At 65.5% G+C, this 111,882-nt stretch carries 108 protein-coding genes and 1 other RNA gene (1 of these 109 cut by a window edge); 73 read left to right on the forward strand and 36 right to left on the reverse strand.

What is annotated here, in order from left to right:
* Both HMPREF2924_RS37140 and HMPREF2924_RS30800 read right to left on the reverse strand, forming a co-directional pair.
* The coding region (locus tag HMPREF2924_RS37140) for a hypothetical protein (protein ID WP_166793946.1) at positions 1–143 on the reverse strand (143 nt) is incomplete at its 3' end.
* Between the two features lie 252 nt (positions 144–395).
* The gene (locus HMPREF2924_RS30800; protein ID WP_003094423.1) at positions 396–1,106 is read right to left on the reverse strand and encodes an SIMPL domain-containing protein; all 711 of its coding nucleotides are present in this window, start codon (positions 1,104–1,106) and stop codon (positions 396–398) included.
* Between the two features lie 276 nt (positions 1,107–1,382).
* On the opposite strand from HMPREF2924_RS30800, the gene HMPREF2924_RS30805 reads away from it, so the two are divergent.
* The 8 genes from HMPREF2924_RS30805 (at position 1,383) to HMPREF2924_RS30840 (ending at position 13,671) form a co-directional block, all read left to right on the forward strand.
* Positions 1,383–2,651, forward strand: a complete 1,269-nt coding sequence (locus HMPREF2924_RS30805) for an ATP-binding protein (protein WP_003094421.1) — start codon at positions 1,383–1,385, stop codon at positions 2,649–2,651.
* 25 nt (positions 2,652–2,676) lie between these two features.
* On the forward strand, positions 2,677–3,237 hold the full coding sequence (locus HMPREF2924_RS30810) for a response regulator transcription factor (protein ID WP_003094419.1): 561 nt from the start codon (positions 2,677–2,679) through the stop codon (positions 3,235–3,237).
* A 162-nt stretch (positions 3,238–3,399) separates the two neighbouring features.
* Positions 3,400–4,209 (forward strand): YfaP family protein, encoded by an 810-nt coding sequence (locus HMPREF2924_RS30815; protein WP_003094417.1) that lies wholly within the window; start codon positions 3,400–3,402, stop codon positions 4,207–4,209.
* A gap of 38 nt (positions 4,210–4,247) precedes the next feature.
* Positions 4,248–6,017, forward strand: coding sequence for a DUF2138 domain-containing protein (locus HMPREF2924_RS30820; protein WP_003134833.1), 1,770 nt, complete (start codon positions 4,248–4,250; stop codon positions 6,015–6,017).
* Positions 6,014–6,652 (forward strand): DUF1175 domain-containing protein, encoded by a 639-nt coding sequence (locus HMPREF2924_RS30825; protein ID WP_003094413.1) that lies wholly within the window; start codon positions 6,014–6,016, stop codon positions 6,650–6,652. The genes HMPREF2924_RS30820 and HMPREF2924_RS30825 overlap by 4 nt, the downstream gene beginning before the upstream one ends.
* Positions 6,653–6,678: 26 nt before the next feature.
* A complete protein-coding gene (gene magD / locus HMPREF2924_RS30830; RefSeq protein WP_003134831.1) occupies positions 6,679–11,229 on the forward strand; it encodes an alpha-2-macroglobulin MagD in 4,551 nt (1,516 codons plus the stop codon).
* Positions 11,226–12,875: a YfaQ family protein gene (locus HMPREF2924_RS30835; RefSeq protein ID WP_023094991.1), complete on the forward strand. Its 1,650-nt coding sequence runs from the start codon at positions 11,226–11,228 to the stop codon at positions 12,873–12,875. The genes magD and HMPREF2924_RS30835 overlap by 4 nt, the downstream gene beginning before the upstream one ends.
* A 4-nt stretch (positions 12,876–12,879) precedes the next feature.
* Positions 12,880–13,671: a YfaP family protein gene (locus tag HMPREF2924_RS30840; RefSeq protein WP_003094407.1), complete on the forward strand. Its 792-nt coding sequence runs from the start codon at positions 12,880–12,882 to the stop codon at positions 13,669–13,671.
* A 114-nt stretch (positions 13,672–13,785) separates the two neighbouring features.
* On the opposite strand, the gene HMPREF2924_RS30845 is transcribed toward HMPREF2924_RS30840, so the two are convergent.
* From HMPREF2924_RS30845 to gatC, 5 genes are all read right to left on the reverse strand, one after another.
* Entirely contained in the window at positions 13,786–14,172 is a 387-nt protein-coding gene (locus HMPREF2924_RS30845; RefSeq protein ID WP_003134814.1) for a carboxymuconolactone decarboxylase family protein, read from the reverse strand.
* Positions 14,173–14,203: 31 nt separating this feature from the next.
* Positions 14,204–14,581, reverse strand: a complete 378-nt coding sequence (locus tag HMPREF2924_RS30850) for a septal ring lytic transglycosylase RlpA family protein (RefSeq protein WP_003094403.1) — start codon at positions 14,579–14,581, stop codon at positions 14,204–14,206.
* Between the two features lie 59 nt (positions 14,582–14,640).
* Positions 14,641–16,101, reverse strand: a complete 1,461-nt coding sequence (gatB, locus tag HMPREF2924_RS30855; RefSeq protein ID WP_071536084.1) for an Asp-tRNA(Asn)/Glu-tRNA(Gln) amidotransferase subunit GatB — start codon at positions 16,099–16,101, stop codon at positions 14,641–14,643.
* Between the two features lie 91 nt (positions 16,102–16,192).
* Positions 16,193–17,647: an Asp-tRNA(Asn)/Glu-tRNA(Gln) amidotransferase subunit GatA gene (gene gatA, locus HMPREF2924_RS30860; RefSeq protein WP_023094990.1), complete on the reverse strand. Its 1,455-nt coding sequence runs from the start codon at positions 17,645–17,647 to the stop codon at positions 16,193–16,195.
* 15 nt (positions 17,648–17,662) lie between these two features.
* Positions 17,663–17,950 carry an Asp-tRNA(Asn)/Glu-tRNA(Gln) amidotransferase subunit GatC gene (gene gatC / locus HMPREF2924_RS30865; RefSeq protein ID WP_003094397.1) on the reverse strand — a complete coding sequence of 96 codons (288 nt, stop codon included), beginning with the start codon at positions 17,948–17,950 and terminating at the stop codon, positions 17,663–17,665.
* Between the two features lie 239 nt (positions 17,951–18,189).
* Here gatC and mreB point away from each other — a divergent pair, with 239 nt between their 5' ends.
* From mreB to tldD, 8 genes are all read left to right on the forward strand, one after another.
* Positions 18,190–19,227: a rod shape-determining protein MreB gene (mreB, locus tag HMPREF2924_RS30870; RefSeq protein ID WP_003094393.1), complete on the forward strand. Its 1,038-nt coding sequence runs from the start codon at positions 18,190–18,192 to the stop codon at positions 19,225–19,227.
* A gap of 31 nt (positions 19,228–19,258) precedes the next feature.
* Positions 19,259–20,299, forward strand: coding sequence for a rod shape-determining protein MreC (mreC, locus tag HMPREF2924_RS30875; protein ID WP_071533941.1), 1,041 nt, complete (start codon positions 19,259–19,261; stop codon positions 20,297–20,299).
* On the forward strand, positions 20,299–20,793 hold the full coding sequence (mreD, locus tag HMPREF2924_RS30880; protein WP_003094389.1) for a rod shape-determining protein MreD: 495 nt from the start codon (positions 20,299–20,301) through the stop codon (positions 20,791–20,793). Before mreC ends, mreD begins: the two co-directional genes overlap by 1 nt.
* Positions 20,794–20,882: 89 nt before the next feature.
* Complete coding sequence (locus HMPREF2924_RS30885) at positions 20,883–21,488, forward strand: Maf family protein (RefSeq protein ID WP_003134789.1); 606 nt, start codon at positions 20,883–20,885, stop codon at positions 21,486–21,488.
* A gap of 33 nt (positions 21,489–21,521) precedes the next feature.
* Positions 21,522–22,979, forward strand: a complete 1,458-nt coding sequence (gene rng / locus HMPREF2924_RS30890) for a ribonuclease G (protein WP_003094386.1) — start codon at positions 21,522–21,524, stop codon at positions 22,977–22,979.
* Between the two features lie 14 nt (positions 22,980–22,993).
* On the forward strand, positions 22,994–26,824 hold the full coding sequence (locus HMPREF2924_RS30895) for a YhdP family protein (RefSeq protein WP_003134787.1): 3,831 nt from the start codon (positions 22,994–22,996) through the stop codon (positions 26,822–26,824).
* Positions 26,825–26,872: 48 nt separating this feature from the next.
* The gene (locus tag HMPREF2924_RS30900; protein ID WP_003134786.1) at positions 26,873–27,721 is read left to right on the forward strand and encodes a carbon-nitrogen hydrolase family protein; all 849 of its coding nucleotides are present in this window, start codon (positions 26,873–26,875) and stop codon (positions 27,719–27,721) included.
* A gap of 2 nt (positions 27,722–27,723) precedes the next feature.
* Positions 27,724–29,166 carry a metalloprotease TldD gene (gene tldD, locus HMPREF2924_RS30905; protein ID WP_003134783.1) on the forward strand — a complete coding sequence of 481 codons (1,443 nt, stop codon included), beginning with the start codon at positions 27,724–27,726 and terminating at the stop codon, positions 29,164–29,166.
* A gap of 30 nt (positions 29,167–29,196) precedes the next feature.
* On the opposite strand, the gene yjgA is transcribed toward tldD, so the two are convergent.
* A complete protein-coding gene (yjgA, locus tag HMPREF2924_RS30910; RefSeq protein WP_003094378.1) occupies positions 29,197–29,721 on the reverse strand; it encodes a ribosome biogenesis factor YjgA in 525 nt (174 codons plus the stop codon).
* 98 nt (positions 29,722–29,819) lie between these two features.
* On the opposite strand from yjgA, the gene pmbA reads away from it, so the two are divergent.
* The 6 genes from pmbA (at position 29,820) to HMPREF2924_RS30940 (ending at position 35,133) form a co-directional block, all read left to right on the forward strand.
* Positions 29,820–31,169 (forward strand): metalloprotease PmbA, encoded by a 1,350-nt coding sequence (gene pmbA / locus HMPREF2924_RS30915; RefSeq protein ID WP_003110024.1) that lies wholly within the window; start codon positions 29,820–29,822, stop codon positions 31,167–31,169.
* Positions 31,170–31,316: 147 nt separating this feature from the next.
* Complete coding sequence (locus HMPREF2924_RS30920; protein WP_003094374.1) at positions 31,317–31,712, forward strand: hypothetical protein; 396 nt, start codon at positions 31,317–31,319, stop codon at positions 31,710–31,712.
* The gene (gene fumC, locus HMPREF2924_RS30925) at positions 31,705–33,081 is read left to right on the forward strand and encodes a class II fumarate hydratase FumC (protein WP_023094989.1); all 1,377 of its coding nucleotides are present in this window, start codon (positions 31,705–31,707) and stop codon (positions 33,079–33,081) included. Before HMPREF2924_RS30920 ends, fumC begins: the two co-directional genes overlap by 8 nt.
* A 27-nt stretch (positions 33,082–33,108) precedes the next feature.
* The gene (locus HMPREF2924_RS30930; RefSeq protein ID WP_017002538.1) at positions 33,109–33,558 is read left to right on the forward strand and encodes a hypothetical protein; all 450 of its coding nucleotides are present in this window, start codon (positions 33,109–33,111) and stop codon (positions 33,556–33,558) included.
* A 12-nt stretch (positions 33,559–33,570) separates the two neighbouring features.
* Positions 33,571–34,182 carry a superoxide dismutase gene (locus HMPREF2924_RS30935; protein ID WP_003098862.1) on the forward strand — a complete coding sequence of 204 codons (612 nt, stop codon included), beginning with the start codon at positions 33,571–33,573 and terminating at the stop codon, positions 34,180–34,182.
* Between the two features lie 18 nt (positions 34,183–34,200).
* Positions 34,201–35,133, forward strand: coding sequence for a ZIP family metal transporter (locus HMPREF2924_RS30940; protein ID WP_003120918.1), 933 nt, complete (start codon positions 34,201–34,203; stop codon positions 35,131–35,133).
* Positions 35,134–35,229: 96 nt separating this feature from the next.
* On the opposite strand, the gene HMPREF2924_RS30945 is transcribed toward HMPREF2924_RS30940, so the two are convergent.
* The 10 genes from HMPREF2924_RS30945 to kdsD all read right to left on the reverse strand — a co-directional run bounded on the left by HMPREF2924_RS30945 (position 35,230) and on the right by kdsD (position 42,316).
* Positions 35,230–35,502 (reverse strand): HPr family phosphocarrier protein, encoded by a 273-nt coding sequence (locus tag HMPREF2924_RS30945; RefSeq protein ID WP_003094362.1) that lies wholly within the window; start codon positions 35,500–35,502, stop codon positions 35,230–35,232.
* Between the two features lie 29 nt (positions 35,503–35,531).
* Positions 35,532–36,392 (reverse strand): RNase adapter RapZ, encoded by an 861-nt coding sequence (gene rapZ, locus HMPREF2924_RS30950; protein ID WP_003094361.1) that lies wholly within the window; start codon positions 36,390–36,392, stop codon positions 35,532–35,534.
* A gap of 1 nt (position 36,393) precedes the next feature.
* Positions 36,394–36,858: a PTS IIA-like nitrogen regulatory protein PtsN gene (gene ptsN, locus HMPREF2924_RS30955; protein WP_003098853.1), complete on the reverse strand. Its 465-nt coding sequence runs from the start codon at positions 36,856–36,858 to the stop codon at positions 36,394–36,396.
* A gap of 13 nt (positions 36,859–36,871) precedes the next feature.
* Positions 36,872–37,180 (reverse strand): ribosome hibernation-promoting factor, HPF/YfiA family, encoded by a 309-nt coding sequence (gene hpf, locus HMPREF2924_RS30960; protein WP_003094359.1) that lies wholly within the window; start codon positions 37,178–37,180, stop codon positions 36,872–36,874.
* 77 nt (positions 37,181–37,257) lie between these two features.
* Positions 37,258–38,751 (reverse strand): RNA polymerase factor sigma-54, encoded by a 1,494-nt coding sequence (locus HMPREF2924_RS30965; protein ID WP_003134760.1) that lies wholly within the window; start codon positions 38,749–38,751, stop codon positions 37,258–37,260.
* A gap of 225 nt (positions 38,752–38,976) precedes the next feature.
* On the reverse strand, positions 38,977–39,702 hold the full coding sequence (gene lptB, locus HMPREF2924_RS30970) for an LPS export ABC transporter ATP-binding protein (RefSeq protein WP_003094355.1): 726 nt from the start codon (positions 39,700–39,702) through the stop codon (positions 38,977–38,979).
* Entirely contained in the window at positions 39,702–40,229 is a 528-nt protein-coding gene (gene lptA, locus HMPREF2924_RS30975) for a lipopolysaccharide transport periplasmic protein LptA (RefSeq protein WP_003120916.1), read from the reverse strand. The genes lptB and lptA overlap by 1 nt, the downstream gene beginning before the upstream one ends.
* Positions 40,216–40,788 (reverse strand): LPS export ABC transporter periplasmic protein LptC, encoded by a 573-nt coding sequence (gene lptC / locus HMPREF2924_RS30980; protein WP_003094353.1) that lies wholly within the window; start codon positions 40,786–40,788, stop codon positions 40,216–40,218. Before lptC ends, lptA begins: the two co-directional genes overlap by 14 nt.
* Positions 40,789–40,796: 8 nt before the next feature.
* The gene (locus HMPREF2924_RS30985; RefSeq protein WP_003134759.1) at positions 40,797–41,336 is read right to left on the reverse strand and encodes a KdsC family phosphatase; all 540 of its coding nucleotides are present in this window, start codon (positions 41,334–41,336) and stop codon (positions 40,797–40,799) included.
* Entirely contained in the window at positions 41,336–42,316 is a 981-nt protein-coding gene (kdsD, locus tag HMPREF2924_RS30990; protein ID WP_003134758.1) for an arabinose-5-phosphate isomerase KdsD, read from the reverse strand. The genes HMPREF2924_RS30985 and kdsD overlap by 1 nt, the downstream gene beginning before the upstream one ends.
* Before the next feature lie 413 nt (positions 42,317–42,729).
* Here kdsD and HMPREF2924_RS30995 point away from each other — a divergent pair, with 413 nt between their 5' ends.
* The 10 genes from HMPREF2924_RS30995 (at position 42,730) to hisC (ending at position 50,575) form a co-directional block, all read left to right on the forward strand.
* Positions 42,730–43,539 (forward strand): ATP-binding cassette domain-containing protein, encoded by an 810-nt coding sequence (locus HMPREF2924_RS30995; protein WP_003094343.1) that lies wholly within the window; start codon positions 42,730–42,732, stop codon positions 43,537–43,539.
* A complete protein-coding gene (gene mlaE / locus HMPREF2924_RS31000; protein WP_003094341.1) occupies positions 43,539–44,336 on the forward strand; it encodes a lipid asymmetry maintenance ABC transporter permease subunit MlaE in 798 nt (265 codons plus the stop codon). Before HMPREF2924_RS30995 ends, mlaE begins: the two co-directional genes overlap by 1 nt.
* The gene (mlaD, locus tag HMPREF2924_RS31005) at positions 44,337–44,810 is read left to right on the forward strand and encodes an outer membrane lipid asymmetry maintenance protein MlaD (RefSeq protein ID WP_003094339.1); all 474 of its coding nucleotides are present in this window, start codon (positions 44,337–44,339) and stop codon (positions 44,808–44,810) included.
* An 11-nt stretch (positions 44,811–44,821) separates the two neighbouring features.
* A complete protein-coding gene (locus HMPREF2924_RS31010; protein ID WP_003094337.1) occupies positions 44,822–45,469 on the forward strand; it encodes an MlaC/ttg2D family ABC transporter substrate-binding protein in 648 nt (215 codons plus the stop codon).
* On the forward strand, positions 45,466–45,774 hold the full coding sequence (locus tag HMPREF2924_RS31015; RefSeq protein WP_003094335.1) for an STAS domain-containing protein: 309 nt from the start codon (positions 45,466–45,468) through the stop codon (positions 45,772–45,774). The genes HMPREF2924_RS31010 and HMPREF2924_RS31015 overlap by 4 nt, the downstream gene beginning before the upstream one ends.
* 116 nt (positions 45,775–45,890) lie before the next feature.
* Positions 45,891–46,130, forward strand: a complete 240-nt coding sequence (locus HMPREF2924_RS31020) for a BolA family protein (RefSeq protein ID WP_003094334.1) — start codon at positions 45,891–45,893, stop codon at positions 46,128–46,130.
* A gap of 20 nt (positions 46,131–46,150) precedes the next feature.
* Entirely contained in the window at positions 46,151–47,416 is a 1,266-nt protein-coding gene (gene murA / locus HMPREF2924_RS31025; RefSeq protein ID WP_003094332.1) for a UDP-N-acetylglucosamine 1-carboxyvinyltransferase, read from the forward strand.
* Positions 47,417–47,433: 17 nt separating this feature from the next.
* The gene (gene hisG, locus HMPREF2924_RS31030; protein WP_003094331.1) at positions 47,434–48,069 is read left to right on the forward strand and encodes an ATP phosphoribosyltransferase; all 636 of its coding nucleotides are present in this window, start codon (positions 47,434–47,436) and stop codon (positions 48,067–48,069) included.
* Between the two features lie 125 nt (positions 48,070–48,194).
* Positions 48,195–49,517 carry a histidinol dehydrogenase gene (gene hisD, locus HMPREF2924_RS31035; protein WP_003094326.1) on the forward strand — a complete coding sequence of 441 codons (1,323 nt, stop codon included), beginning with the start codon at positions 48,195–48,197 and terminating at the stop codon, positions 49,515–49,517.
* Positions 49,518–49,519: 2 nt separating this feature from the next.
* Positions 49,520–50,575: a histidinol-phosphate transaminase gene (hisC, locus tag HMPREF2924_RS31040; protein WP_003134757.1), complete on the forward strand. Its 1,056-nt coding sequence runs from the start codon at positions 49,520–49,522 to the stop codon at positions 50,573–50,575.
* A gap of 42 nt (positions 50,576–50,617) precedes the next feature.
* Here the strand turns inward: hisC and algW are convergent, their stop codons facing one another.
* Positions 50,618–51,787 carry a Do family serine endopeptidase AlgW gene (gene algW / locus HMPREF2924_RS31045; RefSeq protein WP_003134756.1) on the reverse strand — a complete coding sequence of 390 codons (1,170 nt, stop codon included), beginning with the start codon at positions 51,785–51,787 and terminating at the stop codon, positions 50,618–50,620.
* Positions 51,788–51,903: 116 nt separating this feature from the next.
* Here algW and HMPREF2924_RS31050 point away from each other — a divergent pair, with 116 nt between their 5' ends.
* Positions 51,904–52,662 carry a Nif3-like dinuclear metal center hexameric protein gene (locus HMPREF2924_RS31050; protein ID WP_003134754.1) on the forward strand — a complete coding sequence of 253 codons (759 nt, stop codon included), beginning with the start codon at positions 51,904–51,906 and terminating at the stop codon, positions 52,660–52,662.
* Here the strand turns inward: HMPREF2924_RS31050 and mltB are convergent.
* On the reverse strand, positions 52,649–53,752 hold the full coding sequence (mltB, locus tag HMPREF2924_RS31055; RefSeq protein ID WP_003134752.1) for a lytic murein transglycosylase B: 1,104 nt from the start codon (positions 53,750–53,752) through the stop codon (positions 52,649–52,651). The genes HMPREF2924_RS31050 and mltB overlap by 14 nt on opposite strands.
* Positions 53,753–54,096: 344 nt before the next feature.
* Between mltB and cysD the strand changes: the two genes are divergently transcribed.
* Positions 54,097–55,014, forward strand: a complete 918-nt coding sequence (gene cysD, locus HMPREF2924_RS31060; RefSeq protein ID WP_003094311.1) for a sulfate adenylyltransferase subunit CysD — start codon at positions 54,097–54,099, stop codon at positions 55,012–55,014.
* Positions 55,015–55,025: 11 nt separating this feature from the next.
* On the forward strand, positions 55,026–56,927 hold the full coding sequence (cysN, locus tag HMPREF2924_RS31065) for a sulfate adenylyltransferase subunit CysN (protein WP_003094306.1): 1,902 nt from the start codon (positions 55,026–55,028) through the stop codon (positions 56,925–56,927).
* Between the two features lie 73 nt (positions 56,928–57,000).
* Here the strand turns inward: cysN and HMPREF2924_RS31070 are convergent, their stop codons facing one another.
* Complete coding sequence (locus HMPREF2924_RS31070) at positions 57,001–57,447, reverse strand: Z-ring associated ZapG family protein (RefSeq protein WP_003094304.1); 447 nt, start codon at positions 57,445–57,447, stop codon at positions 57,001–57,003.
* 144 nt (positions 57,448–57,591) lie between these two features.
* On the opposite strand from HMPREF2924_RS31070, the gene HMPREF2924_RS31075 reads away from it, so the two are divergent.
* The 3 genes from HMPREF2924_RS31075 (at position 57,592) to zapE (ending at position 60,824) form a co-directional block, all read left to right on the forward strand.
* Entirely contained in the window at positions 57,592–58,221 is a 630-nt protein-coding gene (locus HMPREF2924_RS31075) for an alpha/beta hydrolase (RefSeq protein WP_003094302.1), read from the forward strand.
* Positions 58,222–58,288: 67 nt separating this feature from the next.
* Positions 58,289–59,635 carry a tryptophan--tRNA ligase gene (locus tag HMPREF2924_RS31080; RefSeq protein ID WP_003110030.1) on the forward strand — a complete coding sequence of 449 codons (1,347 nt, stop codon included), beginning with the start codon at positions 58,289–58,291 and terminating at the stop codon, positions 59,633–59,635.
* Between the two features lie 94 nt (positions 59,636–59,729).
* A complete protein-coding gene (gene zapE / locus HMPREF2924_RS31085) occupies positions 59,730–60,824 on the forward strand; it encodes a cell division protein ZapE (RefSeq protein WP_003094297.1) in 1,095 nt (364 codons plus the stop codon).
* A 64-nt stretch (positions 60,825–60,888) separates the two neighbouring features.
* On the opposite strand, the gene HMPREF2924_RS31090 is transcribed toward zapE, so the two are convergent.
* Entirely contained in the window at positions 60,889–61,851 is a 963-nt protein-coding gene (locus HMPREF2924_RS31090) for a hypothetical protein (RefSeq protein WP_003110032.1), read from the reverse strand.
* Between the two features lie 158 nt (positions 61,852–62,009).
* On the reverse strand, positions 62,010–62,909 hold the full coding sequence (locus HMPREF2924_RS31095) for a GlxA family transcriptional regulator (protein WP_003120906.1): 900 nt from the start codon (positions 62,907–62,909) through the stop codon (positions 62,010–62,012).
* A 253-nt stretch (positions 62,910–63,162) separates the two neighbouring features.
* Between HMPREF2924_RS31095 and HMPREF2924_RS31100 the strand changes: the two genes are divergently transcribed.
* A complete protein-coding gene (locus tag HMPREF2924_RS31100) occupies positions 63,163–64,308 on the forward strand; it encodes an acyl-CoA dehydrogenase family protein (protein ID WP_003134747.1) in 1,146 nt (381 codons plus the stop codon).
* An 84-nt stretch (positions 64,309–64,392) separates the two neighbouring features.
* On the opposite strand, the gene HMPREF2924_RS31105 is transcribed toward HMPREF2924_RS31100, so the two are convergent.
* On the reverse strand, positions 64,393–65,430 hold the full coding sequence (locus HMPREF2924_RS31105) for an NADP(H)-dependent aldo-keto reductase (protein ID WP_003094166.1): 1,038 nt from the start codon (positions 65,428–65,430) through the stop codon (positions 64,393–64,395).
* Between the two features lie 245 nt (positions 65,431–65,675).
* On the opposite strand from HMPREF2924_RS31105, the gene rplM reads away from it, so the two are divergent.
* From rplM to HMPREF2924_RS31140, 7 genes are all read left to right on the forward strand, one after another.
* On the forward strand, positions 65,676–66,104 hold the full coding sequence (gene rplM, locus HMPREF2924_RS31110) for a 50S ribosomal protein L13 (protein WP_003094164.1): 429 nt from the start codon (positions 65,676–65,678) through the stop codon (positions 66,102–66,104).
* A 14-nt stretch (positions 66,105–66,118) separates the two neighbouring features.
* Complete coding sequence (gene rpsI / locus HMPREF2924_RS31115; RefSeq protein WP_003098810.1) at positions 66,119–66,511, forward strand: 30S ribosomal protein S9; 393 nt, start codon at positions 66,119–66,121, stop codon at positions 66,509–66,511.
* Positions 66,512–66,760: 249 nt separating this feature from the next.
* Entirely contained in the window at positions 66,761–67,354 is a 594-nt protein-coding gene (gene petA / locus HMPREF2924_RS31120; protein ID WP_003100631.1) for a ubiquinol-cytochrome c reductase iron-sulfur subunit, read from the forward strand.
* Positions 67,354–68,565, forward strand: coding sequence for a cytochrome b (locus HMPREF2924_RS31125; protein ID WP_003094159.1), 1,212 nt, complete (start codon positions 67,354–67,356; stop codon positions 68,563–68,565). The genes petA and HMPREF2924_RS31125 overlap by 1 nt, the downstream gene beginning before the upstream one ends.
* The gene (locus tag HMPREF2924_RS31130; protein ID WP_003094157.1) at positions 68,565–69,347 is read left to right on the forward strand and encodes a cytochrome c1; all 783 of its coding nucleotides are present in this window, start codon (positions 68,565–68,567) and stop codon (positions 69,345–69,347) included. Before HMPREF2924_RS31125 ends, HMPREF2924_RS31130 begins: the two co-directional genes overlap by 1 nt.
* An 85-nt stretch (positions 69,348–69,432) precedes the next feature.
* Positions 69,433–70,050: a glutathione S-transferase N-terminal domain-containing protein gene (locus HMPREF2924_RS31135; protein WP_003094155.1), complete on the forward strand. Its 618-nt coding sequence runs from the start codon at positions 69,433–69,435 to the stop codon at positions 70,048–70,050.
* Positions 70,051–70,061: 11 nt separating this feature from the next.
* Positions 70,062–70,469, forward strand: a complete 408-nt coding sequence (locus HMPREF2924_RS31140; protein ID WP_003094153.1) for a ClpXP protease specificity-enhancing factor — start codon at positions 70,062–70,064, stop codon at positions 70,467–70,469.
* Between the two features lie 55 nt (positions 70,470–70,524).
* On the opposite strand, the gene HMPREF2924_RS31145 is transcribed toward HMPREF2924_RS31140, so the two are convergent.
* The 4 genes from HMPREF2924_RS31145 to HMPREF2924_RS31160 are packed head-to-tail and all read right to left on the reverse strand — an operon-like array spanning position 70,525 to position 73,910.
* Entirely contained in the window at positions 70,525–71,103 is a 579-nt protein-coding gene (locus HMPREF2924_RS31145) for a BON domain-containing protein (protein ID WP_003094151.1), read from the reverse strand.
* Positions 71,100–71,693, reverse strand: coding sequence for a phosphoheptose isomerase (locus tag HMPREF2924_RS31150; protein WP_003094149.1), 594 nt, complete (start codon positions 71,691–71,693; stop codon positions 71,100–71,102). The genes HMPREF2924_RS31145 and HMPREF2924_RS31150 overlap by 4 nt, the downstream gene beginning before the upstream one ends.
* Positions 71,694–71,721: 28 nt before the next feature.
* Complete coding sequence (locus HMPREF2924_RS31155) at positions 71,722–72,099, reverse strand: YraN family protein (protein WP_003110149.1); 378 nt, start codon at positions 72,097–72,099, stop codon at positions 71,722–71,724.
* Positions 72,096–73,910, reverse strand: coding sequence for a penicillin-binding protein activator (locus HMPREF2924_RS31160; RefSeq protein WP_003134741.1), 1,815 nt, complete (start codon positions 73,908–73,910; stop codon positions 72,096–72,098). Before HMPREF2924_RS31160 ends, HMPREF2924_RS31155 begins: the two co-directional genes overlap by 4 nt.
* Positions 73,911–74,036: 126 nt before the next feature.
* Between HMPREF2924_RS31160 and rsmI the strand changes: the two genes are divergently transcribed.
* The 18 genes from rsmI to lpxC all read left to right on the forward strand — a co-directional run bounded on the left by rsmI (position 74,037) and on the right by lpxC (position 93,343).
* Positions 74,037–74,885 carry a 16S rRNA (cytidine(1402)-2'-O)-methyltransferase gene (gene rsmI / locus HMPREF2924_RS31165; protein ID WP_003134739.1) on the forward strand — a complete coding sequence of 283 codons (849 nt, stop codon included), beginning with the start codon at positions 74,037–74,039 and terminating at the stop codon, positions 74,883–74,885.
* Positions 74,886–74,925: 40 nt separating this feature from the next.
* Positions 74,926–75,275: RNase P RNA component class A (gene rnpB, locus HMPREF2924_RS31170), an RNA gene on the forward strand.
* 314 nt (positions 75,276–75,589) lie between these two features.
* Positions 75,590–76,045: a division/cell wall cluster transcriptional repressor MraZ gene (mraZ, locus tag HMPREF2924_RS31175; RefSeq protein WP_003103101.1), complete on the forward strand. Its 456-nt coding sequence runs from the start codon at positions 75,590–75,592 to the stop codon at positions 76,043–76,045.
* Positions 76,046–76,047: 2 nt separating this feature from the next.
* Positions 76,048–76,989: a 16S rRNA (cytosine(1402)-N(4))-methyltransferase RsmH gene (gene rsmH, locus HMPREF2924_RS31180; protein WP_003134737.1), complete on the forward strand. Its 942-nt coding sequence runs from the start codon at positions 76,048–76,050 to the stop codon at positions 76,987–76,989.
* Positions 76,986–77,279 (forward strand): cell division protein FtsL, encoded by a 294-nt coding sequence (gene ftsL, locus HMPREF2924_RS31185; protein ID WP_003094142.1) that lies wholly within the window; start codon positions 76,986–76,988, stop codon positions 77,277–77,279. The genes rsmH and ftsL overlap by 4 nt, the downstream gene beginning before the upstream one ends.
* Complete coding sequence (ftsI, locus tag HMPREF2924_RS31190) at positions 77,276–79,015, forward strand: peptidoglycan D,D-transpeptidase FtsI (RefSeq protein ID WP_003094139.1); 1,740 nt, start codon at positions 77,276–77,278, stop codon at positions 79,013–79,015. The genes ftsL and ftsI overlap by 4 nt, the downstream gene beginning before the upstream one ends.
* Positions 79,015–80,478, forward strand: coding sequence for a UDP-N-acetylmuramoyl-L-alanyl-D-glutamate--2,6-diaminopimelate ligase (locus tag HMPREF2924_RS31195; protein WP_003134735.1), 1,464 nt, complete (start codon positions 79,015–79,017; stop codon positions 80,476–80,478). Before ftsI ends, HMPREF2924_RS31195 begins: the two co-directional genes overlap by 1 nt.
* Positions 80,471–81,847 (forward strand): UDP-N-acetylmuramoyl-tripeptide--D-alanyl-D-alanine ligase, encoded by a 1,377-nt coding sequence (gene murF, locus HMPREF2924_RS31200; RefSeq protein WP_003094130.1) that lies wholly within the window; start codon positions 80,471–80,473, stop codon positions 81,845–81,847. Before HMPREF2924_RS31195 ends, murF begins: the two co-directional genes overlap by 8 nt.
* Positions 81,847–82,929, forward strand: a complete 1,083-nt coding sequence (mraY, locus tag HMPREF2924_RS31205) for a phospho-N-acetylmuramoyl-pentapeptide-transferase (RefSeq protein WP_003094129.1) — start codon at positions 81,847–81,849, stop codon at positions 82,927–82,929. Before murF ends, mraY begins: the two co-directional genes overlap by 1 nt.
* A 13-nt stretch (positions 82,930–82,942) precedes the next feature.
* Positions 82,943–84,289 carry a UDP-N-acetylmuramoyl-L-alanine--D-glutamate ligase gene (murD, locus tag HMPREF2924_RS31210; RefSeq protein ID WP_003094127.1) on the forward strand — a complete coding sequence of 449 codons (1,347 nt, stop codon included), beginning with the start codon at positions 82,943–82,945 and terminating at the stop codon, positions 84,287–84,289.
* Positions 84,289–85,488 carry a putative lipid II flippase FtsW gene (gene ftsW, locus HMPREF2924_RS31215; protein ID WP_003094125.1) on the forward strand — a complete coding sequence of 400 codons (1,200 nt, stop codon included), beginning with the start codon at positions 84,289–84,291 and terminating at the stop codon, positions 85,486–85,488. The genes murD and ftsW overlap by 1 nt, the downstream gene beginning before the upstream one ends.
* Positions 85,478–86,551 (forward strand): undecaprenyldiphospho-muramoylpentapeptide beta-N-acetylglucosaminyltransferase, encoded by a 1,074-nt coding sequence (murG, locus tag HMPREF2924_RS31220; RefSeq protein ID WP_003103107.1) that lies wholly within the window; start codon positions 85,478–85,480, stop codon positions 86,549–86,551. Before ftsW ends, murG begins: the two co-directional genes overlap by 11 nt.
* Positions 86,544–87,986, forward strand: coding sequence for a UDP-N-acetylmuramate--L-alanine ligase (murC, locus tag HMPREF2924_RS31225; protein WP_003094121.1), 1,443 nt, complete (start codon positions 86,544–86,546; stop codon positions 87,984–87,986). The genes murG and murC overlap by 8 nt, the downstream gene beginning before the upstream one ends.
* Entirely contained in the window at positions 87,983–88,942 is a 960-nt protein-coding gene (locus tag HMPREF2924_RS31230; RefSeq protein WP_003094120.1) for a D-alanine--D-alanine ligase, read from the forward strand. Before murC ends, HMPREF2924_RS31230 begins: the two co-directional genes overlap by 4 nt.
* 3 nt (positions 88,943–88,945) lie before the next feature.
* Positions 88,946–89,809 carry a cell division protein FtsQ/DivIB gene (locus HMPREF2924_RS31235; protein WP_003094118.1) on the forward strand — a complete coding sequence of 288 codons (864 nt, stop codon included), beginning with the start codon at positions 88,946–88,948 and terminating at the stop codon, positions 89,807–89,809.
* A gap of 21 nt (positions 89,810–89,830) precedes the next feature.
* Complete coding sequence (gene ftsA, locus HMPREF2924_RS31240) at positions 89,831–91,084, forward strand: cell division protein FtsA (protein WP_003094115.1); 1,254 nt, start codon at positions 89,831–89,833, stop codon at positions 91,082–91,084.
* Between the two features lie 50 nt (positions 91,085–91,134).
* The gene (gene ftsZ / locus HMPREF2924_RS31245; RefSeq protein ID WP_003103118.1) at positions 91,135–92,319 is read left to right on the forward strand and encodes a cell division protein FtsZ; all 1,185 of its coding nucleotides are present in this window, start codon (positions 91,135–91,137) and stop codon (positions 92,317–92,319) included.
* 112 nt (positions 92,320–92,431) lie between these two features.
* Positions 92,432–93,343: a UDP-3-O-acyl-N-acetylglucosamine deacetylase gene (lpxC, locus tag HMPREF2924_RS31250; protein WP_003094111.1), complete on the forward strand. Its 912-nt coding sequence runs from the start codon at positions 92,432–92,434 to the stop codon at positions 93,341–93,343.
* A 61-nt stretch (positions 93,344–93,404) separates the two neighbouring features.
* On the opposite strand, the gene HMPREF2924_RS31255 is transcribed toward lpxC, so the two are convergent.
* Positions 93,405–93,866, reverse strand: a complete 462-nt coding sequence (locus HMPREF2924_RS31255) for a DciA family protein (RefSeq protein WP_003094105.1) — start codon at positions 93,864–93,866, stop codon at positions 93,405–93,407.
* 80 nt (positions 93,867–93,946) lie between these two features.
* Here HMPREF2924_RS31255 and HMPREF2924_RS31260 point away from each other — a divergent pair, with 80 nt between their 5' ends.
* The 5 genes from HMPREF2924_RS31260 to HMPREF2924_RS31280 all read left to right on the forward strand — a co-directional run bounded on the left by HMPREF2924_RS31260 (position 93,947) and on the right by HMPREF2924_RS31280 (position 100,875).
* The gene (locus HMPREF2924_RS31260) at positions 93,947–94,870 is read left to right on the forward strand and encodes a M23 family metallopeptidase (RefSeq protein WP_070700854.1); all 924 of its coding nucleotides are present in this window, start codon (positions 93,947–93,949) and stop codon (positions 94,868–94,870) included.
* Positions 94,871–95,003: 133 nt separating this feature from the next.
* Complete coding sequence (secA, locus tag HMPREF2924_RS31265; protein WP_003112752.1) at positions 95,004–97,754, forward strand: preprotein translocase subunit SecA; 2,751 nt, start codon at positions 95,004–95,006, stop codon at positions 97,752–97,754.
* 146 nt (positions 97,755–97,900) lie between these two features.
* Positions 97,901–99,118, forward strand: a complete 1,218-nt coding sequence (gene argJ / locus HMPREF2924_RS31270; RefSeq protein WP_003110156.1) for a bifunctional glutamate N-acetyltransferase/amino-acid acetyltransferase ArgJ — start codon at positions 97,901–97,903, stop codon at positions 99,116–99,118.
* Between the two features lie 120 nt (positions 99,119–99,238).
* Complete coding sequence (locus HMPREF2924_RS31275) at positions 99,239–99,874, forward strand: glutathione S-transferase family protein (protein ID WP_003110157.1); 636 nt, start codon at positions 99,239–99,241, stop codon at positions 99,872–99,874.
* Positions 99,875–99,927: 53 nt separating this feature from the next.
* On the forward strand, positions 99,928–100,875 hold the full coding sequence (locus HMPREF2924_RS31280) for a Nudix family hydrolase (RefSeq protein WP_003110158.1): 948 nt from the start codon (positions 99,928–99,930) through the stop codon (positions 100,873–100,875).
* A gap of 69 nt (positions 100,876–100,944) precedes the next feature.
* Here the strand turns inward: HMPREF2924_RS31280 and HMPREF2924_RS31285 are convergent, their stop codons facing one another.
* From HMPREF2924_RS31285 to HMPREF2924_RS31300, 4 genes are read right to left on the reverse strand one after another with little or no spacing between them, the layout of a single operon-like run.
* Positions 100,945–101,523 carry a cob(I)yrinic acid a,c-diamide adenosyltransferase gene (locus tag HMPREF2924_RS31285; RefSeq protein WP_003094089.1) on the reverse strand — a complete coding sequence of 193 codons (579 nt, stop codon included), beginning with the start codon at positions 101,521–101,523 and terminating at the stop codon, positions 100,945–100,947.
* A 4-nt stretch (positions 101,524–101,527) separates the two neighbouring features.
* Positions 101,528–103,624: a sensor histidine kinase gene (locus HMPREF2924_RS31290; protein ID WP_003106517.1), complete on the reverse strand. Its 2,097-nt coding sequence runs from the start codon at positions 103,622–103,624 to the stop codon at positions 101,528–101,530.
* Positions 103,625–103,674: 50 nt separating this feature from the next.
* Positions 103,675–104,586: a putative 2-dehydropantoate 2-reductase gene (locus tag HMPREF2924_RS31295; RefSeq protein WP_003110160.1), complete on the reverse strand. Its 912-nt coding sequence runs from the start codon at positions 104,584–104,586 to the stop codon at positions 103,675–103,677.
* A 36-nt stretch (positions 104,587–104,622) separates the two neighbouring features.
* Positions 104,623–105,723 (reverse strand): GGDEF domain-containing response regulator, encoded by a 1,101-nt coding sequence (locus HMPREF2924_RS31300; RefSeq protein WP_003110161.1) that lies wholly within the window; start codon positions 105,721–105,723, stop codon positions 104,623–104,625.
* Positions 105,724–105,826: 103 nt separating this feature from the next.
* Here HMPREF2924_RS31300 and HMPREF2924_RS31305 point away from each other — a divergent pair, with 103 nt between their 5' ends.
* A complete protein-coding gene (locus HMPREF2924_RS31305; protein ID WP_003094081.1) occupies positions 105,827–106,306 on the forward strand; it encodes a YajQ family cyclic di-GMP-binding protein in 480 nt (159 codons plus the stop codon).
* Positions 106,307–106,538: 232 nt separating this feature from the next.
* Positions 106,539–107,375, forward strand: a complete 837-nt coding sequence (locus HMPREF2924_RS31310; protein ID WP_003094078.1) for a mechanosensitive ion channel family protein — start codon at positions 106,539–106,541, stop codon at positions 107,373–107,375.
* A 54-nt stretch (positions 107,376–107,429) separates the two neighbouring features.
* Here the strand turns inward: HMPREF2924_RS31310 and ampG are convergent, their stop codons facing one another.
* Together ampG and HMPREF2924_RS31320 are read right to left on the reverse strand one after the other, a co-directional pair.
* The gene (ampG, locus tag HMPREF2924_RS31315; protein ID WP_003134712.1) at positions 107,430–109,214 is read right to left on the reverse strand and encodes an MFS transporter AmpG; all 1,785 of its coding nucleotides are present in this window, start codon (positions 109,212–109,214) and stop codon (positions 107,430–107,432) included.
* Between the two features lie 42 nt (positions 109,215–109,256).
* A complete protein-coding gene (locus HMPREF2924_RS31320) occupies positions 109,257–109,640 on the reverse strand; it encodes an MGMT family protein (protein WP_003094074.1) in 384 nt (127 codons plus the stop codon).
* On the opposite strand from HMPREF2924_RS31320, the gene HMPREF2924_RS31325 reads away from it, so the two are divergent.
* On the forward strand, positions 109,639–110,640 hold the full coding sequence (locus HMPREF2924_RS31325; RefSeq protein WP_003120893.1) for a DUF481 domain-containing protein: 1,002 nt from the start codon (positions 109,639–109,641) through the stop codon (positions 110,638–110,640). The genes HMPREF2924_RS31320 and HMPREF2924_RS31325 overlap by 2 nt on opposite strands.
* A 114-nt stretch (positions 110,641–110,754) precedes the next feature.
* A complete protein-coding gene (locus tag HMPREF2924_RS31330) occupies positions 110,755–111,762 on the forward strand; it encodes a DUF481 domain-containing protein (RefSeq protein WP_003134709.1) in 1,008 nt (335 codons plus the stop codon).
* A 58-nt stretch (positions 111,763–111,820) separates the two neighbouring features.
* Here the strand turns inward: HMPREF2924_RS31330 and HMPREF2924_RS31335 are convergent, their stop codons facing one another.
* Positions 111,821–111,882, reverse strand: partial view of an SDR family oxidoreductase gene (locus HMPREF2924_RS31335; protein ID WP_003094072.1) — the final stretch only. 697 nt of this gene lie beyond the right edge of the window; 62 of the gene's 759 nt are visible here — the last part of the coding sequence; its start codon lies off the right edge, out of view; the stop codon is at positions 111,821–111,823.

The raw sequence follows: 111,882 nt of genomic DNA on the forward strand, positions 1-111,882 counted from the left end.
TACTGGGCGGGATCGAAGCCGGCCGGGCTGCCTTCCGAGCAGAAGATCAGGTTGCTGGCGAAGGCCTGGGGAACGGCGGCGACCAGCGCTGCGCCGAGCAGCGAGGGCATGATCGCGGAGCGGATGACGGCGTTTCTACGCATGGAGTGACCTCTGGTTATTTTGATTGTCTGCGAGGGACAGCCTCGTGAGCTGTCTTGCGCGAAGCTATGCAGGGCGTGTGCCGGCCGCAAGCGTCGAGGTCGCTTCAGTGTAGATGTTGTTATCCGATTGAAAGGGAATGTCGCATTTTCGAATTTGCGCAAACGCGACGCAGGCCGCGTTTGCTGCGCGAGAGACAGTGGAAACGCAAGAGGCAGCCCGGAGGCTGCCTCTTGTGGTGCGCGCCGGCCGGATCAGGGCATCTGCACCTCGATCACACCGTCGGCGTTGACCGTGACCTGGCTGGTCCCGGCCTCGATCTCCGGCGCCTGGGCGCCGCCGAAGCTGGCGTCGGCCTTCATCGCCGCCATCCGCATCACCGGGTACGGGCGCGGTGCGCCGGCGCTGTTCACGCTCAGGCTGACCAGCTTGTAGCCCTTGCCGCCGAGCGCCTCGGTGAGCAACTGGGCGCGCTCCTTGAACGCGTCCACGGCGCCTTTCATCAATTGGTCCTCGTTCTTCTTGCGGGTCGCATCGGCGATGCTGAAGTCCATGCCGCCCATTTTCAGCTTGCCCAGCAGGTCGGCGGAAAGCTGGCCGAGGGCGGCGAAGTCGGAGCTTTCCAGGCGCAGCTCGGCGCGCTCGCGCCAGCCGGTGATCTTCTGGCCCTTGTCGTCGTAGACCGGATAGCTGTTGCGACTGCCCAGGCTGATGGTCACGCCCTTGACCTTGCGCGCGTCGGCGACGGCGGCGTTGAGGACGCTGGTGGTCTCGGCGGCGAGCTTGGCCGGATCGCTGCCCTGGTTTTCGCTGTAGAGGGTGACCTGCATCAGGTCGTGGGCCACCTGCTGGCTGACTTCGGCGTGCAGCGAGACCTGGTTGTAGCGCGGCGCTTCCTCGGCGACGGCCGAGAGGCTGGCGGCGCAGAGGGTGACGGCGGCGGCCAGGCGGGAAATCGCAGACATTGGGCAACTCCTTGTACTAAGGCTGAATTCACACTGTAGAGCATCGTTCCGGCAGGCGCGGCAAACACGCCTATACGCCAGTCTTGGACCATGAGACGAAGGCTTTTCCCGGAACGGGTTAGGCGATTTCGGAAAAAACGTGAAATTTACTGATCTGAGCCCTGACAGCGCTCGGCGAAACAGGGCAGGATGGCGACCTGCGAGGTTTCTGAGTCACTTTGCCGCAGAGTTGCCGACAGCGTCTTGGCTATACTCGCGCTTATTCCGGAAGAAAACATGCGCGCACCGGTTTTCCTGCTCTCCGCCAGTCGCCAGAACCTTGGCCGTCTGCTCCTCATCCGTATTCTCGTGCTGGCCGCGCAGGCCGGCTCGGTGGGTTTCGCCTGGCTCTCCGACCTGTTGCCGCTGCCGTGGCTGGCGCTCGGCCTGACCCTTGGCCTGTCCGCCTGCCTGATTCTGTTCACCGCGCTGCGCCTGCGCGCGCCGTGGCCGGTGACCGACCAGGAGTACGCGGTACAACTGGCCTGCGACCTGATCATCCACAGCACCTTGCTGTATTACTCGGGCGGCTCGACCAACCCCTTCGTTTCCTATTACCTGGTACCGCTGACCATCGCCGCTGCGACCCTGCCCTGGATCTACTCCATGGTGCTCTCCGGCCTGGCCCTGACCGGCTACACCCTGCTGCTGATCTGGTACCACCCGCTGCACCTGCAGGCGGTTCAGCACGAGGCGATGCTGATCAACCTGCACCTGTTCGGCATGTGGCTGAACTTCGCCCTGTCGGCGGCCTTCATCACCTTCTTCGTGGTGAAGATGTCCGAGGCCCTGCGCTGGCAGGCGCACATGCAGGCCGAGCGGCGCGAGGAAAGCATGCGCGACCAGCAGTTGCTCGCGGTGGCCACCCAGGCGGCCGGTGCTGCGCACGAACTGGGTACGCCGCTGGCGACCATGAGCGTGCTGCTCAACGAGTTGCGCCAGGAGCGCCCGCAGGACCCGACCCTGCAGGAAGACCTGGCATTGCTCCAGGAACAGGTCAAGCAGTGCAAGCACACCCTCCAGCAACTGGTACGGGCGGCCGAGGCCGACCGTCGCCAGGCGATCGAAGAGCAAAGCGCCGCGGAATGGCTGGAATCGGTGCTGCGCCGCTGGCACCTGATGCGTCCGGAGGCCTCCTACCGCTACCAGTGCCTGGGCCTCGGCTCCGCGCCGCGCCTGACCCCGCCGACCGACCTCAGCCAGGCTCTGCTGAACCTGCTGAACAATGCGGCGGACGCCTGTCCCGACGACCTCGACATCCGCCTGGACTGGGACAGCAGCAGTATCTGCCTGAGTATCCGCGACCACGGTGTCGGGGTGCCCCTGGCGATCGCCGAACAGATCGGCAAACCGTTCTTCACCACCAAGGGCAAGGGCTTCGGCCTCGGCCTGTTTCTCAGTCAGGCCAGCGTGACCCGCGCTGGTGGAACGGTGAAGTTGTATAACCACGAAGATGGCGGCACTCTGACCGAACTGCGCTTGCCGCGCAGCTACGGAATGGCTTGAGTGATCCGTCTGAGAGGCCCTGCCTATGTCTGAAGAGCTGCTCTTCGAAGGGGAAGAACATCCCCACCTCCTGCTGGTGGACGACGATCCCACCTTTACCCGGGTCCTGGCCCGGGCCATGAGCCGTCGCGGCCTGCGGGTCAGCACCGCCGGCTCCGCCGAGGAAGGCCTGGCGCTGGCCCAGCAGGATACGCCGGACTACGCCGTGCTCGACCTGAAGATGGAAGGCGACTCCGGCCTGGTGCTGCTGCCGAAGCTGCTGGAGCTGCACGCGGACATGCGGGTGGTGATCCTCACCGGCTATTCCAGCATCGCCACCGCGGTGGAGGCGATCAAGCGCGGCGCCTGCAACTACCTGTGCAAGCCGGCGGATGCCGATGACGTGCTGGCCGCGCTGCTCTCCGAGCACGCCGACCTGGACACCCTGGTGCCGGAAAACCCGATGTCGGTGGATCGCCTGCAATGGGAGCACATCCAGCGCGTGCTCGCCGAGCACGAGGGCAACATCTCCGCCACCGCCCGTGCCCTGGGCATGCATCGACGGACCTTGCAGCGCAAGCTGCAGAAGCGGCCGGTACGGCGCTGAAGCGTAAATGACAACGGGGGCGCCGCATGGCGCCCCCTGTGCTTTCCGTTTTCCGTCGAATCGCGGTGGATTTCGCAGATTCCGCCGGTCGCCGGGGATATCCAGCGGACAGCGCAATCGTTAAGATGCAGCTTTCATGAATCGCACGACCAGGGATTGATCATGCGTATCTTCGGTTCGAGTGCCGGCTGCCTGTCGGTGCTGTTCGGACTGGCCTTCGGGCTGCCTGCACTAGCCGAGCCTTCGGTGGACCTGGATGGTCCGACGGCAGGCTGGCGCTATTCCGGCCTGCTCGAACAGCCCGATGCCCCGCGTGTCGCCTATCCGACTCCGCCCATCGATCGCGGCGGCCAGCGCGGCCGCAGCCTGATCGAAGGACACCTGCGCGAACTGGTCGGCACCGAGCGCGCCCAGCGCCTGGTGGTCAACGGCAATCCTCTCCCTCTCTATACCGACGGCGCCGGGCGCTTCGTCCGCCCCTATGCGTTCGGCCACGGCTCCAACGGCGTCCAGGTCGGCAGCGCCGACGGCAAGATCCTCAAGCGCGTACAGTTCTACGAGGCCAATCGCTCCCAACTGCCGCCGCGCGTGCGCGTGGTGCTGGGTTGGGACGATCCGAAGGCCGAGCTTGACCTGCATATCGTCACCCCCGATGGCCAGCACGCCTACTGGGCGCATCCGCGCCTGAGCAACAGCGGCGGCCTCGATCCGGACGGCGTCGACGGGCCCGGCCCGGAGATGTTCACCATGGGCGCGCCGCTGCACGGCACCTACCTGATCTACGTGAACTACTGGGGCAACCTCAACAACCAGGGCTACAACTTCCAGGCCGGCAGCAACGTACAGGACGTGATCACCGCGCAGGTCAACCTGGTGTTCAACGAAAACAGCGTCGACGAGAAGCACGAGACCTTCGTCGTGCCCCTGCGCACCATCGGCGACCTGGTGCTGGTCAAGACCTTTACCTACTGAAGCATCCCCTCGTACGGATGACACGGGATTAGCGAACCATGAGCGAGAACAACACCCCCAGCCCTGCCAACGGAACCCCTGCGCCCGCCGCTGCGCGCACCCGAAGCGCCCTGTGGCCGGTGCTGGGGATCGTCGCCGCGCTGGCCGCCGGCGGTGTGCTGGCCTGGCAGATGGGCTGGCTGGAGCGGCTCGGCGGAGGGCGCCCGGCCGAAGAGGACCTCGGCCAGCCGATCGGCGCCCAGGCACCCGCGGACGCCGACGCGCCGCGTGCCTACCGTGACCTGCGCAAGCCCGACGCGCTGATCGAGAGCGTGTCGCTGAGCCGCCTGCCGAAGGAAATCCTCGAGGTGCCGTTGCTGCGCGATACCCTGACCGAGGACTTCGTTTTCTATTACGAGAACAATGGCGACCGCCTTGGCCTGACCGGTACGTTGCGGCGGATCATCTACGAGCACGACCTGACCCTGAAGGACAGCCTGGTCGAGGAACTGCTCGACCAACCGGCCCAGGTCGCCCTCTGGCGCGGCGCCGACGGCCGCCTGCGCGACTTCGTGGTGGTGCTCAAGCGCGGCGGCCTGGCGCGAGTGCTCGAGCCGCTGGCCCATATCGCCACCGACGACCAGCAGTTGCGCAAGGTCGGCGAGCTGGCGGGAACCTCGGTCTATCGCCTGCGCTACGGCAACGACAAGGCGATGCTGTTCCTGTCCAAGGGCGACCGGCTGTTGTTGCTGTCGAACCCACGGATGCTCTTCGACGATGGTGGCGAAAGCGACGACAGCCCGCTGAACGCTCCGGCCAGCGAAGACCTGGAGGCACTGCTCGACGGCGACGAACTGTTCCCCGAGCGCTTCGGCCTGCCGGGCCGCGGCGAGCTGCGCCAGCGCATCACCCTCAATGCCAGCGTCCTGGCCATGGGCTACCAGCGCTTCATCCCGAGCTTCGCCGGGGTGCGCTTCGAGAAGGGCGAGCAGGGCTGGAGCAGCTACCTGGCGCTGAACGAGGTGGAACGCCAGCCGCCGCTGGACTTCGCCCCGGTCTGGCAGGCCATGCCGATGGGCGCCAGCGCCTGCGTGGCGCTGCCGGTCACCCCTGGCCTGTACGGGGTGATGCTGGAGCGTCTGGGGGCCGAGCAGAAGATGGCCCAGGCCTTCTCCGAGCATCTCAGCGGCGCTGCCGGTCTCTGCTGGTACGCCAGTTCGCGGCTGCATTCGCCGCTGCTGGTGGGCCAGTTGAGCGCGCCGGCCAGTGCCGAACTCGACGACGAGCTGGGCAAGCTGTTCGGTCGCGTGATCGGCGCGAAGGAAGCCAAGGTCGAGGGTGGCAGCTTCCCGGTGGAAGACCGGGTGGATGGCCAGACCCGCCGCTGGACCCGCCAGGTCAGCTCGAACTTCGGCGCCTATCCGGCCAGCCAGGCGGACAACCCGGACAGCATCAGCGGCCGCGCGTTCTTCCGCATCGGCATGGCGCGCCATGGCCAGACCCTGCTGTTCTCCCTCGACGACCAGTTGCTCGGCAAGGCCCTGGACACCCTCGACAAACGCTATCCGCCGCTCGCCGAGGTGTTGCCGAAGGATGCGCTGGTACCGGCCTACCTGGCGCCGCAGCCGCTCTCCGAACTGCTGCAACGGGAAACCCTCGACAGCCTGCCGCAGGATATGGAGCCGGTATTCCGCAATGCCGCCGACACCTACCTGATGCCGCGCCTGAAAACCCTCGCCGGCAAGGGCAGCTACGCCCTCGGGCTGCCTGCCGGAAGCCAGGCCAACGCACCGTGGCAATGGCTGCCGCTGGAATGGCGGTCGCTGTGAGACGTCTGACTGCCTTCGGCCTGGCGCTGCTCCTGCTGGCCAGCGGCGGTGCCCGCGGCGAGCCCGCGGTAACGCTCGACCCGCAGCAATCGCAGGTATTCCGCGCCTGGTTCGTGCGCATCGCCCAGGAACAGTTGCGCCAAGGGCCGAGTCCGCGCTGGCACCAGCAGGACTGCGCCGGCCTGGTGCGCTTCGCCGCCAACGAGGCGCTGAAAGTCCACGATGGCAAGTGGCTGCGCGCCAACGGCCTGTCCAACCGCTACCTGCCCCCGGAGCTGGCGCTCAGTCCCGAGCAACGGCGCCTGGCGCAGAACTGGCAGCAGGGTGGCGGCCAGGTCGGGCCCTACGTGAATGCGATCAAGCTGGTGCAGTTCAACAGTCGGCTGGTCGGCCGCGACCTCAACCAGGCGCGCCCCGGCGACCTGATGTTCTACGACCAGGGCGACGACCAGCACCTGATGATCTGGATGGGCCGCTCCATCGCCTATCACACCGGCAGCAGCACCCCGACCGATAACGGCATGCGCTCGGTCAGCCTGCAACAACTCATGACATGGAAGGACACCCGATGGATCCCCGACGAATCCAATCCCAACTTTATCGGCATCTATCGGCTGGCTTTCCTCTCTCAATGAATCGCGTCCCAGTGAAGACCACAGCAATGAGCAACCTGCGCCGTTTCAGCCGTAGCCTGGCGGTCGCCGCCCTGGTCCTGCTGCCGTTCGCCGCCGTCCAGGCGGAAGACACGGTGGAACCGAGCGGCTACACGCCGATGGCCGGCGAATCCTTCTTCCTGCTCGCCGACAGCAGCTTCGCCACCGACGAGGAAGCGCGGGTCCGTCTCGAAGCGCCCGGCCGCGACTACCGGCGCTACCGCATGGAGCCCTATGGCGGGGTCGACGTGCGCCTGTACCGGATCGAACAGCCGCTGGAGTTCCTCAAGCGGCAGAAGAACCTGCACCGGGTCCTGGCCGAGGGACAGTTCAAGGGCGAAGGCCTGTCGAACACCCTGGCCTATCTCTGGGACAACTGGTATCGCAAGTCGCGCCGGGTGATGCAGCGCGCCTTCTCCTACGAGTCGCGGCAACAGGTCACCGAGGCGGTGCCCGAGCTGAAGATGGGCAACGCCATGACCGCGCCGACGCCCTACGACGCGCAGCCGCAATACGCGCCGATTCCCGGCCTGCCGCTGGTCAGCCAGTTCCGCTATCCGCTGTGGGACGCCAAGCCCATCGAGCCGCCGCAGGACGTCAAGCTGGCCGGTTCCTCCAGCGAGTTCATCAACGTCGTGCCGGGCAATGTCTACATCCCGCTGGGCAAGCTGAAGCCGGGCCTCTACCTGGTCGAGGCGCTGGTCGGCAAGTACCGCGCCACCACCGTGGTGTTCGTCTCCAACAGCGTGGCGGTGAGCAAGGTCGCCGGCGACGAGCTGCTGGTCTGGACCGCACGCAAGCACGAAGGCACCCCGGTGCCCGACACCAAGGTGCTGTGGACCGACGGCCTGGGCGTGATGAGCAGCGGCAATACCGACGCCGACGGCCTGCTGCGGCTCAAGCACGCCAGTCCGGAGCGCTCCTACGTGATCGGCGAGGACCGCGAGGGTGGGGTCTTCGTCTCCGAGAACTTCTATTACGACAGCGAGATCTACGACACCAAGATCTACGCCTTCACCGACCGCCCGCTGTACCGGCCGGGCGACTGGGTCTCGTTGAAGATGGTCGGCCGCGAGTTCAAGGACGCCCGTCAATCCCAGGCCGCCGCCAGCGCGCCGGTGCGCCTGAGCGTGATCGACGCCAGCGGCACGGTATTGCAAAGCCTGGACCTCCGCTTCGACGCGAAGAGCGGCGCCAATGGCCGCTTCCAACTGCCGGAGAACGCCGTCGCCGGCGGCTACGAGTTGCGCTTCGACTACCGCGGGCAGACCTACAGCAGCGCCTTCCGCGTCGCCGAATACATCAAGCCGCACTTCGAAGTCTCCCTCGACCTGGCCAAGCCGGACTTCAAGACCGCCGAGCCGGTGAAGGGCGAGATCGTCCTGCTCTATCCGGACGGCAAGCCGGTGGCCAACGCGCGCCTGCAACTGAGCCTGCGCGCCCAGCAGTTGTCGATGGTGGACAACGAACTGCAGTATCTCGGCCAGTTCCCGGTGGAACTGAGCAGCACCGAACTGACCACCGACGGCAAGGGCCGCGCCGCCATCGAATTGCCGCCGGCCGAGAAACCCAGTCGCTACATGCTGACCATCTTCGCCAGCGACGGCGCCGCCTACCGGGTCAAGACCAGCAAGGAGATCCTCATCGAGCGCGGTGCCGCGCGCTACCGCCTGAGCGCGCCGCAGCGCTTCAGCGCCGCCGGCGAGAAGGTCGAGTTCAGCTATGCCAGCGAACAGCCGACCCCGCTCAAGCCGAGCAGCTACCAGTGGATCCGCCTGGAGGACCGCGCCACCGACAGCGGTCCGGTCGCCGACGGCCGCTTCGCGCTGGCCTTCGAGCGTCCCGGTACCTATTCCGTGGAGCTGCGCGACGACAAGGGCCAGCTCCTTGGCGCCACCGGCCACTCGGTGAGCGGCGAGGGCGTGAAGTCGGTGCCGGGCACCGTCGAGGTGGTGTTCGACAAGCCCGAGTACCGCACCGGCGAGGAAGCCTCCGCACTGATCACCTTCCCCGAGCCGGTGGAGGATGCGCTGTTGTCCCTGGAGCGCGACAAGGTCGAGGCCACCGCCCTGCTGTCAAAGGGCGCCGACTGGCTGCGCCTGGAAAAGCTCAATCCGACCCAGTACCGCGTGCGGATCCCGGTGCGCGAGGAGTTCTCGCCGAACCTGACCTTCTCGGTGCTCTACACCAAGGGCGGCGACTACAGCTTCCAGAACGCCGGGATCAAGGTCGGCATGCCCCAGGTGGAGATCGACATCGCCACCGACAAGGAGCGCTACGAACCGGGCGAGACGGTGACCGTGACCCTGGCCACGCGCTTCGCCGGCAAACCGGTTTCCAGCCACCTGACCGTCAGCGTGGTGGATGAGATGGTCTATGCCCTGCAGGCGGAGATCGCCCCCGGCATCGACCAGTTCTTCTACCATCCGCGGCGCAACAACGTGCGCACCAGCGCCAGCCTGGCCTTCATCAGCTACGACGTGGCGTTGCCCGGCAGCACCAGCGCACCCGGACGGGCGAACCGCAGCGAGCGCGGCGTCAAGGTACTGGAGCGGCCGCGCCGCGAGGACGTCGACACCGCCGCCTGGCAGCCGGAGCTGGTCACCGATGCCCAGGGCAAGGCCAGCTTCAGCTTCCGCATGCCCGACTCGCTGACCCGCTGGCGGATCACCGCACGGGCCATCGACGACAACGGCCAGGTCGGCCAGAAGAAGCAGTTCCTTCGCTCGGAGAAGCCGCTGTACCTGAAATGGAGCGGGCCGACCCGCTTCCGCCAGGGTGACCAGCCCGACCTCGGCCTGTTCGTCTTCAACCAGGGCGAACAGCCGGTCAAGGCCGAGCTGCTCAGCGGGCCGCCTGGCAGCCAGCGCAGCCAGCCCCTGGAGCTGGCCAAGGGAGTCAACTACATTCCGCTGGCGCAACAGCCGCTCAGCGATGGCGACTGGAGCGCCGAGCTGCGCCAGGACGGGCAGGTCCGCGACCGCCTGGCGGTGCGCTTCAACCTGCTGGCCGACGGCTGGCAGGTGGAGCAGGCGCAGAACCTCAGCCTGGCGGCGGCGAGCAACCCGTTGCAACTGCCGGCGGACGCCCGCGACGTACGCCTGCGCCTGGCCGATGGCCCGGCCGCGGCCTACCTGGGCAATCTCGATGATCTGCTGGAGTATCCCTACGGCGGCGTCGAGCAGACCGCCAGCCAACTGCTGCCGCTGAGCATCGCCTATCCGGCGCTGGCCGGCGGCGAGCCGCGGATTCGCGACCGCCTGCGCCTGATCATGCAGAACAGTCGCCTGCGCCTGGTGCAGATGGCTGGCCCGGACGCCTGGTTCGCCTGGTGGGGTGGCGACGTCGATGGCGACGCTTTCCTCACCGCCTACGCCTACTACGCCGACTGGTACGCCAGCCGCGCACTGGAGATCCAACTGCCGGCCGAACACTGGCAGCGCATCCTCGAGCCCTACGCCAAGCAGGCGACGCAGACCCCGCTGCTGCAGCGCGCGCTGATCCTGGCTTTCGCCCGCGACATGCAGTTGCCGGTGAACACCCTGCTCGGCGGCCTGCTCAACGATCTGGCCAACGCCGGCGAAGGGCAGGCGCGCGCGGAGCCGCTGGAGGCCGACGACGGCCTGGTGCTGGGCGACCCGGACTCGGCCGTCGGCCTGGCCGCGGCGCGAGTGCTGGCGGTGGACCTGGCACGGCAACTGCGGGTTGCGGTGCCCGCGCCGCTGGCCGCCCAGGCCGAGACGGCGACGCAGCGCCTGCGTGAGGCCGGCTTGCCGTTCACCGATGCCTTGCTGGCCTCTCGCTCGGCCGTGGACGGCCAGCAGGCCAGCGCTCTGCTGCAACGCCTGGCGCCGGCGCAATCGACCCTGGAACGCGCCCTGGCCCTGACCTGGCTGCAGGGCGCCCTGGCCCAGGCGCCGCAGGGCAAGCTGCCGCAGCCGCCGAAGGACTGGCAAGCGCAGCGCGGCGCCACCGGCGAAACCTACTGGCAATGGCGCGGCCGCGGCATTCCGAGCTGGGTCGACCTGGACGAGGCGCCGGCCCGGCCGTTGCCGGTTGCGCTCAGCTACCGCAGCGCCCAGGCGCCGAGCGGGCAACTGCCGGTGCAGATCAGCCGTCGCCTGCTGCGCCTGGTGCCCGGCGAGGGGGCGTTCGAGTTCAAGGTCGAGGAGGTCGGCGACAAGCCGCTTTCCAGCGACGAACTGTATCTCGACGAAGTGACCCTGACCGTTCCGGAAGACACCGCTCTACGCTACGGCATGCTGGAACTGCCGCTGCCGCCCGGTGCGGATGTCGAGCGCACCACCTGGGGCATCAAGATCAGCGGCCTGGCCGGCGACGAGGCGACCACCCTGGAGCGCGCGCGCAACGAACCGGGCGAGCTGTTCTACGGAGTGCCGGTGGACAGCCTGAGTGGCGAGCAGCGTTTCCGTCACCTGGTGCGTTTCTCCCAGAAAGGCAGCTTCAACCTGCCACCGGCCCGCTACCTGCGTCTCTACGCGCCGGAACAGCAGGCCCTGGAAGCCAAGCCGGCGCTGGCCAAGGTCAAGGTCGAGTGATTGCGTTGCGCGCCTGGCTGGTCCTGCTGTGCGCCGTGCCGTTGCTGCTTCGCGCAGCGGAGGCGCCGGTCCAGCTGGCCTGGCGCACGACCCAGGGCTACGAACTGGTGAGCCTGGATCGCCAGCGGATGCTCGAGCGCCGGCCGTTGCCGGCCGATTTGCAGGCTCCGCTGGGCAGCCTGTGGAAACTGTTCGTCTTCGCCTGGCTGAGCGACACCGGCCAGGCCGAGCCGCCCTATGCCTGCCAGGGGCGCAGCCGCGAGGAGGTCTACTGCTGCGAGAATGGCCAGACGATCGGTCGTGACCGCGCCCTGGTGCGCTCCTGCGGGCTGTATTTCGAGCCGCAGCGCCTCGCCTTGCGGCCGGAGGCCTGGCGCGACTACTGGCAGGCGCGCCGGGCACCGGCCTGGTTGCTCGATCTGGAGCGGCTGCAACCGCAGACGCGGGTGCCGGTTAAGGAGCTTCTGGAACAGTTGCAGCGGCTACCGGCCCAGGGCGAGGCGCGGCGGGTACTGCTCGACGTGGCGTTGCAGGCCGGCGAGGGCCATGCCGTGGCCAGCCTTGGCGGCCGCCTGCGGGTGAAGACCTGGAGCTGGCTCGACGACCATGACCCGCAGGCGCGCCAGGGCGGTTTCGCCGGCTGGCTGGTCGATGGAACGCCGCTCTGGCTCGGCGGCCCGGGAACCAGCAAGGTGATCCTGGACCGCTACGCCGAGGTGCTCGGGCGCTTCCTGCCGAGTCCGTGGCCGGCCGATCCGGGCCGTTGCGTGGAAGTGAACCTGTTCAGCCGCTATCCGCTGCGTTCGGTCAGCGATCCCGCCGGCCACCCGGCCTCCGAAGGCCTGCTGCATGGTCCGCAGCAAGTGCTGTTCGCCAACGGCAATCGCCTGGACATCGCCAGCGCCGGCGACCTCTTCCTGCAGCGGGTGGATGGCGTGCCGCGGCTGGTCGCGCGGGTTTCGCGCGAAGAGTACGTGGCGCGGGTGCTGGAGCGCGAAGCCTCGGCGCGGCCGAAGGAAGCCGCTCGCGCGCTGGCGGTGACCATTCGCACCTATCTATTGCAAAACGCCGCGCCGCGCGGCGAATGCCTGTCCATCGATGACAGCAGCCAGCGCCAGCGCGTGGCGCCGCGCCCGGCCAGCGCGCCGACGCGGCGGATCGCCGCCTGGAGCGCCGACCTGGTGCTGGCCGGGGCGACCGTCAACTATCACTCCGACCAGCCTGGCCCGGCGCGCCTGTCCTGGAAGCACGCGGTGGAGCAAGCCGGGCAGGGACTGGGCTACGACAGCATCCTCGCCCAGGCTTTCCCGCGCAGCAGCCTGAGCCGCTGGGACAACCCGGTGGCCGCCTGCCAGCCGTTGCCGGCCGCCGAAGACTGGCTGCGCAAGCAGCGCCGGCAGTGGCGCGAGCGCCTCGACCGAGAGCCCGGCTACGAGGAGATTCCGAGTTTTTCCGTGTGCCGCCTGGCTTCCGGGCGACCCTATGTCGATCGCGAGCGCGAACGCATCTTCGTCCGCGGCCTGTATTCCCTACAGGAACGCCTGGACCTCACCCATGAATACCTGCACCTGGCCTTCCGCGCCCATCCCAGCGGCCAGGACGAAAACTATGTCGAAAGCCTGGCCCGGCGCCTGCTACTGGAATGACTCCATGAACCGAATCTCCCTTGCCGCCCTGCTCAGTTGCCTTCCCCTCGTCGCCTGGGCGGACAACCCCGTGAAACTGGATACGCCGGTCTCCGGCTGGCGTGCCGGCGACGGTTCCGCCGCCAATTACCGGCAGGTGGTGAACTACCCGGCGTCCTCGGTCAACGTCGCCGCCGACCAGGCGACCACCGCGCGCATTCGCGGCGCGATCGAGAGCCAGCCCAAGGACCGCCCGGCGACGCTGGTGGTGAACGGTGTGAGCATGCCGCTGAAGGTGGACGCCGATGGCAGCTTCGACCGCCCGTTCGCCTTCCCGTCCGGCAGCAACAGCGTCGAGGTGCGCAACGCCGCCGGGCAGTCGCGACGGGTCCAGTTCTATCACGGTGGCGGCGGCGGGGAAGTGCCGGCCAAGCTGCGCGTGCTGCTGTCCTGGGACAGCGACAACACCGACCTCGACCTGCACCTGGTGACCCCGGACGGCGACCATGTCTGGTATGGCAATCGTTCGCTGGCCAACGGCGCGACCCTGGATGTCGACGTCACCACCGGCTACGGCCCGGAAATCATCGCCACGCCGACGCCGCAGAAGGGGCCCTACCTGGTCTACGTCAACTACTTTGGCGGTGGCTACGGCAGCAGCGAGGATGGCGCCGAACAGGCCGCCCAGGACCTGACCACGGCGCGCATCACCCTGGTCACCGAAGAGGGCACGCCGAACGAGAAACAGGAAACCTTCCTGGTGCCGATGCGCAAGCCTGGCGAACTGACGCTGGTTAAGCGCTTCAGTTATCCGTAGGCGCCTGCGCTGGCGGATAACGCCTCTGGCGTTATTCGCCGTCGCTCAGGCATCGGCGTTACCAACCGCGTGGCCTGGCGGCGGCGCTCATGCCGCTGCGAATGGCTCCTGGGCTCAGGCGGGCTGTTCGCCCTGCCAGGTATCGATCGCTTCCTGGGCCGCACGGAACGCATCGATCGCCGCCGGCACCCCGGCATAGACCGCGCAGTGCAGCAGTGCCTCGCGGATTTCCTCCACCGTGCAGCCGTTGTTCAGCGCGCCGCGCACGTGCCCCTTGAGTTCCTGCGGGCATTTCAGGGCGGTCAGGGCGGCCAGGGTGATCAGGCTGCGGGTCTTGCGCGGCAGCGCCTCGCGGGCCCAGACCGAGCCCCAGGCATGCTCGTTGACGAAGTCCTGCAATGGCTGGGTGAAGGCGGTGGCGTTGCCCATGGCGCGCTCGACGAAGGCGTCGCCCATGACTTCACGTCGGATCTCCAGGCCGGTCTTGCCTTGGTCGCTCATCGGAAGGTTCCTGTCGTGGGTAGAAGGTGGCTCAATCCAGCGACTCTATCCGAACCGGCGCCACGCCGCTGCGGATCATACCCAGGCCTTCGGCGGCCTTGCGCGATACATCGATGATCCGCCCGCGGCGGAACGGCCCGCGATCGTTGATCCGCACCACCACGCTGCGGCGGTTGTCGAGGTTGGTTACCCGCACGCGGGTACCGAACGGCAACGTGCGGTGGGCAGCGGTCATTGCGTTGGGGTTGTAGCGCTCGCCGCTGGCAGTACGCAGGCCTGCGTGGCGGCTGCCATAGTAGGAGGCTTCGCCGGTATCCGCGGAACCGCTGCCGGCGAGGCTGGAGCAGCCGGCGAGGAACAGGGGCAGGACGGCGAGGGCGAGGCGCGCGGCGGCGGATGGGTTGGGCATGGACAACAGGCTCCTGGCGGACAAGAAGACGCCGGGCGAACCCGGCGTCTGGCTTTGACTCACGCTTCGAGCTTTTTCTTCAGCAACTCGTTCACCTGCTGCGGGTTGGCCTTGCCTTTCGAGGCCTTCATCGCCTGGCCGACGAAGAAGCCGAACATCTTGCCGCGCTTGGCCTCGTCGGCGGCGCGGTACTGCTCGACCTGCTCGGCGTTGGCCGCCAGCACCTCGTCGAGCATCTTCTCGATGGCGCCACTGTCGGTGACCTGCTTCAGGCCCTTGGCCTCGATGATCTGGTCGGCGGAACCCTCGCCGTTGGCCATGGCTTCGAAGACCATCTTGGCGATCTTGCCGGAGATGGTGTTGTCCTTGATGCGCAGGATCATGCCGCCCAGTTGCTCGGCGGACACCGGAGACTGCTCGATCTCCAGGCCGTCCTTGTTGAGCAGGCTGCCCAGCTCGACCATCACCCAGTTGGCCGCCAGCTTGGCGTCGCCGCAGATACCCTGGACCTTCTCGAAGTAGTCGGCCATCTCGCGGCTGGCGGACAGCACGCTGGCATCGTAGGCGGACAGGCCGTACTGGCTCTCGAAGCGTTCGCGCTTCTGCACCGGCAGTTCCGGCAGTTGCTCGCGCAGCTTCGCCAGGTACTCGGGTTCGATGACCACCGGCAGCAGGTCGGGACAGGGGAAGTAACGGTAGTCGTTGGCTTCTTCCTTGCCGCGCATGGAGCGGGTCTCGTCCTTGTTCGGGTCGTACAGGCGGGTTTCCTGGACCACCTTGCCGCCGTCCTCGATCAGCTCGATCTGGCGCTGGATCTCGTGGTTGATCGCCTTCTCGATGAAGCGGAAGGAGTTGACGTTCTTGATCTCGGCGCGGGTGCCGAATTCGGCCTGGCCCTTCGGTCGCACCGAGACGTTGCAGTCGCAGCGCAGCGAGCCCTCGGCCATGTTGCCGTCGCAGATGCCCAGGTAGCGCACCAGGGCGTGGATCGCCTTGACGTAGGCCACGGCTTCCTTGGCGCTGCGGATATCCGGCTCGGAAACGATCTCCAGCAACGGCGTGCCGGCGCGGTTCAGGTCGATGCCGCTCATGCCCTGGAAGTCTTCGTGCAGGCTCTTGCCGGCGTCCTCCTCCAGGTGCGCGCGGGTGATGCCGATGCGCTTGGTGGTGCCGTCTTCCAGGGTGATGTCGAGGTGGCCCTTGCCGACGATGGGATGGTCCATCTGGCTGGTCTGGTAGCCCTTCGGCAGGTCAGGGTAGAAGTAGTTCTTGCGGGCGAACACGTTCTGCCGGTCGATCCGTGCGTCGATCGCCAGGCCGAACAGGCAGGCCATGCGTACGGCCTCCTCGTTTAGCACCGGCAGGGTGCCCGGCATGGCCAGGTCGACCAGGCTGGCCTGGGTATTCGGCGCGGCGCCGAAGGCGGTCGAGCTGCCGGAGAAGATCTTCGATTGGGTGGCGAGCTGTGCGTGGATTTCCAGCCCGATCACGGTTTCCCATTGCATGTGGTGTTCCTCAATCCTTCTGTGCCTGCGCAGTCCCGCTGCCGACCCTGCGGGTCGCCCTCTCCGCGCCGGGAGAGGGGAGGGGACTGCGTGGCGTTGCCATGGCTTAGAAGCCGGCCGGGGTGCGGGTGTGCCAGTCGCTGACCTGCTGGTACTGGTGCGCGACGTTGAGCAGGCGACCTTCCTGGAAGTAGGGCGCGAGCAACTGGACACCCACCGGCAGGCCGTCGACGAAGCCGGCGGGCATGGACAGCCCCGGCAGGCCGGCGAGGTTGGCGGTGATGGTGTAGATGTCTTCCAGGTACTGGGAAACCGGGTCGTCGTTCTTCTCGCCGATCTTCCAGGCCGGGTTCGGCGTGGTCGGGCCGAGGATCACGTCCACTTCGGCAAAGGCGCTGACGAAGTCGTTCTTGATCAGCCGGCGAATCTTCTGAGCCTGCAGGTAATAGGCATCGTAGTAGCCGGCCGACAGTGCGTAGGTGCCGACCATGATGCGGTTCTTCACTTCGCTGCCGAAGCCTTCCGCGCGCGAGCGCTTGTACAGGTCTTCCAGGTTCTGCGGGGCGTCGCAACGATAGCCATAGCGCACGCCGTCGAAGCGCGACAGGTTGGAGGACGCCTCGGCCGGCGCGATCACGTAGTAGGCCGGGATGGCGTGCTGCATGTTCGGCAGGGAAATGTCCTTCACCGTGGCGCCGAGCGTCTTCAGCTCCTCGACCACGGCCAGCACCGCGTCGGCGATGCGGCTGTCGAGGCCGGCGCCGAAGTATTCCCGCGGCAGGCCGATGCGCAGGCCGCTCAGCGGCTTCTGCAGGGCGGCCAGGTAGTCGTCCACCGGCTGTTCGACGCTGGTCGAGTCCTTCGGATCGAATCCGGCCATCACCCCCAGCATCAGCGCGCAGTCCTCGGCGGTGCGCGCCAGCGGGCCGCCCTGGTCGAGGCTGGAGGCGTAGGCGATCATGCCCCAGCGGGAAACCCGGCCGTAGGTCGGCTTGATCCCGGTGAGGTTGGTCAGCGCCGCCGGCTGGCGGATCGAGCCGCCGGTATCGGTGCCGGTGGCGGCCGGCAGCAGGCGCGCGGCGACTGCCGCGGCGGAGCCGCCGGAGGAGCCGCCAGGCACGCGGTCGAGGCTCCAGGGGTTGTTCACCGCGCCGTAGTGGCTGGACTGGTTCGACGAGCCCATGGCGAATTCGTCCATGTTCAGCTTGCCGAGGGTAACGGCGCCGGCGGCGGCGAGCTTCTCGACCACGGTGGCGTCGTAGGGCGAGACGAAGTTGTCGAGCATCTTCGAACCGCAGCTGGTGCGTACGCCCTGGGTGCAGAACAGGTCCTTGTGGGCGATCGGCGCGCCGAGCAGGGCGCCGTTCTCGCCGTTGGCGCGCCGTTCGTCGGCTGCCTTGGCCTGGGCGATGGCCAGGTCGTCGGTGATGCTGATGAAGCTGTTGAGCTGGGGATCCAGCTGCCGGATGCGACCGAGCAGGGTGCGGGTCAGCTCTTCGGCGGAAAATTGCTTGTCGGCGAGGGCGCGGGCGACCTCGGCGAGGGTCAATTGATGCAGCATGTGTCCGCGTCCTTATTACTCGATGACTTTCGGAACCAGGTACAGACCTTCTTCCACGGCGGGGGCGATGGTCTGGTAGGCGTCGCGGTGATCGGTCTCGGTGACCGCGTCCGGACGCAGGCGCTGGGTGGCTTCCAGCGGGTGGGCAAGCGGTTCGACGCCGCTGGTGTCGACCGCCTGCATCTGGTCGATCAGGCCGAGGATGTTGTTCAGGGTCTCGGTGGTGCGCGGAAGATCGGCCTCGCTCAGGCCCAGGCGGGCGAGATGGGCGATTTTTTCCACGTCGGAGCGTTCAAGCGCCATCGGGAGTCTCCAGCAAAAGCGGCCTTGGAAGGGCGGCGGGGCGCCATGCGTTATATAAGGCAGGGAACGGATGCCGCGGTCGGCGGTCTAATTCCGCCTGGACGGGCCTTGTGGGGCCGGGAAAAGCCTGCAATTTAGCATATTGCCCGCCTTGCCCAAAATCCCCGTCGTTGTTAGAGTTTGCCGCACTTTTTTACCCGCGTATTTTTCACCCACGCTTCGCCTAGGGTTTCTTTCCCATGTTCAAAAAATTGCGTGGCATGTTTTCCAGCGATCTGTCGATCGACCTGGGTACTGCCAATACCCTTATTTATGTGCGCGAGCGCGGCATCGTCCTGAACGAACCGTCCGTGGTCGCCATTCGCAGCCATGGCAGCCAGAAGAGCGTCGTCGCCGTGGGCACCGAGGCCAAGCGCATGCTCGGCCGTACCCCGGGCAACATCGCCGCCATCCGTCCGATGAAAGACGGCGTGATCGCGGATTTCAGCGTCTGCGAGAAGATGCTGCAGTACTTCATCAACAAGGTCCACGAGAACAGCTTCCTGCAGCCCAGCCCACGCGTGCTGATCTGCGTGCCGTGCAAGTCCACCCAGGTTGAGCGCCGGGCCATCCGCGAATCCGCCCTGGGCGCCGGCGCCCGCGAGGTGTTCCTGATCGAAGAGCCGATGGCTGCCGCCATCGGCGCCGGCCTACCGGTCGAGGAGGCCCGCGGCTCGATGGTCGTAGACATCGGCGGCGGCACTACCGAGATCGCCCTGATTTCCCTCAACGGCGTGGTCTACGCCGAATCCGTCCGCGTCGGCGGCGACCGCTTCGACGAAGCCATCGTCACCTACGTGCGCCGCAACTACGGCAGCCTGATCGGCGAATCCACCGCCGAGCGCATCAAGCAGGAGATCGGCACCGCCTTCCCGGGCGGCGACGTTCGCGAAGTCGACGTCCGCGGCCGTAACCTGGCCGAAGGCGTACCGCGCAGCTTCACCCTGAACTCCAACGAGGTCCTCGAGGCCCTGCAGGAGTCCCTGGCGACCATCGTCCAGGCGGTCAAGAGCGCCCTCGAGCAATCGCCGCCGGAGCTGGCCTCGGATATCGCCGAGCGCGGCCTGGTGCTGACCGGCGGTGGTGCGCTGCTGCGCGACCTGGACAAGCTGCTGGCACAGGAAACCGGCCTGCCGGTGATCGTCGCCGAGGAGCCGCTGACCTGCGTGGCTCGCGGCGGTGGCCGTGCGCTGGAGATGATGGACCGCCACTCCATGGACCTGCTCTCCACCGAGTAAGGTGGCGAGCATCGTCGCCTAGGAGCGGATCATCAAACCGCTATTCTCCAAAGGCCCGTCGCTGGGCGTTCGCCTGTTGGTGCTGGCCGTGCTGTCGGTCAGCCTGATGGTGGTGGACGCCCGGTTCGACTATCTGGAGCCCGTCCGCAGCAAGCTGGGAATGGTGCTCACGCCTTTCTACGGCCTGGCGGAAATGCCGGTGCGCGCCTGGGAAGGCGTGCGCGACCAGTTCAGCAGCCGTAGCGAGCTGATCGCCGAGAACGAACGCCTCAAGGCCGAGTCCCTGCTGATGCAGCGCCGGGTGCAGAAACTCGCCGCGCTCACCGAGCAGAACGTGCGCCTGCGCGAGCTGCTCAATTCCGCCGCGCTGGTCGACGACAAGGTACTGGTCAGCGAGCTGATCGGCGTCGATCCGAACCCCTTCACCCAACGCATCATGATCGACAAGGGCGAGAACGACGGCGTCTTCGTCGGCCAGCCGGTGCTCGATGCCAGCGGCCTGATGGGCCAGGTGGTCGAGGTGATGCCCTATACCGCGCGGGTCCTGCTGCTCACCGACACCACCCACAGTATCCCGGTGCAGGTCAATCGCAACGGCCTGCGCGCCATCGCCGTCGGCACCGGCAATCCCGAGCGCCTGGAATTGCGCTACGTCGCCGACACCGCCGACATCAAGGAAGGCGACCTACTGGTCAGCTCCGGCCTGGGGCAACGCTTCCCCGCCGGCTATCCGGTGGCCACGGTCAAGGAAGTGATCCACGATTCCGGCCAGCCGTTCGCCGTGGTGCGCGCGGTGCCGACCGCGAAGATGAACCGTAGCCGCTACGTGCTGCTGGTGTTCAGCGACAGCCGCACCCCGGAACAGCGCGCCAACGACGCCGCCGAGGCCCAGGAAGAGGCGGACAAGAAAGCCGCCGCCGGCGCCCAGGCGCCCCAGCCTGCCGCGCAACCGGCCGCCGCGCCGTCGCCGGCCACCCCGGCAGCCCAGGGCGCTGCGCAGCAGCCCGCCGCCGCGCCCGCGCCAGCTCCCACGCAGCCTGCCGCTCCGGCGGCCAACGGGGGACGCCGCTGATGGCTCGCGCGACTCAAGGTTCGAACAATGTCTGGGTGATCTGGCTGAGCCTGCTGGTCGGGCTGGTGCTGGCCGTAGCGCCGATGCCTACCTTCACCGAGATCGGCCGCCCGCTGTGGCTGGCGATGCTGCTGACCTACTGGGTGTTGCTGCTGCCCGAGCGCGTCGGGATGGTCACCGCCTGGCTGCTCGGCCTGGCCCAGGACGTGCTCTACGGCAACCTGCTCGGGCAGAACGCGCTGATCCTCGGCCTGATCACCTTCCTCGTGCTGTCCCTGCACCAGCGCCTGCGCATGTTCCCGGCCTGGCAGCAGTGCCTGGTGCTGGTGGTGGTCTACGGCCTGGCGCAGCTACTCCAGCTCTGGCTCAACGCCCTGACCGGCAATCGTCCGCCGACCCTGACCTTCCTGCTCCCGGCCCTGGTCAGCGCGCTGCTCTGGCCCTGGGTGTACGCCCTGCTGCAGTTCGTCCGCCTGCGTCTCAACGTGAGGTAGGTCCGCTTCGCAGCTATGCTGCGGCGGATATCGTCATTCTTCGAAACGGGCGATCGGCGCATCGCCCGACGCGTTTCCCGGGAGCCTCCATGCCGTCGCTGTATCTCGCCTCCGCCTCGCCCCGTCGCCGTGAACTGCTGACCCAGATCGGCGTGCCGCTGTCCGTGCTCGCCACCGCTATCGACGAGTCCCCCTTGCCGAACGAAGCGCCCGCCGCCTACGTCGAGCGCCTGGCGCGCGGCAAGGCGGCCGCCGGGCTGGCTATGCTGGAAGGGCGCGGCGAGGGCGGTTGTGTCCTGGGCGCGGATACCTCGGTGGTGATCGACGGGCGAATTCTCGGCAAGCCCGTGGACCAGGCCGACGGGCTGGCCATGCTGGCTGCGCTGTCCGGGCGCGAACACCAGGTTCTCACCGCCGTGGCCCTGGCCGCCGCTGGCGGCGTCGAGGCGCGGGTGGTGGAGTGCCGGGTGCGCTTCCGCCAGGTCGCTCCGGAAGAAGCGCTGCGCTACTGGCAGAGCGGCGAGCCGGCGGACAAAGCGGGCGGATATGCGATCCAGGGCCTCGGGGCGATATTCGTCAGCCGCATCGAAGGCAGTTACAGTGCGGTGGTCGGGCTGCCTTTGTGTGAAACTGCGGAACTGTTGAGGGAATTCGGCATCCCTTGCTGGCAGCCCGTGGGTGGCAACCCGCCGTAACGCCTAACGCGCCGAAATAAGGACAGTGGACGCATGAGCGAAGAGATCCTGATCAATATCACGCCGATGGAGTCGCGCGTGGCGGTGGTGGAAAACGGCGTCCTGCAGGAAGTGCATGTCGAACGCACCCAGCGGCGCGGCATCGTCGGCAATATCTACAAGGGGCGGGTGGTACGGGTACTGCCGGGGATGCAGGCGGCGTTCGTCGACATCGGCCTGGAACGTGCGGCGTTCATCCATGCCGCCGAGATATCCAATCGCGAAGGCAGCGCCGTGGAAAGCATCAGTGCCCTGGTCCATGAGGGGCAGGCGCTGGTGGTGCAGGTGACCAAGGATCCGATCGGCACCAAGGGCGCACGGCTGACCACCCACCTGTCGATTCCTTCGCGCTATCTGGTGTACATGCCGCGCACCAGTCATGTCGGGATATCCCTGCGGATCGAGGACGAAGTCGAGCGCGAGCGCCTGAAGAAGGTGGTGGCCGACTGCGTGGCGGCGGAAGGCATCGAGGGACAGGGCGGCTTCATCCTGCGCACCGCCGCGGAAGGTGCGGGCGAGGACGAGATTCTCGCCGACATCCGCTACCTTCGCCGGCTATGGGACCAGATCGCCGCGCAGATCCAGACCGTCGGCGCGCCTTCGGTGATCTACGAAGACCTGTCCCTGGCGATCCGTACCCTGCGCGACCTGGTGAACCCGCGGATCGAGAAGATCCGCATCGACTCGCGAGAGAACTTCCAGAAGATCACTTCCTTCGTCGAAGAATTGATGCCGGAGATTTCCGATCGCCTCGAACATTACCCGGGCGAGCGACCGATCTTCGATCTCTACGGCGTCGAGGACGAAATCCAGAAAGCCCTGGAGCGCAAGGTACTGCTGAAGTCCGGCGGCTACCTGATCGTCGATCCGACCGAGGCGATGACCACCATCGACGTGAACACCGGCGCCTTCGTCGGCCATCGCAACCTCGAGGAAACCATCTTCAAGACCAACCTCGAGGCGGCCACCGCGATCGCCCGCCAACTGCGCCTGCGCAACCTGGGCGGGATCATCATCATCGACTTCATCGACATGGAGGACGAGGAGCATCGCCGGCAGGTCCTGCGCACCCTGGAGAAGCAACTGGAGCGCGACCACGCGAAGACCAACATCATCGGCATCACCGAGTTGGGCCTGGTGCAGATGACCCGCAAGCGCACCCGCGAAAGCCTGGTGCAGATCCTCTGCGAGCCGTGCCCCTGCTGCCAGGGACGCGGCATGCTGAAGACTGCGGAAACCACCTGCTACGAGATTTTCCGCGAGATTCTCCGCGAGGCGCGTGCCTACCAGGCCGACTCCTACCTGGTGCTGGCCAACCAGAAGGTGGTGGACCGGCTGCTCGACGAGGAGTCGGGTAACGTCGCCGATCTCGAGGCGTTCATCGGCCGCACCATCAAGTTCCAGGTCGAGGCGATGTACTCGCAGGAGCAATATGACGTGGTCCTGCTCTGAGGCGTATGGCTGAAATGGCGGATGTGGGAAGCCTCGGAACGCGACTGCTACGGATCGTCCTGGGTCTGTGCGCCCTGGTACTGGTGCTGCTGGCGCTGTACGTCAGCCTTGGCCGGCAACTGGTGCCGCTGGTGGCCGAATACCGCCAGCAGCTGGAGGACGAAGCTGGCAAGCAACTCGGCATACCGGTGCGGATTGCCGAGCTGACGGGCTCCTGGCGCGGCTTCGAGCCTCTGGTGGTGGCGCGCGACATCCAGGTCGGCGACGGCGAACAGAGTCTGCGCCTGGCGCGGGTGCGGCTGGCGCCGGACCTGCTCGGCAGCCTGCTGGCGCGCCAGGTGCGGATCGGCAGCCTGGAGCTGGAGGGACTCAAGCTGACCCTGCGCGAAGGCGAGGATGGCCAGTGGAGCCTGGATGGCCTGCCGCACAGCGACAAGCCCAGCGATCCCCGGAAACTCCTGCAATTCCTGCTGCAGACCCAACGCATCTCGCTGCTAGACAGTCAACTGGAGGTGGCGCCGCGGGGAAGCGCAGCGCTGTCGCTCAGCGCGGTCGGCGCGACCCTGCGCAGTTCATCGGTTGGTGGGCAGAGTCTCGATGCCCGCCTGCAACTGCCGGATGGCCAACCTCTGGCGCTGCACGCCGAAGGGCGGATCGACAGCGAGGACTGGCCGCGCAGCAGCGCCAGGTTCTATCTCAGCCTGCCGCAGAGCGACTGGGCGCAATGGTTGCCGGCCGGTCTGACCCAGGAATGGACGATCGTCCGGGCCAAGGCCGGCGGCGACTTCTGGTTCGACTGGCGCGACGGCAAGGCGCAACGGCTGGTGGCACGGCTGCTGGCGCCGCAGTTGAAGGCGTCGTATGCCGCGCGCAAGCCGGTGGAAATCAACGACCTGGGCATGAACCTGTTCTTCGATCGCGAAGCGCAGGGCTGGAAGGTTCGGGTCGGCGACCTGGCGGCGAATTTCGGCGAGCAGCGCTGGGGCGAGGTGGAGTTGCTGTTGCGTCGCGAGCAGCAGAACAACGAGCCACACTGGAAGCTGCAGGCCGACCGCGTCGACCTGACGCCCCTGGTGCCGGCGATAGAAGCGCTGGCGCCGCTGCCGGACGCGGCGGCCGAGTGGGTGGCGGGCCTGAAGCCGAAGGGCATCCTGCACAACCTGAACGCCGATTTCTGGCCGCAGCGGGAGGTGCCCGAGCGGGTCAGCTACGCGACCAACCTGGAAAAGGTCGGTATCTCGGCGTTCCATGAGGTCCCGGCGGTGGAAAACGTCAGCGGCACCTTGACCGGCACCCTGGCCGGAGGCCAGCTCGACGCATCGGCGCAGGATTTCATGCTGCACCTGGCCAAGGTATTTCCCGAGCCGTGGCGCTACCGCGAGGCTCGCACGCGGATGTTCTGGAGCCTGGACGACCGCGCCTTCACCCTCGGCAGCCACCTGATGCGGGTCGAGGGCGAGGAGGGCAGCCTGGCCGGCGACATGCTGATCCGCCTGATGCGCGATCCCGGCGCTGAAGACTACATGGACCTGCAGGTCGGCCTCAGCGACGGCGACGCGCGCTTCACCGCCAAGTACCTGCCGACCCAGTTGCCGGGAATGAACAAAAGCCTGGCGAACTGGTTGAAGACGGCGATCCGCAGTGGCCATGTCGAGCAGGGCTACTTCCAGTGGCAGGGCTCGCTGAACCGCGGCGCGGCGGCCGAAGCCCACGTCATGAACCTCTACTTTAAGGTCCGCGACGGCGAGCTGGCCTACCAGCCCGGTTGGCCCGCCTTGAGCAAAACGGTCGGCGAGGTGTTCGTCGAGGATTCCGGAGTCCGCGTGCTGGCCTCCAGCGGGAATCTGCTGAATTCCCGGGTCAGCGACGTCAAGGTCGACATACCTCTCGGCCGGCCGGGACAGACGCCGCACCTGTATGTGGATGGCGCCGTCGACAGTAACCTGAAGGACGGCATCAAGCTGCTCCAGGAAGCGCCGATCCCGACCCGCAAGATTTTCGCCGGCTGGGAGGGCGACGGGCCCTTGCAGGGCCACCTGAAGCTGGATATTCCACTGGACCACGACGAGGCCGGCAAGACCGGGGTGGTCGTGGATTTCTCCACCGTGGGCGCGACCCTGAAGATGCCCAGTCCGAAGCTGGATATGAGCGAAGTGAAGGGCGACTTCCGTTTCGACCTGGCCAAGGGCCTGAGCGCCCCGGCGGTGCAGGCCCGGGTGCTGGGCAGCGAGGTACGCGGGCGGATCGTCGCCGAGGGGCGCGGCGATGCGCGCACGCGCTTGCTGCTCAACGGCCAGGTGGCGGTCAAGTCGCTGAGCGACTGGCTCGGCGCTGGCCAGCGTCCGTTACCGGTCTCGGGACGCCTGCCGTTCCAGCTCAACCTGCTGCTGGATGGCAAGGACAGCCAGTTGCAGATCGATTCGGATCTCAAGGGCGCCGTCGTCGACCTGCCGGCGCCGTTCGGCAAGACGGCCGCCCAGGCGCGGCCGACCCAATGGCGGATGACCCTGGATGGCGCCGAACGGCGTTACTGGGCGCGTTACGACGGCCTCGCCAGCTTGGCCTATGCGGCCCCGGCGGACAAGCCGCTGAACGGACGCGGCGCCCTGCGCCTGGGCGGTGACCCGGCGTTGCTGCCCTCGGCACAGGGGCTGCGGGTGCGCGGGCGTCTGGCGGAACTGGACTGGGACGCCTGGCAGGCCACCCTGAAGCGCTACGGCAATGGCGACCAGGCTGCCAGTAGCGCTGCGGGCCTGCTGCGCGGCGCCGACCTGCGCATCGACAGCTTCAAGGGCTTCGGCCAGGAGCTGAAGAACCTGACCGTCGACCTGGCCCGCCAGGAGCGGGCCTGGCAACTGGTGCTGGTCAGCGACCTCGCATCGGGGCGTCTGGTCTTGCCGGATGCCAGGGGCGCGCCGATCGTGGTCGATCTGGACCGCCTGAACCTGCCGAAGTCGACCCTTCCCGACGAGAACAAGGTGGAGGATTCGGACCCGCTGGCCGCCGTCGATCCGCGCAGCCTGCCGGCGGTAGACGTGAAGATCGGCCAGGTCGCCCTCGGCGGCCAGCCGCTGGGCGCCTGGAGCCTGAAGGTACGGCCGGGCAGCAACGGCGTGGCGTTCAACGACCTGGACCTCGACCTGCGTGGCCTGCACGTCAATGGCAGCCTGCGCTGGGACGGCAGTCCGGGCAATACCCGCAGCACCTACCAGGGACGGATCGAGGGCAAGAACCTGGCGGATGTGCTCAAGGCCTGGAATTTCGCGCCGAGCGCCACCAGCGAACGTTTCCGCATGGATATCAACGGCCAGTGGCCGGGATCGCCGGCCTACATGGCCCTGAAGCGCTTCAGCGGCAGCATGGATGCATCGCTGCGCAAGGGGCAGTTCGTCGAGGTCGAAGGCAGCGCCCAGGCGCTGCGAGTGTTCGGCCTGCTCAATTTCAACGCGATCAACCGCCGGCTGCGCCTGGACTTCTCGGACATCCTCGGCAAGGGACTGAGCTATGACCGGGTGAAGGGGGTTCTCTCCGCCACCGACGGCGTCTACATCACCCGCGAGCCGCTGAAGCTGGAAGGGCCGTCGAGCAACCTGGAGTTGAACGGTACCCTGGACCTGGCTCACGATCGGGTCGACGCCAAGCTGCTGGTGACCTTGCCATTGACCAACAACCTGACCCTGGCGGCACTGATAGTCGGCGGTCCGGCGGTCGGCGGCGCGGTCTTCGTCGTCGACAAGTTGCTCGGTGACCGGGTCTCGCGCTTCGCCAGCGTGCAATACAGCGTCAAGGGCCCCTGGCAGGATCCGAAGATCAGCTTCGACAAGCCATTCGAGAAGCCCCGCTGAGCGGCGCCCGGGCCGCGACGCGGCGCTTTCGTCCGCGAGGAGGAAATCATGTCCATTGCCGTGATCCAGATGGTCAGCCAGGACGACGTGACGGCCAACCTGGCCGCCGCCCGTCGCCTGCTGGAACAGGCCGCCGAGGGCGGGGCGCGGCTCGCCGTGCTACCGGAAAACTTCGCCGCCATGGGCCGGCGCGACCTGGCCGAGCTGGGGCGCGCCGAGGCGCGGGGGAACGGGCCTATCCTGCCGTGGTTGAATTCCGCCGCTCGCGACCTCAGGTTGTGGATAGTCGCCGGAACGCTGCCGCTGCCGCCGGAGGGGCAACCCGAGGCGAAGGCGAATGCCTGTTCGCTGCTGATTGACGAGCACGGAGAGCGGGTCGCCCGCTACGACAAGCTGCACCTGTTCGATGTGGACGTAGCCGATGCGCGGGGCCGCTATCGTGAATCCGACGACTATGCTTTCGGTCAGAAGATCGTGGTGGCGGATACGCCGGTCGGTCGCCTTGGCCTGACGGTCTGCTACGACCTGCGTTTTCCGGAACTCTATACCGCGCTGCGCGAGGCCGGCGCAGAGCTGATCACAGCGCCGTCGGCGTTCACCGCGGTGACCGGCGCGGCGCACTGGCAGGTGCTGGTCCGCGCCCGCGCCATCGAGACCCAGTGCTACCTGCTGGCGGCCGGACAGGGTGGCGTCCACCCACGGGGCCGGGAGACGTTCGGCCATTCGGCCATCGTCGATCCCTGGGGCCGGGTCCTGGTCGAGCGGCCGCAGGGCGAAGCGGTGCTGCTGGCGGCGCGCGACGCCGCAGAACAGGCGGATATCCGCCGGCGCATGCCGGTGGTGGCGCACAGACGATTTTTCCCGCCGGCCGAACCGCGGCCGGCGCGTACGGAGTGAATATGAGCGAGTTGTTGTCATCCGTCAGCCAGCAGTTGCTGGCCCCCGGTGGTCTGGAGCTGGACAGCCTGCCCGGCATTCTTCATGAACTGAACGGCCCGGGCATCGATGCCGCCGACCTGTATTTCCAGAGCCAGGTCTCCGAGTCGTGGATGCTCGAGGACGGCATCGTCAAGGAAGGCAGCTTCAATCTCGACCAGGGCGTCGGGGTACGCGCGCAGTCGGGCGAGAAGACCGGCTTCGCCTATAGCAATGCGATCACCGCCGAGGCGTTGAAACAGGCCGCGGTGGCGGCCCGTTCGATTTCCCGTGCGGGACAGAACGGCAGTGTGCAGGCGTTCAAGGCCGTGGTGCCGGCTCGCCTGTACGCCGGCGAGAACCCGCTGGACGTGCTCAGCCGTGCCGAGAAGGTCGAGTTGCTGAAGCAGATCGACGCCGCTACCCGTGCGCTCGATCCCCGCATCCAGCAGGTCACGGTGAGCATGGCCGGCGTCTGGGAGCAGATCCTGGTAGCGGCCAGCGACGGTTCGCTGGCCGCCGACATTCGTCCGCTGGTGCGTTTCAACGTCAGCGTGATCGTCGAACAGAACGGCCGACGCGAACGCGGCGGCCACGGCGGCGGCGGTCGCACCGACTATCGCTATTTCCTCCAGGAAGATCGTGCCATGGGCTACGCCCGCGAGGCCCTGCGCCAGGCGCTGGTCAACCTCGAGGCGATTCCCGCGCCGGCCGGCACCCTGCCGGTGGTGATGGGCGCGGGTTGGTCCGGGGTCCTGCTCCACGAAGCGGTCGGCCACGGCCTGGAGGGCGACTTCAACCGCAAGGGCAGCTCCGCCTACAGCGGCCGGATCGGCGAAAAGGTCGCCTCGAGCCTGTGCACCATCGTCGACGACGGCACCCTGGCCGGGCGTCGCGGCTCGCTGAGCGTGGATGACGAAGGCACGCCGAGCAACTGCAACGTGTTGATCGAGAACGGCGTGCTCAAGGGCTACATGCAGGACAAGCTCAACGCCCGCCTGATGGGCGTGGCGCGCACCGGTAACGGCCGCCGCGAGTCCTACGCGCACCTGCCGATGCCACGCATGACCAACACCTACATGCTGGCCGGCGAGAGCGATCCGCAGGAAATCATCGCCTCGGTGGAGAAGGGTATCTACTGCGCCAACCTCGGCGGTGGCCAGGTCGATATCACCAGCGGCAAGTTCGTGTTCTCCACCAGCGAGGCCTACCTGATCGAGAACGGCAGGATCACCACCCCGGTGAAAGGCGCCACCCTGATCGGCAACGGTCCGGAAGCGATGAGCCGGGTGTCCATGGTCGGCAACGACCTGGCCCTGGACAGTGGCGTGGGAACCTGCGGGAAGGACGGTCAGTCGGTGCCGGTCGGTGTAGGCCAGCCGACCCTGAAGATCGATGCGATCACCGTCGGCGGCACCGGCGCCTGAGGCATGGCCCGGGCGCCGGCGCGGCGAAACCTAGCGCAGGCCGCGCTTGGTTTCGTCCAGTTCGCGGATGTACTTGAACACTTTGCGTGCGGCGGCCGGCGGTTTGTTGTGCGCGGCCTCGTGCTGGGCGTGGCGGACCAGGCCGCGCAGGTGCTGGCGATCGCACTCGGGGAACTCCCCGACGAAGGCGTCGAGCGCTGCGTCGCCGCCGGCGATCAACTGGTCGCGCCAACGTTCGAGGGCATGGAAACGTTCGTTGTACTGGCGGGTGGAGGAGTCCACCTGGTCGATGAGGGCGACGATGGCGTCCACGTCCTGGTCGCGCATCAGTTTGCCGATGTACTGGATATGCCGTTTGCGGGCGATGTGCGCCTTGTGCTTCGGCGCCTCGAGCAGCGCCTTGCGTAGCGGGTCGGTGAGCGGCAGGCGCTCCAGCAACTGCGGTTGCAGGGTGGTCAGGCGCTCGCCGAGGTCCTGCAGGGCATGCAGCTCGCGTTTGATCTGCGACTTGCTCTTCTCTTCGAATTGCGAGTCGTCGTCGTGAAATTCAGCCATGGTGGTGGTCCAGTGGAAAACGCCGCCATGATAACGAGTCAGGGGCCGCTTGTCCGGCCCGGCCGCGTGGGCGGCCACGTCAACAGGAGAGTCAACAGATGAGTCTACATGCCGCGGCAGTCGGTCCCTCCGTGCTTCCGGACCTTCGCGAGCAGGTCGAGCAGATCATCGCCGAGGCCCGCCGCCAGGGCGCCAGTGCCTGCGAAGTGGCGGTGTCGCTGGAGCAGGGCCTGTCCACCAGCGTGCGCCAGGGCGAGGTGGAAACCGTCGAGTTCAACCGTGACCAAGGTTTCGGCATCACCCTCTACGCAGGCCAGCGCAAGGGCTCGGCGAGCACCTCGGCGACCGGCGAGGCGGCCATCCGCGAGACGGTGGCGGCGGCGCTGGCGATCGCCCGCCATACCTCCGAGGACGAATGCGCCGGTCTCGCCGATGCCGCGTTGATGGCCCGCGAGTTGCCCGAGCTGGACCTCTATCATCCATGGAGCCTGAGTCCCGAGCAGGCCGTGGAACGTGCCCTGGCTTGCGAGGCAGCGGCGTTCGCCGCCGACAAGCGGGTGACCAAGGCCGACGGCACCACCCTGAATACCCACCAGGGCTGCCGGGTATACGGTAACAGCCACGGTTTCATCGGTGGTTACGCCAGCACCCGGCACAGCCTCAGCTGCGTGATGATCGCCGAGGGCGAAGGACAGATGCAGCGTGACTATTGGTATGACGTCAACCGCCGTGGCGAGGCCTTGGCCAGCGCCGAGTCGATCGGTCGGCGCGCCGCCGAGCGCGCCGCCAGCCGACTGGGCGCGCGGCCGGTGCAGACCGCCGAAGTGCCGGTGCTGTTCGCTCCGGAAATCGCTGTTGGCCTGTTCGGCCATTTCCTCGGGGCGATCTCAGGCGGCAGCCTGTATCGCAAGTCATCCTTCCTCGAAGGCGCGCTGGGCCAGCGCCTGTTTCCCGAGTGGTTGAGCATCGACGAGCGGCCGCACCTGGTCGGCGCGCTCGGCAGCGCCAGCTTCGATAGCGACGGCCTGGCGACCTATGCCAAGCCATTCGTCGAGAACGGCGAGCTGGTGTCCTATGTCCTGGGCACCTATTCCGGGCGCAAGCTCGGCCTGCCGAGCACGGCCAACGCCGGCGGCGTGCATAACCTGTTCGTCAGCCATGGCGACGAGGACCAGGCCGCTCTCATACGCCGGATGGGGCGTGGCCTGCTGGTCACCGAGTTGATGGGGCAGGGCGTCAACCTGGTGACCGGCGATTATTCCCGCGGCGCCGCCGGCTACTGGGTCGAGAACGGCGAGATCCAGTTCCCGGTCCAGGAAGTCACCATCGCCGCCAACCTGCGCGACCTGTTCCGCCGTATCGTCGCGGTCGGCAAGGACATCGAACGGCGCGGCAACCTGCATACCGGTTCTGTACTGGTCGAGTCGATGATGGTGGCCGGGCGCTGAGGCCGGGTTTCCCTCTGTAGAACGCCAGCGCTCGTCGCTGGCGTTTTCGTTTCCGCCTGTTCGATTGTCCGCCTCTATGGGGACCATGCTTGTCTTTTACCAAGAAGAAAACAATAATCAATCTCATTATCGTCTGGTGAGGTTGCCATGTCCTTCGAGGCGCACGACCCGCAAGCATTGGATCACTGGTACTGGCTGGGCACGCAGATCCGCTGCGCGCTCGATCCCGACGAACCGCGCCTGCTCGACCAGTACCTCGGCGAGGCGCGCTATCTCGCCGGTTGGGAAGGTGTGGCCGCCTGGCCGCTGTTCGAGAAAGCCTACAACCTCCTGCTCGATACCGGTCGCGATCCGATATTGCCCTGGCACTGGCGCAGCCTCTGCCTCGACTACGCCTACCGGCCCCTCTGCGAACTTCAGCGACTGACCACCAACGGCAGCCAGCGGCGACGGCTGCGCCAGCTCTCCGTACGAATGGCCAGGCAGGACCTGGCGCCGTCGATGAGCTTCGATCACCCGCAACAAGGAAACCAAGATGACTGACACCCGCATCGAACGCGACAGCATGGGCGAACTGGCGGTCCCGACGACCGCCCTCTACGGCGCCCAGACCCAGCGCGCGGTGAACAACTTCCCGGTCAGCGGCCAGCGCATGCCCCAGGCCTTCGTCCGCGCCCTGCTGCTGGCCAAGGCCGCGGCGGCGCGGGCGAACGTCTCCCTGCAGCAACTGGATGCACCGATGGGCGAGGCGATCGCCGAGACCTGCCTGCAGTTGCTGCAGGAGGACTTCATGCAGCATTTCCCGGTGGATGTGTTCCAGACCGGCTCCGGCACCAGTTCCAACATGAACGCCAACGAAGTGGTGGCGACCCTGGCCAGTCGTCGCCTGGGCGGCAAGGTCAATCCGAACGACCATGTGAACTGCGGGCAGAGCAGCAACGACATCATCCCCTCGACCATCCACATCAGTGCCGCCCTCGAGATCAGCGAACACCTGCTGCCGGCGCTGCGCCACCTGGAGCAGACTATCCAGAGCAAGGCCGGCGAAGTGCATGCCTATGTGAAGACCGGCCGCACCCACCTGATGGATGCGATGCCGGTACGCATGAGCCAAGTGCTCGGTGGCTGGGCGCAGCAGGTGCGACAGGCCGGCGTGCACATCGAGAGCGTACTTCCTGCCTTGCAGCAGTTGGCACAGGGCGGCACCGCGGTGGGCACCGGGATCAACGCCCATCCGCGGTTCGCCGAACGTTTCAGCCAGGAGCTGAACGACCTGACCGGGTTGGCGTTCCGCCCCGGCGACGACTTCTTCGCCCTGATCGGTTCGCAGGACACGGCGGTCGCTGCGTCCGGCCAGTTGAAGACCCTGGCCGTGACCCTGATGAAGCTGGCCAACGACCTGCGCTGGATGAACTCCGGGCCGCTTGCCGGGCTCGGCGAGATCGAGCTGGAAGCGCTGCAACCAGGCTCCTCGATCATGCCCGGCAAGGTCAACCCGGTGATCCCGGAGGCCACCGCGATGGTCGCCGCCCAGGTGATCGGCAATGACGCCGCCATTGCCGTCGCCGGCCAATCGGGCAACTTCGAACTGAACGTGATGCTGCCGCTGGTGGCGGACAACCTGTTGCACAGCATCCAGTTGCTGGCCAACGTCAGCCGGCTGCTGGCGGACAAGGCCATCGCCAGCTTCAAGGTCAACCAGGGCAAGCTCAGCGAGGCGTTGGCGCGCAACCCGATCCTGGTCACTGCGCTGAACCCGATCATCGGCTACCAGAAGGCTGCGGAAATCGCCAAGCAGGCCTATCGCGAGGGACGGCCGATCATCGATGTGGCGCTGGAAAACACCGATCTGGACCGTGCGCGCCTGGAGGTGTTGCTGGATCCGGAAAAACTCACGGCTGGCGGCCTCTGAGGCCGCCCCACCACTGGAGGTACCGCCATGCGTCATTGGCAACGAACGATCGAACAGGGCAACCGCTGTTTCGTCACCGGCGCATTGATCGATGCGCGTGAGCACTACCTCCATGCCCTGGCCCTGGCCCAGGTGCTGCTGGAACGCTGGGGCGACGCCGACGAGGCGGTGATGGCGTTCGTCATTTCCCATCACAACCTGGCCGACTTGCACCTGCAACTGGAGCAACCGGAGGAAACCGCCGAATACCTCTGCGCCTGCCACGAGCGCCTGTTGCGGGTCAGCGCCGACCAGAAGCTGCCGTTGGCCCTGCGCCAGGCGGCCCAGCATCACAGCCGGCGCACCTATGTCGAACTGCTGTCGTTCATCGGCGAACACGGTGCCTATCCGCGCACCGAGCGCCTGCTCAAGGGACCGCCGAACGCGGAGGTCCGATCCGAGTTCCTCGCTCCGCCCCCCTCACTTCGCTATCACTGACGGAGAGTTTCCATGCCCCACGCCTTGCCGCCCTTGCCCTACGCCTACGATGCCCTGGAACCGCACATCGATGCGCTGACCATGGAGATCCACCACAGCAAGCACCACCAGACCTACGTGAACAACCTGAACGCCGCGCTGGAAGGCACGCCCTATGCCGAGCAGCCGGTGGAAAGCCTGCTGCGGCAACTGGCTGGTCTGCCGGAGAAGCTGCGCACCCCGGTTGTCAACAATGGCGGTGGGCATGCCAACCACTCGTTGTTCTGGACCGTGATGTCGCCCCAGGGCGGTGGCCGTCCCGATGGCGACCTGGGGCGGGCCATCGATGAGCAGCTCGGGGGCTTCGAGGCGTTCAAGGATGCGTTCACCAAGGCCGCGCTGACCCGCTTCGGCAGCGGCTGGGCCTGGCTCAGCGTGACTCCCCAGGGCAGCTTGCTGGTGGAGAGCAGCGGCAACCAGGACAGCCCGCTGATGAACGGCAATACGCCGATCCTCGGCCTGGACGTATGGGAGCACGCCTATTACCTGAAGTACCAGAACCGCCGCCCGGAATACATCGGCGCTTTCTACAACGTGATCGACTGGCGGGAGGTCGCGCGTCGCTATGCGCAAGCCCTGGCCTAATGCTACCCGTGATGCGAGATGGCTGGCCGGCAGCCTGGCGGTGCGGCGATGAAGGCGTTGCTCCATGGCATCGCCGAAGGTAACGGGCGGACGCTGCGCAACCTGCTGGGCCTGCTGATCTTCATCGGCGGCGGCTACCTGCTCGGCCGCCACGCGCTGTTGCTGGCCGAACTCAACCTGCCGGCGCCCATCGTGCTGGCGTTGAAAGGCGGCCTGCTCTGCGCCTTCGGTACCGCTCTCGGGGCGATGCCGGTGCTGGTGGTGAAAACCATGCCGGCGCGCCTGTCGGATGCGCTGCTGGGCTTCGGTGCCGGCGTGATGCTCTCGGCGACGGCCTTCTCGTTGATCATGCCGGCGCTATCCGCGGCCGGCGACCTCGGCTACTCGAAGTTCGGCGCGGGGTTCCTGGTCAGCTTCGGCCTGGCGGTCGGCGTGATGGGGCTGTTCATCCTCGGCCGGCTGATGCCGGACGTCCATCCCGGTTGCGAGGGCGCGCCACTGTCCGGTGGCATTCCCCCGCGCATCCTGCTATTCGTCACGGCCATCGTCCTGCACAACATCCCCGAAGGCATGGCGGTTGGCGTGTCGGCCGGTGCCGGCCTGGACGAGGCCAACGGCCTCGCCCTGGGCATCGCTCTGCAGGATGTGCCGGAAGGGCTGGTGGTGGCGCTGGTGCTGGCCGGAGTCGGTATGTCGCGTTTCAAGGCGATGCTGGTCGGTGCCGCGTCGGGCCTGGTCGAGCCGCTGTTCGCGGTGCTCTGCGCCTGGCTGGTCGGCCTCTCCGCGCTGCTCCTGCCCTGGGGGCTGGCCGCCGCGGCGGGAGCGATGCTCTTCGTGGTCACCCACGAGATCATTCCCGAGTCCCACCGCCAGGGACATGCCGCCGAGGCTACGCTGGGCCTGGTGTTCGGCTTCTGCCTGATGATGGTGCTGGATACCGCGCTGGGCTAGGGGACTCATCCGACCCGCGCTGAATTGACGCCGGCCGCAATCGCCGGAAAGGAAAAGCCGCCAGTTGGCGGCTTTTTCGTTGTCTCTGGGAAGAGGCTACTCGCCTTCGTCGAAACGGTTGTTGATCAGTTCGACCAGCGCGTTCAACGCCTCGTCTTCCTGTTCGCCTTCGGTATGCAGGTGCAGGTTGGTGCCCTTGCCGGCAGCCAGCATCATCACGGCCATGATGCTCTTGCCGTCGACGCAGCTTTCAGGATTGCGGCCGACCCGGACCTGGCAGGGGTAGCGCCCCGCGACGCCGACGAACTTGGCCGCCGCGCGGGCGTGCAGACCGAGCTTGTTGATGATGGTGATCTCGAGGGCGGGCATCTTGGGGAGTCTGTCCTTCTTGTTATGGGCTAGCTGCTGAGATCGCGGTGGCGAATCTGCACGTTCTTCAGGGAATCCCTGAGTGCAGCGCCAATCCGCTCGGCGAGGTAGACCGAACGATGGTGCCCGCCGGTACAGCCTATCGCAACTGTTACATATGAGCGGTTACTGGCGGCGAAGCGCGGCAGCCATTTGTTCAGGTAGCCGACGATGTCCTGGTACATTTCCTCGACGTCCGGCTGGGCGGCCAGATACTCGCGGACTTCCGGCTCCAGCCCCGAATGATCGCGCAACTCGGGCTTCCAGTAGGGGTTCGGCAGGCAGCGCACATCGAACACCAGGTCGGCGTCGACTGGCATGCCGCGCTTGAAGCCAAAGGATTCGACGAGGAACGCGGTGCCGGGTTCCGGCTTGTTCAACAGGCGCAGTTTGATGGTGTCGCGCAACTGATAGAGGTTGAGGCTGGTGGTGTCCAGCTTCAGGTCGGCGAGGTCGGCGATCGGTCCGAGCAATTGGCTCTCGTCGCCAATCGCCTCCGCCAGCGAACGGGTGTCGGTGGTCAGCGGGTGGCGCCGGCGGGTTTCCGAGAATCGTTTGAGCAGCGTCTCGTCGTCGGCGTCGAGATATAGCACATCGCAGTTGATGTGGTTGTCTCGCACTTCCTGCAACAGTTCGGGGAAGCGCTGCAACTGGCTGGGCAGGTTGCGGGCGTCGATCGACACCGCCACCTGTGGCTGCAGTAGCTCCGTGTGCAACAGGGCGCGCTGCGCCAGGTCGGGAAGCAGGCTGGCGGGAAGGTTGTCGATGCAATAGAAGCCGTTGTCTTCGAGGACGTTCAGGGCGGTGCTCTTGCCCGAGCCCGAGCGGCCACTGACGATGATCAGGCGCATGTCATTGCCCGTTCTGTACGTCTACCACGATCTGATAAAGCGCTTCGGCAGTGGGAGCGCTGCGCAGGCGGTCGCGTACGTCGGCACGGTCGAGCATGGCGGCGATCTGCCGGAGCAGTTCGAGATGTTCTTCGGTCGCGGCCTCCGGTACCAGCAGGACGAAGAGCAGGTCGACCGGCGCGCCGTCCAGCGCGTCGAAGTCCACGGGAGCATCCAGGTGCAGCACGGCGCTGATGGGGCTCTGGCAGCCAGACAGGCGGCAGTGCGGAATGGCGATGCCATTGCCGAAGCCGGTGGAGCCGAGTTTTTCCCGGGCCACCAGGTTTTCGAAGATGGTCTGGGCGTCGAACTCCGGCAGCTCCCTGGCTACCAGGTTGGCGATTTGTTCGAGTACGCGTTTCTTGCTGCCGCCCGGCACGTTCACGAGGGAACGGCCGGGGGTCAGGATTTGCTCAAGTCGGATCATAGGGGAGGGGAGATCAGCGGGCGCCTACGCCTTGCTGCCGTTCGAGATACTTCTCTTTGTGTTTGATCAGTTGACGGTCGAGTTTGTCGATCAGCAGGTCGATGGCCGCGTACATGTCCTCATGTTCCGCATTGGCTACGATCTCGCCACCGGCGATGCGCAGGGTAGCTTCGATCTTCTGCTTCAGTTTCTCGACCTCCATGATCACCTGAACATTGGTGATCTTGTCGAAATGGCGCTCCAGACGGCTCAGTTTCTCGCCGACATAGTCGCGCAGGGCGTCGGTCACATCCAGTTGATGGCCACTGATGTTGACTTGCATACCGCGTTCTCCTTGTTGCCCGTGTGTAAGTGGCAGGTTAGCAACCTGCCTCCGGAACACCTTGGCGTGGATCAACGTCACACCAGTCGCTTGCGCTCGCTCGAAGGGGCTATGCCCAGGGATTCGCGGTATTTGGCGACGGTGCGGCGAGCCACTTGAATGCCCTGTGCCTCCAGTAAACCAGCGATCTTGCTGTCGCTCAATGGCTTTTTCGCATTTTCCGCGGCCACCAGTTTCTTGATGATCGCGCGGATCGCGGTGGACGAGCATTCCCCGCCTTCGGCGGTACTGACGTGACTTGAAAAGAAATATTTCAGCTCGAAAATGCCGCGCGGCGTATGCATGTATTTCTGCGTGGTGACCCGCGAAATGGTCGATTCGTGCATGCCCACCGCTTCGGCGATGTCATGCAGGACCAGCGGCTTCATGGCTTCTTCGCCGTAGTCGAGGAAACCGCGCTGGTGCTCGACGATCTGGGTGGCGACCTTCATCAGCGTTTCGTTGCGGCTCTGCAGGCTCTTGATGAACCAGCGGGCTTCCTGCAACTGGTTGCGCATGAAGGTATTGTCGGCGCTGCTGTCGGCGCGGCGGACCATGCCGGCGTAGGTGGCGTTGACGCGCAGGCGCGGCATCGCCTCCTGGTTCAGCTCGACCAGCCAGCGCTCGTTGTCCTTGCGCACGATGACGTCGGGGACGATGTATTCGGCTTCGCTCGATTCGATCTGCGAACCGGGCCGGGGATGCAGGCACTGGATCAGCTCGATGACCTGGCGCAGTTCGTCTTCCTTGAGCTTCATGCGCCGCATCAATTGGCTGTAGTCGCGGCCGCCGAGCAGGTCGAGGTAGTCGGATACCAGGCGCAGCGCTTCGTTCAGCCAGGGCGTGGTGGACGGCAACTGGCGCAGTTGCAGCAGCAGGCACTCGCGCAGGTTGCGGGCGCCGATGCCGGCGGGTTCCAGTTGCTGGATGCGGCGCAGCACGACTTCCACTTCGTCGAGCTCGACGTCCAGTTCCGGATCGATGGCGGCGAGGATTTCTTCGAGGGACTCTTCGAGGTAGCCATCGTTGTTGATGCTATCGATGATGGTCACCGCGATCATCCGATCGGTGTCCGACATCGGTGCCAGGTTGACCTGCCAGAGCAGGTGGCTGTGCAGGCTCTCGCCGCTGCTGGTGCGCGCGGTGAAGTCCCATTCGTCATCGTCGTTGCTGGGCAGGCTGCTGGCGCTGGTCTGGTAGATGTCTTCCCAGGCGGTATCCACCGGCAACTCGCTGGGTATGCGTTCGCTCCACTGGTCGTCGTCGAGGCTTTCGACGCTGGGCGTGGCGCTTTCCTGGAGGGGGGGCTCCTGGGGCGCGCTGGCCGCCTGTTCGGCGCCATCGGCGAGGGGGTCGCTGTTGTCGAAATCGTCGCCGTCTTCCTGGCGTTCGAGCATGGGATTGGATTCCAGCGCTTCCTGGATTTCCTGCTGGAGGTCCAGGGTGGATAGCTGGAGGAGGCGTATGGCCTGTTGCAGCTGCGGCGTCATCGTCAGCTGCTGGCCCATCTTGAGGACTAGCGATGGTTTCATGGCTGAGGGCTTAGTACCTTATTCGCTGGTACCGGATGGCACCATCCACTACTACGGGTGCCGAGGTGGCGGCACCGCCAGGAAGCAAATTATATGCCTGAATTTTCGTACTTTGCCTAGGGTTGCTCTGAATAAATCATCCGCTCCAGGCGGCACTCGTGGTTGCGAAACCGCGGGCGAGCGGAACCGCTCCGGCGAGGCCGGAGGGCGCGCTAGGAGATTTCTTCAGAGGCGGAACTCGTGCCCCAGGTAGACTTCCTTGACCAGGTCGTTGGCGAGGATGCTCTCGGCATCCCCCTCCGCGATCAACTGCCCATCATTGACGATATACGCCGTTTCACAGATGTCCAGGGTCTCGCGGACGTTGTGGTCGGTGATGAGGATGCCGATACCCTTCGCCTTGAGGTGATGGATGATCTGCTTGATGTCGCCGACCGAGATCGGGTCCACGCCGGCGAAGGGCTCGTCGAGGAGGATGAATTTCGGCGCGCTGGCCAGGGCGCGGGCGATTTCCACCCGGCGTCGTTCGCCGCCGGACAGGCTCATGCCGAGGTTGTCGCGGATGTGGTGGATGTGGAATTCCTGCAGCAGGCCTTCCAGGGCTTCCTTGCGACCGTTGCGATCGAGGTCGCTGCGGGTCTCGAGGATCGCCATGATGTTGTCGGATACCGACAACTTGCGGAAGATCGAGGCTTCCTGCGGCAGGTAGCCGATGCCGGCCCGGGCGCGCCCGTGCATCGGCAGGTGGGTGACGTTCTGCTCGTCGATGCGGACCACGCCCTGGTCGGCCTGGACCAGGCCGACGATCATGTAGAAGCAGGTGGTCTTGCCGGCACCGTTCGGACCGAGCAGGCCGACGATCTGCCCGCTATCGATGGACATGCTGACGTCGCGGACGACTTGCCGGCCTTTATAGCTTTTGGCCAGGTGCTGGGCTTTGAGCGTTGCCATTACTGGGCCTTTTTCTTCGGCTGGATGACCATGTCGATGCGCGGGCGCGGGCTGGTCACCTGGGAGCCGGTGGCACGACCCGCGTTGACGATCTGGCGCTGGGTGTCGTAGACGATCTTCTCGCCTTCGAAGGTGTTGCCTTCCTGGATCACCTTGGCCTGGTCGATCAGCACGACCCGGTTCTGCGTGACGAAGTACTGGATGGTCAGGCCATAGGCCTTGGTCACGTCCTTGTCCGGAGCGGGTTTCTGCTCGTAGTAGGCAGGCTTGCCGACCGAGGTCACGACCTCGATGTCGCCGTTCTTGTCCTGCTTCAGGGTCACGGTGTTGCCGGTCAGCTTGGTGCTGCCCTGGGTCACCACGACGTCGCCGCGGTAGACCGCGACGCCCTGCTTGTCGTCCAGTTCGGCGCTGTCGGCCTGGACGCGGATCGGTTGTTCGCGGTCCGAAGGCAGGGCCAAGGCCATGGAGCTGCCGAGGGCGGCAGTCAGACCGAAAATAAGGGGGAGGGTATTAACGAACCTCATGCTGACCTCTTACGTTGGACAGCAGGTGCATCCGGCTGTCTTTCAGATACGCTTTCATTCCAACAGCCGTCGTCACTCCATTGGCCGCGTCGATTTTAACGGCTTGCTCGGTCTGTGCATAATTCTTGTCGGGGAATACGGTCAGCCGAGTGGTGGTCAGGATGCTTGGTTGGCCCTTGGCATCGGTACGTGCGACGCGCACGTCGTCGATGAGTTCGACCTCCTTGCCTTTCGGTCCGACTTCGGCGCGGGCGCTCTGGATGTGCCAGGGTTGCACGTTGCCACGGAAGAGCAGCAGGTCGGGGGTGGTGACGAAAGTGATGTCCGTGGCTTTCTGGTGCTCCAGCTTCACCGCGGTCATCTCGTAGTCGAGGCTGCCGTCCTCCTGGTACTGGAGGCTATGGGCATTCTCGGCATAGTAGTCGATGGTGTTGTCCTGGCCGGGGCGGGTCGGCTGTTCGTTGAACAGCTCGAGCCCGACGTTCCAGTAGTAGCCCGCGACGATCAGCAACAGGGCGATCAGGGCGAGCAGCAGTTTCTGGCGTAGTGTCTTCGGCATGGTCGGCTCTACAGATAGGCGCCCTGGGCGGCTTCGAGCGTACCCTGGGCGCGCATGATCAGTTCGCAGAACTCGCGGGCGGCGCCTTCGCCGCCGCGGGCCGCGGTGACGCCATGGGCATGCTGGCGCACGAACGGGTCGGCACTGGCTACCGCCATGCCCAGGCCGACGCGGCGGATCACCGGCAGATCGGGCAGGTCGTCGCCAAGGTAGGCGACTTGCTCATAGCCTAGTCCGAGTTCGCCGAGAAGTTCGTCGAGGACGGCGAGCTTGTCTTCCCGGCCCTGATAGAGGTGCTGGATGCCCAGGTTGCGCGCGCGCCGTTCGACCACCGGAGTGTCGCGGCCGGTGATGATGGCGGTGCGCACGCCGGAGGCGATGAGCATCTTGATGCCATGTCCGTCCAGGGTATTGAAGGTCTTGAACTCGCTGCCGTCGACGAGGAAATACAGCTTGCCGTCGGTCAGCACGCCGTCGACGTCGAAGATCGCCAGGCGTATCCGGCGGGCCCGGTCCGGGAGTTCCGCGGCCGAATGGGTATCGCTCATTACATCACTCCTGCGCGCAACAGGTCGTGCATGTTCAGGGCGCCGACCGGACGGTCGTCCGCGTCGACCACCACCAGTGCGCCGATCTTGTTGTCTTCCATGATCTTCAGGGCTTCCGCGGCGAGAATCTCGGCGCGGACGGTCTTGCCGTGGACGGTCATCACCTGGTCGATGGTGACCTGGCGGACGTCGATGCCCCGATCCAGGGCGCGACGCAGGTCGCCATCGGTGAAAATGCCGGCAAGCTTGCCGTGTTCGTCGAGCACTACGGTCATGCCCAGGCCCTTGCGGGTCATTTCCATCAGCGCGCCGGTCAGCGAGGTGCCGAGCAGCACCTGCGGCAGCCCTTCGCCGACGTGCATGACGTCTTCCACCTTCAGCAGCAGTCGGCGGCCCAGCGCACCGCCCGGGTGCGAGAAGGCGAAGTCTTCCGCGGTAAAGCCGCGAGCTTCGAGCAGGGCGATCGCCAGGGCGTCGCCGAGGACCAGGGTTACGGTGGTGGAGGAGGTCGGGGCCAGGTTCAGTGGACAGGCTTCCTGGCCGACACTGGCGTCCAGGTTCACTTCCGCAGCCTTGGCCAGGGGCGACTCGGGGTTGCCGGTCATGCTGATCAGGGTGATGCCCAGGCGCTTGATCAGAGGCAACAGGGTGACGATTTCGGCAGTCGAGCCGGAGTTGGACAGGGCGAGGACCACGTCGTCCTTGGTGATCATGCCCATGTCGCCGTGGCTGGCCTCGGCCGGATGCACGAAGAAGGAGGGGGTGCCGGTGCTGGCCAGGGTAGCGGCGATCTTCTTGCCGACGTGGCCGGACTTGCCCATGCCGACGACGACGACCCGGCCCTTGCCGGCCAGCAGCAGTTCGCAGGCCTTGACGAAATCGTCGCCAATCCGCGCCAGCAGGCTGTCTACCGCGTCGCGCTCGAGGCCGATGGTGCGCTGGGCGGAATGGATGAAATCGAGGTTCTGGCTCATGTTCAACGAATGTGGCGCCTGGATTAAAGGCGGGATTATAACGGGAAAGCGTGTCCCGCTTACACCAGCCATGCTGTGAAGTCGGTCCGCATCCCCCGCGGCGCAATGTTGTATGGACTGCAATGCTCTGTTACGCCGCCGTTATCTGCACTCCGCGCTATGACTGCATAAATGTCGATATATTCGACGTCGACGCGATTTTTTTCTGTCCGTAGTGAACCTGAAGTGTGCGATATGTCCTAAAGGGCTGAAAGAACGCTCCGAACAAGCTGAATCCAAGCTGAACGGCACGGTGCCAGGCCTTGGGCCAGAACCCGCCGCAGTGCTATAGTCCGCGCCCATTCGACCCCTCCCGGATGCGTGCCTTTGCAACGGGGCAAGGCGTCCAGCATGGACGGGTCGCATCGCAAGGAGTCCTGATGAGCACCGATAGTGCCTACGCGGTCGAGTTGAAGGGCCTGACCTTCAAGCGCGGATCGCGGGCGATTTTCGACAACATCGATGTGCGTATCCCGCGCGGAAAGGTGACCGGCATCATGGGCCCGTCCGGTTGCGGCAAGACCACGTTGCTGCGGCTGATCGCCTCCCAGTTGCGTCCTTCGAAGGGGGAGGTCTGGGTCAACGGGCAGAACCTGCCGCAGCTTTCGCGCGGCGACCTGTTCGACATGCGCAAGCAGTTCGGCGTGCTGTTCCAGAGTGGGGCGCTGTTCACCGATCTCGACGTATTCGAGAACGTCGCGTTTCCGCTGCGCGTGCATACCCAGCTGCCGGAAGAGATGATCCGCGACATCGTCCTGATGAAGCTTCAGGCCGTCGGCCTGCGCGGCGCCGTGGAACTGATGCCGGACGAGCTTTCCGGCGGCATGAAGCGCCGCGTCGCCCTGGCCCGGGCGATCGCCCTGGACCCGCAGATCCTGCTCTACGACGAGCCGTTCGTGGGGCAGGATCCGATCGCCATGGGCGTCCTGGTGCGCCTGATCCGCCTGCTCAACGATGCCCTCGGCATCACCAGCATCGTGGTTTCCCATGACCTGGCCGAGACCGCCAGCATCGCCGACTACATCTATATCGTCGGCGACGGCCGGGTACTTGGCCACGGGACGCCGGACGTCCTCAAGGAAACCGACGATCCTCGTATCCGCCAGTTCGTCAAGGGAATCCCGGATGGTCCCGTTCCGTTCCATTATCCGGCCCGCGACTACCGGGCCGACCTGCTGGGAGAGCGCTGATGCGTAGAGTCTCTCCCCTCGAGCGTATCCGCCTGTTCGGCCGCGCCGGCCTGGACGTGGTCGCCGCGCTCGGCCGCTCGACCCTGTTCCTCGGCCACGCCCTGCTCGGCCGGCGCACGCCAGGCACCGGGTTGCACCTGCTGGTGAAGCAACTCTACTCGGTAGGCGTGCTGTCGCTGGCGATCATCGTCGTCTCGGGCCTGTTCATTGGCATGGTGCTGGCCCTGCAGGGCTACAACATCCTGATTTCCTATGGTTCCGAGCAGGCGGTCGGGCAGATGGTGGCCCTGACCCTGCTGCGCGAACTGGGGCCGGTGGTGACCGGCCTGCTGTTCGCCGGCCGTGCCGGCTCTGCGCTTACCGCGGAAATCGGCAACATGAAGGCCACCGAACAGCTTTCCAGCCTGGAAATGATCGGTGTCGACCCGCTCAAGTACATCGTCGCGCCGCGCCTGTGGGCCGGTTTCATCTCCATGCCGCTGCTCGCCGCGATCTTCAGCGTGGTCGGCATCTGGGGCGGGGCGATGGTCGCGGTCGACTGGCTGGGCGTATACGAGGGGTCGTTCTGGGCGAACATGCAGAACAGCGTGCAGTTCACCGAGGATGTGCTCAACGGCGTGATCAAAAGTATCGTATTCGCCTTCGTGGTGACCTGGATCGCGGTCTACCAAGGCTACGACTGCGAGCCGACCTCGGAAGGAATCAGCCGGGCGACGACTCGGACCGTGGTCTATGCCTCCCTGGCGGTGCTGGGGCTCGACTTCATTCTGACTGCTTTGATGTTTGGAGATTTCTGAATGCAAACCCGCACCCTGGAAATCGGTGTCGGCCTGTTCCTCCTGGCCGGCCTGCTGGCCCTGTTGCTGCTGGCCCTGCGGGTCAGCGGCCTGAGCGTGGGCAACGCCGGCGATACCTACAAGGTCTACGCCTACTTCGACAACATCGCCGGTGTTACCGTGCGCGGCAAGGTCACCCTGGCCGGCGTGACGATCGGCAAGGTGACGGCGGTCGACCTGGATCGCGACAGCTACACTGGTCGCGTGACCATGGAGATCAACCAGAACGTGAACAACCTGCCGGTCGATTCCACGGCGTCGATCCTGACCGCCGGCCTGCTGGGCGAGAAATACATCGGCATCAGCGTCGGCGGCGACGAGGACGTTCTGAAGGACGGCAGCACCATCCACGACACCCAGTCGGCGCTGGTGCTGGAAGACCTGATCGGCAAGTTCCTGCTGAACTCGGTTAACAAAGACGAAGCCAAAAAGTGAGGTTTTCTTCCATGCTGACTCTTCTGCGTCGCGGCCTGCTGGTGTTCCTGGCGGCTTTCCCGCTGCTTTCCATGGCGGCGCCGACCCCGCAACAGGTGGTGCAGGGCACGGTCGACGAACTGCTTTCCGACATCAAGGCCAACAAGGCCGCCTACAAGGCCGATCCGCAAAAGCTCTACGCCACTCTCGACCGTATCCTCGGGCCGGTGGTCGATGCCGAGGGCATCGCCAAGAGCGTGATGACCGTCAAGTATTCGCGCCAGGCCTCACCCGAGCAGATCAAGCGCTTCGAGGAAGTGTTCAAGAACAGCCTGATGCAGTTCTACGGCAACGCGCTGCTCGAATACGACAACCAGGACATCCGCGTGCTGCCTAGCTCGGCCAAGCCGAGCGACGATCGCGCCAGCGTCAACATGGAGATCCGTGACAGCAAGGGCACGGTCTACCCGGTCTCCTACACCATGACCAACCTGGCCGGTGGCTGGAAGGTCCGCAACGTGATCATCAACGGCATCAACATCGGCAAGCTGTTCCGCGACCAGTTCGCCGACACCATGCAGAAGAACCGAAACGACCTCGAGAAGACCATCGCCGGCTGGGGCGAGGTGGTCGCCAAGGCCAAGGAAACCGCGAAAGCGGAAGAGGCCGGGGCGAAATGAGCCAGGCCAGCCTGCGCGAAGGCGCGGCCGGCGAACTGCAGCTCGCCGGCGTGCTCGACTACAGCAGCGGGCCGGCGTTGCGCGAGCAGGGCGGTCGGCTGATCCGCGCCAGCCAGGCGGCGGAACTGGTCGTCGACTGCTCGGCGGTGGAGCGCTCCAGCAGCGTGGGCATTTCCCTGTTGCTGGCCTTCATGCGCGACGCACGCAAGGCCGGCAAGGTCCTGAGCGTCAGGGCCTTGCCGGACGACATGCGGGAGATTGCCAAGGTCAGCAGCCTTCTGGAGATCCTGCCTTTGCAGGAATGACCGGCCGGCGGAACGAGCGGCCCTCCGTCTGCGCGTCCCTTCCTGGGGTTCGCAGGCGGAGGGCTTTTTTGTATGATGGCCGACCGTGCGCGTAGGGCGCCCGATTGAGGTTGAGCATGCAGGCCGAAGACGTTAAGAGCCTTCTCCAGGAAAAACTCCCCGGCACCCAGGTGGAAGTCGAGGGCGAAGGGTGCAATTTCCAACTGAATCTGATCAGCGACGAACTGGCCGGCCAGAGCCCGGTCAAGCGTCAGCAGCAGGTCTACGCCCATTTGAACGCCTGGATCGCCGATGGCAGCATCCATGCCGTCACCATGAAATTCTTCAGCCGCGCCGCCTGGGCCGAGCGTTCCTGAGCCCACGGGGGATCATTGCAATGGATAAACTGATTATTACCGGCGGTAACCGCCTCGATGGCGAAATCCGCATTTCCGGCGCGAAGAACTCGGCGCTGCCGATCCTGGCCGCGACCCTGCTGGCCGATACTCCGGTCACCGTCTGCAACCTGCCGCACCTGCACGACATTACCACCATGATCGAACTGTTCGGCCGCATGGGCGTGCAGCCGATCATCGACGAGAAGCTCAACGTCGAAGTCGACGCCAGCAGCATCAAGACCCTGGTCGCGCCGTACGAACTGGTGAAGACCATGCGTGCCTCGATCCTGGTGCTGGGTCCGATGCTGGCGCGCTTCGGCGAGGCCGAAGTGGCCCTGCCGGGCGGTTGCGCGATCGGTTCGCGTCCGGTCGACCTGCATATCCGCGGTCTCGAGGCCATGGGCGCGCAGATCGAGGTCGAAGGCGGCTACATCAAGGCCAAGGCGCCCGCCGGCGGCCTGCGTGGCGGTCACTTCTTCTTCGATACCGTCAGCGTGACCGGCACCGAGAACCTGATGATGGCCGCCGCGCTGGCCAACGGCCGCACCGTGCTGCAGAACGCCGCTCGCGAGCCGGAGGTGGTCGACCTGGCCAACTGCCTGAACGCCATGGGCGCCAACGTCCAGGGCGCTGGCTCCGATACCATCGTCATCGAAGGCGTGAAGCGCCTCGGCGGCGCTCGCTACGACGTACTGCCCGACCGTATCGAGACCGGCACCTACCTGGTGGCCGCGGCCGCGACCGGCGGCCGGGTGAAGTTGAAGGATACCGATCCGACCATCCTCGAGGCGGTCCTGCAGAAGCTGGAAGAGGCCGGTGCTCACATCAGCACCGGCAGCAACTGGATCGAGCTGGACATGAAGGGCAACCGGCCGAAGGCGGTCAACGTGCGTACCGCGCCGTACCCGGCGTTCCCCACCGACATGCAGGCCCAGTTCATCTCCATGAACGCGGTTGCCGAAGGCACCGGCGCGGTCATCGAGACGGTCTTCGAGAACCGCTTCATGCATGTTTACGAAATGAACCGCATGGGTGCGCAGATCCTCGTCGAAGGCAACACCGCCATCGTCACCGGCGTACCCAAGCTCAAGGGCGCTCCGGTCATGGCGACCGACCTGCGCGCATCCGCGAGCCTGGTGATCGCCGGCCTGGTGGCCGAGGGCGACACCCTGATCGATCGCATCTACCACATCGACCGTGGCTACGAGTGCATCGAAGAGAAACTCCAGCTGCTCGGCGCCAAGATCCGCCGCGTACCGGGCTAGCGGAGGCTGTCGCGCAAATGCTGACCATCGCCTTGTCCAAGGGCCGGATTCTCGACGATACCCTGCCGCTGCTCGCAGCGGCGGGCATCGTGCCGTCGGAGAACCCGGACAAGAGCCGCAAGCTGATCATCCCGACGTCCCTGCCCGATGTGCGCCTGCTCATCGTGCGCGCCACCGACGTGCCGACCTATGTCGAGCATGGCGCCGCCGATCTCGGCGTGGCCGGCAAGGACGTGCTGATGGAGTACGGCGGCCAGGGACTCTACGAACCGCTGGACCTGCGTATCGCCAACTGCAAGCTGATGACCGCCGGCGCCATTGGCGCGCCTGAACCCAAGGGACGCCTGCGGGTGGCCACCAAGTTCGTCAATGTCGCCAAGCGCTACTACGCCGAGCAGGGCCGCCAGGTCGACGTGATCAAGCTGTACGGCTCGATGGAGCTGGCGCCGCTGGTCGGTCTCGCCGACAAGATCATCGACGTCGTGGATACCGGCAACACCCTGCGCGCCAACGGCCTGGAGCCCCAGGAACTGATCGCCACGATCAGCTCGCGCCTGGTGGTCAACAAGGCCTCGATGAAGATGCAGCACGGTCGCATCCAGTCGCTGATCGATACCCTGCGCGACGCCGTCGAGGCGCGACACCGTCACTGATACCCGTGCGGCTCCGCGCCGCACCTGCCTATCCGTGTCATAGCCAAATTTTCTCGGGTGCCCGCACGGTGGGCTTGGTAGTCTAGCGGCGCCCGAGACAACGCCATCCATAAAAGAGGCTCGCTATGACCGCTCCCTTCGCTATCCGTCGACTCAATGCCGCTGATCCGGACTTCGGGCGTCATCTGGATCATCTGCTGAGCTGGGAAAGTGTCTCCGACGATTCGGTCAACCAGCGCGTCCTCGACATCATCGCCGCCGTACGCAGCCGTGGCGACGCCGCCGTGGTCGAGTTCACCCAGCGCTTCGACGGTCTCCAGGCCGCCTCGATGGCCGACCTGATCCTGCCGCGCGAGCGCCTGGAGCTGGCTCTCACCCGTATCACCGTAGCCCAGCGCGAAGCCCTGGAAGTCGCCGCCGAGCGCGTGCGCAGCTACCACGAGAAGCAGAAGCAGGGTTCCTGGCGCTACACCGAGGCCGACGGCACGGTGCTCGGCCAGCAGGTCACTCCTCTGGATCGCGCCGGGCTCTATGTGCCGGGCGGCAAGGCGTCCTACCCGTCCTCGGTGCTGATGAACGCGATCCCGGCCAAGGTCGCCGGGGTGTCCGAAGTGGTCATGGTCGTACCGACCCCGCGCGGCGAGATCAACGAGATCGTCCTCGCCGCCGCCTGCATCGCCGGTGTCGACCGTGTCTTCACCATCGGCGGGGCACAGGCCGTGGCCGCGTTGGCCTACGGCACCGAAAGCGTGCCGCGGGTGGACAAGATCGTCGGCCCCGGCAACATCTACGTGGCCACCGCCAAGCGTCACGTGTTCGGCCAGGTCGGCATCGACATGATCGCCGGTCCCTCGGAAATCCTCGTGGTCTGCGATGGCCAGACCGATCCCGACTGGATCGCCATGGACCTGTTCTCCCAGGCCGAACACGACGAAGACGCCCAGTCGATCCTGGTCAGTCCGGACGCGGCGTTCCTGGACCGCGTCGCGGACAGCATCGCTCGCCTGCTGCCGACCATGGAGCGCGCCGAGATCATCCGCACCTCCCTGGAGGGGCGCGGCGCGCTGATCCAGGTCGCCGACCAGGCCCAGGCCTGTGCGGTGGCCAACCGCATCGCCCCGGAACACCTGGAGCTGTCGGTGGCCGATCCGGAAAGCTGGCTGCCGGAGATCCGCCATGCCGGCGCGATCTTCATGGGCCGCTACACTGCCGAGGCCCTGGGCGACTACTGCGCCGGCCCGAACCACGTGCTGCCGACCTCCGGTACCGCGCGTTTCTCTTCGCCGCTGGGGGTATATGACTTCCAGAAGCGTTCGTCGATCATCAACTGCTCGGCCGAGGGCGCTTCGGTCCTCGGTCGCACCGCTTCGGTGCTGGCTCGCGGCGAGTCGTTGACCGCCCACGCGCGCAGCGCCGAATACCGCATCCTCGACGAGAAGGAGGCCTGAGCATGAGCAAATTCTGGAGTCCCTTCGTCAAGGACCTGGTGCCTTATGTGCCGGGCGAGCAGCCGAAGCTGTCGCGGCTGGTCAAGCTGAACACCAACGAGAATCCCTACGGTCCGTCGCCACAGGCGCTCGCCGCGATGCAGGCGGAACTCAACGACGACCTGCGCCTGTATCCCGATCCCAACGGCGAGCGGTTGAAGCAGGCGGTCGCCGCGCACTACGGCGTACAGGCCAACCAGGTGTTCGTCGGCAACGGCTCCGACGAGGTGCTGGCGCACATTTTCCATGGCCTGTTCCAACACGACCTGCCGCTGCTGTTCCCGGACGTGACCTACAGCTTCTACCCGGTCTATTGCGGCCTGTACGGGATCGCGCACGAGAAGATCGCGCTGGATGAAAGGTTCCGCATCCGCGTCGAAGACTACGCGCGGCCCAACGGCGGGATCATCTTCCCCAATCCGAACGCGCCGACCGGCTGCCTGCTGCCGCTGGACGCCATCGAAGCGATGCTGAAGGCGTCGCCGGATTCGGTGGTAGTGGTCGACGAGGCCTATGTCGACTTCGGTGGCGAGAGCGCCATCGCCCTGGTCGATCGCTACCCGAACCTGCTGGTCACCCAGACGCTGTCCAAGTCGCGCTCCCTGGCCGGCCTGCGGGTCGGCCTGGCGGTCGGCCATGCCGATCTGGTCGAGGCGCTGGAGCGGATCAAGAACAGCTTCAATTCCTATCCGCTGGATCGCCTGGCGATCGCCGGCGCGGCGGCGGCTTTCGAGGACGACGCCTATTTCCGTCGGACCTGCCAGGCAGTGATCGATAGCCGCGAGGCGTTGAGCGCCTCTTTGCAGGCGCTGGGCTTCGAGGTGCTACCGTCGGCCGCCAACTTCGTATTCGCCCGTCATCCGCAGCATGATGCCGGGCAGATTGCCTCGACCCTGCGCGAGCAGGGAGTGATCGTCCGCCATTTCAAGCAGGCGCGGATCGACCAGTTCCTGCGTATCACCATCGGCAGTCCGGAGCAGAACCAGGCGCTACTGGACGCCCTGCACTTCCTCAAGTGATACGAAAACGGCGCCCGAGGGCGCCGTTTTCAATGGCGGGGATCACTCGCCGCCGTCCTGTTTCTGCTGTGGAGCCGGTGCCGGCGGCGGACGCAGGCCGACCTCGGCGGTCAGGTTGACCTTCTGTCCGTTGCGCAGCACCACGATGCTGATCTTCTGTCCCGGACGGGTGCGCGCCACCTGGTTCATCGAGCGGCGGCCGTCGCTGGCTTCCTGCTTGTCGATGGTCAGGATCACGTCGCCCGGCAGCAGGCCGCCGCGCGCCGCCGGACCGTCGCGATAGACGCCGGCGACGACGATCCCTGCGGTTTCGCCGAGGCCCAGGGACTCCGCCAGTTCCGGGGTCAGCGCCTTGACCTCGACGCCGAGCCAGCCGCGGATCACCTGGCCGTGCTCGATGATCGACTGCATGACCTCCAGGGCCAGCTTGGTCGGGATGGCGAAGCCGATACCCTGGGAGCCGCCGGACTTGGAGAAGATCGCCGTGTTGATGCCGATCAGGTTGCCGGCAGCGTCCACCAGCGCGCCGCCGGAGTTACCGGGGTTGATCGCCGCGTCGGTCTGGATGAAGTCTTCGTAGGTGTTCAGGCCGAGCTGGTTGCGTCCGGTGGCGCTGATGATGCCCATGGTCACGGTCTGGCCGACGCCGAACGGGTTGCCGATGGCGAGGCAGACGTCGCCGGTGCGAATGCCGTCGGAGCGGCCGAGGGTCATCGCCGGCAGGTTCTTAAGGTCGATCTTCAGCACGGCCAGGTCGGTTTCCGGGTCGCTGCCGACCAACTGGGCGATGGTCTCGCGGCCGTCGCGCAAGGCCACGATGATCTGGTCGGCGCCAGCGGTCACGTGGTTGTTGGTCAGCAGGTAGCCTTCCGCGCTCATGATCACCGCCGAGCCGAGGCTCGATTCCATGCGCTTCTGTTGCGGCAGGTTGTCGCCGAAGAAGCGGCGGAACATCGGGTCGTCGAACAATGGGTGGGAGGGCTTGCTGACCATCTTGGTGGTGTACAGGTTGGCCACTGCCGGAGCCGCCCGGCTCACCGCATTGGCATAGGACACCGGGCCTTCCTGCAGGCGGCTGAGCAGAGGCGCTTGCTCGACGTGCACCTCCTGGCGTGGCAGGCCGACCAGCTCGGGGTTGCGCTGGATGATCAGCAGGGCCAGCAGCACGCCGACCAGCACGGGCCAGCCGAGGAAACGCAGGGCCTTGGGCATCGGGACAATCCTTGGGGTTGCGAGGCCGAAAAGCGGCCGATAAGGTGGCGCCCATTATAGGGGGAAGCCGTCCATTAGAGGAGCGGCGCGCCCTGCCTGAATGAAGAGGAATTTGCATGGCTATCGCCCTGAGCACCCTGGTCGAAGAGGCCGACCGTTATCTGGATGCCGCGCGCATCCAGGACTACTGCCCGAACGGCCTGCAGGTCGAGGGCCGGCCGCAGGTGCGGCGGATCGTCAGCGGGGTCACTGCCAGCCAGGCGCTGCTGGATGCCGTCGTGGAGGCCGACGCCGACGTGGTGCTGGTGCATCACGGCTACTTCTGGAAGGGTGAGAATCCCTGCGTGGTCGGCATGAAGCAACGGCGCCTGAAGACCCTGCTGAACAACGATATCAGTCTGCTCGCTTACCACCTGCCGCTGGATCTGCATCCGGAGGTGGGCAACAACGTGCAGCTCGCCCGGCAGCTCGGCTTCGAAGTGGAAGGGCCGTTGGAGCCGGGCAACCCGCGTTCCATCGTCCTCCTCGGTTCGCTTGCCGAGCCGATGCAGCCTGCCGATTTCGCTCGGCATGTGCGCGATGCGCTGGGGCGCGAGCCGCTGCTGGTCGACGCCGGCCAGCCGATCCGACGCATCGCCTGGTGCACCGGCGGCGCCCAGGGTTATATCGACCAGGCGATCGCCGCCGGCGTCGATGCCTACCTGACCGGCGAGGTTTCCGAGCAGACCGTGCACAGCGCGCGGGAGAACGGCATCAGCTTCATCGCCGCCGGACACCATGCCACCGAGCGCTACGGGGTACAGGCGCTGGGCGACTACCTGGGCAAGCGCTTCGCCATCGAGCACTTGTTCATCGATTGTCCTAATCCTGCCTGACGACGGAGCGGTGACGTACCCGGTCGACCTCCTTGCCCAGTTCCCAGACAGCCATCGCGTAGTGGGTGCTGTGGTTGTAGCGGGTGATCACGTAGAAGTTCGGCAAGCCGTACCAGTACTGGTAGTTCCTGCCCATGTCCAGGCGCAGCAGGCTGGCTTGCCGGTGGCCGCCGAGCGGACCCTGCGGGCGTAGTCCGGCGGAAGCGAGCACGTCCAGCGGGTACAGCGTCTTGAAGCCATCCTCCAGCGAGGGCGCCCGGCCGCTGGCGGGAACCGCCACGCGATCGCCGTTGACCCAGCCGTGCTGCTTGAAATAGTTGGCGACGCTGCCGATCGCGTCACGCGGATTCCACAGGTCGATATGCCCATCGCCGTCGAAGTCCACCGCGTACTTGGTGAATGAAGACGGCATGAACTGGCCGTAGCCCATGGCGCCGGCATAGGAACCGCGCAGGGCCAGCGGATCGGCACCTTCCTTGCGAGCCTGGAGGAGGAATTGCTCCAGCTCGCCGCTGAAGAACTCCGCGCGGCGAGGGTAGGAGAAGGACAGGGTGGACAGCGCATCGATGATCCGCGTCTTGCCCATCACCCGCCCCCAGCGGGTTTCCACGCCGATGATGCCGACGATGATCTCCGGCGGCACGCCGTAGATGCGCGACGCCCGTTGCAGGTCGGCTTCGTATTGGTCCCAGAACAGCACGCCGTTCTGCACGTTGCCCGGCGTGACGAACTTCTTCCGGTAGCGCAGCCAGGCGCCGTTCGGTCCGCTGGGTGGGGTATAGGTCGGGGCTTGCCGGTCCATCAGGCGGATCACCCAGTCCAGGCGCTGGGTCTGGGCGAACAGGTCGTGCAGTTGCTGGCGGTTGAAGCCGTGCTGGCTGACCATCCTGTCGATGAAGCGCTGTGCCGCCGGATTGTTCGCGTAATCGCCGCGCAGCGGCAGTATCGGTTGCACCGACTGGCGTACGGGGCGGGGGGAAATGACGGTGCGGGCCTGGGGTTTGGCGGCGGGTTTCGGTGGTGGCGTCGGTTCGCTGCTGCATGCTGAGACCAGAAGGAACAGGGGCAGGGCGAGGGCGGTACGGCGCATCTGGGGTCTTCTTGGCGGAATGACGATGCCCGCTATGCTAGCGCAGTGCCGCTGGCGTACAAGTCGAGCCGCCGAAAGGGGGGCGGACCGTCTGCTCGCTGTCGCGGCGACGGCTTTGTCCGGTCCGGGACGATGCCGTCTCAGCTTTGTCCGCCCGGTCTGCGAAACGCCCCTGGAAAACCTCTCGACGCCAGTGTTTTCGCCGGCTGCGAGGTTGAGCGCTGATGGCTATATGGGTATATTTTTTCGGTATAAATGGCGAATCTTTTAGAGCCTTGCGCTGTGATAGAGTGCGCGTTCGTCTACGGCCCGACGGCCGTCCATAAGCAATTCCGTGAGTAGCCATGGTCGACAAACTGACGCACCTGAAACAGCTGGAGGCGGAAAGCATCCACATCATCCGCGAGGTGGCCGCCGAGTTCGATAACCCGGTGATGCTGTACTCGATCGGCAAGGATTCCGCGGTCATGCTGCACCTGGCCCGCAAGGCCTTCTTCCCCGGCAAGCTGCCCTTCCCGGTGATGCACGTGGACACCCGCTGGAAATTCCAGGAGATGTACAGGTTCCGCGATCGGATGGTCGAGGAAATGGGCCTGGACCTGATCACCCACGTCAACCCGGACGGCGTCGCCCAGGGCATCAACCCGTTCACCCACGGCAGCGCCAAGCACACCGATGTGATGAAGACCGAGGGACTCAAGCAGGCCCTGGACAAGTACGGTTTCGACGCTGCCTTCGGCGGTGCGCGCCGCGACGAGGAGAAGTCGCGGGCCAAGGAACGGGTCTATTCGTTCCGCGACAGCAAGCACCGCTGGGACCCGAAGAACCAGCGTCCCGAGCTGTGGAACATCTACAACGGCAAGGTGAAGAAGGGCGAGTCGATCCGCGTCTTCCCGCTGTCCAACTGGACCGAGCTGGACATCTGGCAATACATCTACCTGGAAGGCATCCCGATCGTCCCGCTGTACTTCGCCGCCGAGCGCGAGGTTATCGAGAAGAACGGCACGCTGATCATGATCGACGACGAGCGCATCCTCGAGCATCTCTCTGACGAAGAGAAAGCCCGCATCGAGAAGCGCATGGTGCGCTTCCGTACCCTCGGCTGCTACCCGCTCACCGGCGCGGTCGAGTCCAGCGCCACCACGCTGCCGGAAATCATCCAGGAAATGCTCCTGACGCGTACTTCCGAACGCCAGGGCCGGGTCATCGACCATGACCAGGCCGGTTCGATGGAAGAAAAGAAACGTCAGGGCTATTTCTGAGGGTACGCAGCATGTCTCATCAATCCGATCTGATCAGCGAGGACATCCTCGCCTACCTGGGGCAGCACGAACGCAAGGAACTGCTGCGCTTCCTTACCTGCGGCAACGTCGATGACGGCAAGAGCACCCTGATCGGGCGCCTGCTGCATGACTCCAAGATGATCTACGAGGATCACCTCGAGGCCATCACCCGCGACTCGAAGAAAGTCGGCACCACGGGCGACGACGTCGACCTGGCGCTGCTGGTCGACGGCCTGCAGGCCGAGCGCGAGCAGGGCATCACCATCGACGTGGCGTACCGCTACTTCAGCACCGCCAAGCGCAAGTTCATCATCGCCGACACGCCCGGTCATGAGCAGTACACCCGCAACATGGCCACCGGTGCCTCGACCTGCGACCTGGCGATCATCCTGATCGATGCCCGCTACGGCGTGCAGACCCAGACCCGCCGGCACAGTTTCATCGCGTCCCTGCTGGGCATCCGGCATATCGTGGTCGCCATCAACAAGATGGACCTGAAGGACTTCGACCAGGGTGTCTTCGAACAGATCAAGGCCGACTACCTGGCCTTTGCCGAGAAGATCGGTCTGAAGACCAGTTCGCTGCACTTCGTGCCGATGTCGGCGCTCAAGGGCGACAACGTGGTCAACAAGTCCGAGCGTTCGCCCTGGTACGCCGGCCAGTCGCTGATGGAAATCCTCGAAACCGTCGAGATCGCAGCCGACCGCAACCTCGATGACATGCGCTTCCCGGTGCAGTACGTGAACCGGCCGAACCTGAACTTCCGCGGTTTCGCCGGCACCCTGGCCAGCGGCGTGGTGCGCAAGGGCGACGAGGTGGTGGCCTTGCCGTCGGGCAAGGGCAGCAAGGTGAAATCCATCGTCACCTTCGAGGGCGAACTGGAGCAGGCCGGTCCCGGCCAGGCCGTCACCCTGACCCTGGAAGACGAGATCGACGTTTCCCGCGGCGACATGCTGGTGCATGCCGACAATCGCCCGCTGGTCACCGACGGCTTCGATGCCATGCTGGTGTGGATGGCCGAGGAGCCGATGCTTCCGGGCAAGAAGTACGATATCAAGCGCGCTACCAGCTATGTGCCGGGTTCGATTCCGAGCATCGTCCACAAGGTGGACGTGAATACCCTGGAGCGGACCCCGGGCAGCGAGCTGAAGCTGAACGAGATCGCCAGGGTCAAGGTCAGCCTGGACGCGCCCATCGCGCTCGATGGCTATGAGCAGAACCGCACCACCGGCGCCTTCATCGTCATCGATCGCCTGACCAACGGCACCGTTGGCGCCGGCATGATCGTCTCCGCTCCGCCGGCGGCCCATGGCAGCAGCGCGCATCACGGTTCGAATGCCCATGTGACGCGCGAGGAGCGTGCCGGCCGCTTCGGCCAGCAGCCGGCGACCGTACTGTTCAGCGGCCTCTCCGGCGCCGGCAAGAGCACCCTGGCCTACGCCGTGGAGCGCAAGCTGTTCGATATGGGCCGCGCGGTCTACGTGCTGGACGGGCAGAACCTGCGCCACGACCTGAACAAGGGGTTGCCGCAGGACCGCGCCGGGCGCACCGAGAACTGGCTGCGTACCGCCCATGTCGCCAAGCAGTTCAACGAGGCCGGGTTGATCAGCCTCTGCGCCTTCGTCGCGCCGAGCGCGGAAGGGCGCGAGCAGGCCAGGGCGCTGATCGGCGCCGAGCGCCTGATCACCGTCTATGTGCAGGCGTCGCCGCAGGTCTGCCGCGAGCGCGATCCCCAGGGGCTGTATGCGGCGGGCGAGGACAATATCCCCGGCGAGTCCTTCCCCTACGACGTGCCGCTGGATGCCGACCTGGTGATCGATACCCAGTCGCTGAGCGTCGAGGACGGCGTGAAGCAGGTGCTCGACCTGTTGCGCGAACGCCAGGCGATCTGATCGTCTCGCAGCCATGAAAAAGCCCCGCGGATGCGGGGCTTTTTCATGGGCGTCGGCAGGTTCGCGCAGCGCGTCAGTACTTGCCTTTCAGGCCGTAGGTGGCGTCGAGGGTGCCGGGGCTGTCCGGGCTCTTCGGCGCATAGTCCTTCGGCACTTCGCCGGAGGCCGGCGGAGTCAGGCGCTCGCGGCGCTCGGCCGGGTAGGCCTCGTCGGCATGCAGCGCGGCCAGCAGGCGCTGGCGGGTCTGTTCGTCCAGGGCCAGACGCTGGGCGCCGTCGGAGAGGTGCTCCTGCACGTCCTGGTAGCTCTGGGTCAGCTTCTTCACGAGGCTGGCGGTGGTGTTGAAATGGGTCACGACTTCGCGCTGATAGCTGTCGAAGCGGTCCTGCAGGTCGTCCATCTGGCGTTGCACCTTGTTCGGCGCGGCGTTGGGCAGCAGGCGGGCGATCAGAAAACCGATGGCGACCCCGGCGACCAGGGCGAGGGCCGGCAGCAGCCAGGCGGTGAGCGACTGTTCCACGCGAATCCTTCCTCTATAGACGGCTTTGCTTTACGTTAACGGCTTGAGTCCGAGCTGTATACCACGGCACGCGAGTAAGTGCCTGTGTCGCTTGGAGTAATCTGCTAGACGAGTCGACCCGAGCCGGGGTCACGGAGTTCCTGTTTGTCTACCCGCGAAATCCCTGTATCCATCGATGGCCCCTGCGGGCCGCTGGAAGCCCTGCACCTCGATCTGCCCGATGCCCGCGGCATCGCCCTGGTCTGCCATCCGCACCCGCTGTTCGCCGGCACCATGCAGAACAAGGTGGTCGCCACTCTGCAACGCAGCGCCCGCGATGCCGGCCTGGCGACCCTGCGTTTCAACTTCCGTGGCGTTGGCCAGAGCGCCGGCAGCTATGGCGAGGGGATCGGCGAGATCGACGACGCCGAGGCCGCCGCGCGCTGGTTGCTGGCACGCCATCCGGGGCTGCCGCTGACACTGATGGGCTTTTCCTTCGGCTCCTGCGTCGCCGGCAATCTGGCGGGTCGCCTGGAAGCGGAGGGCGTCGGGCTGGCGCGGCTGTTCATGATCGCGCCGCCGGTGGAGCGCTTCGCGGTCAGCCTGCCTGCGCGCTGCCCGCTGACCGTGGTGCAGCCGGAGGATGACGACGTGGTCACGCCGGCCGCGGTATATGCCTGGAGCGAGTCCCTGGCACGACCGCACGAGCTGTTGCGGGTGGCGGAAAGCGGACATTTCTTCCATGGCAAGCTGATCGATCTGAAGGACCTGTTGCTGCCACGCCTGCAGGACTGACGTTGTCGCGCCGGCCCTGCTACCATCCGGCGCGCCATTCTTTTCTTTGCCTGACATCTGGTATCGCATGACTACTCGTATCCTGACCGGCATCACTCCTACCGGCACTCCGCACCTGGGCAACTACGCCGGCGCCATCCGCCCGGCGATCCTCGCCAGCCGTCGGAGCGACGTGGATTCGTTCTACTTCCTGGCGGACTACCACGCCTTGATCAAGTGCGACGATCCCGCTCGTATCCAGCGCTCGCGCCTGGAAATCGCCGCGACCTGGCTGGCCGGCGGCCTGGACGTCGAGCGTGCGACCTTCTACCGGCAGTCGGACATCCCCGAGATTCCCGAGCTGACCTGGTTGCTCACCTGCGTCAGTGCCAAGGGTCTGCTCAACCGCGCGCATGCCTACAAGGCCGCGGTGGACCGCAATGTCGAGGCTGGCGAAGACCCGGACGCCGGCGTGACCATGGGCCTCTACAGCTATCCGGTGCTGATGGCCGCGGACATCCTGATGTTCAACGCGCACAAGATCCCGGTCGGCCGCGACCAGGTGCAGCACGTGGAGATGGCCCGCGACATCGGCCAGCGTTTCAACCACCTGTTCGGCAACGGCCGCGAGTTCTTCGTCCTGCCCGAAGCGGTGATCGAGGAAAACGTCGCCACCCTGCCGGGCCTGGACGGGCGCAAGATGTCCAAGAGCTACGACAACACCATCCCGCTGTTCAGCCCGTCCAGGCAGCTCAAGGACGCCATCGCACGCATCGTCACCGACTCGCGCGCGCCGGGCGAGCCGAAGGACCCGGACAGTTCGCACCTGTTCCTTCTTTACTCGGCCTTCGCCAGTGCCGAACAGGTCGCCGCGTTCCGCCAGGAACTGCTCGACGGCCTGGCCTGGGGCGAAGCCAAGCAGCGCCTGTTCCAGTTGCTCGACAACGAACTGGGCGAGGCTCGCGAGCGTTACCAGGCGCTGATCGCCAAGCCCGACGATATCGAGGACATTCTCCTCGCCGGCGCCGCCAAGGCGCGCCGCATCGCCACCCCATTCATCGCCGAGTTGCGCGAGGCAGTCGGCCTGCGCTCACTGCGCGAGCCGCTGAAAAGTACCGAGAGCGGCAAGAAGAAGGCCGCCAAGGCTGCGCGCCTGGTCAGCTTCCGCGACGACGACGGCAGCTTCCGCTTCCGCCTGCTGGACGCCGCCGGCGAACAGCTGCTGCTGTCCCGCGCCTTCGCCGACGGCAAGGCCGCCGGTGCGGTGAGCAAGCGCCTGCTGGCTGGCGAGACTGCTGACCTGCGGGCCGAGGGCAATGCCTTTGGCCTGTGGCTGGATGGCGAGGCGGTGGCGCAGAGCCCGGCCTTCGCCAACGCCGCCGCCCGTGACGCCGCCATCGAGCGCACCCGCGAAGCGCTGGCACCGCAGGAGTAGGCAGCCCCGGTACATCCTCGACGGATGGCCGATTGCCAAGAGACGGGGTCGTCGCTAAAGTGACGGCCCCGTTTTCGTTGCATTGCTACCGATCATGACGCCCCTCGAGCGCTACCAGGCCGATCTCCAACGCCCCGATTTCTTCCACGATGCCGCACAGGCGAATGCCGTGAAGCATCTGCAACGCCTCTACGATGACCTGGTCGCCGCCGACCACGCCAAGCCCGGCCTGTTCGGCAAGCTGCTCGGCAGGAAGTCCGGCGGGCCGGTGAAGGGCCTGTATTTCTGGGGCGGCGTCGGCCGTGGCAAGACCTACCTGGTGGACACTTTCTTCGAGTCGCTGCCGTTCGAGCAGAAGGTGCGCACGCACTTCCACCGCTTCATGAAGCGGGTGCACGAAGAACTGAAGACCCTCAAGGGCGAGAAGAACCCGCTGACCATCATCGGCAAGCGCTTCGCCGACGAGGCGCGGGTGATCTGCTTCGACGAGTTCTTCGTCTCCGACATCACCGATGCGATGATCCTCGCCACCCTGCTGGAAGAGCTGTTCAAGAACGGCGTGAGCCTGGTGGCGACCTCCAACATCGTGCCGGACGGCCTGTACAAGGACGGCCTGCAACGCGCCCGTTTCCTGCCGGCGATCGCCCTGCTCAAGGAGCATACCGAGATCGTCAACGTCGATAGCGGCGTCGACTATCGCCTGCGCGCGCTGGAGCAGGCCGAGCTGTTCCACTGGCCGCTCAGTGAACAGGTCGAGGAGGAGATGGCGCGCAGCTTCAAGGCCCTGACCCCGGACTGTGCCAAGGCCCAGCGCGACGAGGCGCTGATGATCGAGAACCGCGAGATCCGCGCGCGCCTGACCTGCGACGACGTGGCCTGGTTCGAATTCCGCGAGCTGTGCGACGGCCCGCGCAGCCAGAACGACTACATCGAGCTGGCGAAGATTTTCCACGCCGTGCTGATCTCCAACGTCGAGCAGATGGGCGTCACCAAGGACGACATGGCGCGGCGTTTCATCAACCTGGTGGATGAGTTCTACGACCGCAGCGTCAAGCTGATCATCTCCGCCGAGGTCGAGCTAAAGGATCTCTACAGCGGCGGCCGGCTGGAGTTCGAATTCCAGCGCACCCTCAGTCGTCTGCTGGAAATGCAGTCCCACGAATACCTGACGCGTCCGCACCGGCCCTGATCCGGGGCGGAAACGAGAAAGGGGTTGCCGATGGCAACCCCTTTTTTCATGGACGCGCGGCGTTTCAGCGCTGCGCGGTGTTCTGCTCGAAGCCGGCGAGGAGCTTCTTCGCATGGGCCACTTCGAGGGCTTCCATGGCGTTGATCGGCTTGATCGCCACGGCCTGCTTCAGTTGGGCGATGGCCTTCTCCCGCTCGTCGTCGCCGTATACGTAGGTCAGCGCGTTGGCGTACTCGTAGTGGCCGATCGGCAGGTCGTTGGCCTGGCGGAAGGAGCGGGCGAAGTACTGTTCCATCTTGTCGGCGCTGACCCCGTAGGTCATCTTGCCGACCAGCTTGCCGACCTTGCGGATCACTCCCGCCTCGTAGCCGCCGTAGAGCGCCAGGGCGAACGGCTGGTTGGGTTGCCTGGCCAGGAGGGCGTCCAGTTCCTTGGGGATTTCGCTGGTATAGCCGCGCTTGAGCACTACCGGTACCGATAGCTCCTCGGCCAGGCGCGCCTTGGCGTAGACGCTGCCGAACTGGGCGACGATATCGGCCTTGACCAGCGGGCCGGCCTGTTCGGTGTAGTCGATGACCTCTTCGAGCAGGCGCTGTTTCTCCGCCTGGTCGGGAGCCAGGAACATGGCGTAGAGCACCTGGGCGAACATCGCCGGTACCTGGCCGCCGACTCCCAGGGCCAGTCCCTGCTCCTTGGCCTTGGCGTAGTCGCCGCGGAACAGCAGGCGCCAGACATCCTGCAGGCGCGCCGCATATTGCGCGGCCTCTTCCGGCTTGCCGGTGAAGCCGGTGCCGGCCTTCACGGTCTTTTCCAGGGCATCCGGATGGGCGGTCGCCATGTTCACCACCCAGTCGGCGTCCGGATAGGGATAGTCGCCGAAGCCGCGGGTCAGGCGCGGCCAGGCTTCCTTCAACTTGTCGCCTGGATAGTCATAGGCGCTCTGGTCGTAGGGGAAGGCTTTCCAGTTGTCGGCGGCCATAGCATTCATACCGAAGAGGGCCAGGAAGGCGAGCAGATAAAGGCGCATGGCAAAGGTCCGTTCTTGTCGTTGTTCGGAACGCCCGCGTCTGCGGCGGGCCTGCGGGTTCATGAGAACCCGCGAAGGCCGACCTGGCTACCTATCCTAGGTTCTGTAGGGAAAGCGCCGGCGCCGATGCCGTTCGGGCAGGCCCGGCGATGTCCGGCTCAGCTTTCCTTCTGCATGAACTGGCGACGGTAATGGTGGGGAGAGAGTTCGGTGTGCTGGCGGAACAGGCGGGCGAAGAAGCTGGCGTCGTCGTAGCCGACCTCGTAGCTGATCGTCTTGATGCTCTTGCGCGTGCTCGAGAGCATGCCCTTGGCGGTCTCGATCCGCAGTCGCTGCAGGTAGTGCAGCGGCTTGTCGCCGGTAGCGGCCTGGAAGCGCCGCATGAAGTTGCGGATGCTCATGCCGTGGTCGCGGGCGACGTCCTCGAAACGGAACTTGTCGGCGAAGTGGTCTTCCAGCCATTGCTGGATCTGCAGGATCGTCGGGTCATGATGCAGCTTCTGTCCGCCGAAGCCGATACGCCCTGGGGTGTAGCTGCGCTGTACTTCGTAGAGGGTATCCCGGGCCACCGCCTGGGCCACCGATCCGCCGCAGAAACGCTCGATCAGATAGATGTAGAGGTCGCAGGCGGAGGTGACGCCGCTGGCGCAGAACAGGTCGTCGGCATCGGTCAGGTGCTTCTCCTGGTTGAGCAGCACGTTCGGGAAGCGTTCGGCGAATTCCCGATAGAAGCGCCAGTAGGTGGTCGCTTCCTTGCCATCCAGCAGGCCTGCCTGGGCCAGCCAGAAAACCCCGGTCGCCTCGCCGCAGAGGGCGGTTCCCTCGGCATGGCTGCGGCGCAACCAGGGAACGATTTGCGGATAGCGCCGTTCGAGCGCGTCGAAGTCGCCCCAGAAGGCGGGCAGGACCACGATATCGCAGGCGGCGAGGGGACCGTCGACGGCGATGCTGTCGCCGCTGAAGCTGCGTACCGGCTGGCCGTCGGGGCTGAGGATGCGGGTGCGGAAGGCCGGCTGGAGACCGAGGCCCTGCTGCTTGCCGTGGCGCAGGCTGGCCATGTGGAAGAAGTCCTTGGCCTGCATCAGGGTCGAGGCGAAGACGCCGTCGATGGCGACGATGCCGACATGTTTCAGCACCGGAGCGGATTGAGCGCGCATGGATTTTTATCGTTGTTGTGAGTAAGGGAAAGCGGTCAAAAGGCGGCTGGATCGTCTTATTTTTTGGCGCAACTGTCCAGTGCGTCGGTCGGGGCATTTCCCTACAGTCGAAGACCTGCCGCGTGCAGCCAACCCGATCCCAGACCGTTTCCAGGTGACCACGATGATACCGAGAACCCTGTTCAGCTCCGACCACGAACTGTTTCGCGACAGCGTGCGCAAGTTCCTCGAACAGGAAGCCGTGCCTTTCCATCACCAATGGGAAAAGGATGGGCATGTCGACCGCGCGCTCTGGAACAAGGCCGGCGAGGCCGGAATGCTCTGTTCGCACCTGCCGGAAGAGTATGGCGGGATGGGCGCGGACTTCCTCTACAGCGCCGTGGTCATCGAAGAGATCGGTCGGGCCGGCCTGACCGGGATCGGTTTCTCCCTGCATTCGGACATCGCTGCGCCCTACATCCTCCACTACGGCAGCGAGGCGCTGAAGCGCAAGTACCTGCCGAAGCTGGTATCCGGCGAGATGGTCGCGGCCATCGCCATGACCGAGCCGGGGGCCGGTTCCGACCTGCAAGGGGTGAAGACCACGGCGGTACTGGATGGCGACGAGTACGTCATCAATGGTTCGAAGACCTTCATCACCAACGGCTTCCTCGCCGACCTGGTGATCGTGGTGGCGAAGACCGATCCGAAGGCTGGCGCCAAGGGCATAAGCCTGTTCGTGGTCGAGGCGGGTACGCCGGGCTTCAGCAAGGGCAAGCGCCTGGAGAAGGTCGGGATGAAGGCCCAGGACACCTCCGAGCTGTTCTTCCAGGATGTGCGGATTCCCCGGGAGAACCTGCTCGGCAAGGACGGCCAGGGATTCATCTACCTGATGCAGGAGCTGCCGCAGGAGCGCCTGACCGTTGGTATCGGCGCGCTGGCGTCGGCCGAGGCGGCCCTGCAATGGACGCTCGACTACACTCGCGAGCGCAAGGCGTTCGGCAAGTCGGTGGCGGACTTCCAGAATACCCGCTTCAAGCTTGCCGAGATGGCTACCGAGATCCAGGTCGGCCGGGTCTTCGTCGATCGCTGCATGGAGCTGCATCTCCAGGGCAAGCTGGACGTACCCACCGCCGCCATGTGCAAGTACTGGACGACAGACCTGCAATGCAAGGTGCTCGACGAATGCGTGCAGTTGCACGGCGGCTACGGCTTCATGTGGGAATATCCGGTGGCGCGGGCCTGGGCTGATGCCCGGGTACAGCGGATCTACGCCGGTACCAACGAGATCATGAAGGAGATCATCGCGCGGGCCCTGTGAGGCGCTCCTGGCCACCGGGAGGGGCGGACGAGCGCATCGCGCGGTTGTCCGCCGAACCCGCGGCAGCGCCAGGCCCCTGGAGCCTCAGGGAGCCGGGTTCGGTTGCTCCCGGTGGATCGCATCGATACCGGCGAGCACCTCCTCGTCCAGCCTCAGGTCGACGCTGCCGAGGTTGGTTTCCAGCTGTTCCAGCGAGGTCGCGCCGATGATGTTGCTGGTCACGAACGGCCGCGAAGTGACGTAGGCCAGTGCCATCTGCGCCGGTTCCAGTCCATGTTCGCGGGCCAGCGCCACGTAGCGCGCGCAGGCCGCTTCCGCCTGCGGGTTGGTGTAGCGGGTGAAGCGACTGTAGAGACTGATGCGCGCGTTGGCCGGGCGGGCGCCGTCCGCGTACTTGCCGGAAAGCATGCCGAAGGCCATCGGCGAGTAGGCCAACAGGCCGCACTGCTCGCGGATGGCGATTTCCGCCAGGCCCACCTCGAAGCTGCGGTTGAGCAGGTTGTAGGGGTTCTGGATCGATACCGCGCGCGGCCAGCCGCGCTCCTCGGCGAGCCTGAGGAAGGTCATGGTGCCCCAGGGTGTCTCGTTGGACAGGCCGATGTGGCGGATCTTGCCGGCGCGCACCTGCTCGTCGAGCACTTCCAGGGTTTCCTCCAGCGGTGTGAAGCTCTCTTCCTGGTGCTGGTAGCCGAGCTGGCCGAAGAAGTTGGTCCGCCGCTCCGGCCAGTGCAACTGGTAGAGGTCCAGCCAGTCTGTCTGCAGGCGCTCCAGGCTGGCATCGAGGGCGGCGACGATGTGCTGGCGGTTGAACTTGAGGTTGCCGTCGCGCACATGGCTGATGCCGTTGCCGGGGCCGGCGATCTTGCTAGCGAGGATCCAGTCGGCGCGGTCGCCGCTGCGGCGGAACCAGTTGCCGATGATGCGCTCGGTGCTGGCGTAGGTCTCGGCGCGGGGCGGCACCGGATACATTTCGGCGGTATCCATGAAATTGATCCCGGCGGCCTTGGCCCTGGCGATCTGGGCGAAGGCGTCCTGCTCGCTGTTCTGCTCGCCCCAGGTCATGGTGCCGAGGCAGAGGGCGCTGACTTTCAGATCGGTGCGGCCGAGCGGGCGATACTCCATGCGGGTGTCCTCGTGAAATTAAGTGGTTAATGCGGTTGTAAATTCTGGCGAAATCTGCATAATTCCGCAGCCTTTCATCGGTGGGGGATGCCAAGCCTGCCGATCGATGTATCTAGTCGTTACGGACGCACACCGACCCGAGCCCCAATTCGTGTCTGTTTTCGGCTGTCCTTGACTTGTCAAGGCAACCACTGTCCAGTAAGATTCGCCGTCTTATTTTCAGGCGGCCCCTGAGGCTATAACGAATGAAAACCTATACCGCGAAACCGGAAACTGTACAGCGCGACTGGTTCGTCGTCGACGCTGCCGGCCAGACCCTGGGTCGTCTGGCGACCGAAATTGCCCGCCGCCTGCGTGGCAAGCACAAGCCTGAGTACACTCCGCACGTTGACACCGGCGACTACATCGTCGTCATCAACGCCGAGCAGGTGCGTGTGACCGGTGCCAAGACCACCGACAAGATGTACTACCACCACTCCGGCTTCCCGGGCGGCATCAAGTCGATCAACTTCGAGAAGCTGATCGCCAAGGCCCCTGAGCGCGTCATCGAGACCGCTGTAAAAGGCATGCTGCCGAAGAACCCTCTGGGTCGCGATATGTATCGCAAGCTGAAGGTGTACAAGGGTGCCAGCCACCCGCACACCGCTCAGCAGCCCCAAGAACTGAAGATTTAACGGGATAGCTCATTATGTCGGCGACTCAAAATTACGGCACTGGCCGTCGTAAGACCGCTACCGCTCGCGTCTTCCTGCGTCCGGGTACTGGCAAGATTTCCATCAACAACCGTGGTCTCGATCAGTTCTTCGGTCGTGAAACCGCTCGCATGGTCGTGCGTCAGCCGCTCGAGCTGACCGAGACCGTCGAGAAGTTCGACATCTTCGTTACCGTCGTTGGCGGTGGCGTAAGCGGTCAGGCCGGTGCGATCCGTCACGGCATCACCCGTGCCCTGATCGAGTACGACGAAACCCTGCGTAGCTCGCTGCGCAAGGCCGGCTACGTGACTCGCGATGCCCGTGAAGTCGAGCGTAAGAAAGTCGGTCTGCGTAAAGCGCGTAAGCGTCCGCAGTACTCCAAGCGTTAATTCGACGCTTGCTGAAAAACGCCCACCTCTTCGGAGCTGGGCGTTTTTTTATGTCTACGCTTTAACTCTGCGGCAAGGTGTCGCATGGCCGAAGGGCGCGCCCTACAAGGGTTTCGGGCGTTTTGTGTCAGGCTATTACCTTGTCATCAAAGGGGGTTTTCTTTACCATTTGGCGAATTTTTTGCGCGGCTCGAATTTTTACTTAAAGGCCTGATTAGAACAGGTCTGAAGCTGATGGGAGACGACTGAATGAGTAATGACGGCGTGAATGCAGGCCGGCGTCGCTTCCTCGTCGCGGCCACCTCTGTGGTTGGCGCGGCGGGAGCGGTGGGTGCTGCGGTCCCGTTCGTAGGGTCATGGTTCCCCAGTGCCAAAGCCAAGGCTGCTGGCGCGCCGGTGCAGGTGAACGTGGGCAAGATCGATCCAGGTCAGCAGATCATCGCTGAATGGCGCGGCAAGCCTGTATTCATCGTGCACCGCACGAAGGAGATGCTGGACGCCCTGCCGAGCCTCGAAGGACAACTGGCCGACCCGGACTCCAAGGCCTCGGAGCAGCCGGAGTACGTCGATCCCAAGCTTCGCTCGATCAAGCCGGAACTGGCGGTGATCGTCGGCATCTGCACCCACCTGGGCTGCTCGCCGACCTTCCGTCCCGAAGTCGCCCCCGCCGACCTCGGTCCGGACTGGAAGGGCGGCTACTTCTGCCCTTGCCACGGCTCCCACTACGACCTCGCCGGTCGTGTCTACAAAGGCCAGCCAGCGCCGCTGAACCTGCCGATTCCGCCTTATACGTTCGATGCTGACGACGTCATCACCATCGGCGTGGACCAGGAGAAAGCCTGATGAACAAGTTCATGGCTTGGGTCGATGCGCGTTTTCCCGCGACCAAGATGTGGGAAGACCATCTGAGCAAGTACTACGCACCGAAGAACTTCAACTTCTGGTATTTCTTCGGTTCCCTGGCGCTGCTGGTGCTGGTCAACCAGATCCTCACCGGCATCTGGCTGACCATGAGCTTCACGCCGTCGGCCGAAGAGGCGTTCGCTTCCGTCGAATACATCATGCGCGATGTCGACTACGGCTGGATCATTCGCTACATGCACTCCACCGGTGCATCGGCGTTCTTCATCGTGGTCTACCTGCACATGTTCCGCGGCCTGCTCTACGGCTCCTATCAGAAGCCGCGCGAGCTGGTGTGGATCTTCGGCATGCTGATCTACCTGGCGCTGATGGCCGAGGCCTTCATGGGCTACCTGCTGCCTTGGGGTCAGATGTCCTACTGGGGCGCCCAGGTGATCATTTCCCTGTTCGGCGCGATTCCGGTGGTCGGCGAAGACCTGGCCCAGTGGATCCGCGGTGACTTCCTGATCTCCGGCATCACCCTGAACCGCTTCTTCGCCCTGCATGTGATCGCCCTGCCGATCGTCCTGCTCGGCCTGGTCGTGCTGCACATCCTGGCGCTGCACGAAGTCGGTTCGAACAACCCGGACGGCGTTGACATCAAGAAGAAGAAGGACGAGAACGGCGTACCGCTGGACGGCATCGCGTTCCATCCGTACTACACCGTGAAGGATATCGTCGGTGTGGTGGTGTTCCTGTTCATCTTCTGCACCGTGATCTTCTTCTTCCCGGAAATGGGCGGCTACTTCCTCGAGAAGCCCAACTTCGAGATGGCCAACCAGTTCAAGACCCCCGAGCACATCGCTCCGGTCTGGTACTTCACCCCGTTCTACGCGATCCTCCGCGCGGTTCCGGACAAGCTGATGGGTGTGGTGGCGATGGGTGCGGCGATCGCCGTGCTGTTCGTCCTGCCGTGGCTGGATCGCAGCCCGGTTCGCTCGATCCGCTACAAGGGCTGGCTGAGCAAGCTGTGGCTGGTGATCTTCGCGGTGTCCTTCGTGATCCTCGGCTACTACGGCGCCCAGGCTCCGAGCCCGCTGGGTACTACCCTGTCGCGCGTTTGCACCGTCCTGTATTTCGCCTTCTTCATCCTGATGCCGTTCTACACCCGGATGGAGAAGACCAAACCGGTTCCGGAAAGGGTGACTGGCTGATGAAAAAGCAATTCGCTGCACTGATTCTGGCGGTACTGCCAGTCCTGGGTTTCGCCGCTGGCGGCCATGGGCCGCAACTGGATCATGTCGATATCGACCTGACCGACAAGGCGGCCATGCAGGATGGCGCGCGTACCTTCGCCAACTACTGCATGGGCTGCCATAGCGCCAAGTTCCAGCGTTACGAGCGTGTCGCCACCGACCTGGGCATTCCTGCCGATCTGATGATGGAGAAGCTGGTGTTCACCGGCGCCAAGATCGGCGACCACATGGACATCGGCATGAAGCCGGCCGACGCCAAGACCTGGTTCGGCGCCGCTCCGCCGGATCTGACCCTGGTTGCCCGCGTACGCGGCACCGACTGGCTGTACAGCTACCTGCGCTCGTTCTACGAGGATCCCAAGCGTCCGTGGGGCGTGAACAACGTGATCTTCCCCAACGTCGGCATGCCGAACGTCCTGGCGCCCCTGCAGGGACGCCAGGTGATCGGCTGCAAGCAGGTACAGGTGGTCGAGGATGGCAAGAAGCAGTTCGATCCGTTGACCGGTACCCCGCTGACTCACGAAGCTTGTGACCAGTTGACCGTGGTGCCGAAGACCGGCGAACTGAACGAAGCTCAGTTCGACGAGAAGGTCAAGAACCTGGTGACCTTCCTGGCCTATTCGGCCAACCCGAACAAGCTGGCCTCCGAGCGTATCGGTACCTACGTCCTGCTCTACCTGGCCTTCTTCTTCGTATTCGCCTATCTCCTCAAGCGCGAGTACTGGAAGGACGTGCACTAACCCGCACGTTGGTCTTCGAAGCGCGCGCCCTACGGGGCGCGCGCGTCTTTTCACCTCCCACAAGTCGACCTGCGAGGAGGGCTCCATGGCTTCAATCAACAAGCTGACCTGCTATTCCGACCCTGCCGATCATTACTGCCATCGCATCCGCCTGGTCCTGGCCGAGAAGAACGTGGCGGTAGAGGTGATCGATATCGAGGCGGGCCGCTGTCCGCCGATGCTGGCGGAGGTCAACCCCTACGGCAGCGTACCGACCCTGGTCGATCGCGACCTGGCGCTGTACGAGCCGACGGTGGTCATGGAATACCTCGATGAACGCTATCCGCATCCGCCGCTTCTGCCCGATTATCCGGTGAAGCGTGCCAACAGCCGCCTGTTGATCCATCGTATCCAGCGGGACTGGTGTTCCCTGGTGGACCGGATCCTGGATGCGCGCAGCAAGGAGGCCGAGCGGGTCCAGGCGCGCAAGGAGTTGCGCGAGAGCCTGACCGGGGTTTCCCCGCTGTTCGCCGACAAGGCATATTTCCTCAGCGAGGATTTCAGCCTGGTGGATTGCTGCCTGTTGCCGATCCTCTGGCGTCTGCCGCTGCTGGGCATCGAGTTGCCGCGGCAGGCCAAGCCGTTGCTCGACTATATGGAGCGCGGATTCGCCCGGGAAAGCTTCCGGGCCAGCCTGTCTTCCGTTGAACGAGATATGCGTTAAGGAACATGAAGATGAATTCCAGCCGTCCCTATCTGGTCCGCGCGCTCTATGAATGGATCGTCGACAACGATTGCACGCCACATATCCTGGTGAACGCAGAGTTCGCCGGGGTAAAGGTGCCTCCGGGTTATGCCAGCGATGGGCAGATCGTGCTCAATGTCTCGCCCTCTGCCGTGCGGCATCTGCACATGGACAACGAGGCGGTCAGCTTCGAGGGGCGTTTCGGCGGCGTGGCGCAGAGCCTGTACATTCCAGCGCTGGCGGTAATGGCCATCTACGCCCGGGAAAACGGACAGGGCATGGTCTTCGATCTGGAGCAGCCGGGTCCGGTGGACGACGAGCCGGGCGATGACGATGGCGGACCGTCCGATGAGCCGCCGCGTCCCAGTGGCAGGCCATCCCTGAAGGTGGTCAAGTAAACGGCTAGCAATGAAAAAGGCGATCGAAGGATCGCCTTTTTTCGTTCGCTGTTCTTCAGTTTATGTATTCGAACAGCTTGACGATCTTCTGCACCCCGTCGACGCCCTGGGCGACGCGGACAGCCTGGGCGGCTTCCTGCTGGTTGACCAGGCCCATCATGTAGACGATGCCGTTCTCGGTGACCACCTTGATCCGCGACGAGGGCACGTTGGGATCGCTGAGCATCTGGGTCTTCAGCTTGGTGGTGATCCAGGCGTCGTTGTTGCGGGCGAGCAGGGAGGAGGGCGAGGTCACCTGCAGTTCGTTATGCACGTTCTTGACCTTCTGCACCGTGCGTGCGGCCTGCTCGGCCTTGCTCTTGAGGTCGGCGCGCGGGGTCTGGCCGGCGATCAGCACGATGCCGTTGTAGCTGACCACGACGATGTGAGAGTCCTTGTCCAGGGCCGGATCGGCCTTGGCGATGTTCACCGCGGCCTTGGTCTCGATCAGCGAGTCGTCGATCTTGCTGCCGATGGTTCGGGTCCCGCGATCGTCGTCGATCGGTTTGTCCCGGGTGGCGCTGAGGAAACTGCTGCAGCCTCCCAGGGCCAGGCTCAGGGCCAGGGTGGCGGCGACGAAGGCGGTACGGCTCATTCTTCACTCCCGAACAGTTGGCGGTCGATCAGGTCGCAGAGGCAGTGGATGGCCAGCAGGTGGACTTCCTGAATGCGTGCGGTGATCTTGGAAGGAACGCGGATCTCCACGTCTTCCGGCAGCAGCAGCGAAGCCATGCCGCCACCGTCGCGGCCGGTCAGGGCGACCACCAGCATCTCGCGGTCGTGGGCAGCCTGGATGGCCTGGATCACGTTGGCCGAATTGCCGCTGGTGGAAATCGCCAGCAGGACGTCGCCCGGCTGGCCCAGGGCGCGGATCTGCTTGGAGAAGACTTCGTTGTAGCTGTAGTCGTTGGCGATCGAGGTGATGGTCGAGCTGTCGGTGGTCAGGGCCACGGCCGGCAGGCTCGGACGTTCGCGCTCGAAGCGGTTGAGCAGTTCGGAGGAGAAGTGCTGGGCATCGCCGGCCGAGCCGCCATTGCCGCAGGAGAGGATCTTGCCCTCGTTGAGCAGCGCATTGACCATCACCAGGCTGGCTTGCTCGATATAGGGAGGCAGTACTTCCAGGGCCTGCTGCTTGGTCTCGATGCTGGCCTGGAAGAGCTGGCGGATACGGTGTTGCATGTCCATCGGTAATGACCTTCGGTGGGGCGGCTGATCAGGCGTCGAATGCGTTCTGAATCCAGTCCAGTCGCGGTGGTGATTGTCCGTCGCTGGTATCGACGGTGACCACATCGAAGCGACAGGGGCGTTTGGCCCAGCGCGCCTCCTGTTGCAGAAAAAGTTCGGCGGAGAGAATCAGGCGTTGCCGCTTGCGCGCGTCGATGCTCTCCAGGGCTCCGCCCCAGGCGCGATGCCGGCGGGAGCGGACTTCGACGAATACTACTGTATCGCCGTCGAGCATGACCAGATCGAGCTCTCCGCGGCGACAGGTCCAATTCTTGCCAAGTGTGGCAAGGCCCTGTCGCCGTAGATGGGCGCAGGCCAGTTCCTCGGCCTGGCGCCCCTTGTCCCGGGAGCTTTCCCTATCGGTCAAAAGCTGCTGGTCCCCAGCGGCTGGACCTGGCCATTGCGGAACTCGGCCCATTGCAACTGGCGTTCGATACGTTGGGTCGGATTCAGGCTCAGGGTACCGGTCAGGCCGTCGATCTGCAGGCTCGGCACGGCCTTCAGTTCAGGCAGTCGCGGAGCGAGGCGGTAGGCGTCGACGCCCATGGCGTAGAGGCGGCCCATGCTGCCGTTGGCCTGGGGCCATTGGGCGGCGACCTGCTGGCGGGTCGGGTCGCTGGGGTTGAGCAGCCACGGGGTCTCGCAGAAGCGGATGCCGTTGAGGTCCTGGTCCTGGGTCGGGTTGTTGGTCCCGGTGTAGAGGTGCGAAGTGGCGTAGACCGGAAGGTCGCCGGCGTACTGGAAGGCCAGGGTCGGCTTGATCTGGCGGGCCTGCTGCGGGGTGGCGGCGAGGAACACGAAGTCGATGTCCTGGCGGCGCGACGGCTGGGTGGCGATCTGGCTGCCGAGGGCGCCCTGCAGGCGCTGGGCGCGGCCTTCGCTCTGGCGCAGTTGCAGCAGGTCGGCGATCTGTTGCGCCAGTTGTACCGGCTGGTCGACATGCTCGGCGGCGATCAGGCTGCCGCCCGCGGACTGCCAGCTCTGGCTGAAGGCGGCCAGCACGCGGTCGCCCCATTCGCCGCGCGGCACCAGCGCCACGGCCCGGCGCATGCCGTCGCCCCAGGCCCGGCTGGCCACCGCGCGCGCTTCGTCCTCGGCGGCGAGGCCGAACTGGAACAGCTGCGCCGGGCCTTCCTGGCTGTTGTCGCTGTAGTTGAGTGCGAGGGTGGTGATCGGTAGTTGCTCGCGGCTGGCGAGTTGCTTGACCAGCGGCTTCTCCAGTGGACCGACGACCAGTTCGACGCCATCGGCCTGGGCCTGGCGGTAGAAGTCATCTAGCGAGCGCACCTGGGTACTGTCGTAGAGTTTGATCGAAGGAGGGTTCTGGCCGGCCTGCTGGGCCTGGAAGTGGGCGGCGAGGAAGCCGTCCTGCAGGGCCCGGGCGACGTTGGCCAACTGCCCCTGCTGGGGTAGCAGGAGGGCGATGCGGGTCAGCGGCTGCTGGGACAGCGTCTTGAGTTTCTCCAGCGCCGCCGGCAAGTGCTTGGCCGCCGGGTGCTCGGGGTTCTGCTGTTGCCAGCTCTCGATGCTGGCCTGCTGTTGCTGCAGGGTCGGCGAGGTCTTGGTGATGCGTGCCAGGGTCAGCCAGCCGCTGAGGTCGCCTTCGTTGGCGCTCGGTTGCAACTGGTCGACCGGCAGGCGGCTGACCAGGGTCCAGATCTTTTCCTGGTTCTCGATCACCGCCGGGCCCTCGAGCAGCGGTGCGAAGTAGATGCGCTCCTTGGCTGCGGCAAGGACCTGGCCGTCGGCGGCGAGGGCCTGGGCCTTGGCGCGCTGGGTACGAACCTGCTGGGTCACCGGCAGTTCGCTGAGATGCTGCATGCTCGGATGCTGCAATGCCTGCAGGGCGGCCTTGGGCTTGCTGCGGGCGAGGGCCAGTTCGGCGTTCAGGGTGCTGGCGAAGACCTGCTGGGCCGGCTTCAGGCTTTCCAGCGGGATCTGTCCCAGGATGGCGGTGGACCTGGCGAGGTCCTTCTGCTGGTAGGCAAGGTCCGCTGCCGAGAGGCGCAGCAGCGCCGCTTCCTCGGGCTTGCTCTGGCTGGCCTGTTGCAACAACTGCTCGATGCTGGCATTCGGCGTACGGGGAAGTTCGCCCAGTCCGGAATTGGACGAGGTCGCGCAGGCGGTCAGCAGACCGGCCAGGATCAGAGCAGAAAGCGGACGCAGGCAAGCGATCATATAGGGCTTCTCATGGCGCATTCACGAAGAGTCGCCGATTGTACCGGAGGCCCGCCTCGGGTGCGATGGCGGCACCCTGAATCGCGATACAATGCCGCCTTTTCAGATAGCTCCCGAGGTATTTTCGTGTCAGCAGGCACTCTGTTCGTAGTGGCGACCCCGATCGGCAATCTCGACGACATCACCCCGCGCGCCCTGCGGGTGCTGCGGGAGGTGGCCCTGGTGGCTGCGGAGGATACCCGCCATTCGATCCGGCTGTTCCAGCACTTCGGCATCGAGACGCCATTGGCGGCCTGCCACGAGCACAACGAACGCGAGGAGGGCGGGCGCTTCATCTCCCGGCTGCAGGGGGGGGAGGACGTCGCGCTGATCTCGGACGCCGGTACCCCGCTGATTTCCGATCCCGGCTTCCACCTGGTGCGCCAGGCACAGGCGCTGGGTATCCGGGTGGTCCCGGTGCCGGGCTCCTGCGCGCTGATCGCGGCGCTGTCGGCGGCGGGATTGCCGTCGGACCGGTTCATCTTCGAAGGTTTCCTGCCCGCCAAGGCTGCGGGACGACGCAGCCGCCTCCAGGCGGTACAGGAAGAGCCACGCACGCTGATTTTCTACGAGGCGCCCCATCGTCTGCTGGAAAGCCTGGCGGACATGCGCGACGTGTTCGGCGGGGAGCGCCGTGCGGTGCTGGCGCGGGAGCTGAGCAAGACCTTCGAGACCATTCGCAGCCTGCCGTTGGCCGAACTGCACGATTGGGTCGCGTCGGACAGCAACCAGCAGCGCGGCGAGTGCGTTGTGCTGGTGGCGGGGTGGCAGGCGCCGGAAGGCGAGGAGTCGATCGGTGCAGAGGCGCTCAGGGTGCTCGACCTGCTGCTTGCCGAGCTGCCGTTGAAGAAAGCCGCGGCGCTGGCGGCGGAAATCACCGGGGTGCGAAAAAACCTTTTGTATCAACAGGCTTTGCAGCGCCAAGGGAAGAGTTGAGCTTGTTCTTCGCGCCTGCTCCCGCTAACCTTGTCGGCGGAGAGTCGATTGGACAGTCGCTGTCGCGCAATAGCGCGGTGGAGGAAAGTCCGGGCTCCATAGGGCAGAGTGCCAGGTAACGCCTGGGAGGCGCGAGCCTACGGAAAGTGCCACAGAAAATAACCGCCTAAGCGCAACAGCGCCGGTAAGGGTGAAAAGGTGCGGTAAGAGCGCACCGCACGGCTGGCAACAGTGCGTGGCTAGGTAAACCCCACTCGGAGCAAGACCAAATAGGAATCCATTGGCGCGGCCCGCGTTGGATTCGGGTAGGTCGCTTGAGGCGTACAGTGATGTGCGTCCCAGAGGAATGGCTGTCCTCGACAGAACCCGGCTTATAGATCGACTCTCCCACTTCTTCCCACTCTCTTCGCTTTTTCCCGGTTTTATCCGTCCGTCGCAAAAGCGAAAAGCCGCAACTCTTGATAAATCACTTTAAGTTCGAAGGCTAAGACTTTGGACTTATTGTGTTTTGTCATCTCTTTTACTTCTAAAAGCGCTCCGCAACCTTCCAAAAGCACGCTAAATCTCCGTCCTGTAAGGATTTTTCACTTCTGACGCGCCTTGACGGTGGGGAGTGTGGATTTCTATAGTGTGCAGAAGTGGTATGAAGTGGGTAAAAGTGGGATCAATTGGCATGGAAAGCCAACCACAGGGGAAGCGCTGACGTGTTTCGCGGAGCTAATGCCATAAGTCTCGACGCCAAAGGGCGCCTCGCGATGCCGAGTCGGTATCGTGACGAGCTCGTTTCGCGTTGTGCCGGCCAGCTCATCGTCACTATCGACGCGGTCGACCCCTGCCTCACCGTTTACCCCTTGCCCGAATGGGAACTGATCGAAGCCAAGCTGCGCGAGCTGCCTTCTTTGCGAGAAGAAACGCGGCGCCTGCAGCGGCTGCTGATCGGTAATGCCGTCGATCTGGAACTGGACGGAAACGGGCGTTTCCTGATTCCGCCGCGCCTGCGCGAGTACGCCAAGCTGGACAAGCGGGCGATGCTGGTGGGGCAACTGAACAAGTTTCAGTTGTGGGATGAGGATGCCTGGAACGCCATGGCTGAAGCCGACCTGGCGGCAATCAAACAACCCGGTGGGCTGCCGGACGAACTACGCGATCTGATCCTTTGACTATGAATGCCACCTACCGCCATATCACCGTTCTGCTCGAGGAGGCCGTTTCCGCACTGGCCCCGCGGGAGGACGGCTGCTATCTGGACGGTACCTTCGGAAGAGGGGGCCATAGTCGAGCCTTGCTCGAGAAACTGGGCACCGGGGGACGCCTGCTCGGATTCGACAAAGATCCCCAGGCCATCCAGACAGGAAAAGCATTGGCGGCCGAAGACGGCCGCTTCGTCATTGTGCAGCGCTCGTTCGCCGAACTGGGCGATGAGGTGCGCGCACGCGGTCTCGAAGGTCGGGTCGATGGCGTCCTGCTCGACCTTGGCGTGTCGTCGCCGCAACTCGACGATCCCGAGCGCGGCTTCAGCTTCCTCAACGATGGTCCGCTGGACATGCGCATGAATCCCGGCCAGGGCATCAGCGCAGCGGAGTTCATCGCCAACGCCACCGAAGAGGAAATCGCCCGGGTCTTCAAGGAATATGGCGAAGAGCGCTTCGCCAAGCGAATGGCCCGCGCCATCGTGCAGCGCCGTCAGGAGCGGCCGTTCGAACGGACCGCCGATCTGGCCGAAGTGATCACGGTTGCCAACCCCGCCTGGGAGAAGGGCAAGAATCCGGCGACCCGCGCATTCCAGGGCCTGCGCATCCATGTGAACAATGAGCTGGGCGATCTCGAGCGTGGCCTTGACGCCGCGCTCGAATCGCTGGCCGTCGGCGGCCGCCTGGTGGTGATCAGTTTCCATTCCCTGGAAGACCGCATCGTCAAGCTGTTCATGCGCAAGCACGCCAAGGGCGAGGCGGACAACCTGCCACGCGACCTGCCGATCCGTTCCAAGGTCTTCGAGCCGCGCCTGAAGCTGCTGGGCAAGCCGCAGTACGCTTCGGAAGAAGAACTCAAGGCCAACCCGCGCTCGCGCAGCGCGGTCATGCGCGTGGCGGAGAAGCTGAGATGAGCCGTCTCTTCGTCAAGCGCCTGCCTACCGGCAGCTTCCTCATGTTGCTGCTTTATATAGGTCTGCTGCTCTCGGCGATTGCCGTGGCCTACAGCACCTACTGGAACCGGCAACTGCTCAACTCGCTGTATTCCGAGCTGAGCGTGCGCGACAAGGCGCAGGCCGAGTGGGGCCGGTTGATTCTCGAGCAGAGCACCTGGACCGCCCATAGCCGCATCGAAAGCCTGGCGGTGGAACAGTTGCGCATGCGCGTTCCCGACCCGGCCGAGGTCAGGATGGTGGCGCCATGAAACTGAATTATTTCCAGGGCGCCCTCTACCCATGGCGGTTCTGCGTGATCGTCGGCCTGCTACTGGCGATGGTCGGCGCCATCGTCTGGCGAATCGTCGACCTGCACGTGATCGACCATGACTTCCTCAAGGGCCAGGGCGACGCGCGTAGCGTGCGGCATATCGCCATCCCTGCGCACCGGGGCCTGATCACGGACCGCAACGGCGAACCGCTGGCGGTGAGCACCCCGGTCACCACCCTGTGGGCCAACCCCAAGGAGCTGATGACCGCCAAGGAACGCTGGCCGCAACTGGCGGCGGCGCTCGGGCAGGATACCAAGCTGTTCGCCGACCGCATCGAGCAGAACGCCGAGCGCGAGTTCATCTATCTGGTCCGTGGGCTGACCCCGGAGCAGGGCGAAGGCGTGATCGCCCTGAAGGTGCCCGGCGTGTACTCCATCGAGGAGTTTCGGCGTTTTTACCCGGCTGGCGAAGTGGTGGCCCATGCGGTCGGCTTCACCGATGTCGACGACCGCGGTCGCGAAGGTATCGAGCTGGCTTTCGACGAATGGCTGGCCGGCGTGCCGGGCAAGCGCCAGGTGCTCAAGGATCGCCGTGGCCGCGTGATCAAGGACGTGCAGGTCACCAAGAATGCCAAGCCGGGCAAGACCCTGGCGCTGTCCATCGACCTGCGCCTGCAGTACCTGGCTCATCGCGAACTGCGCAACGCTCTGCTGGAGAACGGCGCCAAGGCCGGCAGCCTGGTGATCATGGACGTGAAGACCGGGGAGATCCTGGCCATGACCAACCAGCCGACCTACAACCCGAACAATCGTCGTAACCTGCAGCCGGCGGCCATGCGCAACCGGGCGATGATCGACGTGTTCGAGCCGGGCTCGACGGTCAAACCGTTCTCGATGAGCGCGGCGCTGGCCAGCGGGCGTTGGAAACCCAGCGATATCGTCGACGTCTACCCGGGCACCCTGCAGATCGGCCGCTACACCATTCGCGACGTATCGCGCAATTCGCGGCAACTCGATCTCACCGGCATCCTGATCAAGTCGAGCAACGTCGGCATCAGCAAGATCGCCTTCGACATCGGCGCCGAATCCATCTACTCGGTCATGCAACAGGTCGGCCTTGGGCAGGACACGGGGTTGGGCTTCCCCGGCGAGCGCGTCGGCAACCTGCCCAACCACCGCAAGTGGCCGAAGGCGGAAACCGCGACCCTGGCCTACGGCTACGGTCTCTCGGTAACCGCGATCCAGTTGGCGCATGCCTATGCGGCCCTGGCCAACGACGGCAAGAGCGTGCCGCTGAGCATGACCCGAGTCGACCGCGTGCCGGATGGCGTGCAGGTGATTTCGCCGGAAGTGGCTTCCACCGTGCAGGGCATGTTGCAACAAGTGGTCGAGGCCCAGGGCGGGGTGTTCCGCGCCCAGGTGCCGGGTTACCATGCCGCCGGCAAGAGCGGGACCGCGCGCAAGGTCTCGGTCGGCACCAAGGGCTACCGGGAAAACGCCTATCGCTCGCTGTTCGCCGGTTTCGCCCCGGCCACCGATCCGCGCATCGCGATGGTCGTGGTGATCGACGAGCCGAGCAAGGCGGGCTACTTCGGCGGCCTGGTGTCGGCGCCGGTGTTCAGCAAGGTCATGGCTGGCGCGCTGCGCCTGATGAACGTGCCGCCGGATAACCTGCCGACGGCCACCGAACAGCAGCAGGTCAATGCTGCGCCCGCAAAAGGAGGGCGTGGCTGATGCCTATGAGCCTGAACCAACTGTTTCCCCAGGCCGAGCGCGATCTGCTGATCCGCGAGTTGACCCTGGATAGCCGCGGCGTTCGTCCGGGCGACCTGTTCCTGGCGGTGCCGGGCGGGCGCCAGGATGGTCGTGCGCACATCGCCGATGCCCTGGCCAAGGGTGCGGCTGCCGTGGCTTACGAGGCGGAAGGCGCCGGAGATCTTCCGCCCAGCGATGCGCCGCTGATCGCGGTGAAGGGGCTGGCCGCGCAACTGTCGGCGGTCGCCGGGCGTTTCTACGGCGAGCCGAGCCGCGGGCTGGACCTGATCGGCGTCACCGGCACCAACGGCAAGACCAGCGTCAGCCAACTGGTGGCCCAGGCCCTGGATCTGCTCGGCGAGCGCTGCGGCATCGTCGGCACCCTCGGCACCGGTTTCTACGGCGCCCTGGAGAGCGGCCGGCACACCACGCCGGACCCGCTTGCGGTGCAAGCCACGCTGGCCACGCTGAAGCAGGCCGGCGCCCGCGCGGTAGCGATGGAAGTGTCTTCCCACGGCCTCGACCAGGGCCGCGTGGCGGCGCTCGGTTTCGATATCGCGGTGTTCACCAATCTGTCCCGCGACCACCTCGACTATCACGGTTCGATGGAAGCCTATGCCGCCGCCAAGGCCAAGCTGTTCGCCTGGCCGGGCCTGCGCTGCCGGGTGATCAACCTGGACGACGATTTCGGCCGTCGACTGGCCGGCGAGGAACAGGACTCGGAGCTGATCACCTACAGCCTCACCGACAGCTCGGCGTTCCTCTATTGCCGCGAAGCGCGCTTCGGCGACGCCGGCATCGAGGCGGCACTGGTCACTCCGCACGGCGAGGGCCTGCTGCGCAGCCCATTGCTCGGCCGCTTCAACCTGAGCAACCTGCTGGCGGCGGTCGGTGCGTTGCTTGGCCTGGGTTATCCCTTGGGCGATATCCTCCGCACCTTGCCGCAACTGCAGGGGCCGGTCGGCCGCATGCAGCGCCTGGGAGGCGGCGACAAGCCGCTGGTGGTGGTGGACTACGCGCATACTCCCGACGCCCTGGAAAAAGTCCTGGAGGCCCTGCGTCCGCACGCGGCCGCGCGCCTGCTGTGCCTGTTCGGCTGCGGCGGCGATCGCGATGCCGGCAAGCGTCCGCTGATGGCTGCGATCGCCGAACGCCTGGCGGATGGGGTGCTGGTCACCGACGACAACCCGCGCACCGAGGCCAGTGCGGCGATCATCGCCGATATCCGCAAAGGCTTCGCTGCCGCTGACAAGGTTACCTTCCTGCCGTCGCGCGGTGAGGCGATCGCCCATCTGATCGCTTCCGCTGCGGTGGATGACGTGGTGCTCCTGGCTGGCAAGGGTCACGAGGATTATCAGGAGATCGACGGCGTACGCCATCCGTTCTCCGACATCGAGCAGGCCGAGCGCGCCCTGGCCGCCTGGGAGGTGCCGCATGCTTGAGCCTCTTCGCCTCAGCCAGTTGACGGTCGCGCTGGACGCCCGCCTGATCGGCGAGGACGCCGTCTTTTCGGCGGTTTCCACCGACAGTCGCGCCATCGGGCCCGGCCAACTGTTCATTGCCCTGAGTGGGCCGCGTTTCGACGGCCACGACTATCTCTCCGAGGTTGCCGCCAAGGGCGCGGTGGCTGCGCTGGTGGAGCGCGAAGTCGCCGACGCGCCCCTGCCGCAATTGCTGGTACGCGATACCCGTGCGGCCCTGGGGCGACTGGGCGCGCTGAACCGGCGCAAGTTCACCGGCCCGCTGGCGGCCATGACGGGCTCCAGCGGCAAGACCACGGTCAAGGAGATGCTCGCCAGCATCCTGCGTACCCAGGCCGGCGATGCCGAGTCGGTGCTGGCTACCCGTGGCAATCTGAACAACGACCTCGGCGTACCGCTGACCCTGCTGCAACTGGCGCCGCAGCACCGTAGCGCAGTGATCGAACTGGGCGCCTCGCGCATCGGCGAGATCGCCTACACGGTCGAGCTGACCCGCCCCCACGTGGCGATCATCACCAATGCCGGCACCGCCCATGTCGGCGAGTTCGGCGGACCGGAGAAGATCGTCGAGGCGAAGGGCGAGATACTCGAAGGGCTGGCCGCCGACGGCACCGCCGTGCTGAACCTGGACGACAAGGCCTTCGACACCTGGAAGGCCCGCGCCAGCGGCCGTCCGTTGCTGACTTTCTCCCTCGACCGGCCCCAGGCCGATTTCCGCGCCGCCGATCTGCAGCGCGATGCGCGCGGCTGCATGGGCTTCAGGCTGCAGGGCGTAGCGGGTGAAGCGCAGGTCCAGCTCAACCTGCTGGGGCGGCACAATGTCGCCAATGCCCTGGCTGCCGCCGCTGCCGCCCATGCACTGGGCGTGCCGCTGGATGGGATCGTCGCCGGGCTGCAGGCGCTGCAGCCGGTCAAGGGCCGCGCGGTAGCGCAACTGACCGCCAGCGGGCTGCGTGTGATAGACGACAGCTACAACGCCAACCCCGCGTCAATGCTGGCGGCGATTGATATACTGAGCGGCTTTTCCGGGCGCACCGTCCTGGTCCTCGGAGACATGGGCGAACTCGGTTCCTGGGCCGAGCAGGCCCACCGCGAGGTGGGCGCCTACGCCGCTGGCAAGGTGTCCGCGCTCTATGCGGTCGGACCGCTGATGGCCCACGCCGTACAGGCGTTCGGCGCCACGGGCCGGCACTTCGCCGACCAGGCCAGCCTGATCGGCGCGCTGGCCACCGAACAACCGACAACCACCATTTTGATCAAGGGTTCCCGCAGCGCGGCGATGGACAAAGTCGTCGCGGCGCTGTGCGGTTCCTCCGAGGAGAGTCACTAATGCTCCTGCTGCTGGCCGAATACCTGCAACAGTTCTACAAGGGCTTCGGCGTCTTCCAGTACCTGACCCTGCGCGGCATTCTCAGCGTGCTCACCGCGCTGTCGCTGTCGCTGTGGCTGGGGCCCTGGATGATCCGTACCTTGCAGATCCGCCAGATCGGCCAGGCCGTGCGCAACGACGGTCCGCAGTCGCACCTGTCGAAGAAGGGCACCCCGACCATGGGCGGCGCCCTGATCCTTACCGCCATCGCCATCAGCACGCTGCTGTGGGCGGATCTTTCCAACCGCTACGTGTGGGTGGTGCTGGTCGTTACCCTGCTGTTCGGTGCCATCGGCTGGGTGGACGACTACCGCAAGGTGATCGAGAAGAACTCCCGCGGCCTGCCGAGCCGCTGGAAGTACTTCTGGCAGTCGGTGTTCGGCATCGGCGCCGCCGTGTTCCTCTATATGACTGCCGAAACCCCGATCGAGACCACCCTGATCGTGCCGATGCTGAAGAGCGTCGAGATCCAGTTGGGCATCTTCTTCGTGGTCCTGACCTACTTCGTCATCGTCGGTTCGAGCAATGCGGTGAACCTCACCGACGGTCTCGACGGCCTGGCGATCATGCCGACGGTAATGGTTGCCGGCGCGCTGGGCATCTTCTGCTACCTGTCGGGCAACGTGAAGTTCGCCGAGTACCTGCTGATTCCCAACGTACCGGGCGCCGGCGAGCTGATCGTGTTCTGCGCCGCGCTGGTCGGCGCCGGCCTCGGCTTCCTCTGGTTCAACACCTATCCGGCGCAGGTCTTCATGGGCGACGTCGGCGCGCTGGCGCTGGGCGCCGCGCTGGGCACCATCGCGGTGATCGTGCGCCAGGAGATCGTGCTGTTCATCATGGGTGGGGTGTTCGTCATGGAAACCCTCTCGGTGATGATCCAGGTCGCTTCCTTCAAGCTGACCGGACGCCGCGTCTTCCGTATGGCGCCGATCCATCACCATTTCGAACTGAAAGGCTGGCCGGAGCCGCGCGTGATCGTGCGCTTCTGGATCATCACCGTGATCCTGGTGCTGATCGGCCTCGCCACCTTGAAGCTGCGTTGAGGACGAAGAGAGCATGAGCCTGATCGCCTCCGACCACTTCCGCATCGTTGTCGGCCTCGGCAAGAGCGGCATGTCCCTGGTGCGCTACCTGGCGCGCCGCGGCTTGCCTTTCGCCGTGGTCGATACCCGAGAGAACCCGCCGGAGCTGGCCACCCTGCGTGCCCAGTATCCGCAGGTGGAAGTGCGTTGCGGCGAACTCGACGCCGAGTTCCTCTGCTCCGCCCGCGAACTCTATGTCAGCCCCGGCTTGTCGCTGCGCACCCCTGCGCTGGTACAGGCCGCCGCGAAAGGCGTGCGCATCTCCGGTGACATCGATCTCTTCGCCCGCGAGGCGAAGGCCCCGATCGTCGCCATCACCGGTTCCAACGCGAAGAGCACCGTGACCACCCTGGTGGGCGAAATGGCGGTGGCCGCGGACAAGCGTGTCGCCGTCGGCGGCAACCTCGGCACCCCGGCGCTCGACCTGCTGGCCGACGACATCGAGCTGTACGTGCTGGAGCTGTCGAGCTTCCAGCTGGAAACCTGCGATCGCCTCAACGCCGAGGTGGCGACCGTGCTGAACGTCAGCGAAGACCATATGGATCGCTACGACGGCATGGCTGACTACCACCTGGCCAAGCACCGGATCTTCCGCGGTGCCCGCCAGGTCGTGGTGAATCGCGCCGATGCCCTGACCCGACCGCTGATCGCCGATACCGTGCCGTGCTGGTCGTTCGGCCTGAACAAGCCGGACTTCAAGGCTTTCGGCCTGATCGAGGAAGACGGCCAGAAGTGGCTGGCGTTCCAGTTCGACAAGCTGCTGCCGGTTGGCGAACTGAAGATCCGTGGCGCCCACAACTATTCCAACGCGCTCGCCGCGCTGGCGCTGGGCCATGCGGCCGGCCTGCCGTTCGACGCCATGCTCGGCGCGCTGAAGGCGTTTTCCGGCCTGGCTCATCGCTGCCAGTGGGTACGCGAGCGGCAGGGCGTGAGCTACTACGACGATTCCAAGGCCACCAACGTCGGCGCCGCCCTGGCGGCGATCGAGGGGCTGGGTGCCGACATCGACGGCAAGCTGGTGCTGCTCGCCGGCGGAGACGGCAAGGGCGCCGATTTCCATGACCTGCGCGAGCCGGTCGCGCGCTTCTGCCGGGCGGTGGTACTGCTTGGCCGTGACGCCGGGCTGATTGCCCAGGCACTGGGCAACGCGGTACCGCTGGTGCGCGTCGCAACGCTGGACGAAGCAGTCCGGCAGGCCGCCGAGCTGGCCCGCGAAGGCGATGCGGTGCTGTTGTCGCCGGCCTGCGCGAGCCTGGACATGTTCAAGAACTTCGAAGAACGCGGACGCCTGTTCGCCAAAGCCGTAGAGGAGCTAGCGTGATGCTGTCGGTGTTGCGCCCCTTCCCGTCGCCGCTGTTGAGCCGGCACGGCATCGACCTGGACTTCCCGCTGCTGGCGGGTTGCCTGGCGCTGCTCGGCCTCGGCCTGGTGATGGTGACTTCCGCCTCTTCCGAGGTGGCGGCGGCGCAGTCGGGCAACCCGCTGTACTTCTCCGTCCGTCACCTGATCTACCTGGTGATCGGCCTGATTTCCTGCGGCCTGACCATGATGGTCCCGATGGCCACCTGGCAGCGTTGGGGCTGGAAGCTGTTGCTGGTCGCCTTCGGCCTGCTGGTGCTGGTGATCACCCCCGGTATCGGCCGCGAGGTGAACGGCTCGATGCGCTGGATCGGCTTCGGCCTGTTCAACATCCAGCCTTCGGAGATCGCCAAGGTCTGCGTGGTGATCTTCATGGCCGGCTACCTGATCCGCCGCCAGCAGGAGGTCCGGGAAAGCTGGATGGGCTTCTTCAAGCCCTTCGTGGTGTTGCTGCCGATGGCCGGCCTGCTGCTGCGCGAGCCGGACTTCGGCGCCACCGTGGTAATGATGGGCGCTGCCGCGGCCATGCTGTTCCTCGGCGGGGTGGGGCTGTTCCGCTTCGGCCTGATGGTGCTGCTGGCGGTCGGCGCGGTGGTCCTGCTGATCCAGACCCAGCCCTACCGGATGGCGCGTCTGACCAACTTCACCGACCCCTGGGCCGACCAGTTCGGCGCCGGCTATCAGTTGAGCCAGGCGCTGATCGCCTTCGGCCGCGGCGGCTGGTTGGGCATGGGACTGGGCAACAGCATCCAGAAGCAGTTCTACCTGCCGGAGGCGCACACCGACTTCGTCTTCGCCGTGCTTGCAGAGGAGCTGGGCATCGTCGGCGCCCTGGCGACCGTCGCCCTGTTCGTGTTCGTCAGCCTGCGCGCGCTGTACATCGGCATCTGGGCCGAGCAGGCCAAGCAGTTCTTCTCCGCCTACGTGGCCTACGGCCTGGCCTTCCTCTGGATCGGCCAGTTCCTGATCAACATCGGGGTGAACGTCGGCCTGCTGCCGACCAAGGGCCTGACCCTGCCGTTCCTCAGCTACGGCGGCAGTTCGCTGGTGATCTGCTGTGCCTGTCTGGGGATGTTGCTGCGCATCGAATGGGAACGGCGAACCCACCTGGGTAGCGAGGAATATGAGTTCAACGAAGAGGACTTTGCCGATGAAAGGTAATGTCCTGATCATGGCGGGTGGCACCGGCGGACACGTGTTCCCGGCGCTCGCCTGTGCGCGGGAGTTCCAGGCGCGCGGCTATGCCGTGCACTGGCTGGGGACGCCGCGCGGCATCGAGAATGACCTGGTACCCAAGGCCGGCCTGCCGTTGCACCTGATCCAGGTCAGCGGGCTGCGCGGCAAGGGCCTGAAGTCGCTGGTCAAGGCGCCGCTGGAACTGCTCAAGTCGCTGTTCCAGGCGCTGCGGGTGATCCGCCAGCTGAGGCCGGTCTGCGTGCTCGGCCTGGGTGGCTATGTCACCGGCCCGGGCGGCCTGGCCGCGCGCCTCAATGGCGTGCCGCTGGTGATCCACGAGCAGAACGCCGTGGCCGGCACCGCCAACCGCAGCCTGGCGCCGATCGCCAGGCGCGTCTGCGAGGCATTCCCGGATACCTTCCCGGCCAGCGACAAGCGTCTGACCACCGGCAATCCGGTGCGCGGCGAGCTGTTCCTCGACGCGCATGCCCGCGCGCCGCTGACCGGCCGTCGGGTCAATCTGCTGGTGCTCGGCGGCAGCCTTGGCGCGGAACCGCTGAACAAGCTGTTGCCAGAGGCCCTGGCGCAGGTGCCGCTGGAAATCCGTCCGGCAATCCGCCATCAGGCCGGTCGTCAGCATGCCGAGATTACCGCCGAGCGTTATCGCACAGTGGCGGTCGAAGCGGACGTCGCGCCCTTCATCAGCGATATGGCCGCGGCCTATGCCTGGGCCGACCTGGTGATCTGCCGCGCCGGCGCGCTGACCGTCAGCGAGCTGACGGCGGCGGGATTACCCGCCTTCCTGGTGCCGTTGCCTCACGCGATCGACGATCACCAGACCCGCAATGCCGAATTCCTGGTACGCAGCGGCGCCGGCCGCCTGCTGCCGCAAAAGTCTACCGGCGCGGCCGAACTGGCCGCGCAGCTGTCCGAGGTCCTGATGCATCCCGAAACCCTGCGCTCCATGGCAGACCAGGCACGCAGCCTGGCGAAACCCGAGGCTACCCGGACGGTGGTCGATGCCTGCCTGGAGGTGGCCCGTGGTTAAAGAACCGAATGGCGTCACCCGGACCATGCGCCGTATCCGCCGTATCCATTTCGTCGGCATCGGCGGCGCCGGCATGTGCGGGATCGCCGAAGTGCTGCTGAACCTCGGCTACGAGGTATCCGGCTCGGACCTCAAGGCCTCGGCGGTGACCGAGCGCCTGGAGAAGTTCGGCGCGCAGATCTTCATCGGCCACCAGGCGGAAAACGCCGACGGTGCCGACGTGCTGGTGGTGTCGAGTGCCATCAACCGGGCCAACCCGGAAGTGGCCTCGGCCCTGGAACGGCGGATTCCGGTGGTGCCGCGTGCGGAGATGCTCGCCGAACTGATGCGCTACCGGCACGGCATCGCGGTAGCCGGCACCCACGGCAAGACCACCACTACCAGCCTGATCGCCTCGGTGTTCGCCGCCGGCGGCCTGGACCCGACCTTCGTCATCGGCGGCCGGCTGAACGCCGCCGGGACCAACGCCCAGCTTGGCGCCAGCCGCTACCTGGTGGCCGAGGCCGACGAGAGCGACGCCAGCTTCCTGCACCTGCAACCGATGGTCGCGGTGGTCACCAATATCGACGCCGACCATATGGCGACCTACGGCGGCGACTTCAACAAGCTGAAGAAGACCTTCGTCGAGTTCCTCCACAACCTGCCGTTCTACGGACTGGCAGTGATGTGCGTGGATGACCCGGTGGTGCGCGAGATCCTCCCGCAGATCGCCCGCCCGACCGTGACCTACGGCCTCAGCGAAGACGCCGACGTGCGCGCGATCAACATCCGCCAGGAAGGCATGCGCACCTGGTTCACCGTGTTGCGCCCGGAGCGCGAGCCGCTGGACGTCTCGGTGAACATGCCCGGCCTGCACAACGTGCTGAATTCCCTGGCGACCATCGTCATCGCTACCGACGAGGGCATCTCCGACGAAGCCATCGTCCAGGGGCTGTCCGGCTTCCAGGGCGTGGGCCGGCGCTTCCAGGTCTACGGCGAGCTGCAGGTCGAGGGTGGCAGCGTGATGCTGGTGGACGACTACGGCCACCATCCGCGCGAAGTCGCCGCGGTGATCAAGGCGATCCGTGGCGGTTGGCCGGAGCGTCGCCTGGTGATGGTCTACCAGCCGCATCGCTATACCCGTACCCGCGACCTGTACGAAGACTTCGTGCAGGTGCTGGGCGAAGCCAACGTGCTGCTGTTGATGGAGGTCTATCCGGCCGGCGAAGAGCCGATCCCGGGAGCCGACAGCCGCCAGCTGTGCCACAGCATCCGCCAGCGCGGCCAGCTCGACCCGATCTACTTCGAGCGCGACGCCGACCTGGCGCCGCTGGTCAAGCCGCTGCTGCGCGCTGGCGACATCCTGCTTTGCCAGGGCGCTGGCGATGTCGGCGGCCTGGCCCCGCAACTGATCAAGAACCCGCTGTTCGCCGGCAAGGGAGGGAAGGGCGCATGAACCTTTGCCTCGATAGCCTGCTGAACGGCACCCAGGATCCCAAGGCGTTCGGCCGTGTCGCCGTGCTGTTCGGTGGCAAGAGCGCCGAGCGCGAGGTGTCGCTGAAGTCCGGCGCGATGGTCCTGCAATCCCTGCTGGCCGCCGGGGTCGATGCCTTCGGCATCGATGTCGGCGAAGACCTGCTGCAACGCCTGGTCGAGGAGAAGATCGACCGCGCCTTCATCATTCTCCACGGTCGTGGCGGCGAGGATGGCAGCATGCAGGGCCTGCTCGAGTGCGCGGGCATTCCCTACACCGGCAGCGGCGTGCTGGCCTCGGCGCTGGCGATGGACAAGCTGCGGACCAAGCGGGTCTGGCTCAGCCTCGGCCTGCCGACCCCGGACTACGCGGTGCTGGCCAGCGAGGATGACTGCCGCGACGCGGCGCAGCGACTGGGTTTCCCGCTGATCGTCAAGCCGGCTCACGAAGGCTCGAGCATCGGCATGGCCAAGGTCGGCGGGCTCGACGAATTGATCGCGGCGTGGCGCGAAGCGGCCCGCTACGACTCGCAGGTGCTGGTCGAGCAGTGGATCAGCGGCCCGGAATTCACCGTGGCGACCTTGCGCGGGCAGGTGCTGCCGGCGATCCGCCTGGGCACGCCGCACACCTTCTACGACTACGACGCCAAGTACCTGGCCAGCGATACCCGCTACCAGGTGCCCTGCGGTCTCGACGAGGCCAAGGAACGCGAGCTGAAGGAACTCACCGCGCGCGCCTGCGACGCCCTGGGCATCCAGGGCTGGGGGCGGGCGGACGTGATGCAGGACGCCGAAGGGCGTTTCTGGCTGCTTGAAGTCAACACCGCACCAGGCATGACCGACCACAGCCTGGTGCCTATGGCCGCGCGGGCCGCCGGCCTGGATTTCCAGCAACTGGTGCTGGCGATCCTGGCCGATAGCCGCGAGGCGAGGGGATAAGCCATGAACGGCGTACTGCTCCGTCATCAGCAACCCGGTGGACTCGGCCGCGCTCCGCGCAAGCCGATGCCGCGCGGCGCCAGCCGTCTGGTGGCCAAGGAACCGCTGAGCGTGCGCCTGCCGAAAGCCGACTTCAGTTTCCTCAAGTACCTGGCCTGGCCGCTGTTGCTGGCCGTTCTCGGCTATGGAGCCTATCGCGGCGCCGAGTACATCCTGCCGTACGCCGACCGGCCGATCGCCAAGGTCAGTGTCGAGGGCGACCTCAGCTACATCAGCCAGCGCGCGGTGCAGCAGCGGATCTCCCCGTATCTGGCGGCGAGCTTCTTCACCATCGACCTGGCGGGCATGCGCGGGCAACTGGAACAGATGCCCTGGATCGCCCACGCCGAGGTGCGCCGGGTGTGGCCGGACCAGGTGGTGATCCGCCTGGACGAGCAACTGCCGATCGCCCGGTGGGGCGACGAAGCGCTGCTGAACAACCAGGGACAGGCTTTTACGCCAAAGGAGCTGGCGAATTATGAACATCTGCCCCGCTTGCATGGTCCACAGCGGGCGCAACAGCAGGTGATGCAGCAATACCAGTTGCTCAGCCAGTTGCTGCGTCCCCTCGGGTTCTCCATTGCCCGCCTGGAAATGAGCGATCGCGGCGGTTGGGCGCTGACCACGGCCCAGGGCGTCGAGATCCAGATCGGGCGCGACCACGTGGTAGACAAGATTCGCCGCTTCGTAAGCATCTACGACAAGGCACTCAAAGATCAGATTTCGAACATTGCGCGGATCGACCTGCGTTACCCCAACGGCCTCGCCGTTGCGTGGCGCGAGCCGGTCACGCCCGCGACGGTGGCCACGGCCAGCGCCGTGCAGTGAGTTGAGGAGACAGTAATAACCATGGCAAGCGTGCAGAGCGGCAAGATGATCGTCGGCCTCGACATCGGTACCTCCAAGGTGGTGGCGCTGGTGGGCGAGGTGACGGCCGATGGCCAGCTGGAGGTCGTTGGCATCGGTACTCATCCGTCCCGCGGCCTGAAGAAGGGCGTGGTGGTGAACATCGAGTCCACCGTGCAGTCGATCCAGCGCGCCATCGACGAGGCCCAGCAGATGGCCGGTTGCCGTATCCACTCGGCGTTCGTCGGCATCGCCGGCAACCACATCCGCAGCCTCAATTCCCACGGCATCGTGGCGATCCGTGATCGCGAGGTGAACCCGGCGGATATCGAACGGGTACTGGATGCCGCCCAGGCGGTGGCGATCCCGGCGGACCAGCGGGTGCTGCATACCCTGGCCCAGGATTACGTGATCGATAACCAGGAAGGCGTGCGCGAGCCGCTGGGCATGTCCGGGGTGCGCCTGGAAGCCAAGGTGCACGTGGTGACCTGCGCGGTGAATGCCTCGCAGAACATCGAGAAGTGCGTGCGCCGCTGCGGCCTCGAGGTCGACGACATCATCCTCGAGCAGTTGGCCTCGGCCTATTCGGTGCTGACCGAGGACGAGAAGGAACTGGGCGTGTGCCTGGTGGATATCGGCGGCGGCACCACCGATATCGCGATCTTCACCGAAGGCGCGATCCGCCATACCGCGGTGATCCCGATCGCCGGCGACCAGGTCACCAATGACATCGCCATGGCCCTGCGGACGCCGACCCAGTACGCGGAAGAGATCAAGATCCGCTACGCCTGCGCCCTGGCCAAGCTGGCCGGTGCCGGCGAGACCATCAAGGTGCCCAGCGTCGGCGACCGGCCGCCGCGCGAACTGTCGCGCCAGGCTCTGGCCGAAGTGGTCGAGCCTCGTTACGACGAGCTGTTCACCCTGGTCCAGGCCGAGCTGCGCCGCAGCGGCTACGAGGACCTGATCCCGGCCGGGATCGTCCTCACCGGCGGCACCTCGAAGATGGAAGGCGCGGTCGAGCTGGCCGAGGAAATCTTCCACATGCCGGTACGCCTCGGCGTGCCGTATAGCGTGAAGGGCCTCACCGACGTGGTGCGCAACCCGATCTATTCGACGGGCGTCGGCCTGCTGATGTACGGACTGCAGAAGCAGTCCGATGGCATGTCGATGTCTGTGTCAGGCAGCAGCTACAGCAGCGACGAACCCAAGGCACCTGTCCTGGAGCGGCTCAAACGCTGGGTCCAGGGCAATTTCTGATTCAACGCGGTAACAGTAGGCGACAAAACTAGAAAGGAAGGAGAGGGGAAATGTTTGAACTGGTCGATAACATCGCACAAACCGCCGTCATAAAAGTGATCGGTGTAGGTGGTGGTGGCGGCAACGCCGTCAATCACATGGCCAAGAACAACGTCGAGGGCGTCGAGTTCATCTGCGCCAACACCGACGCACAAGCGCTGAAGAACATCGCGGCGCGCACCGTTCTGCAACTCGGCCCGGGCGTCACCAAGGGGCTGGGTGCCGGCGCCAATCCGGAAGTCGGTCGTCAGGCGGCTCTGGAAGATCGCGAGCGCATTTCCGAAGTGCTGGAAGGCGCCGACATGGTCTTCATCACCACCGGCATGGGTGGCGGCACCGGTACCGGCGCCGCGCCGATCATCGCCGAAGTGGCGAAGGAAATGGGCATCCTCACCGTCGCGGTGGTGACCCGTCCGTTCCCGTTCGAAGGTCGCAAGCGCATGCAGATCGCCGACGAGGGCATCCGCGCGCTGGCCGAGAGCGTCGATTCGCTGATCACCATCCCGAACGAGAAGCTGCTGACCATCCTCGGCAAGGACGCCAGCCTGCTGGCTGCCTTCGCCAAGGCCGATGACGTGCTGGCCGGTGCCGTGCGCGGTATCTCCGACATCATCAAGCGTCCGGGCATGATCAACGTCGACTTCGCCGACGTGAAGACCGTCATGAGCGAAATGGGCATGGCGATGATGGGTACCGGCTGCGCCAGCGGTCCGAACCGTGCCCGCGAGGCCACCGAAGCGGCAATCCGCAACCCGCTGCTGGAAGACGTCAACCTGCAGGGCGCGCGCGGCATCCTGGTGAACATCACCGCGGGTCCGGACCTGTCCCTGGGCGAGTACTCCGATGTCGGCAACATCATCGAACAGTTCGCTTCCGAGCACGCCACTGTGAAGGTGGGCACCGTGATCGACGCGGACATGCGCGATGAGCTGCACGTCACCGTAGTCGCCACCGGCCTGGGCGCGCGTCTGGAGAAACCGGTGAAGGTCGTCGACAACACCGTGCAGGGCAGCGCAACCCAGGCAGCCGCACCGGCCCAGCGCGAGCAGCAGTCGGTGAACTACCGCGACCTCGACCGTCCTACCGTGATGCGCAACCAGTCTCACGGCAGCGCGGCGACCGCGGCCAAGCTGAACCCGCAGGATGACCTGGATTACCTGGATATCCCGGCGTTCCTGCGTCGTCAGGCCGATTGAAGTAATTAATCAGGAGTAGAGATGTGATTGGTGTTCAGCAAAGGCCGGTTCTGCTATCATCGCCGGCCATTGTTGAAAACAGTTCGCAGTCAGCGCTTAAGCGGCCAAAGCCATGATCAAACAACGCACCTTGAAGAACATCATCCGGGCTACTGGCGTCGGTCTGCACTCGGGGGAAAAGGTTTACCTGACCCTGAAACCGGCGCCGGTGGACACCGGTATCGTGTTCTGCCGCACCGACCTGGATCCGGTAGTGGAAATCCCGGCCCGGGCCGAGAACGTCGGCGAAACCACCATGTCGACCACCCTGGTCAAGGGTGACGTCAAAGTGGATACGGTGGAGCACCTGCTCTCGGCCATGGCCGGCCTGGGTATCGACAACGCCTACGTCGAGCTGTCCGCTTCGGAAGTGCCGATCATGGATGGCAGCGCTGGTCCGTTCGTATTCCTGATCCAGTCCGCCGGATTGCAAGAGCAGGAAGCTGCCAAGAAGTTCATCCGCATCAAGCGCGAAGTCAGCGTGGAAGAGGGCGACAAGCGCGCCGTCTTCGTTCCGTTCGACGGCTTCAAGGTCAGCTTCGAGATCGATTTCGATCATCCGGTCTTCCGTGGTCGCACCCAGCAGGCCTCGGTCGATTTCTCCAGTACTTCCTTCGTCAAGGAGGTCAGCCGCGCCCGTACCTTCGGGTTCATGCGCGACATCGAGTACCTGCGTTCGCAGAACCTGGCACTCGGCGGTAGCGTGGAGAACGCGATCGTGGTCGACGAGAACCGCGTGCTCAACGAAGACGGCCTGCGTTACGAGGACGAGTTCGTCAAGCACAAGATCCTGGATGCCATCGGCGACCTGTATCTGCTCGGCAACAGTCTTATCGGCGAGTTCCGTGGCTTCAAGTCCGGCCATGCCCTGAACAACCAACTGCTGCGTACGTTGATCGCAGACAAGGATGCTTGGGAAGTGGTGACCTTCGAAGACGCGCGTACCGCGCCTATTTCCTATATGCGCCCGGCGGCGGCAGTGTAGGAAAACTCTCCTTTCCATATTTGGAGGCCACCTCAGGGTGGCCTCTTTTTATTTCGGGGATTTATTCTTGCCGGCTTTTCTCGGCGCGGCTTGCCAACCGCTCGAGCGCTTCCCGCAGGCGTGGATTGCCGACGATGTCGGCGGATTCGCGAAGGTTTTCCGCCGCGACGGCAGACAGGGTCAAGCTGCGACGTGCCGCACGTTGTGTGGACGTGGTGGGTTGCACCTTGAAAAGGATTTTCGCTAAGTTCGCGAATTCTTCGAAAGCCTGCAGCTGCCGCTGCAGGCGCCGCTGCTGATAGCGCAGGCGTGTGGCCCAGTGGCCATCGGTGACGATCAGCAGCAGGCAACCGCCGCGCCACGAAGCCACATGGCAGTACGGGCGCGCCGCCGGTTGCAACTGGCTTTCCAGCAGTTGCTGCAGGCGGCAGATGCGCTGGGCTTCGGCGAACAGCATCTGCAGCGGCCTGGCCTGGCGCAGCAACTGGGTCGATGCCTGGGCGGGCAAGGGACGAAAAGACATGGCGGGAAGCCTGGGGGTTACTGAGTCGGAATGGTAGCAGAAAGCGTTTCGCTACTGCCGGCCCGTATGAAGGATAAGTCATGCACATCATTTTTCTGAGCCGGCACCATGGGGCCGCTCGCTCCGTCCATCTGCAGCCGCGGTTGCTGATGCTGGCCGGGGCCTGCGTGGTCGGTGCCAGCCTGTTGGCCGGGGGCTTCATGGGCGCCTGGCTGTTCCGCGCGCCGGCTCCGGTGGCCGGCATCGAAGTCGATGCCGCGCTGCAGGCGCAGAGCGCCGAGATCAGCAGCGCCCGCGAGGACGCGCAGCGGCAGATGGACGCACTGAGCGTGCATCTCGGCGAACTGCAGGCGCGCCTGGTTCGGCTGGATGCCCTCGGCGAACGTCTCACCGAGCTGGCCGACGTCGACCCCGACGAGTTCGACTTCTCCCTGAGCGTCGGTCAGGGTGGCGTCGACGAACCGCTGGAGGGCAGCGCCTATGCCCCGCCGTCGTTCATGGCGACGCTGGACGAACTGGCGGCACGCCTGGATACCCGCGAGCAGCAGCTCGAGGTGCTGGAGCAACTGCTCGCCGACAAGCACATCAGCCAGTCGACCTACCTGGCCGGCCAGCCGGTGCGCCAGGGCTACATCTCCTCGCCGTTCGGGCGCCGGGTCAATCCGGTGAGCGGCCGCCTGAGCATGCACAAGGGCATCGACTTCGCCGCGCCGGCCGGCAGCGACGTGGTGGCCGTGGCGGCGGGGGTGGTGACCTGGTCCGGGCGCAAGAACGGCTATGGCAACGTGGTCGAGGTCGGGCACGCCGATGGCTACACCACGTTGTATGCCCATAACCAGAAGAACCTGGTCGAGGTCGGTGACCTGGTCAAGCGCGGCCAGGTGCTGGCCAAGGTCGGCAGCACCGGACGCTCCACCGGCTACCACGTACATTTCGAAGTGATGAAGGGTGGCCGGGTAATGAATCCGCAAAGCTTCATCGCACGCGCGTCTGTTTCCGAGTGAGCGATGCGCATTGATCTGCTGTACTTTTCTCATACCCGTTTCCGGGTAGAATGTTCCCTTTCATGCCGTTGATCGGCACGGGCCGCCGGATGGGTGAGCCTTCCATTCCCCACGTGTGGATGACCAAGTCGATATGTTTGCGCCTTTGTTGAAGAAACTCTTTGGAAGCAAGAACGAGCGTGATGTAAAGCGCATGGCCAAGGCTGTACAGGCCATCAATGCGCTCGAGCCCCAGATGGTGGCGCTCTCCGACGAGCAGTTGAAGGCGAAAACGGCTGAATTCCAGCAGCGCTACGCCAAGGGCGAAACGCTCGACCAATTGCTGCCCGAAGCCTTCGCCGTGGTTCGCGAGGCTGGCAAGCGGGTGATGGGCATGCGCCACTTCGACGTCCAGCTGATCGGCGGCATGACCCTGCACGACGGCAAGATCGCCGAAATGCGTACCGGCGAGGGCAAGACCCTGGTGGGCACCCTGCCGGTCTACCTCAACGCGCTGTCCGGCAAGGGCGTGCACGTGGTCACGGTGAACGACTACCTGGCGCGCCGCGACGCCAACTGGATGCGCCCGCTGTACGAGTTCCTCGGCCTCAGCGTCGGCGTGGTCACTCCCTTCCAGCCGCCGGAAGACAAGCGCGCCGCCTACGCCGCCGACATCACCTACGGCACCAACAACGAATTCGGCTTCGATTACCTGCGCGACAACATGGCCTTCAGCCTGGACGACAAGTTCCAGCGCGAGCTGAACTTCGCCGTGGTCGACGAAGTGGACTCGATCCTCATCGACGAGGCGCGTACCCCGCTGATCATCTCCGGCCAGGCCGAAGACAGCTCCGAGCTGTACATCAAGATCAACAAGCTGATCCCGCGTCTCAAGCGCCAGGTCGAAGAGGTCGAGGGCAAGCCGACCGAGGAAGGCCACTACAGCATCGACGAGAAGACCCGCCAGGTCGAACTCAACGAGCAGGGCCACCAGTTCATCGAGGACCTGCTGAGCCAGAACGGCCTGCTCGGCGAAGGCGAGAGCCTCTACTCGGCGCACAACCTGAGCCTGCTGACCCACGTCTACGCAGCGCTGCGCGCGCACACCCTGTTCCACCGCAACGTCGAGTACATCGTCCAGGGCGACCAGATCCTCCTGATCGACGAGCACACCGGCCGCACCATGCCTGGCCGTCGCCTGTCCGAGGGCCTGCACCAGGCCATCGAGGCGAAGGAGGGCCTGCCGATCCAGGCCGAGAGCCAGACCCTGGCCTCCACCACCTTCCAGAACTACTTCCGCCTGTACAACAAGCTGGCCGGCATGACCGGCACCGCAGATACCGAGGCCTTCGAGTTCCGCCAGATCTACGGTCTCGACGTGGTGGTGATCCCGACCCACCGGCCGATCGCGCGCAAGGACTTCAACGACCTGGTCTACCTGACCCAGGAAGAGAAGTACGCGGCGATCATCACCGACATCAAGCAGTGCCAGGCCCTCGGCCGGCCGATCCTGGTTGGCACCGCGTCGATCGAGAGTTCCGAGTACGTTTCCAAGCTGTTGCAAGAGGCAGGCATCGAGCACAAGGTGCTCAACGCCAAGTACCACGAGAAGGAAGCCGAGATCATCGCCCAGGCTGGCGCGCCCGGTTCGGTGACCATCGCCACCAACATGGCCGGCCGCGGTACCGACATCCTCCTCGGCGGCAACTGGGAAGTCGAAGTCGCGGCCCTGGAGAACCCCACCGAGGAGCAGATCGCCCAGATCAAGGCCGAATGGCAGAAGCGCCACCAGCAGGTGATCGAGGCGGGTGGCCTGCACGTGATCGCCTCCGAGCGCCACGAATCCCGCCGGATCGACAACCAGTTGCGCGGCCGTGCCGGTCGTCAGGGCGACCCGGGTTCCAGCCGCTTCTACCTGTCGCTGGAAGACAACCTGATGCGGATCTTCGCCTCCGACCGGGTGAAGAACTTCATGAAGGCGCTGGGCATGCAGTCCGGCGAGGCGATCGAGCACCGAATGGTGACCAACGCCATCGAGAAGGCCCAGCGCAAGGTCGAAGGGCGCAACTTCGACATCCGCAAGCAACTGCTGGAATTCGATGACGTAGCCAACGAGCAGCGCAAGGTGATCTACCACATGCGCAACACCCTGCTGTCGGCAGAGGACGTGGGCGAGACCATCAAGGAGTTCCGCGAGGAAACCCTCAGCGCCACCATCAACCAGCACATTCCCCCGCAGTCGCTGCCCGAGCAGTGGGACATCGAAGGCCTGGAGGCCGCGCTGTACAGCGACTTCGCCGTGCGCCTGCCGATCCAGCAGTGGCTGGACGAAGACGACAAGCTGTACGAGGAAACCCTGCGTAGCAAGATCCTCGAGCAGATCGTCGCCGCCTACTACGAGAAGGAAGAGCTGGCCGGCGCCGAAGCCCTGCGCGCCTTCGAGAAGCAGATGCTGCTGCGGGTACTGGACGACCTGTGGAAGGACCACCTGTCGACCATGGACCACCTGCGGCACGGCATCCACCTGCGTGGCTACGCGCAGAAGAATCCGAAGCAGGAATACAAGCGCGAGTCCTTCACCCTGTTCCAGGAGTTGCTGGACTCGATCAAGCGCGACACCATCCGCGTGCTGTCCCACGTCCAGGTCCGTCGCGAAGACCCGGCCGAAGAGGAGGCCCGCCTGCGTCGCGAGGCGGAGGAACTGGCCAAGCGCATGCAGTTCCAGCACGCCGAGGCTCCCTCGATGGAGCAGGCCGTGGCCGGCGAGGAAGAAGAGCTTCCCGAGGGCCCGGCTCCGGTCGTGCCGCTCGAGCCTGTGCGCAACGAGCAGAAGATCGGCCGCAACGAGCCTTGCCCGTGCGGTTCCGGCAAGAAATACAAGCACTGCCACGGGCAGCTGGACTAAGCTTCCCGCCTGGTTCACCAACGCCGCGACCGGTCCTGCCGCTCGCGGCGTTTGTTCGAATTGGCGCCAGACCGGCGCCGATGCGTTTTCCGTCACGCCGTCGCAGACGGCATCGAGTCCACTGTTTGGTAAAGGAGCGCGTTCCCATGGCTGTCGGTCTTGGCCCCCTGTCCACCCTGCACCCGGTCCCCGGTTTCGAACTCGGCATCGCTTCCGCCGGCATCAAGCGACCGGGGCGCAAAGACGTGGTGGTCATGCGCTGCGCCGAAGGCTCCAGCGTGGCCGGGGTGTTCACCCTGAACGCGTTCTGTGCCGCGCCGGTGACCCTGGCCAAGCAGCGTTTCCTCGGTGAGGTGCGCTACCTGTTGACCAATACCGGCAACGCCAACGCCGGTACCGGCGAGGCCGGCCTCGCCGCCGCCGCGCAAACCTGCGCCAAGCTCGCCGAACTGGCCGGGGTCGCCGAGACTTCGGTGCTGCCATATTCCACCGGGGTGATCGGCGAGCCCCTGCCGGTGGCCAAGATCGAGGCGGCGTTGCCTGCGGCCCTGGCCGACCTGGCCGAGGACCGCTGGGCCGAAGCTGCCGCGGGGATCATGACCACCGATACCCTGCCCAAGGGCGCCAGCCGCCAGTTCGTGCACGATGGCGTGACCGTGACCGTCACCGGGATCAGCAAGGGCGCCGGGATGATCAAGCCGAACATGGCGACCATGCTCGGTTATATCGCCACCGACGCCAAGGTCGCCCAGGGCGTGCTGCAGGATCTGTTGCGCGACGCCGCCAACAAGTCCTTCAACCGCATCACCATCGACGGCGATACCTCCACCAACGACTGCTGCATGCTGATTGCCACCGGTCGCGCGGCGCTGCCGGAAGTCACCCAGGCCAGCGGCGCGCTGTTCGCCGCGTTGAAGCAAGCGGTACTGGAGGTTTCCATGGAGCTGGCCCAGGCCATCGTTCGCGATGGCGAGGGCGCGACCAAGTTCGTCACTGTCCAGGTCAACGGCGGCGCCACCCACCAGGAGTGCCTGGATGTCGGCTATGCCGTGGCCCACTCGCCGCTGATCAAGACCGCGCTGTTCGCCTCCGACCCGAACTGGGGACGCATCCTCGCCGCGGTCGGACGTGCCGGCGTGGCCAATCTGGACGTGAGCAAGATCGACGTGTTCCTTGGCGACGTCTGTATCGCCAGCCGTGGCGGCCGGGCGGCCAGTTACACCGAGGAGCAGGGCGCGGCGGTGATGGCCCAGGCCGAGATCGGCATCCGCATCGAACTGGGACGCGGCACCTGCAGCGAGACCATCTGGACCACCGACCTGTCCCACGAATACGTGAAGATCAACGCAGAGTACCGCACCTGAAGCCAGGCATTCCGATCCTTCATCGATGGATGAAAATCGGGAATTTGCCATCGGTCCGTGCGCCTCTTAAGTTCTCTGGTGCATGGCCGTCCGCGTCGGGCGGCCGAAGAGGAGAGGCGCATGGCCCTGACCATCGTGATTGGCAATCGCAATGACTCGTCCTGGTCGCTGCGGGGCTGGCTGGCCCTGCGCATGAGCGGGGCGGCGTTCGACGAGATACTCGTCCCGCTGGGGCGGCCCGATAGCCGGGAGCGGATCCTGCAATATTCGCCGACCGGCAAGGTGCCCTTGCTGAAAAGCGAGGATGGCGACATCTGGGATTCCCTGGCCATCGCCGAGTACCTCGCCGAGCGCTTCCCCGAGGCCCACCTGTGGCCGCGCGGCGAGGCGGCGCGGGCGCTGGCCCGTTCGGTCTGCGCGGAAATGCACAGCGGTTTCGCCGCGTTGCGCGGCGAGCTGCCGATGGACCTGCGGCGCCAGCAGCCATTGGTGGAATTGTCCGAGGCGACACGACAGGATATTCAACGTATCTGCGAAGCCTGGGCGGATTGCCGGCGGCGCTTCGGCCAGGACGGTCCGTTCCTGTTCGGCCACGCCAGCCTGGCGGATGCGTTCTACGCACCGGTGGCGGCGCGTTTCCGCAGTTATGCGGTGGAGTTGCCGGATATCGCCCGGACCTATGTCGAGACGATTTATCAGTGGCCTGCGTTCCGCACCTGGTACGACGCGGCATTGCGCGAGCAGGCCGGTAGTTGATGGCCGTCCGCCGCTTCCGGCGGTGCGTGACGGCAGTAGCGAGGAGATGATCCGTGAAACGAGTACATGTCGCCGCGGCCGTGATTCGTGGCTCCGATGGCCGGGTGCTGATCGCCCGGCGGCCGGAAGACAAGCATCAGGGCGGCCTGTGGGAGTTTCCCGGGGGCAAGGTGGAGGACGGCGAGCCGGTGCGCGCGGCGTTGGCCCGTGAGCTGGAAGAGGAACTGGGCATCCGTGTCGAGCGGGCCCGGCCGCTGATCCAGGTTCGCCACGACTATGCCGACAAGCATGTCCTGCTCGATGTCTGGGAGGTCGACGGGTTTTCCGGCGAAGCCCACGGCGTCGAGGGCCAACCGCTGGCCTGGGTGGAGCCGCGCGAGCTGGCGGACTACGAGTTCCCCGCCGCCAACGCGCCGATCGTCCAGGCCGCGCGCCTGCCGGCGCACTATCTGATCACCCCGGACGGCCTGGAGCCGGGCGAGCTGATCAGCGGCGTACGCAAGGCGGTGGAGGCGGGCATCCGCCTGATCCAGTTGCGCGCGCCGAACATGTTCAGTCCCGAATACCGCGATCTCGCCATCGATATCCAGGGACTCTGCGCCGGCAAGGCGCAACTGATGCTGAAAGGCCCGCTGGAGTGGCTGGGCGACTTCCCGGCTGCCGGTTGGCACCTGACCTCCGCTCAACTGCGCAAATACGCCAGCGCCGGTCGGCCGTTCCCCGAAGGGCGCCTGCTGGCCGCCTCCTGCCACGACGCGGAGGAACTGGCCCTGGCCGCCTCGATGGGAGTGGAGTTCGTCACCCTTTCGCCGGTACAGCCGACCGAGAGCCATCCCGGCGAGCCGGCGCTGGGGTGGGACAAGGCCGCCGAACTGATCGCCGGCTTCAACCAGCCGGTCTACCTGCTGGGTGGCGTCGGTCCGCAGCAAGCCGAGCAGGCTTGGGAGCATGGAGCCCAGGGCGTGGCGGGTATCCGTGCGTTCTGGCCGGGCGGCCTTTGACGGTGGAATGAAGAAAAAAGGAGGCTTCGGCCTCTTTTTTTCGTCTCGATGCCGAGCCCTCGCTCGCCGTCAGTCCGGTTTTGCCGCCGCCTCCCAGAGAATCTCCGCCACGCCCTGGCGCCGGGCGATGGCGCGGGCGGCGACGAACAGCAGGTCGGAGAGCCGGTTCAGGTAGCGCAGGCCGACGCCCTCCAGCGTTTCCTCCTGGTCCAGCGCCTGGCAGCGCCGTTCGGCGCTGCGCGCCAGACTGCGGCAGACATGGGCCTGGGCGACCAGGCGGGAACCGCCGGGGAGGATGAAATTCTTCAGCGGGCCCAGCTCGTCGTTCCAGCGGTCGATGCAGCTTTCCAGGCGTGCCACTTCCGTCTCGTCCAGGGCCCGATACTCCGGCATCGCCAGCTCCCCGCCGAGGTCGAACAGGCGGTGTTGCACTGGCGCCAGCGCCTGGACGATCTCCTCCAGGCCGGGATGTGCGCCACGCGCTTCCAGCAGCTCGGCAAGGAGCAGGCCCAACTGGCTGTTCAATTCGTCCACCGCGCCGATCGCCTCGATGCGTGGATGGCTCTTGGGCACCCGGCGTCCGCCGGCCAGGCCGGTCTCGCCGCGGTCGCCGGTACGGGTGTAGATCTTCGACAATCGATTGCCCATGGTTTCAACCTTCCTCTTCGTCGCCCCGCCGCAGGCTGCTACCGGGTTGCGGCAGAGCGGGCGGCAGGGCCTTGGCTTGTGCCGGGGCGACCGCTTCGGAGCTTTCCAGCGGCAGGCGGATGCTGAAGCAGGTGCCGCGGCCCAGTTCCGAACGTACTTCCATCTGGCCCTTGTGATTGTTGGTGATGATGAAATACGAGACGGACAGGCCGAGACCGGTGCCCTGGCCGACTTCCTTGGTGGTGAAGAACGGCTCGAAGATACGCTTGCGCACCAGTTCGGGCATGCCGCTGCCGTTGTCTTCCACCTGGACTTCCGCCCAGGGCGGCGTCAGGCGCGTGCGCAGGACGATCCGACCCTGTTCGCCTTCCTCTTCGTCGTCGCGCTGGTGGATGGCCTGGGCGGCGTTCTTCAGCAGGTTGAGCAGGACCTGCTCGACCTCGTTGGCGATCACCGGCACCGGGCCGAGGTTGGGGTCGAACTCGTGGACGATCTGCAACGACTTGAAGTCGAAGCCTTCGGCCAGGTCGAAGTCGTTGCCGGCGATTTCCACCGCCTGTTCGAGCAGTGCGGGCAGTTCGCAAGCGGTCATCTGCCGGTGGCTGCGGCGGCTGAAGGCGAGCATGTGGGTGACGATCTTCGCTGCCCGCGAGCCGGCGTGCTGGATGCCTTCCAGCAGGCGCGGGATGTCGCGGCCGTCGAGGTAGTGATTGATGTCTTCCAGCGGCACTCCGACCTCGGCCGCCAGCTCGACGTTCTTCGCCAGCTCCGGGGACAGGCGCCGCTTGATGTTCTGCACGTTGTGCAGGATCGCGCCGAGCGGGTTGTTGATCTCGTGGGCCATGCCGGCGGCGAGGCTGCCGACCGAGAGCATCTTCTCCGATTGCACCATCACTTCTTCCAGGCTCAGCCGCTGGGTGATGTCATCGATGCGGATCACCGCGCCGCGGCCGGTGCCGCCCATCAGCGGGTAGAAGGTCAGGGCGTAGTGGCGTGGCGTGTCGATCAGCGCCCAGGTGACCCGTTCGACACGCTCCACGCTGTGCTTCTCGGCAGCCCGGGTGAGCTGCGGAAGGAACGGCTTTAGCGAGGGAAAGGCGAGGAACACCGGCTGGTTGACCGCATCGTCCAGGCTGGTGCCGGAAAGCTGGCTGGCCTCCTGGTTCCACTGCGTGACGTAGAGTTGCTCGTCCACCGCGATCAGCGCCGAAGGCATGGAGTCGATGATGCTGTTGAGGTAGTGCTGGAAACCGGTGAGCTTCTTCTCGATCTTGCTGCGCACCTGCACTTCCAGTTCCAGCTTGCGGTTCGAGCGGCGGGTTTCCTCGGCCAGGCTCTGGGCCTGCTCGACCGCTTCCTGGGCATCGTCGCGGGCGCGCTTGAGCTGCTGCTCGCGGGCCTCGATGCGGGTCAGCATGGTGTTGAACGCGTCGGCCAGGCGGCCGATTTCGTCGCCGTTGCCGCGCTGGGCGCGGAGGGCGTAGTTCTCCTCGCGGGTGACCTGTCGCGACAGTTCCTCGAGATCGCGGATCGGCCGGGTGATCAGGCGGCGTATCTGCTGCGCCACCAGCAGCCAGAGCAGCACGCTGACGCCGAGGATCGCCAGGCTGGCGGTGAGGGTTCCGGTGTAGAACGCGCTCGGCAGTTCGCCGCTGGCCACCAGCAGCAGGTAGCCGGGGCGGGCGTTTTCCTGGGGCAGTTCGATCAGCGCGTTGAGGCGGTACTCGCCGCGCCTCCAGTGCTCCAGGCGGTCCAGGCGGGCCGGCAGCTTGAGGGTGTCGCCGCGTTGCAGGTCGGCTAGCATCAGCCCATTGCTGTCGTACAGGGCCGCGGCGCGCAACGGCTGGTAATCGTTGAGCTGGCGCAGCAGGACCTCGGCGGTCTGCGGCGAACTGAGCGCCGGCTGGCTGAGCGCCGGGTTGGCGATCAGCCGGCCGATGGTCTGCATCGCCTGGGGGGCGACGCTCTCCTGGGAAATCCAGTAGGCGGCGCTGATGAACGCCAGGTTGGCCACCAGCAGCACGGTGGCCAGCAGGATCAGCAGGGCGGCGAGCAGTTTCTGCCCTACGGGCAGGTTGTCGAGGCGCTGGCGCAGGTTCATGGGCTCTGGCGGTCCGCGGCGAAAAGGAATGGCGGGCAGGGTAACGCGCTTTAGCGGTCGGGCAAACCGCGCTGGCGCAGATGGGCCTGGAGGCGGGCGAGCAAGGTTCCCAGGCGCGGCAGCGGTAGTCCCAGGCGCTGCCCATGCTGGCAGGCGTAGCCGAGCAGATAGCCGATTTCCGTGCGCCGGCCGCGGGTGACGTCCTGATGCATCGAGGAATAGTTGGCCGCGGTGGCGTCGATCACCGCCCGGACATCCTCCAGCAGGCTCCTGGCGGCGGCGTCGTAGCCGCTGGCGTGGAGCAACTGGCCGAGTTCGTCGCAAAGCGCGGCGATCTCTTCCGGGTGCTGCCGCAGGCCGCCGTTGCGGCAATCGTGGAGGACGGTCAGCGGGTTGATCGCGCAGTTCAGGGCCAGCTTGCGCCACAGGCGTTCGAGGATGTCGTCGCTCCAGCTGTGCGGGATCCCGGCCTGGGACAGCTGCGCCAGCCAGGCGGGGGCGCTTGTGTCGCGCGGATCGCCGAGCCAGGTGTGCCCGCGGCCGGCGAAGACCACGCGGAAATCGCCATCGCGGAACGCGCCTTCGGTGCTGGAGGCGAACAGGCAGCGGCTGCGCGGCAGGCGGGCGGCGACCGCCTGCTGGCTGCCCAGGCCGTTCTGCAGCAACAGCAGTTCGGCGTTGCCGGCCAGGCGATGGGCCACGCTGGAGGCGGCTTCCTCCGCGTCGTAGGCCTTGCAGGCCAGCAGCAGGCGCTGGATGGGTTGCCCGCCGTCCGGGGTTTCCGCGGCGATCGGGTAGAGGCTGGCCTGGCCGTCTTCCACCAGGCTCAGTCCGCCGGCCTGTTGGTAGCGGCGCAGGCGCTGGCGGTCGCGCAGGATCAGGCGGACGGGCAGGCCGGCGCGCCCGAGGCGCGCGGCCCAGAGGCTGCCGAGGCTACCGGCGCCGAGGATATGCCAGGTCATGGTGGCTACTGCGAATGGCTGACGATAGAGCGAAGTCTAGCGCAGTGCCGGTAGCCGGCAGGTTGCGATCCTGCCGCTGGCATAGGCATCGGGCAACAGGGCCTCGGTGCGCTGCAGCAGTTCGTCGATGCCCAGCGGCAATGCCCCGCTGTCGAGGCCGAGCATGGCGATGCCGGCTTTCAGGCTGATGAAGCCTTCGCTGGTCTTGAAGGCCTTCAGGTTGAGCCCGTCGTGCAGCCGCTTGAAGCTGCTCGACGAGCATTCGTGCAGGTCCTCCACCAAGGTGATCAGGGCGAAATGCTGCTCGTCCAGGCGCACCAGCACGTCCAGCGGCCGGACCAGCTGTTGCAGGCGCCTGGCCACGCCGAGCAGCAGCTCGCGATGGAAGGCCTCGCCGTGCCGCTGGCGCAGGACCGGTGCCTCGGGCATGCCGACCAGCAGGTAGCACAGCGCTCCACCGCGGGTTTCCACCTGGCGCAGGCTGTCGGCCAGCTTCTGGCGCAGGTAGCGGGGATTGCCGAGGCCGGTGAGGGTATCCACCAGGTTGCGTTCTTCCATCCGCGCGATGTTTTCGGTGAGCAGGCGGTTTTCCACCAGCAACCGTTGCAGGGTGTTGCACAGGCGGTCGGCTGCGTAGATGCGCGGCACCAGTTGCTCGTTCATTGCGGCCTTGCTGACGAAGTCGTCGACGCCGCGGTCGAAGGCCTCGCCGAGGACGTTCTCGCCTTCCTTGCCGGTGAGCAGGACGATGTAGGTGTAGTGGTTGATGCTTTCGTCCAGTTGGCGGACCCGGGCGGTCAGTTCCAGGCCGTCCATCTCCGGCATCAGCCAGTCGGCCAGGAGCACGCTGACCGGGCGTTGTTCGAGCTGCTGCAGGGCCTCGCTGGCGCTGCTGGCGAAGCGGATGTCCTGGTAGCCGGCCTGGCTGAGGGCGCGGCCGATCATGGCGCTGGAAAACTTGGCGTCGTCGACGACCAGGATGCTGAGATCGGGGTTGGGCATGAACGGACTCGAGAAGAGGATGGGCGCCGGTACGCTGCCGGCAAGGGCCCGGTTCGTCGCGGGAGGCCGGGTCCCGGCCGCGATCGCGCGCGCCATCGGGAAGAAATCGTCGGTCTCCGCCACACCGGCGGGCATTCGCTCGCGAGGGCTCGGTTATAATGGGCGGGCATTTTTTACCGTCAAGCCAGGCGCGGTTCCGTCTGTGAACCCTGTCGCGCCGTCCATCTGGAGAGATGACATGCCTTCGTTCGACGTGGTGTCCGAACTGGACAAACACGAGTTGACCAACGCCGTGGACAACGCCATCAAGGAACTGGATCGCCGTTTCGACCTGAAAGGCAAATGCAGTTTCGAAGCCAAGGACAAGTCGGTGACCCTCACCGCCGAAGCCGATTTCATGCTCGAGCAGATGCTCGACATCCTGCGTTCCAACCTGGTCAAGCGCAAGGTCGACAGCCAGTGCATGGAGATCAAGGATGCCTACCCGTCGGGCAAGGTGGTCAAGCAGGAAGTGAACTTCCGCGAGGGCATCGACAAGGACCTGGCGAAGAAGATCGTCGGCCTGATCAAGGAGCGCAAGCTCAAGGTCCAGGCCGCCATCCAGGGCGAGCAGGTGCGCGTCACCGGCAAGAAGCGCGACGATCTGCAGGAGGCCATCGCCCTGCTGCGCGGCGAATCCCTCGGCATGCCGCTGCAGTTCACCAACTTCCGCGATTGACGAGGTTTTTCGGAACCTCTCGCCATCCCGGGCATCGCAATAGGGAGTAGCGCCGCCGCGGCCTCTCCCGCGTTGTCCGCCCCTGTCGGCGCAGCGTCGGTTCGTCCGCGCTGCGCCGATTCGTATCCAGGCCCGGGAACGTCGGCCCACGGCGTCCGGGCAGGAATCTGCAAGCCCGTCCCGTTTCCGTTGCGGAAGGGAGGGGTGTTTTTTCGAGAAATGGAGGTAATGCATGGAATTGAACTACGACCGACTGGTGCAGCAGACCGAGTCCTGGCTGCCGATCGTGCTGGAGTACAGCGGCAAGGTCGCCCTGGCGCTGCTGACCCTGGCGATCGGCTGGTGGCTGATCAACACCCTGACCGGCCGGGTCGGCGGCCTGCTCGCCAGGCGCAGCGTCGACCGCACCCTGCAGGGCTTCGTCGGCAGCCTGGTGAGCATCGTCCTGAAGATCCTGCTGGTGGTCAGCGTGGCTTCCATGATCGGCATCCAGACCACCAGCTTCGTCGCCGCCATCGGCGCCGCCGGCCTGGCCATCGGCCTGGCCCTGCAGGGCAGCCTGGCTAACTTCGCTGGCGGCGTGCTGATCCTGCTGTTCCGCCCGTTCAAGGTCGGCGACTGGATCGAGGCGCAGGGCGTGGCCGGCACCGTGGATTCGATCCTGATCTTCCACACCGTGCTGCGTAGCGGCGACAACAAGCGGATCATCGTGCCCAACGGGGCGCTGTCCAACGGAACGGTGACCAACTACTCCGCCGAGCCGCTGCGCAAGGTGATCTTCGACGTCGGCATCGACTACGACGCCGACCTGAAGAATGCGCAGAACATTCTCCTGGCCATGGCCGACGACCCGCGGGTTCTGAAGGACCCGGCACCGGTGGCGGTGGTTTCCAATCTCGGCGAAAGCGCGATTACCCTGTCCCTGAGGGTCTGGGTGAAGAACGCCGACTACTGGGACGTGATGTTCATGTTCAACGAAAAGGCCCGCGACGCGCTGGGCAAGGAAGGTATCGGCATTCCCTTCCCGCAGCGGGTGGTCAAGGTTGTGCAGGGCGCGATGGCCGACTGAGGTCCGTACGATCCACGAAAAGGCCGGCGAATGCCGGCCTTTTTCATTCTTGCCTCAGTGCTGCTCGGCGTTCTGGTGTCCCGGCGCCGGCGTCTCGCTGGACGGCGCGCGGCGCAGCCACAACCAGCCGATCAGCAGCAGGGTGGGAATGCCCATCACCGCGGTGACGTAGAAGAAGTGCTCGTAGCCGAGGCTCTCGACCATGGTTCCGGAGTAGCCGCCGATGAAGCGCGGCAGCAGGAGCATGGTCGAGCTGAGCATGGCGTACTGGGTGGCGGAGAACTTCAGGTTGGTCAGGCTCGACAGGTAGGCGACGAAGGCCGAGGCGGCGAGGCCGCCGCTGAAGTTGTCGAGGGTGATGGTCATCACCAGCATCAGCACGTGCGGCTCGAGCGCCATCACCAGGCTGATCACGTCATGGCTGGGTAGGGCCTCGGCGTGCAGCGGGCCGAGCTGGGCGAGCATGGCGAACAGCAGGTTGGTGGCAGCCGAAGCGGCACCGCCGATGAACAGGATGGAGAGGATGCTGAAGCGGGCGATCAGTACCCCGCCGGCGGCGGCGCCGATCAGGGTCATGAGTACGCCGAAGACCTTGCTGACACTGGCGATGACTTCCTTGGAGAAGCCCATGTCGATGTAGAAGACCCCGGCCATCACCCCCATCACCGTGTCCGACAGGCGATAGGTGGAGATCAGGCCGAGCAGCAGCAGGGCCTGCCAGCGATAGCGCTGGACGAACTCGGTGATCGGCGTCAGCACCGGGGCCATCAGCAGGCGTCCGGGTGCCGACAGGCAGGACGCGGCGATCAGCAGGAACAGCGTGCCGCGCGGCCAGGCGCCGGAGTAGTAGGCGCGGCACATGGCGGTGACGGTGACGAGGAGGATGATCAGCACCATCACCGAGACCGCCTGGTGGACGAAATCGAACAGCGGCACTTCCTTGCCGCGCGCCGCCACCAGCAGCGGCCTGCGCACGGTGGCGAGCAGTTCGCGGACCGGGCGGATCTGCTGGCGTCCCCACGGCGACAGGCAGATCCCCATGAGCAGCGCGTAGAGGCCGGCGCGCGGCCAGGCGCGGTCGAGAAGGGCGGTGATCATCGCCGGCAGCGAGATCAGCAGGATCAGCAGCAGGAGCACCGAGAGCAGTTGGTGGTTGAAGTCGAAACGCGACGGGTTGACGTGGATCGGCACGTCCACCGCCGGCTCGCGGATCAGCAGGCTGGTGACCAGCCCAGGCAGGATCAGCAGGGCGAACAACGCATAGGTCAGGCCCCAGGCCGATTGGTTGTAGTTGAGGCTGGTGGAGCCGAACCATTCGGCGAGAATCAGCGCGCCGGCGCTGGCCAGCAGGATCGCCGCGCGGTAGCCGGTCATGTAGCAGGCAGCGAGGGCGGCCTGGCGGCTATCCTCGGCGATTTCCAGGCGGTAGGCGTCGATCGCGATGTCCTGGGTGGCGGAGGCGAACGCCACCAGCAGGGCCAGGCCGATCAGCCAGGGCAGGTGGCTCTGCGGATTGCACAGGGCCATGCCGAGCAGTCCCAGGGCGATCAGCACCTGCGAGAACACCAGCCAGGAACGGCGCCGGCCGAGACGGCCGACGAAGGGCAGGCGCCACTGGTCGAGCATCGGCGACCAGACCCACTTGAAGGCGTACACCAGCCCCAGCCAACTGGCGAAACCGATGGTATCCCGCGCCACGCCGGCTTCGCGCAGCCACACTGACAGGGTGTTGAACACCAGCATGGTCGGCAGGCCGGCGGCGAAGCCGAGCAGCAGGAGGGCCAGGCTGGCGGGAGACTTGTAGGCGACCAGGGCCTCTCGCCAGGATTGCTGAGTCATGGGGTAACCGTTCCGCAAAAAATAACGCGCACTCTAACCGCTCTACTTCGCTGTAAGCCAGCCATGCCGACGTATGTCCACCCTGTCGTTGTGCAGGAGAACGCCTTCCTCGCGCAAGCGTGCGCGTTGTTCGCGACCGCCGGGACTGTCCGCCGGCAGGCTGATGCGACCGCCGGCGGCGAGAACCCGATGCCAGGGCAGGCGGGTATCCACCGGCAACTGGCTGAGCGTCCTGCCGACCCAGCGGGCGGCGCGGCCTAGGCCGGCCAGTTCGGCCAGTTGCCCGTAGCTGACCACCTGCCCCGGCGGCACCTGCGCCAGCACCAGGTACAGGGCCTCGCGGCGCGCCTGGGCACTTGCCGGGTCGCTGCCGGCCCAGGCATGCTCATCGGTTTTCCCTTTCCTGTCCGCCTTGTGAACGCCCATGTCGCTCAGAGCCCTCTGTTCAATCGTCGTGATGCTCCTGGCCGGCCCCGCGCTGGCCGACACCGTATGGCTGGACAACGGCGACCGCCTGTCCGGCGAGATCGTGCTGATGGACGGCGGCAAGCTGGCGCTGAAGACCCGTTATGCCGGCCAGGTGCTGATCGATTGGAAGGATATCGACACCATCAGTTCCGACAAACCCCTGCTGATCAAGCAGCAGGGCGTATCCGGGCAGCGTAGCCGAACCCTGGAGGCGGCGGGCAAGGGCATGGTGCGGATCGTCGATGGCGGCAGCCATACCGTCCCGCTGGCCAGTATTCGCCAGATGGTGCCGCCGCGACCGCTGGTGGAGGACCTGGTCTGGGAGGGCAATCTCGACGTCAAGCTGGATAGCAAGCGCAACGACAGCGACAAGGACGAATGGAAGCTCAAGGGTGATACCCGGCTTCGCCACGGTGCCTGGCGCCACGTGCTGGCGGGGGAAGTGGAGCGGGAAAAGAAGGACGGGCGCAAGGTCGAGGACAACTGGGAGCTGGACTACGACCTCGATCGCTTCTTCGACGAACACTGGTTCTGGCGCGGCAGCTATTCGCAGAAGCACGATGCGATCGACAACCTGGAGCGCCAGAGCGCGCTGGGAACCGGCCCCGGCTACCAGTTCTGGGACGACGAACTCGGGCGTTTCGACCTGGTCGCCGAGATCAGTCGCTGGCAACTGGAGTGGCGCGATCAGCCGCGCGAGGATTTCACCTCCTATTCGCTGGAGTGGGACTACAAGCGGCTGCTCGCCGGCACCCGGCTGGAGCTGTACAGCAAGGGAACCGTGCTGGTTCCCGGCATCGAGCGGATCGACTACCTGCTCGACAGCGAATACGGCCTGCGCTATCGCCTGAACAGTTGGGCGCGTCTTTCGTTCCTCTATGAACTGGACCAGTTGCGCACCGAGGGGGGCACCCAGTCCGACCGGCACTACCTGATCGGGGTCGGCGTCGGCTGGTGACGCGGCTCACCTTTCGGTCGATCCGGCTGAACTTTACCGCCCGTGCCCCGGTCCTTGCTCTGCCGCCCGGCATTTGGATAATGCCGGCCTCTTCGAACCCAACTCAGTTGATTTGTGCTCATGTTGTCGAGAATCCTGCTGTGCCTCGCTGCCCTTGCAAGTTCCACCTCAGCCCTTGCCGATACGGTCTGGATGAAGAACGGTGACCGCCTTACCGGCAAGATCACCCTGTTCGACGGCGGCAAGCTGCTGCTGAAGACCGACTATGGCGGCGACATCACGCTCAAGTGGGACAAGATCTCCACCTTCGAGAGCGAGCAGAACCTGCTGGTCAAGCAGGATGCCGAGACCGGCGAGCATTCCAAGGGCATCAGGGCCGCCGGGCCGGGCCAGGTGACCCTGGTCAATGGCGAGCCGAAGACCGTGGAGCTGGCCAGCATCCAGCAGATGATGCCGCCCAAGCCGATCCTCCAGGACTGGGTATGGAACGGCAACGTCGATTTCTCGCTGGATCGCAAGCAGGCCGAGAACGATGTGTCCGACTACGACATCGATTTCAAGACCAACGCCCGCCACGGACTCTGGCGCCACAACGTGCAGGGCGAGTACAACCGCGAGAAGAAGAACGGCCTGGTCAGCACCGACAATTATTCCGGCCAGTACGCGCTGGACCGCTTCATCGACGACCACTGGTTCTGGCAGGGCCAGGTCGCCTACAAGCGCGACATGATCGAGGACCTGGCGAAGAAGCGTACCGTCGGTACCGGCCCTGGCTACCAGTTCTGGGACAACGAGCTGGGCGCGTTCTCCATTGCCACCCTGGTCAACCGCAACGACTACGAGTTCGCCGACGGCGAGAAGGAACACTTCTATTCGTCGAGCTTCAAGTGGGACTACAACCGCTACCTGCTGGCCAAGCAGTTCGAGCTGTTCACCAACGGCGAGGTCAGCAAGCCGCTGCAATCCGGCCTGGACTACGAGCTGCAGACCGAGGCGGGGATCCGCTACAAGCTGACCAGTTGGGCTTCGCTGAGCATGAAGGCGGAATGGGACAAGTTCAGCGGCAACGACGGCAACGTCAACCAGCGCCGCTATACCTTCGGCCTCGGGGTCGGCTGGTAAGCCGGCCTGCACGAAAAAGCCCCGCGATAGCGGGGCTTTTTCCTTGCCGGGCCGGGGCCTACAGGCGCAGGCCGCCGTCCAGTTCGAGAACGCGGCCGGTGTAGTAGTCATTCTCGAAGA

The sequence above is a fragment of the Pseudomonas sp. HMSC063H08 genome (assembly GCF_001813645.1).
Taxonomy (GTDB): domain Bacteria; phylum Pseudomonadota; class Gammaproteobacteria; order Pseudomonadales; family Pseudomonadaceae; genus Pseudomonas; species Pseudomonas aeruginosa.

Bases quoted from the DNA above. Each gene is read 5' to 3' on its own strand.
- HMPREF2924_RS31230 (WP_003094120.1), top strand. From the start codon at position 87,983: ATGAACCTTTGCCTCGATAGCCTGCTGAACGGCACCCAGGATCCCAAG.
- murD (WP_003094127.1), top strand. From the start codon at position 82,943: ATGAGCCTGATCGCCTCCGACCACTTCCGCATCGTTGTCGGCCTCGGC.
- hpf (WP_003094359.1), bottom strand. From the start codon at position 37,180: ATGCAAGTCAACATCAGTGGCCATCAACTGGATGTGACCGACGCCCTG.
- HMPREF2924_RS31325 (WP_003120893.1), top strand. From the start codon at position 109,639: ATGTCGCTCAGAGCCCTCTGTTCAATCGTCGTGATGCTCCTGGCCGGC.
- ftsA (WP_003094115.1), top strand. From the start codon at position 89,831: ATGGCAAGCGTGCAGAGCGGCAAGATGATCGTCGGCCTCGACATCGGT.
- HMPREF2924_RS30895 (WP_003134787.1), top strand. From the start codon at position 22,994: ATGGCGGATGTGGGAAGCCTCGGAACGCGACTGCTACGGATCGTCCTG.
- HMPREF2924_RS31320 (WP_003094074.1), bottom strand. From the start codon at position 109,640: ATGGGCGTTCACAAGGCGGACAGGAAAGGGAAAACCGATGAGCATGCC.
- rplM (WP_003094164.1), top strand. From the start codon at position 65,676: ATGAAAACCTATACCGCGAAACCGGAAACTGTACAGCGCGACTGGTTC.
- HMPREF2924_RS30900 (WP_003134786.1), top strand. From the start codon at position 26,873: ATGTCCATTGCCGTGATCCAGATGGTCAGCCAGGACGACGTGACGGCC.
- HMPREF2924_RS30965 (WP_003134760.1), bottom strand. From the start codon at position 38,751: ATGAAACCATCGCTAGTCCTCAAGATGGGCCAGCAGCTGACGATGACG.
- HMPREF2924_RS31095 (WP_003120906.1), bottom strand. From the start codon at position 62,909: ATGGCCAGCCTGCGCCACGGCAAGCAGCAGGGCCTCGGTCTCCAGCCG.
- gatA (WP_023094990.1), bottom strand. From the start codon at position 17,647: ATGCTGCATCAATTGACCCTCGCCGAGGTCGCCCGCGCCCTCGCCGAC.
- HMPREF2924_RS30815 (WP_003094417.1), top strand. From the start codon at position 3,400: ATGCGTATCTTCGGTTCGAGTGCCGGCTGCCTGTCGGTGCTGTTCGGA.
- mreD (WP_003094389.1), top strand. From the start codon at position 20,299: ATGGCTCGCGCGACTCAAGGTTCGAACAATGTCTGGGTGATCTGGCTG.
- HMPREF2924_RS30850 (WP_003094403.1), bottom strand. From the start codon at position 14,581: ATGCCCAACCCATCCGCCGCCGCGCGCCTCGCCCTCGCCGTCCTGCCC.
- lptB (WP_003094355.1), bottom strand. From the start codon at position 39,702: ATGGCAACGCTCAAAGCCCAGCACCTGGCCAAAAGCTATAAAGGCCGG.
- HMPREF2924_RS31020 (WP_003094334.1), top strand. From the start codon at position 45,891: ATGCAGGCCGAAGACGTTAAGAGCCTTCTCCAGGAAAAACTCCCCGGC.
- secA (WP_003112752.1), top strand. From the start codon at position 95,004: ATGTTTGCGCCTTTGTTGAAGAAACTCTTTGGAAGCAAGAACGAGCGT.
- lptC (WP_003094353.1), bottom strand. From the start codon at position 40,788: ATGCCGAAGACACTACGCCAGAAACTGCTGCTCGCCCTGATCGCCCTG.
- HMPREF2924_RS31260 (WP_070700854.1), top strand. From the start codon at position 93,947: ATGCACATCATTTTTCTGAGCCGGCACCATGGGGCCGCTCGCTCCGTC.
- HMPREF2924_RS31235 (WP_003094118.1), top strand. From the start codon at position 88,946: ATGAACGGCGTACTGCTCCGTCATCAGCAACCCGGTGGACTCGGCCGC.
- algW (WP_003134756.1), bottom strand. From the start codon at position 51,787: ATGCCCAAGGCCCTGCGTTTCCTCGGCTGGCCCGTGCTGGTCGGCGTG.
- HMPREF2924_RS31295 (WP_003110160.1), bottom strand. From the start codon at position 104,586: ATGACCTGGCATATCCTCGGCGCCGGTAGCCTCGGCAGCCTCTGGGCC.
- cysD (WP_003094311.1), top strand. From the start codon at position 54,097: ATGGTCGACAAACTGACGCACCTGAAACAGCTGGAGGCGGAAAGCATC.
- murG (WP_003103107.1), top strand. From the start codon at position 85,478: ATGAAAGGTAATGTCCTGATCATGGCGGGTGGCACCGGCGGACACGTG.
- HMPREF2924_RS30885 (WP_003134789.1), top strand. From the start codon at position 20,883: ATGCCGTCGCTGTATCTCGCCTCCGCCTCGCCCCGTCGCCGTGAACTG.
- HMPREF2924_RS31130 (WP_003094157.1), top strand. From the start codon at position 68,565: ATGAAAAAGCAATTCGCTGCACTGATTCTGGCGGTACTGCCAGTCCTG.
- mreB (WP_003094393.1), top strand. From the start codon at position 18,190: ATGTTCAAAAAATTGCGTGGCATGTTTTCCAGCGATCTGTCGATCGAC.
- HMPREF2924_RS31160 (WP_003134741.1), bottom strand. From the start codon at position 73,910: ATGATCGCTTGCCTGCGTCCGCTTTCTGCTCTGATCCTGGCCGGTCTG.
- HMPREF2924_RS31305 (WP_003094081.1), top strand. From the start codon at position 105,827: ATGCCTTCGTTCGACGTGGTGTCCGAACTGGACAAACACGAGTTGACC.
- murA (WP_003094332.1), top strand. From the start codon at position 46,151: ATGGATAAACTGATTATTACCGGCGGTAACCGCCTCGATGGCGAAATC.
- zapE (WP_003094297.1), top strand. From the start codon at position 59,730: ATGACGCCCCTCGAGCGCTACCAGGCCGATCTCCAACGCCCCGATTTC.
- HMPREF2924_RS30840 (WP_003094407.1), top strand. From the start codon at position 12,880: ATGAACCGAATCTCCCTTGCCGCCCTGCTCAGTTGCCTTCCCCTCGTC.
- ptsN (WP_003098853.1), bottom strand. From the start codon at position 36,858: ATGATCCGACTTGAGCAAATCCTGACCCCCGGCCGTTCCCTCGTGAAC.
- lpxC (WP_003094111.1), top strand. From the start codon at position 92,432: ATGATCAAACAACGCACCTTGAAGAACATCATCCGGGCTACTGGCGTC.
- HMPREF2924_RS30805 (WP_003094421.1), top strand. From the start codon at position 1,383: ATGCGCGCACCGGTTTTCCTGCTCTCCGCCAGTCGCCAGAACCTTGGC.
- mlaD (WP_003094339.1), top strand. From the start codon at position 44,337: ATGCAAACCCGCACCCTGGAAATCGGTGTCGGCCTGTTCCTCCTGGCC.
- magD (WP_003134831.1), top strand. From the start codon at position 6,679: ATGAGCAACCTGCGCCGTTTCAGCCGTAGCCTGGCGGTCGCCGCCCTG.
- rapZ (WP_003094361.1), bottom strand. From the start codon at position 36,392: ATGCGCCTGATCATCGTCAGTGGCCGCTCGGGCTCGGGCAAGAGCACC.
- HMPREF2924_RS30920 (WP_003094374.1), top strand. From the start codon at position 31,317: ATGTCCTTCGAGGCGCACGACCCGCAAGCATTGGATCACTGGTACTGG.
- HMPREF2924_RS31080 (WP_003110030.1), top strand. From the start codon at position 58,289: ATGACTACTCGTATCCTGACCGGCATCACTCCTACCGGCACTCCGCAC.
- yjgA (WP_003094378.1), bottom strand. From the start codon at position 29,721: ATGGCTGAATTTCACGACGACGACTCGCAATTCGAAGAGAAGAGCAAG.
- HMPREF2924_RS31050 (WP_003134754.1), top strand. From the start codon at position 51,904: ATGGCTATCGCCCTGAGCACCCTGGTCGAAGAGGCCGACCGTTATCTG.
- HMPREF2924_RS31285 (WP_003094089.1), bottom strand. From the start codon at position 101,523: ATGGGCAATCGATTGTCGAAGATCTACACCCGTACCGGCGACCGCGGC.
- mlaE (WP_003094341.1), top strand. From the start codon at position 43,539: ATGCGTAGAGTCTCTCCCCTCGAGCGTATCCGCCTGTTCGGCCGCGCC.
- HMPREF2924_RS31290 (WP_003106517.1), bottom strand. From the start codon at position 103,624: ATGAACCTGCGCCAGCGCCTCGACAACCTGCCCGTAGGGCAGAAACTG.
- HMPREF2924_RS31105 (WP_003094166.1), bottom strand. From the start codon at position 65,430: ATGGAGTATCGCCCGCTCGGCCGCACCGATCTGAAAGTCAGCGCCCTC.
- HMPREF2924_RS30945 (WP_003094362.1), bottom strand. From the start codon at position 35,502: ATGCCCGCCCTCGAGATCACCATCATCAACAAGCTCGGTCTGCACGCC.
- ftsI (WP_003094139.1), top strand. From the start codon at position 77,276: ATGAAACTGAATTATTTCCAGGGCGCCCTCTACCCATGGCGGTTCTGC.
- HMPREF2924_RS31275 (WP_003110157.1), top strand. From the start codon at position 99,239: ATGGCCCTGACCATCGTGATTGGCAATCGCAATGACTCGTCCTGGTCG.
- rng (WP_003094386.1), top strand. From the start codon at position 21,522: ATGAGCGAAGAGATCCTGATCAATATCACGCCGATGGAGTCGCGCGTG.
- ampG (WP_003134712.1), bottom strand. From the start codon at position 109,214: ATGACTCAGCAATCCTGGCGAGAGGCCCTGGTCGCCTACAAGTCTCCC.
- hisG (WP_003094331.1), top strand. From the start codon at position 47,434: ATGCTGACCATCGCCTTGTCCAAGGGCCGGATTCTCGACGATACCCTG.
- lptA (WP_003120916.1), bottom strand. From the start codon at position 40,229: ATGAGGTTCGTTAATACCCTCCCCCTTATTTTCGGTCTGACTGCCGCC.
- HMPREF2924_RS30940 (WP_003120918.1), top strand. From the start codon at position 34,201: ATGGCTGGCCGGCAGCCTGGCGGTGCGGCGATGAAGGCGTTGCTCCAT.
- HMPREF2924_RS30800 (WP_003094423.1), bottom strand. From the start codon at position 1,106: ATGTCTGCGATTTCCCGCCTGGCCGCCGCCGTCACCCTCTGCGCCGCC.
- HMPREF2924_RS31090 (WP_003110032.1), bottom strand. From the start codon at position 61,851: ATGCGCCTTTATCTGCTCGCCTTCCTGGCCCTCTTCGGTATGAATGCT.
- pmbA (WP_003110024.1), top strand. From the start codon at position 29,820: ATGAGTCTACATGCCGCGGCAGTCGGTCCCTCCGTGCTTCCGGACCTT.
- HMPREF2924_RS30935 (WP_003098862.1), top strand. From the start codon at position 33,571: ATGCCCCACGCCTTGCCGCCCTTGCCCTACGCCTACGATGCCCTGGAA.
- murF (WP_003094130.1), top strand. From the start codon at position 80,471: ATGCTTGAGCCTCTTCGCCTCAGCCAGTTGACGGTCGCGCTGGACGCC.
- ftsZ (WP_003103118.1), top strand. From the start codon at position 91,135: ATGTTTGAACTGGTCGATAACATCGCACAAACCGCCGTCATAAAAGTG.
- tldD (WP_003134783.1), top strand. From the start codon at position 27,724: ATGAGCGAGTTGTTGTCATCCGTCAGCCAGCAGTTGCTGGCCCCCGGT.
- HMPREF2924_RS30930 (WP_017002538.1), top strand. From the start codon at position 33,109: ATGCGTCATTGGCAACGAACGATCGAACAGGGCAACCGCTGTTTCGTC.
- mraY (WP_003094129.1), top strand. From the start codon at position 81,847: ATGCTCCTGCTGCTGGCCGAATACCTGCAACAGTTCTACAAGGGCTTC.
- HMPREF2924_RS31015 (WP_003094335.1), top strand. From the start codon at position 45,466: ATGAGCCAGGCCAGCCTGCGCGAAGGCGCGGCCGGCGAACTGCAGCTC.
- HMPREF2924_RS31255 (WP_003094105.1), bottom strand. From the start codon at position 93,866: ATGTCTTTTCGTCCCTTGCCCGCCCAGGCATCGACCCAGTTGCTGCGC.
- HMPREF2924_RS31145 (WP_003094151.1), bottom strand. From the start codon at position 71,103: ATGAGCCGTACCGCCTTCGTCGCCGCCACCCTGGCCCTGAGCCTGGCC.
- ftsW (WP_003094125.1), top strand. From the start codon at position 84,289: ATGCTGTCGGTGTTGCGCCCCTTCCCGTCGCCGCTGTTGAGCCGGCAC.
- hisD (WP_003094326.1), top strand. From the start codon at position 48,195: ATGACCGCTCCCTTCGCTATCCGTCGACTCAATGCCGCTGATCCGGAC.
- HMPREF2924_RS31140 (WP_003094153.1), top strand. From the start codon at position 70,062: ATGAATTCCAGCCGTCCCTATCTGGTCCGCGCGCTCTATGAATGGATC.
- gatC (WP_003094397.1), bottom strand. From the start codon at position 17,950: ATGGCGCTTGAACGCTCCGACGTGGAAAAAATCGCCCATCTCGCCCGC.
- HMPREF2924_RS31195 (WP_003134735.1), top strand. From the start codon at position 79,015: ATGCCTATGAGCCTGAACCAACTGTTTCCCCAGGCCGAGCGCGATCTG.
- HMPREF2924_RS30995 (WP_003094343.1), top strand. From the start codon at position 42,730: ATGAGCACCGATAGTGCCTACGCGGTCGAGTTGAAGGGCCTGACCTTC.
- HMPREF2924_RS31135 (WP_003094155.1), top strand. From the start codon at position 69,433: ATGGCTTCAATCAACAAGCTGACCTGCTATTCCGACCCTGCCGATCAT.
- rpsI (WP_003098810.1), top strand. From the start codon at position 66,119: ATGTCGGCGACTCAAAATTACGGCACTGGCCGTCGTAAGACCGCTACC.
- ftsL (WP_003094142.1), top strand. From the start codon at position 76,986: ATGAGCCGTCTCTTCGTCAAGCGCCTGCCTACCGGCAGCTTCCTCATG.
- hisC (WP_003134757.1), top strand. From the start codon at position 49,520: ATGAGCAAATTCTGGAGTCCCTTCGTCAAGGACCTGGTGCCTTATGTG.
- argJ (WP_003110156.1), top strand. From the start codon at position 97,901: ATGGCTGTCGGTCTTGGCCCCCTGTCCACCCTGCACCCGGTCCCCGGT.
- HMPREF2924_RS31150 (WP_003094149.1), bottom strand. From the start codon at position 71,693: ATGGACATGCAACACCGTATCCGCCAGCTCTTCCAGGCCAGCATCGAG.
- petA (WP_003100631.1), top strand. From the start codon at position 66,761: ATGAGTAATGACGGCGTGAATGCAGGCCGGCGTCGCTTCCTCGTCGCG.
- HMPREF2924_RS30985 (WP_003134759.1), bottom strand. From the start codon at position 41,336: ATGAGCGATACCCATTCGGCCGCGGAACTCCCGGACCGGGCCCGCCGG.
- rsmH (WP_003134737.1), top strand. From the start codon at position 76,048: ATGAATGCCACCTACCGCCATATCACCGTTCTGCTCGAGGAGGCCGTT.
- HMPREF2924_RS31300 (WP_003110161.1), bottom strand. From the start codon at position 105,723: ATGCCCGCCGGTGTGGCGGAGACCGACGATTTCTTCCCGATGGCGCGC.
- HMPREF2924_RS31010 (WP_003094337.1), top strand. From the start codon at position 44,822: ATGCTGACTCTTCTGCGTCGCGGCCTGCTGGTGTTCCTGGCGGCTTTC.
- HMPREF2924_RS30810 (WP_003094419.1), top strand. From the start codon at position 2,677: ATGTCTGAAGAGCTGCTCTTCGAAGGGGAAGAACATCCCCACCTCCTG.
- HMPREF2924_RS30845 (WP_003134814.1), bottom strand. From the start codon at position 14,172: ATGAGCGACCAAGGCAAGACCGGCCTGGAGATCCGACGTGAAGTCATG.
- fumC (WP_023094989.1), top strand. From the start codon at position 31,705: ATGACTGACACCCGCATCGAACGCGACAGCATGGGCGAACTGGCGGTC.
- HMPREF2924_RS30820 (WP_003134833.1), top strand. From the start codon at position 4,248: ATGAGCGAGAACAACACCCCCAGCCCTGCCAACGGAACCCCTGCGCCC.
- HMPREF2924_RS31310 (WP_003094078.1), top strand. From the start codon at position 106,539: ATGGAATTGAACTACGACCGACTGGTGCAGCAGACCGAGTCCTGGCTG.
- HMPREF2924_RS31125 (WP_003094159.1), top strand. From the start codon at position 67,354: ATGAACAAGTTCATGGCTTGGGTCGATGCGCGTTTTCCCGCGACCAAG.
- mltB (WP_003134752.1), bottom strand. From the start codon at position 53,752: ATGCGCCGTACCGCCCTCGCCCTGCCCCTGTTCCTTCTGGTCTCAGCA.
- cysN (WP_003094306.1), top strand. From the start codon at position 55,026: ATGTCTCATCAATCCGATCTGATCAGCGAGGACATCCTCGCCTACCTG.